Consider the following 111,998-nt stretch of genomic DNA (forward strand, 5'->3'; position numbering starts at 1 on the left):
CACGCACGGCATCGACGAAGCTCCCACTCTCACCGCCCCAGGCGGTGACGTTGTCATCGCCTTCGGCGCTGAAGATGTGGTCGCGCTCGCCCGTGCCGGACATGTACGTGTTCCACTCGACGACGACCTCGCCGTCGCCGTCCTCGTCGGCAACCGTCACGTTCGTCACGTAGTTCGTCTCGCTCAGGGTCCCGATCGACACGGTCGCCTGGGCGCCCTCTTCGCTGTCGTCCAGATTAACCGGAATCTCAACGACGTCACCGCGCTCCTCCTCGAAGACGCCGCCGCCGAACGAGGCGGAGTCGGCGCTCGGGAAGGAGTCAACGGAGAACTCACCGGCGGAGACTTCGGCGCCGGTCAGGACGTCCGTCACGGTGACCTCGTAGTCACCAGCGTCGAGGTCCGTTCCGTAGTTGAAGGTCTCCTCGAACTCGCCGCGGTTGTTCCAGGAGATCCGCTCGTACTGCGTCGAGTTACCTTCGACCGTAATCGCGACGGGCTGGCCGCCACGGATGGAGTCACCACTGACGGTGATCTCCGCGTCTTCGTTGTGCTCGAACATCGTGCCGTCCTCGTCGAGCGAGGCCGACATGCGGAGCGACGTGACGTTGAAGTACTTCGAGACGGTGTTGGTACCGGTCTCCTCGAAGATCAGTCGGTACGTCGAACCGGACTCGAGGTCCTCGCTGTTGAAGATGATCGAGTTACTGTACTGACCGGTCGAACCGTCGAGGACGATCTCGCCGGTTTCGACGTTACGGAGGAGAATCTCCGTGTCGTCGTCCTGTGCCAGGAAGCTAATGGCAGTGCCCTGGTAGATACGAGCGGCGTCGCTACGGTTGAGGTTGCCGGTGCTCTGAGAGAGCTCGTAGGCCGCCGTCTCGACCGTAACGTTGCCGATCTCGACACCGGACTCGACGGAGCCGGAGATCTCGGAGTAGATCGACGAGCCGTTACCGACGTCGACCTTGACCTCGTCGGCCGGGTTCAGGTCGCCCCAGGTGCTGTCACCCTGAAGGACGACAGTACTCGGGTTGTCGTAGGTGACGTCCCCGTTGCTGAGGGACTCAACGTTGTCGTTCTCGCTGATGTACGTCCCGTTGGTGGTACCGTTGTACTCGACGAAGTCGCCGGTACCAGCCTGTCGAACGTACACGTTGAAGTTCGAGGCGTTGAGGTCGTCACCGTTTTCCTGCACGACACTTTGGTTGAAATTCAGTACGACGTCACCGTCCCCGTTCTGCCGCTCCTGTGCGTCGGAGAGGCCGGGGTCCGTGTTGGCCGCAGCGGCTGTTCCTGCGAATGCGATGGTGCCCGCGAAGACGGACGTAACCATCAGCAGCGTCAGGAAGAGGCTGCGAAGTTTGTCGTTAGTTCCTGTCATAGTTTGTTTGAACTTCTGTCAGCGGCCACAGCAGCTTTCCAACCACGCGGACACGCGACCGAGAGTCGGCCGCGCCGAACCAGCAGTGGTGTACTCAGTACTGCAGCCATGGGTAGGGGTACGGTATGAACCAGCGTCGGATGTTATAAATGCTTTGTGGTCACGGCACCGGGAGGAATCCCCCGTATAACCTCCAGATCGCCCCGTAGAATGCGTGTGTGACACGTTCCCTCACCTCCAGAGATGTGTCAGACGCCTGTCTCACGCAGGGCATACAGACAGGGGGATTAAGTGTCAGAACACTCCGGTAAGACCAGGCTACCGGGCCGATATCGCTCGTCTCACGTACTCGCCGTATTGCCTCGCGGCGAGACCACCCCGATCCGCTGACAGTATCCGAGTTGTGATGCCGCACTCGTCGCTCGCGGACTCAGCGAAACCTACTTCGACGAAACAGTGAGAAAGTGCCCACTCCGTTGCGGTCGAGCGGCAACCAACCTATGACGTGACGATCTCGACTTCGTGACCGTCGGGATCCTTGGTGAACGCGTAGTTGTTGTCGCAGCTCTCGGGGTCGCGGTAATCTTCTGTCTCGCGGGTCAGCAGGGTGTCCCACGCGTCGTCGAGGTCGTCGACGCGAACGGCCAAGTGGCCCCACGCGTCCCCGAGTTCGTACGAGCGACCGTCGTAGTTGTACGTGAGTTCGACGGCCATCGCTTCCTCGGCGGCGTCCTCGGGCTTGACGAAGTAGTTGGCGAAGGTGTCGGCCTCCCAGCGGCCGGTGTGTTCGTACTCGAACTTGCGGGTCCACCAGCCGAGGTGCTCGTCGGCGTCCTCGACGCGGACCATCGTGTGGTCGATGCTCCAGCGGGCGCCGAAGTCCCGTTCGACGATCTCGATCTCGTGGCCGTCGGGGTCCTTGACGAAGGCGTAGCCAGGGTTGTCCTCCGGTCGGCGGTAGTCCTCGACGCCCTCGTCCATCAGTTCGTAGTAGGCGTCGTGCACGTCCTCGACGCGGACGGCGATGTGTCCCCAGCCGTCACCCATGGTGTACGACCTGCCGTCGTGATTGTACGTGAGTTCCAGCAGCGCGCCCTCCTCGTGGACGTCTTCCGGACCGAGGAAGACGTTGGTGAAGGTCTCGGCCTCCCAGCGGCCCTTCTCCTCGTAGCCGAGGTGTGTCTGGTACCACTCGAGCGATTCGTCAAGATCCTCGACGCGCATCATCACGTGGTCGAGCGTTCCGTCCATACGCGTTTGCTGGGTAGCCAGTTCGAAAAGGGTACCGAACGCGGCAGTCAGGGGCGGCTCGTCCACGCCGCGGCGCCGAGCGCGAGCGCTCCCAGCGGGACGGCGACGGTCCCCGCACGCGTGGACGAAAACCCGACGGCAGCATAGCACACGTCGAACGCCGCGAGGGCGAACAGCCCAGTCGTGACGCGCCGGTCTTCCCGATCGATGCGAGCGAGGAAGGCGCTCGCCGCTCCCGTTCCGTAGAGCAGCGTCGCGGTCGGCCAGGCGAGGAGTGCCGACGGGATGTCGCGGGTGTAGACGAAAACGTAGTGGTAGACGGAAGTCACCGTCAGCGTCTCGGGCGCGACGAGCGCGACGGAGAAGGTCAGACTGACGCCCCCGTCGTAGGGGATCACCAGCCAGGGCACGATTCCGGCCGCGAGGATAACGAGAGGTCGTCGAGCAGTGAGCTGGGACGTTTCGCGTGCGCGCCCGCGAGTCATCGAGTCGTTAGGATGCGAAGCACGTCCTCGTCGGCGAGTTCGTGGTCCATCCCGACCTGTTGCTCGTCGTGTTGCGCGCTCGGGCCGGAGACGCGGGCGAACCGGAACCGGTCCTCGAACTCGCCGCCGAGCTTCGCGCAGGCGTCTTCGATGGTGGCGCCTTCCCGGAGGACCAGCGGCTCGTCGTAGTCGACGCCGCGGCCGGGCTTGTCCATGTAGACCCGGATAAGGCCGAGTTCCTCCCAGATGGCCTGTTTGAGCGCGTCGAGGCCCTTCTGTTCCGCGGCGCTGATGAACACCGACTCCTCGGGGTCGATGTCGTGGTCGCGGAGTTGCTCGTGGACCGTATCGAGGTAGTCGGGCTCGATGAGGTCGGCCTTGTTGACGGTCACGAGCGAGGGAAGATACTCGCGATTGTCGAGCACGCCATCGAGGAGGCGGTCGATGTCGACCTGCTCGCCGATGTTCACGTCGGCGTTGACGTACCCGCGCTCGCGGAGGACGCTCTTGATCGTCTCCTCGTCCAGATTCAGGTCGGCGCTGGAGGTGACGTGGATCCCGTCTTTGTGTTTCTTCCGCACGGTGACCCGCGGGGGTTCGGTGTCGAGGCGGACCTTGTTGTTGTACAGCTCCTCGCGCAGGCGTGCGTACTGGTCGATCTCGAACACCGAGAGCACGAACACGACGAGGTCGGCGGTCCGGACGACCGAGAGGACGGCCTGGCCGCCACCGCGGCCCTCGGCAGCGCCCTCGATGAGCCCGGGGACGTCCAGCATCTGGATGTTCGCGCCGTTGTACTGGAGCATCCCGGGGTTGACGTCGAGCGTGGTGAACTCGTAGGAGCCAACCTCGCTTTCGGCGTTGGTGAGGGCGTTGAGGAGCGTGGACTTACCGACGCTGGGGAACCCGACGAGGGCGACGGTGGCGTCACCGGTCTTCTCGACGGCGTACCCCGAGCCGCCGCCGGCCGAGGACTGGTTCTCCAGCTTCTCCTTTTTCTCCGCGAGCTTCGCTTTCAGCCGGCCGATGTGACTCTCGGTCGACTTGTTGTAGGGCGTGTTCGCGATCTCCTCTTCGATCTCGCGGATCTCCTCTTCGAGCCCCATCACCTGTGAATCGGCAAGCGGTACCGAAAAAGGTGTTCTTCCGAAGCGGGTCGCGTCCGGCCCGGTCGTGTCTCCGGGACGGGATTTCGCGGACGAATGAACGGCTTCGATACACTAATACGAGGAGAGCCAGCAGGATCGATCATGGCTGACCCGGCGCGGCTCCGTGACAGCACGGAGATCCTCCTCCCGGCGGACGCGGTCGACGGACTAGAGGACGACCTCGAACGGCGGTTCACACTGACGATCCGGGAAGAGGAGTGTCGGGTGCGGATCATCGGCAGCCCCGTCGAGATCAAAGACGCGAGCGACTTTCTGGCTCGCAACGGGATCTCGGTCGCCTGAACCGGGGCCCGGCGGAGGTTTCGATTCTCCAGCGCGCCGCTTACCGAGCGCTGGCTCCCGACCGGATCGCGCCCGCGAGGAGCGGCTGCATCAGTCCGACCAGCGGTGCTCGCTCGTCGTCGGTCCAGACGGCGCTGTGCCGGTCGACGCCGGGCAGATCCGTCTCGTGGTCCGAGCTGACGAGTAGTTCGCTCCCGTCGGCCATGAGGATCGAGCTGATTTCGCCAGCCCGGATGGGGTGGTCTTCCCACCAGGTCCACGTCTCGACGACCGTCGCGTGGGGCGCGGCCTCGGCGACAGCCTCCCGGATCGATTCGCTCGGGGAGCCGACGGTGATCGAGACGTCCCGGCCGTCGGCCTTCGACAGGGATTCGCGAAGTTCCTCCGTGAGGAGTCCCTCGACGGCAACGACGAGGAGCAACTCCTCGGTAGCGTCGTCGGCGAGCGCGACGAGTCGGTCGCTGACGGCGTCGTCGCCTTCGACGACCCAGATCCCCGCACGCTCGTCGCGGGGTTCGGGCGCCCGGAGGCGGGGGAGGAGGCCCTCGAGGCGGTCGAGTCGCTCGCCGTAGTCGCGGCGGATGGTCTCGACGGCGTCGCGCGGCTCCGGGGCCCGAAAGCGACGGGGCTGGGAGTCCTGCACGTCGGCGAGCCCGCGCTCCTGCAGGGACTCGACGCTGTCGTAGACGCGCGGCCGGGGCACGTCGGCAACTTCGGCGAGTTCCCGGGCGGTGCCGTGGCCGATGCGGGTGAGCGCGACGAAGCATTTGGCCTCGTAGGCGGTCAACCCGAACGTCTCCAGCAGCGCCGTCGTCTCGGCGACGAGGTCGTCGTCGCCCGGACCGGCTGACTCGTCGGTCGACATGGATTCAGGTGATCGCTCAGCGAACCTTACACGGTCGGGGTCATAACAGTGGTCGTTCACGGCGGGTGGCGACTCACGGCGGTGAGTCGTTCACGGACGGTAGTCGTTCGGAGCGGCCCCACGCCGCTGTGGGAGTTGCCACGGCGATCGCCTCACGCGGGCCGCTCGTGTGCGTCCAGCAACTCGGTGTAGCGGTCCCGGATCGTCACCGCCGAGACGTCGGCGACGTCGGCGACCTCGTGTTGAGTCACGTCGACGTTCGTCAGCCGCCCGGCCGCGTAGATCGCCGCCGCGGCGAGGCCCACCGGGTTCTTCCCGGAGTGGACCGCCTCGCGCTTGCCGGCTTCGAGCAGTTCGACCGCCCGCTGCTCGGTCTCCTCGGGCAAGCCGAGGTCGGAAGTCAGCCGGGGGACGTACTTGGCGGGGTCGGTCGGCTCCATCGCCAGTTCGAGTTCGCGAGCGATGTACCGATACGCGCGCGCGAACTCCTTCCGCTCAACCCGGCTGACGCCCTCCAGTTCGTCGAGCGTCCGCGGGACGCCCGCCTGTCGGGCGCCGGCGTACAGCGACCCGGTGGCCATCGCCTCGATGGAGCGGCCGGGGAGCAACTCCTCGTCGAGCGCGCGGCGGTAGATGACGCTCGCCGTCTCGCGGGCGTCCTTCGGAACGGCCAGCGCCGAGGCCATCCGGTCGATCTCGCCGAGCGCCTGCTTAAGGTTGCGGTCCTTGGCGTCCTGCGACCGGAACCGCTCGTCCCAGGTGCGCAGCCGGGACATCTGTTCGCGCTTTTTCGCCGAGAGGGCCTGTCCGTGAGCGTCCTTGTTCTGCCAGTCGATCACGGAGGAGAGGCCCTTGTCGTGGAGCATCTCTGTCGTCGGCGAGCCGACGCGGCTCTTCTCCGCCTTGTCGCGGGCGTCGAACGACCGCCACTCGGGACCGCGGTCGACGACGTCCTCCTCGAAGACCACGCCGCAGTCCCGACAGACCGTCTCCCCGCGCTTCTCGTCGGTGATCCCCGCCGCGCCGCACTCGGGACACTCGTTCCGTTCGCGTTCGCCCCCGGTCTCGTCGTGTTCGACTTCGGACTCCTCGCCCTCACGTTCGAATGGCTGGACGTGACGGTCCGTAACTCGCTGGTTCGTGCTTGTCATTGTGGTCCCGGGCCGGTGGCCTGTCTCCACCGACCCGCGTTCTGCATACGCCCCTTAGAATTGAGCACTGAAATAGGTATTGCAGAGTTGTTACAGAAGTAGTTACAGACATTCGGCGACAGCGGGCTCGATTCGTCGGTCGGGGGCTCACTTTCCGGTCGGGAGAGGCTATCACTCGATACCCATCTAGCGCAAGTGCGACCGAAGGACAATGGGTACAGTACCCACATGAGTCGGTGTATCACAGAGCGTCCCGGAAAAGCAATTCTTAAACCCGCCCCGACGGTTTCGTCGTGTATGGCTGGAACTATCGAAGTGCTCGTTCCCGGCGGGCAGGCCAATCCGGGCCCGCCCCTCGGACCGGAACTCGGCCCGACGCCCGTGGACGTGCAGGCAGTCGTCCAGGAGATCAACGACCAGACCGAAGCCTTCGACGGCACGGAAGTCCCCGTCACCATCGAGTACGAGGACGACGGCTCGTTCGAGATCGAGGTCGGCGTCCCGCCGACGGCCGAACTCATCAAGGACGAGGCCGGCTTCGAGACGGGCAGCGGCGAACCGCAGGAGACGTTCGTCGCCGACCTCTCGGCCGAACAGGTCAAGCAGATCGCCGAGCAGAAACACCCGGACCTGCTCGCCTACGACCTGAAGAACGCCGCGAAAGAAGTCGTCGGTACCTGCACCTCGCTGGGCGTCACCATCGAGGGCAACGACCCCCGCGAGTTCAAAGAGCGGATCGACGAGGGCGAGTACGACGACGTCTTCGCCGAGGAAGCGGCGGCGTAAGCCGGCGCTAACGACGGGAAGGGTCGTCAGAGCGAGCTCTGACGGTGTGTTTGCGGACGAGGCCGCGGCCTGAGCCGCGGGCGAGGGCGTAAACGCTCGAAAATCGAGCGCCGCTCGATTTTCGGTGTCTTCGCCGAGGAAGTGGCGCCTAACGAAGCGGACTACAGGCGATAAACGGTCCGACGACTCGGCTTTCTTTCGCGGTTTCCCGATCGGTAGTCACACCTCGGCTGTCACCGAGTGACGGGCTTCCTTCGCTTCGACGGGTTTAAGTTTCGCATCGGCGTCTCCACGGGTGAGACAGGCTTTGCCTGTTTCACTGACCCGTAGGAGCCGTTGGCGTACTACGGAGGTGAACAATGGCAGATCAGGAAATAGAAGACGCAGTAACTCGCGCACTCGAGGACGCCCCTCCCCGAAACTTCGAGGAGACGGTCGACCTCGCGATTAACCTGCGCGACATTGACTTAGACGATCCGTCGAACCGCGTCGACCAGGACGTGGTCCTCCCGTCCGGTACCGGACAGGAGACCAATATCGTCGTGTTCGCGGAGGGCGAGACAGCCCTCCGCGCCGAGGACGTTGCCGAAGAGGTCCTCGACAGCGACGAGTTAGCAGACCTGGGCGACAACGACAACGAGGCCAAAGACCTGGCCGACGAGACCGACTTCTTCCTCGCAGAGGAGTCCCTCATGCAGGACATCGGTCGATACCTCGGGACCGTGCTCGGTCCGCGAGGAAAGATGCCCGACCCGATCGCGCCGGACGACGACGTGGTCGAGATGGTCGAGCGCCTCAAGAACTCAGTGACCATCCGGAGCCGCGACCGGCGCACCTTCCACACCCGCGTCGGCGCCGAGGACATGTCGGCCGAAGAGATCGGCGACAACATCGACGTGATCCTCCGGCGGCTTCACGCGGACCTGGAGAAAGGTCCCCTCAACATCGACTCCATCTACGTGAAGACGACGATGGGGCCGGCAGTGGAGGTCGCCTGATATGAGCGCAGAACGCAAGACCGAGACCATCCCGCAGTGGAAACAGGAGGAGGTCGCCGACGTCGTCGAGATGATCGAATCGTACGACAGCGTCGGCATCGTCGACATCACCGGCATCCCCTCCCGACAGCTCCAGGATATGCGCCGGGACCTGTACGGGACCGCCGAACTGCGCGTCTCGCGCAACACGCTCGTCGAGCGCGCGCTCGAGGAGGTCGACGACGGCCTCGAAGTCCTGACCGACTACGTCTCCGGACAGGTCGGTCTCATCGGCACCAACGACAACCCGTTCGGGCTCTTCCAGCAGCTGGAAGCCTCGAAGACGCCGGCACCGATCAACGCCGGCGAGATCGCCCCGAACGACATCGTCATCCCCGAGGGCGACACCGGCATCGACCCCGGTCCGTTCGTCGGCGACCTCCAGCAGGTCGGCGCGAACGCCCGCATCCAGGAAGGGTCGATTCAGGTCCTCGAGGACTCCACGGTGCTGGAGACCGGCGAGGAGGTTTCGGCGGATCTCGCGAACGTCCTGAACGAACTGGGCATCGAGCCCAAGGAAGTCGGGCTGGACCTGCGCGCCGTCTACGCCGACGGCGTGCTGTTCGAACCCGAGGAGCTCGAACTGGACGTCGAGGAGTACCAGGCGGACATCGAGGCGGCGGCCGCACGCGCCCGCAACCTCTCGATCAACGCCAGTTACCCGACGGCCCAGACCGCTCCGACGCTGCTCCAGACGGCTCGCGGCGACGCCAAGAGCCTCGGGCTCCAGGCCGCCATCGAGAGCCCGGACCTCGCGGACGACCTCGTCTCGAAGGCCGACGCGCAGGTTCGCGCGCTGGCGGCGCAGGTCGACGACCCCGAGGCCCTGCCGGAGGAGCTCCAGGACGTCGACGCACCCGCAGCTGAGGAATCGACTGACGACCAGACCGACACCGAGGAGTCCGCCGACGAGTCCGACGACGAATCCGAGGCCGAGGAGGCCGACGAGGACGATGACGACGACGAAGACGTCGGGGACGCCATGGGAGCCATGTTCTAACAACAATGGAATACGTTTACGCAGCACTCATCCTGAACGAGACCGACGCAGAGATCAACGAAGACAACCTGACCGACGTGCTCGAGGCCGCGGGCGTCGACGTGGAGGAATCCCGCGTCAAGGCGCTCGTCGCGGCGCTCGAAGACGTCGACATCAACGAGGCCGTCGAGCAGGCCGCCGCAGTTCCCGCCGCGACCGGTGGGTCCGCGGGCGGCGCCGCTGGCGGCGAGGCCGACGCGGCCGACGAGGGCGACGACGAGGAAGCCGAGGAAGCCGACGCCGACGAAGGCGGCGACGACGACGACGAGGACGACGAGGCCAGCGGCGAGGGCCTCGGCGAGCTGTTCGGCTAACTCCGGCCAACACCTTCTCCGATTTATTCCACCGGCGAGCCGCTGCACTCGCGAACGAATTGCGGTGCTGCTCACGAACCGTGCGGCCGCAGCCGCGCGGTTTGACGCGCGAGCATTTATGCGTCATCGCGGGGCCACTCCATCTCGATGGACCCTCTCGGCGTCCGCGTCGTCGTCGCACCTCGACAGACGCTGCTGTTCTGCAGCTTTCTGGCCGGCGGCGTCGTGTTGGGGACGATCAGTGGGCTGACCCCGGGGATCCACGCCAACACGTTCGCGCTCCTGCTCGCAGGGATTGCGCCGTCTGTTCCCGGTCCAGTCCGCTTCGTCGGGGCGGCGATGCTGGCTGCCGGGACCGTCCACACGTTCCTCGACGTCGTTCCCGCGCTCGCACTCGGTGTCCCCGACCCCGCGATGGCGAGTTCGGCGTTGCCGGGCCACCGGCTGGTACTCGCGGGCCGCGGCCGGGAGGCGTTGCGACTGTCGGCGCTCGGGAGCGGGGCCGCAGTCGTGCTCGCCGTGCCGCTGGCGATCCCGATGACCCGCGCGATGACCGCCGTCTATCCCACGCTACGGGCGCACCTGCCGTTGCTGTTGGGCGGCGTTGTGGTCGTGCTCGTCCTCACGGAAGCGACGAATGTCGGCCGACTCGGCGCAGCGCTGTCCGTCGGTGCCAGCGGTCTACTTGGGCTGGTAGTGCTGGACCTGCCCGCCGGTGGGCTCGTCGAGTCGGGTGGCATGCTCGCTCCGATCTTCACGGGACTGTTCGGCGCGCCGGTTCTACTCGACGCGCTGACCGGCGAGGGCGTGCCGGAGCAGGACGGCGCGAACGTGAGCACGTCCCGGCGAGCGGTCGCGGGCTTCGCATTGATCGGGACGGTCTCGGGGGCTATCGTCGGGTACGTTCCAGGGGTGTCGAGCGCTATCGCGGCGACGGTCGCCCTGCTGGCTGTCTCGGGCGACGGCCCCCGGGCGTTCGTGGTGACGACCAGCGGCGTGAACACCGCGAACACGATCTTTGCGCTGCTGGCGCTCGTCGCGCTCGGGACGCCCCGGACCGGCGTGATGGTCGCCGTCGAGGACGCCGGCGTTCCGATGGATCTCCCGCTCATGCTCGGAAGCGTGCTCGTCGCTGCTGCGGCCGGCTTCGTGCTCGTGGTGACTCTCGGCGACGGGTACTTGCGGCGGGTCGGGCAGGCCGACTACACCAAGCTCTCTGTTGGCGTGTTGTGCCTCGTGCTGGTCGTGATCGCAGTCTTGACCGGGCCGCTCGGTGTAGGCGTTTTCGGCGTCTCGACGCTCGTCGGGTTGGTGCCCGTGAAGTTCGGTTCGCGTCGCGCGTCGTTGATGGGCGTCTTGCTCGTCCCGCTGATGGTCGGAGCGTAGGATATATGGAGTCGTCACCTGATGAGATGTTGTCTCTGGAGCGACTGACTGTGAGCGACGAAAGCCCTCGCCGCCTACGAGGGATCAGCGTAACCGCAGGAATCGCTGAGCGTTGAAAGCCCTCGGCGCGCTCGCTAGAAGTTGCTGCAACCGCAGTGAACGATAGACGATGAAAGCCCTCGGTGCGCTCGCGGTCGCTGCGGCGGGATATCCGCGCTCTCGGCACCGCCCGCGCGGATAGTGCCCGCGCAGACGACTAGATGAACGCGAGCCCGCCTCGCCCTTTCAGTCCACCAGAGACAGCACAGCACCGCAGACAGCCACGAACCTCCCCAACCGATTCGCTCCCTACGGTCGCTCATCCCTCGCACGACTACAGTCGCGAGACGAGACTCGCGACAGCGCGCGCCACGGTAGAAAATCAAGTCGCAGAAACTCAGACGCCGTCGAGGAAGTTGCGGATCACGTCGTGGCCGACGGCAGTGAGCACGGACTCGGGGTGGAACTGCACGGCCTCGATGGGGTGCTCGCGGTGGCGGATCCCCATGACGAGTTCGACCGTGTCGCCGTCTTCGGTCTCGGCCTCGGTCGTCGCGGTCACCTCGAAGCAGTCGGGCACCTCGGTGGCGACCAGCGAGTGGTAGCGGCCGCCCTGGAAGCCCTGGTCGAGGCCGGCGAAGACGCCCTCGCCGTCGTGGTCAACGGGGAAGGCCTTGCCGTGGATGGGTTCGGGGGCGCGGCCGACTTCGCCCCCGTAGGCGTAGACGGCGGCTTCGAGGCCGAGACAGACGCCCAGCGTCGGCACCTCGGGGCTGACCTCGGTGAGGACGTCGGTCGTCACGCCCACGTCGCGGTCGTTCTTCGGGTGGCCGGGGCCAGGGCTGATGATGATGGCGTCCGGGTCGGCCGCGCGAACGTCGTCCAGCGAGGCCGTGTTGCGGACGACCTCGGTGTCGGCGTGCTCGCTGACGTACTCGACGAGGTTGTAGGTGAACGAGTCGAAGTTGTCGACGAAGAGCACGTCGGCTTTCTCCGGCTGTTCGTGCTGTCCGGCGCTCATCGGGACACCTCCTCTGCCTCGACGGCGGCATCGCTTTCACTCGCTGCCTCATCCACCGGGTCGTCGATCTCGATGGCTTCGAGCGCGTCGAGGACGCCGCCCATCTTCTTCTCGGTCTCCTCGTACTCGCTTTCGGGGTCGCTGTCTGCGACGATGCCCGCACCGGCCTGGACGGTGACGCGGTCATCGATTCCCGGTGCGAGGGCAGCACTGTCGACGTCCGCGCCGTAGTCGCTGTCCAGATCCTCGACGGTCGCGGTCCGAATGACGATGCAGAGCTCGGCGTCGCCAGTCCACGTGAAGTAGCCGACGCCGCCGCCGTAGGGGCCTCGCGGCGACCGTTCGAGGTCGTCGATGATCTCCATCGCGCGGATCTTCGGCGCGCCCGAGAGCGTGCCCGCGGGGAAGGAAGCGCGGGTCGCGTCGAAGGCGTCCGAATCCGCGGCGAGCGTCCCCGTCACCGTCGACTCGATGTGCTGGACGTGGCTGTACTTGAGGACGCTCATGAACTCCTCGACGCGGACGGAGCCCGGTTCGGCCACGCGGCGCACGTCGTTGCGCGCGAGGTCGACGAGCATCGTGTGCTCGGCGCGCTCCTTCCCGTCGGCGAGCATCTCGCCGGCCAGCCGTCGGTCCTCGACGGGGCTGGTGCCGCGCGAGCAGGTGCCCGCGATGGGGTTCGAGAGCACCTGATCGCCGCGGACGGCGACGAGCGTCTCGGGGCTCGCGCCGACGATGGAGAGTCCGTCGTAGTCGAGGACGTACATGTACGGCGAGGGGTTGACCGACCGGAGCGACTCGTAGAGGCCGAGCGGGTCCACGTCGCCGTAGAGCTCCCGCGTGCGCGAGATGACGCCCTGGTAGATGTCGCCGGCGAGGACGTGCTCCTTGGCGGTTTCGACGGCCTGTTCGTACTCGTCCTGGGGGCCCGCGTCCTCGCGCTCGCGGACGAACCCGCCGGTCTCCAGATCCTCGGCGCCGGCGAGCAGGTCCGCGACGCGCTCGACCTCTGCTTCCAGTTCCTCGTAACGGGCGGCCGCGTCGTCGCCGGGTTCGAGGATGGGCGTGAGGACGAGCGAGACGGTCCCTTCCACGTCGTCGAAGACGAGCGTGCTCGTGGTGAGGACGAACTGCGCGTCGGGGAACCGCGAGTCGGGCCGTTCCAGCCCGACCTCGTCCAGCCAGAGGTCGTAGACGGCGTCGTAGGCGAGGAAGCCGACGAGGCCGCCCTCGAAGTGCTCGCGGTCCATGTCGGGGAACCCCCGCCGCTCGACGTCGGGCATCGACCCGCGGACGCGGTCGAGGACGTCGCCGCCGTTCACGTCGAAACACGTCTCGTAGCGGTCGTCGAACACGTCGACAGTGGCGTCGTCGGCGTCGACGGTCACGACGCCCTTCGGGTCGTAGCCGACGAACGAGTAGCGGGCGTGGCGGTCGTCGGTCGTCGGCGAGAACGCGCCGTCCGGATCGCTGGAGGCCACCTTCTCGGCGCTCTCCAGCAGGAAGGTGTAGTCGGCGCCCTCGACGTCGGTCGTCCGGCCCGACAGTGCGGCGTAGGCCGCCAGCGGTTCGAGGTCGGTGTCGAGTTCCGCGGATGCGCGGACGACGACCGGTTCGTCGGCCGCGGCGAGTTCGACGAACTCCTCCTTCGAGTGGTCCAGCGACGGGCCGCTCATGCCGTCGTCACCACCCGAGTCGCAGTCGCGACGAATTCGCGGACGGCCTCGTGGTCCTTCTCGCCGCCGACGCGGTTGCCCGCGTCGTCGACGCGCTCGACGCCCGTCGCCACGTCGACGCCGAACGGTCGAACCGTCTCGACGGCCTCGGCGACGTTGTCGGGCGTGAGTCCGCCGGCGAGGAGCACCGGCACGTCGAGGTCGGTGACGATCTCGCTGGTCCGCTCCCAGTCGTGGGTCTCGCCGGTGCCCCCGCCGCCCTCGGCGTCGACCGAGTCGACGAGCAGCGCGTCTGCCGCGTCGGCGTAGGCTTCGATACCGTCGGCCTCGGCGTCGACGGCCGCGACGATATCCTGGCTCAGCCGGCGCCCGAGCGCACCGATTTCACTCGGCGAGAGTCCACCGTGGACCTGCACGGCGTCCGGCTTGAGCGCCTCGGCGAGCGTGACCGCGTCGTCGACCGCGTCCGGCATCGTGACCAGCACGCCGGTCACCAGCGGCGGGACGCCGTCGAGGAGGGTCGCGGCGGTCTCCTCGTCGACCTCGCGGGGCGTGTCGACGGGGACGTCGCAGATGACGCCCACGGCGTCGGCTCCGGCGGCGACGACCGCGTCCCGGTCGGTCGGGCCGGTGACGCCGCAGATCTTGACGCGCGGGCTCGACCGGGACCGGGAGTCCGGTTCGGTGGCGTCGCTCATCGGCCCCCGTCGGTGGCGACGCGGGCGCTGACTTCGCGCAACTCGTCCAGTGTCGCGGCGGCGTCGCCGGAGTCGATGGCGTCGGCGGCGGCCGCGACGCCCGCTTCGAGCGAGTCGGCCTTCCCGGCGACGTAGACCGCCGCGCCCGCGTTGGCGAGGATGATGTCGCGCTTAGCGCCGGTGACAGTCCCTTCGACGATTCCCGTCAGATCGTCGGCGTTCTCCGCGGGCGTGCCGCCCGCGACCGCCTCGATGTCGTGGACCTCCAGCCCGAGGTCCTCCGGGGTGATCGTGTATTCGGTGACCTCGCTCCCCTCGACTTCGGCGACGGTCGTCTCGTCGTGGATCGTGATCTCGTCCATACCGGAGCCGTGGACGATCAGCGCGTGGTCGACGGGCATCTCCGCGACCGCGCGGCCGATCAGGCCGACGAGGTCGTGGTCGAACACGCCCATGACCTGCGCGTCGGCGCCGGCGGGGTTGGTCAGCGGGCCGAGGACGTTGAAGATGGTCCGCATCCCGAGTTCCCGCCGCGGGCCGATGACGGCCTTCATTGCCGGGTGGAACGCCGGCGCGTGCATGTAGCCGATGCCGGCCTCCTCGACGGTCGCCTCGACGGCCTCCGGCTCGGTGTCCATGTCGAGGCCGATCTCCTCGAGCACGTCCGAACTCCCCGACGACGAGGAGACCGAGTAGTTGCCGTGCTTGGCGATGGACACGCCGGCGCCGGCGGCGACGATGGCGCTCGTCGTCGAGACGTTGATCGTGCTGTAGTCGTCTCCGCCCGTCCCGCAGGTGTCGACCAGCGGCGACCGGTCGGGGTCGATCGTCCGCGCGGCCTCGCGCATCCCCTGTGCGAACCCGGCGATCTCGGCTTCCGTCTCTCCCTTCGCGCGCAGCCCAGCGAGCAGCGCGCCGATCTGTGCCTCCGTGGCCCCGTCGAAGACGGCCGTCGCCGCCTCCCGAGCCTCCTCCAGCGTCAGGTCTTCCCCGTCCGTGACGGCTTCGATGTATGCTTCCATAGATGTCACCGATGGACTGTTCCGTAGTACGATGAACAAATAAGTACATTCACTTAAGGATGTCGGGAGCGCCGGCCGTCGAGCGGGCCGAGCACCCGCCTCGGACGGGAGTTTTAATGGGCGCTGCCGAGCAGTACGACCCATGACTCACCGAGAGGCAGTCCGCGAGCGCCTCGACGCACTGCTTTCCGACCGGGACCTCGAAGCCGTCTGGTTCGCGCGCCCGGCCTCGTTCACCTGGGCGACCGGCGGCAACAACGTCGTCGACCGCGCGTCCCCGCTCGGCGTCGCCGCCACGGGCTACGACGGCGAGGAGTTCACCGTCGTCACCGACAACATCGAGGCCTCCCGGCTGGCCGAGGAGGAGCTACCCGAGGACGTCACCGTCGCGCAGGCCGACTGGTTCGAGGCCGACCTCGACGAAGCGGTCGCCGACGTGAGCCCGACGCCGGCCGCGGCCGACTTCGACGTGGAGGGCTTCGAGGACGTCGACCCGACGCCGCTCCGCCAGCCGATGACCGACCGGGACGTCGAGAACTACCGGTCGCTCGGCGAGGAGGCCGCCGAAGTGCTGGAGAGCGTCGTCCGCGAGGCCAGCTCCGACGACGAGGAGCGCGAGGTCGGTGGCCGACTGCGCGACCGGCTGTTCGCCCGCGGCATCGAGTCGCCGGTCGTCCTCGTCGGGAGCGGGAAGCGCTGCCAGCAGTACCGCCACTTCACGACCGGCGACGCCGAACTCGGCGAGTACGCCATCGCTTCCATCACCGCCGTCCGCGACGGCCTCCACGCGAGCGTCACCCGCACGGTCGCCTTCGACGCGCCGGAGTGGCTCGACGAGCGCACGGAGATCGCCACGCGCGTCGAGGCGAGTGCGCTCGCCGCGACGCAGCGGGTCGGCCGGGAGGGCGGCACCGCCAGCGAGATCTTCGCCGCCATCCAGGACGCCTACGCCGAACAGGGCTACGAGGGCGAGTGGCGCAACCACCACCAGGGCGGCGCCGCGGGCTACGCCGGCCGGGAATGGTTCGCCACACCTGACGCCGAGAACCCCGTCCACCTGCCGATGGCCTACGCGTGGAACCCGACGGTCCAGGGCGCAAAGAGCGAGGACACTCACCTCGTCACCGAGGACGGCGTCGAACTGCTGACCGGCACCGGTGACTGGCCGACCGAAACCGCCAAGCCCGTCGGGGACGGCCCCGCGCTCGAGCGCCACACCGTCCTGCACAAGTAAGCGTCCGGACTATTCGTCTCAGCTACTGAACGCCGGCCGACTTTTTCCCGATCTGTCGTCGCGTAGCTCCCGCTGTGCGGTTTGTGTCGTCGAAAACGAGCCCGGGTCCGAACCGCTCAGTCGTCGTCGGCGACCGCCGCCGAATCCGCCGTCGCCGAGGCCGTGACTCGATAGGCGGGTTTGCGCACGATCTCGGTCCGGTGACAGCGAGCGCAGACGTACTCCGTGAGCTTCGTCGTCTCGTCGTTGCGGCTCATGCGCTCGCCGCAGTTCGAACACTGGGGCATTATATTCCTAAAATAGTGCAGCATACTATAAATAGTTACGTTCTCGCCGGCGAGTGCAGTGGCTCACAGCGAATGATGCGCAGAGAGACGGCGACTGCAGGGCCTCAGTGGCCGCCGCTGGGGACGGGCGTCTGGTCGTCGGTCGTGTCGAGCCGTCGGAGGCGGCCCTCGACAGCCTCGCAGTGGTCCGCGACGGCCTCGTGTGTCTCCGGGACCAGTTCGCGGGCGATCGGGGCGATCTCGACCAGCGCGTCGTAGGCGTCCCGGTAGCTCGCTTCGGCCTGTGCGTGACAGCCGGCGTCGCGGTCCTCGTCGCCGCGGCGGACGCACTGGGCCGCGTATCGCCGCCGCGTCTCGACGAGTTCGCGGGCGATAGCGTCGACGGCCTCCCGGATCGCCTCCGTGTCGCCGTCGAATCGGCGGGACGACCTCCCCCAGTCGAGTTCCAGCGCGGTCCGGTAGCGGTCCAGCGCGAACGCCAGCTCGTCGCCGCGCTCGGCGAGGTCGTCGGTGTCGAGCGCCCGCTCGTGAGCGTCTTCCGCGCGCTCGATCGGCGTCCGTTCCAGCGCAGCGACGTTGCGTTCGACCCTGTCGAGTTTCGTCCGGAGGCGCTCGGCGACCTCCGCGTCCTCGGCGTTCGCCGCGAGGGCCTCCTCGTAATCGTCGTGGGCGGCACCGTAGGCGTCGTGGGCGTCCGCGTACTCGCCGTCACGCCAGTGGGACTCCGCGAGGTCGATCGCGTGGGCGGCGCGGCCTTCGAGCGTCCGGAGCCGCGCGCCCTCGATCCGCTCCTCGACGCGTTCGATCCGCGTCGTGGCCGCCTCGACGCCGTCCTCGCAGAGCTCGCGCTCGCTCCGGCGGGCGGCGTCGGTCTCGCGCATCGCATCGCGGACCGCGGCCATCGCCCCGTCGTACTCGCACGACTGCGTGAGCCGATCGGCCTCCAGCACGGCGTCGCGAGCCTCGTCGAGATGGTCCTCGATCGCGATCCAGCGCAGCGACGCCGCGTCGAGGTACTCGACCATCGGCATCAGGTCCTCCCGACACGGGAAGTACCACTGGGCGTCCGTCGCCGTCGTGACGACGAACTCGCTGGCGAGCACGCCGTCGCTGTGGTCGACGACCTCCACGTCTGTCAGCGGCACGCTGACCGACCAGTCGTCGCCGTCGGTATCACCGACGACAATCAGCAGTCGCGCGTCCGTCGCCAGCGCGAACGCGCGGTAGCCGTCTCCGGGGGCGATCCGCTCGGTCTCCGCGGAGTCGACCGCGCCCCGGCCGACGCCTTTCTTCGCGTTCGATCGCAGCATAACCGGCTGTTCCCCGTCCTCGAGGTACGCCGCGAGCGGCTCGGACCGCACGTACCCCTCCGACAGGATCCCCCCTCGCCCCGTCCCCTCGAGCGTCGACTGATCGACGCCCTCCAAATTATTCTGGTTGATAATCGGGGCCATGCGTGGTCCGTATGCTATCGGGGGTAATGAGTGGCTAGGGTCGTCCATCGCGCAGGGGTCGACCGCGGCAGTCAGCGACGGCGGCGCCGAAATCGACGAGGATCGTGGACAGGACGGCCGGCAGACGGGTGTCTGACGGTGTTTTACAAGTAGAGTCACGAAACGAGGCTCTGGATGGCTCGATTCACGATCGAACTGCCCGCCGACCTGGTGGGCGAGGCGAGCGGGCACAGCGACCGACCGAACGGAACCGACCGACCGTGCGACGGGGCCGAGACGTACGAACGAACCGACGTCGACGCCGCGACGTGCGGGTTCGTCTCGTGGGTCGAGTGCTGGGCCGGGGCGTAATCCGGCGGGTGACTCTCAGGCCGAGTCGACGAGGCGGGCGGCGATGCGCTGGGCGCCGAGCGACGGCGAGATGTCGGGCCGCCCGGCCGCGACGGCTTCGACTTCCCGGTCGAGTTCTTCGCTGACGCGGCGCTCGAACTCGCCGACGATGCCGGGGATGCAGGCCATACCGCCCGTGAGGACGATCCGGTTGTCGAGCGCGAGCTGGTATACCTTCATGTAGTCGTTGGCGAGTTCCGGCAGGAAGGTGTTGCAGAACTCCTCGACGGCGTCGTCGAGGTACTCGTTGCAGGCGTCCATGACGCTCCGCTCGATGGTGAACTCGTGGGAGCCGCCGCCGGGCTGCTGGATGATGTCGGTGAACGACTCGAAGTCGTCGAAGTCCGCGTGCTCTTCCTTGTACTCCCGGGCGGTCTGGGTGTCGATGTTGACCCGACCCTGGGTCTCCTCCTCGACGTAGTTGGCGATCATCCGGTCGACCTCGTTGCCGGTGACGGCACCGGTCGTGAACGGCGCGAGTTGCTCGCCGCGGCGGTAGCCGGACGCTTCGAGGTTCGTCGACCCCATGTTGACGGCGACGAAGATCTCCTCGATGGCCTCCAGATCGTCGCCGCGAGCGGGGATGGCCCCGCACAGCGACTCGGGGTAGCTCTCGACGAGCGCCTGTCCGATCGAGGAGTCCTCGATCACTTCTTCGAGGTTCTCCAGCCCCTCCGGGTTGTCGATGGTCGGGATGGCGTAGACGACGCCGCTGTTCTCGGGGATGTCGTTGGCGTCGATGAACGCCTCGAAGAACTTCTTGGTCAGTTCGGCGCGGTCCTCGTCCTCGGGGAGGCCCGAGCGGAGCATGAACTGGACCTCGTCGGGGTACTCGCGGGCGGCCTCCTCGCCGTAGAGGACCTGCTCCTCGCCGGTGAGAGCGTCCTCGTACGTTGCGAGACAGGTTAGCGTTCGGATCGTCTGGATCTCGCCATCCTCGTCGGGGTAGGCCAGGACCGTTCGGGTGCTGCCGAGCTTCACGCCGATCGGAACCGGCTCGTCATCGCTCATGTTCCGGGAGTTAGCGCCACCCCGGATAAATGTACCCCGTGCATTATCGTTTCTGCGAACGTCGGAGCGTACGGAAATTATCCGGTATCCACTCGGAAAATAGGAGACGCGGCGGCCTCAGCGGTCCCCAGATGACGTCGACTGAGCTGGGGTCCGGCGGACCCACCGACGGGACGCCGATCAGTTCCGTCACAGTTAAGGGTACGAGTTAGTAGGATACTAACAACAGAGCTGTCGTGATGAAAGAACACAGGGAATTCGTCGGACGGAGGGATCGTCGATGATCGGGATACGCGACGTGGCAGACGGGATCGTCGACCACAGGCGGATAACGATCCTCGTCTTGCTGCTGGTCGTCGGATCTATCGGCGTCGGCGCCGTACAGGTCGAGGACTCCGCGTCGCTCTCGCAGTTCGAGACCACCTCGTCGGAGGCCCAGAAGCTGGACTACGTCGACTCGAACTTCGGGACGAGCGCGAATACGACGTCAGTGCAGGTCGTCGTCCGCGACGACAACATCCTCACGCGGGACGCGTTGCTGTCGCACTTGCGCTTCGAGCGGGCCGTCCGCGAGAACGAGACGGTCAACCGGACGCTCGCGGCGTCCCAGCCGCCGACCGGCATCGCGAACGTCGTCGCGACGACCGCGATCCGGGAGGAGCAAGCCGAGAACCTCACCGAGCGTGCTCGGACGCTGCGTACCGAGCAGCGCCGGCTCAACGAGACGGGCGACCGGCTGAGCGACGCGCTCAACCGCACCCGTTCGCTCCAGCAGGACTACGTCGAACTCAACCGTTCGCGCGCGAGCGGCGAACTCGGCGAGGAGGCCTACCGCGAGCAGGCGGCGGCCATCGAACGGAACCTGACGGCGACGCGCGAGCGGGCGACGACCGGGCTGTCGGCCAACCAGAGCGAGTCGTTCGCCGAACTGACCTCGCAGACGCGGACCCTCCAGTCACAGCTGGCTTCGCTGAACGCCTCCTACGCCCGCGGCGAGATCAACGAGTCGACCTACCGGGAGCGATCTGGCGAGATCGGTAGCCAGTTCGAGGGCGTCTACGCGGGGATCCAGCGGGTCCTCGAACCCGACGCCCGCGCGCTGGAGCAGCGAGGGGCGGCGCTCCAGCAGGACCGCGAGCGCCTCCAGCAGCGCGTCGAGAACGGCTCGATGCCGCCGCTCGCGACGCAGATCGAGCAGATCGAATCGATGAACGCCACGGCGGTCGAGACCACCGTCGAGAGCGTCCTCGCGGAGGGGAGCGGCAGTGAAGCGTTCGCGCTGATGCCGACGAGCTACGAGCCGGGGTCGACCGCGGCGAACGCGACGATGGTCGTCCTCACGCAGACGACCGACGAGGAGATCACGCAGGGATCGGCCAGCGAGCGGATCCAGACCTCACAGATCGCCGTCCAGCGGATCGCCGCGCAGGAACTCGACGGCGAGTCGATGGTCTTCGGCGCGGGCATCATCGCCGACGAGACCAACCGCTCGATGCAGGACAGCCTGATCATCGTCGGGCCGTTCGCGATCCTGTTCGTCCTCGTCGTGTTGACCATCGCCTACCGCGACCTGCTCGACATCGTCCTCGGCGTGGTCGGGCTGGGACTGGTCCTGCTGGTCACCTTCGGCTACATGGGCTGGACCGGGGTCGCGTTCAACCAGCTGTTCGTCGCCATCCCGGTGTTGCTGATCGGGCTGTCGATCGACTACGCGATCCACGTGTTCATGCGCCACCGGGAGGAGCGGGAGTCGCCGTCGAAGGCCGGCGAGGACGACAGCGGCGACGAGACGGTCGCCGGGTCGATGCGGACCGCGCTGGCGGGCGTGGGCACCGCGCTGGTGCTCGTGACCGCCACGACTGTCATCGGCTTCCTCTCGAATCTCACCAGCCCGGTCGGTCCCATCCGGGAGTTCGGGATCGTGAGCGCGGTCGGGATCACGGGCGCGCTGGTCGTCTTCGGCGCGCTGATCCCGGCGCTGAAGGTCGAGGCCGACGCGCTGCTGGAGCGGTTCGGGTTCGACCGACGCAAGCGCGCGTTCGGGACCGGCGGCGGCGCGTTCAGCCGCGTGCTCGCGGTGGGCGCCTCGGCCGCCGAGCGAGCCCCGTGGGCGATCATCCTCGTCACGCTGCTGATCAGTGCGGGCGGCGCCTACGGCGCGATGCACGTCGACACGTCCTTCGAGCAGAAGGAGTTCATCGCGGAGGAGCCGCCGTCGTGGACGGAGTCGCTCCCGGCGGCGATGCAGCCGGGCGAGTACTCGATGCGGTCGACCTTCGAGTACGTCAACGCGAACTTCCTCCGCGAAGACGCGACCGCGGAGTTCCTCTACGAAGGGGAGGTAGCCACCGGCGACGCGCTCCAGCGGGTGAACCGGACGGAACGCCTCGTCGCCGAGAAGAACGTGACCGCCGAACTCTCGAACGGCGAGGCCGACGTGCGGAGCCCGCTCACGGTGATGCGCTCGGTCGCGGCGACCAACGAGACGTTCAACGCGACGTTCGCGGCAGCAGATACCGACGGTGACGGCGTCCCCGACCGGAACGTCGACGAGGTCTACGACGCGCTGTTCGCGGCGGCACCGAACGACGCCCAACAGGTTGTCCAGCGCGAGGGCGGCGACTACCGGGCGCTCCGGCTGTCCGTCTCGCTGCAGGGAGGCGCCGCCGGCTCCGCGGTCACCGATCAGATGAACGACGTCGAGTCGGCCGTCACCGGCGGGGACGTGACCGTCACCGCGACCGGCCGGCCGATCGTCAACGAGATCGTCCAGAACGACCTGCTCACGACGGTCGTCGAGAGCCTCGTTATCACGCTGGTGGTCTCCTTCCTCTTCCTGATGATCACCTACCGGATCGCGGAGGGGAGCGCGACGCTCGGGCTGGTGACGCTCCTGCCGGTCGTGTTCAACGTCTCGTGGATCCTCGGGACGATGTACCTGCTCGACATCCCGTTCAACGTGCTGACGGGGATGATCACGAGCCTGACCATCGGGCTCGGGGTGGCCTACAGCATCCACCTCACCGAGCGGTTCAGCCTCGAACTCGACCGGCTCGGGTCGGCCCGGGAAGCCATGCGGACGGCAGTGACCGGCACGGGCGGCGCCCTGCTCGGCAGCGCGGCGACGACCGTCGGCGGGTTCGGCGTGCTCGTGTTCGCCATCCTGCCGCCGCTCCAGCAGTTCGGCTTCATCACCGGGCTCACGATCGTCTACGCGTTCCTCGGGAGCGTGTTCGTCCTGCCCAGCCTGCTCGCGGTCTGGTCGCGACATCTCGGTCCCGCGGGCGCGTTCGAAACCACCGAGTCGCCCGACGACGGCCCGGACGCCGACCCGATCGGCGGCGACGGGCCCAGTGGCGACGGCGACGAACCGGTCGGTGCGACCACGTCGGACGCGGGCGCCGCGAGCGCGGCCGCTGCGACGGGAGCGACCGCGACGGCGGACGGGCCCACCGCGGCGAGCGCAGCGGACGACGTGGCGGCGGTTCCCGACGCCGGCACGCGGACGAACGGCGACTCGACGCCGTACGCCACCCGGTCGGTCGAGCCCGCCCGGGTCCGACCGGGCGGAACCGCCCACGTGACCGTCACACTCCCGTCGGCGTCCGGCCGGGTCGTGCTCCGGGACAGCCCGTCGGTCGGGTCGATCAGCCTCGACGACGTCTCCCCCGATCCCGTCCAGCGGGTCACCGCGGACGGTCACGTCTACGTCCTCTGGGAGTTCGACGACGGAGCAAGCGCGGAGGTCGAGTACACGCTCACCGTGCCCGAGGGGATGGCCGACGGCGGCGCAGTCGAGTTCGACGGCGAGTTGCTCCTGCCGGACTACGTAGTCCCGGTCGCCGGCCCCGACGCGGCGCCGGTCACGACCGACATCGTCGGCGCCATCCTCGACGGCGACCGCGTGAGCGAGCGCGACGTCGCCGACGCGGGTCGACACCTCGCCGACGGGGCGATCGACGCCGCGGCGTTCGAGCGCGTGTACCACGCGTGGCTCGACGAGCACGCCAGCGAGCAGTCGGCGAGCGACGCCGAACAGCCTGATGCGGCGACGAACGGCGAGTCGGCGGTGGCCGAACCGCCCGCGGACGGCCAGCTTGGATCGAACGGCGACTCGCCGTCCGCCGACGGCTCGGCTGTGCCCGAGAGCCGCGAGCACCGGACGGACGAGCACCGTCCCGACGAGGGGGAAAGAGACGATGAGTGAGGACGGCGAGTCCGAGGCGATAGAGGCGCTTCAGCGGCTGGGCCTCTCGAAGTACGAGGCGCAGGTGTTCGTCGCGCTGGAACGGCTCGGGACCGGAACCGCACGCGACGTCGACCGGATGACCGACGTTCCCCGCTCGCAGGTCTACGGCGCGGCCGAGAACCTCGAGGAGCGCGGGCTCGTCGAGGTCCAGCAGTCCAACCCGATCCAGTACCGCGCGGTTCCGCTGGAGGAGGCCCGCGAGACGCTCACCGAGCGGTTCGAGCGCGAGCAGGACCGCGCCTTCGAGTACCTGGAGGCCGCCCGCCGGGACGCGGACCACGAGGACGAACACCAGGAGGGCGTCTGGACGGTTCACGGCCGCGAGAACGTCTCCTCGCGGATCAGCCAGATCGTCGCCGACGCCCAGGACCACGCGCTGGTCGCGACGAGCCCCGAACTGATAGGCGACGAGATCGCGGCCGTACTGCGCGACCGAGCCGACGAGATCGACGTCTGGATCTACAGCGGCGACCACGACGACCCGGCACTGACCGAGCAGTTCGGCGACTCGTCGGTGATCGTCTCGCCCTTCCCGGGAGAGATGTCCGCGAGCGCCGCCGGACGGCTGGTCGCCGTCGACGGGGAGACGGTCCTGCTCAGCGTCCTCGGCGGCGAGGAGCTGCCCGGCGTCCGCACCGAGACGGCCATCTGGAGTTCCGAAACGGGCATCGCCGGCGTGCTCCTCGAACTGCTCAGGAGCCACCTCGGCGGCGACATCGAAGAGAAACTGTAGCGCCGGTCACCCCCGCGACCGGCGATTTTCGAAGACGGTTCCGCTCGTCCGCTCCTCGGCCGCGTCCTTACTGCATCCCGGCGAGTTTCGCGACGTAGACCAGGCTGAGCATGTGGTCGTCGACGTCGAGGTCCGTGGTCTCGTTCGAGCCGTTCTCGTCGATGCCGAGGAGGTAATCGTTGAGCCGCGACTCCACGTCGTCGGTGATCCAGTCGATGGACTCGTAGTAGTGGAGCGCGGACGCGGCGCCCTGGTAGCCGGCGTGCATCAGCAGGAACTCGAGCCACTCGAAGACGACGAACTCCGCGGCGTAGGTGTCCGGCACGCCGCGCAGGTACGGCTTCTCGAGGTCGTCGTTCCCGCCGACCAGCGGCAGGAGCTCGCGGTACAGTCCCGCGCGGAAGGAGTCGCCGGCGGACATGCTCATGTCGTTCCCCTCACCGAGGGGGCCCCACTCCATCTCCGCGGGGTCTTCGGGGTCGGCACGTCGCTCGTCGATATCGACGTCGGCGTCGCCGTCGCCGCGCTTGCGAGCCATCTCGCGCAGTTCGTTCAGGTCGTAGTCCCGGGGGTTGATCGTCATGATACTGTCCGTATTCTCCCCCGATGGTATAAATCTTCCACCCAGTCAGACGGGCGTCTGACGACGACATCGTGGCGTGACGGCGCCAACGGCTCGAAATACTGCCCGATAGCCGTCGGCCGGGCTATGCTGACCGCCCCGCGTCGCGGCTCCGAAACCGCCCGATTTCAGCTTCTGATATCCCGGCGCGTATTTTTATAAACCGGTAGGGCAGAGACGGAGACAACGTGGCGACCAGCAGAACCGGACCGGCGCGCATCTGCGTGACCAACGCGAAGGGCGGGACCGGCAAGACGACCGTGGCGATCAACGTCGCCGGGGCGCTCAACGAGCGCGGCCGCGACGTCCTGTTCGTCGATCTGGACCCGCAGGGCAACGCGACAGAAGGGCTCGGCCTCCTCGAGGAGTTCGACTCGGCACCTCCGACGCTGTTCGACGTCCTGACGGACGGCAACCAGCGCGACCGGCTCGGCGACCTGGTCGTCGACCACCCCGAGATGGACGTCGTCCCGAGCAACATCGACATGCTCCAGGCCGAGCGCGAGTTGACCATCGCCGACCTGGTCGCTCGGGCGACGGCCGGCGAAGTGGACATCGACCCCGAGGCCCTGTCGACGCTCGCGGTCAACGTCACGCCCGACACGGTGACGGGCGGGCATGCGCTCGACACGCTGGACGAGGCGCTGGGCGCCATCGAGGACGACTACGACTACGTCGTGGTCGACTCGCCGCCGTTCTACGGGAAACTGACCGACACCGGCATCTTCGCCACCCGGAACATCCTCGTCCCCGCGCTGACGGAGGCGACCTCCGAGCGGGCCATCGAGCTCCTCATCGACCAGATGACGGCGCTGGAGTCCCAGACCGACATCACCGTCGACACGCTCGGGGTCGTCGCCAACCGCGTGGAGGCGACGAGCGAAGACGAGACGATGCTGGAGTGGTTCGAGGCGGTCTTCGCGGACGACCCCGTCTGGGAGGTCCGCAAGCGCGTCGCGCTCCAGCGGGCGTTTTCCGCCGGGCAGTCCCTGTTCGCCTACGACCCCTCGGTGGACATGACCGAGGTCTTCCTCGAGATCGCGGCGGATCTGGACCGGCAGTTCGGCTACGCGGAGGTAACAGCATGACTGACGACGACGAACGCATGGACCGCGCCCGCCGCATCCGCGAGATGCGCGAGGGTTCCCGGCCACAGGATGACGCATCGAACGACGACCAGCCGGCCGACTCGTCGGACGCGGACTCGCCAGACGCCGACGAGACAAACGGATCACCCGACGAAGCGCAGGCCGACGACGAGCCGGCAGCCGACGCCGGCGCTGACGCGGCCGACGACGGCGAGGACACGCCGGGCGAAACCGACGAGGCGTCGACGGACGACAGGACCGAATCGGACGACGTGACCGAAACGGACGACGCGACCGACGAGTCGGAATCCGCCGACGAGGTCGACGAACCGGAACCCGAGTTCGAGGCAGACACGGTCGACGCCGACGACGTGGAGCCCGACGCCGAGGCCGACGAGCCGGACGACGCGGCCTCCGCAGCCGCGGAGGCGGCCGCAGAGGCCGCCGCGGAACTGCAGGAGACCGAAGAAGGCGGCACGATCCACATCCCCGGCGCCGACGTCGGCGACGTCGAGGTCGACGTCGAGGAGATGGCCCAGCAGGCCGGCCTGACCGCGGCCGACGAAGGCGGAGACGGCGCGGCCGAGGACGGCGTCAACCCGGTCGCACCGGGCGCGGCCGGCCGCGCCGACGACGCCGACACCCAGAGCGGAGAGGAGACGCGCGTCCTCGAGTTCGCGCTCGGCGACGAGCAGTACTGTCTCGACATCGAGTACGTCGAGGAGATCGTCAAGCGCGAGACGGTGACGCGCGTGCCGAACACGGCCGACTGCGTCGAGGGCGTCGTCGACCTGCGCGGCCAGATCACGACGATCCTCGACCCGAAGGTCCTGCTCGACATCCCCGAAGAGGGGAGCAAGGACCTCATCATCGTCTTCGACCCCGACGAGTTCGACGACCAGGGGGCCGTCGGCTGGGTCGTCGACGACGTGAACCAGGTCACGCCCGTCACCGAGGACGAGGTCAACCCCTCGCCGGTCGACCAGGACCACGTCAACGGCGTCGTCGACCGCGACGGCGATTTCGTCATCTGGACGACGCCCGAACTCGACCTGGACGAAGCAGCCGGATAATCAGTCACCGTCGCGCCGCTCGAGGGAGTCGTCCTCGCCGTCCGGCCACCCGACTTCTTCCCGGACGAGGTCGACCGCGTTCTCGACGGCGCCGACGCTTGAGAGGTAGCCCGCACCGACCGACGTTTTCAGCGCTTTCGCCGCTCGACCAGTGACCACGGTCGGGCCGACCTGCGCGACAGCGCCGTCGCCGACGCTGACCAACCAGCCCACGGAGTCGAAGCGGTAGCCGTCCAATCGGGGCTCGAATCCGCCGTCGCCCGACCGCTCGTGTTCGACGAGGCGAGCGACGTTGTCGGCCACGACCCGCGCCTCGCGGATGGCCGCCTGTGCGCTCGCCGGGACGGCCTCGCCGTCGGTGTCGACGACTCGCCCGGCGTCGCCGAGGACGAACGTGTCGTCCTCGTAGCGGAGCGTGTTGCGGACGACGGGGCGCTCGCCGTCGAGGGCATCCGGGCCGCGGATCCCGCCCGTCCAGACGAACTGGTCGTAGCCCGTCTCGGTACCGTCGGCGAAGGCGATCACGTCGTCGTCCGCGCTCGTGACGCGGCGGTCGGCCTCGAAGCGGACGCCCCGGGTTTCGAGTTCGTCGCGGACCGCCCGCTGGAAGTTCTCGGGGAACCGCGGTGCGACGGTGTCCTCGCGTTCGAGGAGGACGACTTCAGTCGACGCGGCGACGCCCTCGTCGTCGGCGAGCGCGGCGAGTTCGCCCGCGACCTGTACCCCCGAGAGTCCGGCACCACCGACGACGACGCGTGCGGGATCGTCCGGGTCAGCAGTTTCGACCGTCTCGAAGAAGTCCGCGCGGACGCGCTCTGCATCTGCGAGGCGCTTGAGCGGCGTTCCGTGTTCCTCGACGCCGGGGAGGTCGTAGTAGTTGGTCTCGGCCCCGAGGCAGACGGCACCTACGTCGTAGTCGAGACGGGAGCGGCCGTCTCCTCCGTCGAGCGTGGCGACACCGGCGGCGGTGTCCACGTCGGTGACCGTCGCTTCGCGGACGGTGGCCCGATCGAGCACGTCGTCGAGGTCAACGACGATCTCCGCGGCGAGGTCCGGGCGGCGGACGACGCGGTGGAGTTCGTGCTGGACGAGGTGGCTGGCGTCCTCGTCGACGACGACGAGGTCCACGTCCGCGGGCAGTTCCGTCTCCAGTTCGCGGGCGAGGGTCAGACCGGCGTATCCGGCGCCGAAGACGGCGACGCGCATGGCGGAACTGTGGGCCGGACCGAGAAAAGATCACTGACGGTCGAGCGGTCAGCGCAACCGACCGTGCCCGCAGCACTACTCGATCAGTCGCGCTCGGACGCACTCCCAGCGCGGGACGGTCGTGAGCCGGTCGTACTTTTCGGGGTCGACCTCACGGTAGGCCGGGTCCGGCGTCGGTTCGAGGAACCGCTCGATCGCGAACCCGGCGTCGGCCAGCGGGTTGAGGTGCTCGCCGAGCGGTCGGCGGTAGTTGCGCGGCTGCATCTCGCCCCAGTCCTGAACCAGCTGTTCCGTCTGGAAGTACGACTCGGCCTCTGCTGGCGTGACCCATCCCGAAACTGGGTGCCCCGTCGAGAAGACGAACAGCCCGTCGGGGCGCAGGACCCGGGCGAACTCGTCGAAGACGGGAAGCCAGTCGGAGACGTGTTCGAGGACGAGCTGGCTCAGCAAGAGGTCGACCGACTCGTCGTCGAGGAACGCCAGCGGCTCGGTGAGGTCGGCCCGGCGGACAGAGACGGGTGCGTCGTCGAACCGTTCTCGCGTCCGCTCGACCGCCGATTCCGTGGCGTCGACGGCGACGACCTCCGCGCCCTGCTCGACCAGCCACGCGGTGTAGTCGCCGACGCCACAGCCCGCTTCGAGGACGGTCAGCCCGTCGACGTCCGGCAGCAGCGAGCGCGTCGCGGGCCACTCCAGCAAGCGGCGCAACGGCTCGTCGCTCCAGTCCGCGTTCTCCTCGGCCATGAGCGCGTACGCCGCCTCGGTCGCCTCGTCGATCGGCATGCGTCCACGTGACACGGGCGGCGATATAAGGCTATTCGAGAGGAACGTCCGTGAGAATTCGCGATCCGCGGAGCGGTGGCACCTGCCCACCAGTCATTGAAATGACTCGCGGTCCAACGGGCGATATGTACGAGTCGATTCTGGTGCCGACCGACGGGAGCGACACGGCCGAGCGGGCGACCGACCACGCGATCGAACTGGCCGACGCCTTCGATGCGACGCTTCACGTCCTCAGCGTCGTCGACGTCGGGGACGAAGCGGGGCCGTTCAGCGCCGGCGGCGTCGACGACGAGTTCGTGGATCGGTTGCAGGCCGACGCCGAAGCGGCGGTCGCCTCCGTCGTGGAGGCAGTCCCCGGACAGCCGGTCGAGACGGAGATCATCGAAGGCAGCCCCGCGGAGACCATTGTCGACTACGTCTCCAGCGAGGGGATCGATCTCGTGGTGATGGGTACGCACGGTCGGACCGGCCTCGATCGCGTCGTGACCGGGAGCACCAGCGCGGAGGTCGTCCGCGAGTCGCCGGCACCCGTGGTCTCCGTCCGGGACGTCAACGGCTCGCTGTCGATCGAGTACGACGACGTGTTGATCCCAACCGACGGCAGTCCGGCCGCCGAAGCGGCGATCGACCACGGCCTCGCCCTCGCCGACGCCTTCGACGCCACCGTCCACGCGGTCTACGTGGTCGATACGGTGGCCCTGGCCGGGGGCGCCGACACTGGGGTCCCCGGGGGCGGTGGCGGAGGTGGCGCGGCGACCGGCGACATCCTCGAACCGCTCGTCTCTTCGGGCGAGGACGCGACCGGCCGCATCGCCGAACGAGCGAGCGAGCGAGGGCTCGACGCCACTGCGGAGGTCATCGAGGGGTCACCCGGGGCGGCGCTGGTCGACTACGTCGACGAGGAGGGGATCGACTTCGTGGCGATGGGGACCCACGGCCGTACCGGCCTCGACCGGGTCCTCCTCGGCAGCACGACCGAGCGCCTGATGCGCCACTCGACCGCCCCCGTACTCTCGGTTCGCCACGAAGAGAGCGAGTGAAATCGGGTCGAAACCCGTCAGTCAGAACAGCGCTTCGCTCTCGTCGAGGATCTGAGCGGGGCCGCCGATCTCCCAGACGCGAGTGTCGACGCCGCAGTCGGCGACGACTTCCTCGACGCGGTCGACGTGTTCGGCGGTCGTGTTGATGTAGACGCTCGCGCCCGTGTCGACGGAGAAGTAGACCGGCACGTCCTCCTCAGAGCGCAACTCGCGGACGGCGTTGAAGATCTCGATGGTCCGTGGCTGCCAGTACACCCAGCCGGCGGGGCCGGTCATTGTCGTCGCGGCCAGCGACAGCGAGTCGTGCTCGGCGCGCTCGAAGGCGGCGTCGAAGTCGCCCTCGCGGAGTTCGCCGCGCATCTCTGCGATCTGCTCGTGGATGTGCGCCAGCCGTCCCTCGAACATGTGGCTCTCGGCGGCCTCCTCGTGGGCGGCCTCGGTCTCCTTGTAACTGGGGACCATCCCGGCCACGATGCGAACGTCCTCTTCGAGTTCGTCGGCGACGTCGATGCGCTCGGAGCGACAGTCGTGGTCGTCGGCGCCGGTTCGGAGGTGGGAGTAGGCGCCCGTGACGGCGCGAGCGGCCGAGGACGAGCCGCGGCGTGCGATAGTCGAGATCTCGGGGCGCGAGAGGTCGAGGCCCGCGGCTTCGGTCAGCGCCATCGCGGCGGCGGCGAAGCCCGACGACGACGAACCGAAGCCGATGTTCGTCGGGAAGGAGTTCTCCGAGACGAAGCGGACGCGGTGGTCGATGCCCGCGCGCTCGCGGACCTCGTCGACGACGGCGCGGACGCGTTCGGCGCCGCGACCGTCGACTGCCTCGCCGTCGATCCGGTACTCGTCTTCGTCGAGATCCGGGTCGAACTCGGCGGTCGTCTTCGTGTGGCTCGGCGCGGTACAGAGGCTGATGGAGTCGTGATACGGGAGCCGCAGTTCCTCGTCGCGCATCCCGTGATACTTGACCAGCCCCTGGATCGGGTGGGCCTTCGCGGTCGCCTTCATACCCGGGAATCCGCGGGTCCGTACTTTGCTGTTATGGCTCCGACCCGTCGGACGGCGTTGTGTTCCTCCTGCAAGTGTAACAGTAATTTCAGTCACACTGTCCCGAAAACATATGCCAGACATCAACAAAACTGGTGGCGTGACTCGTCCTTGGTCCCGGCGGGCAGTTCTCTGTTCGACAGGCACAGGGATTGTGCTCCTCAGTGGCTGTGCTTCCTTCGGCTCAGAGCAATCCACAAACTCAACGATAACGCCAGTATCGGCGGAAGAGATTGCGAGCGTCAAGTGCCCACCATCCGGCGATGACGACGCGACGGTGTGTTCGCAGACGGTCGAAGCCGACGCTGCCTCGGTGTACCTCCTTCCAACGCCGACTGTCGGTGAGACCCCGGATTCACTCGAACTGACGTTCACGAATGCATCAGGGGCCGATCTTACGTTCAACCCGTACTCGTGGTCGGTCTGGAGAAAGAGCGCGTCCGGCTGGTCTGAGATCGAACAGGAAAGTTCGGGTGGCGGGAAGCTAACGGTCGCAGCTGGTAACTCCGAGACGTGGACTGTCGAAACAGTCGTTGGGTATATTAACGAGTCGGCTACGCTTAATTCGGGAGCGTACGCTGCGGGAATCAATGTCCCAAACCCGCGCGGGGACGACTGGATAACGTGTCTCGCCGTGTTCGGCCTTCGGTGATGACTGGCGAATTACTGTTTGTTTCCCCTGTCGACGATTGATGGATACCCTATACCTATCCACGAGAATCGTAGCGGAGGTGCGGGAATCGTCGCCGCTCGATACAGATTCCTCCTCGTGCGTGAGTATTATCTGTCGTGCGAGGTGATTCTCGCTCATGGAGATCGACCTCGACAGCTTCAGTGCTCGCGACTGGGAAGAGCCGACCGACGCCGACCCGATTCGGTTCGCCATGATCGGGCTGGGGTGGTGGACACGCGAGCAAGCGATCCCCGCCGTGGAAGACGCGGAGTACTGTACGACGACGGTTCTGGTCAGTTCCAGCACGGAGAAGGCCGAGGACGTCGCGGCCGACATGGATGGGATCGAGGCGGCCCTCACCTACGACGAGTGGGCCGACGGCGCGGCGACCGACGCCTACGACGCCGTGTACATCTGCACGCCGAACGGACTCCACCGCGACAACGTCGAAACCGCGGCCGCTTACGACAAGGCGATCCTCTGTGAGAAGCCCGTGGAAGCGACCGTCGAGGACGCACAGGCACTCGTCGACACCTGCGAGGAAGCGGACGTGCCGCTGATGGTCGCCTACCGACTCCAGACAGAACCGACCGTTCGCCGCGCCCGAGAACTGATCCAGAGCGGTGCCATCGGCGACGTCGTCTCGATCCTCGGGCACATGTCGGACACGATCCTCGACTCCGTCGACGAGGGGAGCTGGCGGTTCGATCCCGATCTGGCCGGCGGGACGACGCTCAACGACATCGGGATCTACCCGCTGAACACGATCCGGTTCATCCTGGAGGAAGACCCTCAGGCCGTCTACGCCCGGACGGAGTCCGAAGATCCGGCCTACGAGGGCAGCGACGAGCACGCCGCGTTCCAGCTCGAGTTCTCCGAGGGCAAACTCGCCTCGTGTACGGTCAGCCACAACGCGTCACTGGCCTCGACGCTCCGGTTCGTCGGTACCGAGGGCGAACTCAGCATCGACGGGCTGTTCTTCCCGAACACCCGGAAGGTCCTCCGGGTCTCCGGACCGGGCATTGAGGGCGAGTACCGGCCGGAACCGGTCGACCAGATGCACGAGGAGTTCGAGTACTTCGCCAACCGCCTCCAGCGCGGCCTCGACCCCGAAGCCGACGGCGAACACAGCATGGTCGACATGCACGCCATCGAAGCCCTCTACGAATCCGCCGAGAACGGAGAGCGCGTCGAACTGGACCTGTGAACGGGGCGGAAAAGCGGTGATGGACAACCGAGCGGATCACTGAGCATCCGGCGCCGAAGGCGCCGGTTCACGCGAGCGGCGGAGCCGCTCGCGCTTTTTCACCCCTGTTTTTGGCGGAGGGTTCCCGCAGGGAGCGAAGCGACCGAGGAAACCCCTCCGCCAAAAAGATGGTCTCTAGATGATCTGGTAGCCGCCGTCGACGTAGAGGAGGTGGCCGTTGACGTAGGAGGCGTCGTCGGAGGCGAGGTAGAGGTAGGCGCCGGCGACTTCGTCGGGGGTCGCCATCCGGCCCATCGGGATGGTCGGCTCGATGTCCTGGCCGCGCAGGTCCGGCAGGTCGGCGTCGTCGAGCAGGAAGCCGTCGCCGAGTTCCTCGTCGACGTCGGGGTTGCCCTGGCCGAAGGTGGTGCGGATGATCCCCGGCGCGACGGCGTTGACGCGGATGTCGTGGCGGGCGAGTTCGAGCGCGGCGACGCGGGTGATCATCATCACGGCGCCCTTCGACGCGTCGTACATCGTGTGGCCGAGCTGGGCGTACTCGGAGCTGATGGAAGCGGTGTTGACGATCGAGCCCTCGACGCCGCGGTCGAGCATGTCGCGGGCGGCGGCGCGGCAGCCGGCGAAGACGCCGCGGACGTTGATGGCCATCACCTGGTCGAACTCGTCGGCGTCGGTCTCGGTGAGCGCGGCGTCGCGGTAGATGCCGGCGTTGTTGACCATCACGTCGACGCCGCCGAACTCGCGGGCGGCCTCGACGACCGACCCGACCTGCTCGGGGTCCGAGACGTCCGTCTCGACGTAGGTCGCCTCGCCGCCCGCGTCCTCGATAGCCTCGTGGGTCGGCGCCGAGATGTCGTCTTCCTTCGGCTCCTCGCGCATGTCGGCGACGATGACGGTCGCGCCGGCGTCGCCGTACCGCGTCGCGACCTCGCGGCCGATGCCGGAGGTCCCGCCGGTCACGATGACTGTCTCCTCGGAGAAGTCGTAGTTTACAGTTCCCATAGGTCGATTCCCGGTTCGGGTCCCTTTGTAGCTTTCCGCTCCGGATCCCCGGGATCTATGGTACCGGGTGTGGTGAGGGAGAGTATGACAGGACGCGACGGCCACGTGCTGTACGAGCCGCCAGCCGAGGCGCCGGGCGCGGGAGCCATGTACCCGCGCGTCGAGCGATTGCTGCACGACGACGCCGCCGGCGAGACGCTGCTGGCGACCTTCGAGCACTACGCGAGCGCCGACCCGGATTGTCCCGATCCGTTCGCCGACGAACTGGACGACGCGATCGCGGTCCCTGAAGACCAGCCCTACTTCCCGATCTACCGGAGCACGGACGGCGGCGAGTCGTGGGAACCGGTTTCGGTTATCCGCGACACCGAGAACGACTGGGGCCTGCGCTACCAGCCGGTCCTGTTCGAGCTTCCCGAGGCCGTCGGCCCGTGGGAGGCCGGGACGGTGCTGGCCGCCGGCAACTCGATCCCCGAGGACCGATCGCAGACCAAGATCGACGTGTACGCGAGCGAGGACGGCGGCCGCTCGTGGTCCTACGTCAGCACGGTCGCCGAGGGCGGCCGCGCCGCCCCGCAGGCCGGGGCGACGCCGGTCTGGGAACCCGAGTTCGCGCTCGACGCCGACCGCGAACTCGTCTGTTACTTCGCCGACGAGCGCTACCAGGACGAGGGCTACGCACAGCTCGTCGGCCACCGGCGCTCGCTCGACGGGGGACAGACGTGGGAGGACGAGGTCTTCGACGCGGTCGTCCCCAACGGCGAGGACCGGCCGGGGATGCCCGTCGTGACGCGACTCCCGGACGGGCGCTACGTGCTGACCTTCGAGATCGTCGGCCCGACCTACGAGGGGGGCGTCTTCGTCAAGACGTCGCCGGACGGTCTGGACTGGGGCGACCCCGAGGACCTCGGATCACCCGTCGAGACTGACGAGGGCCACCAGCTCACGAACGGCCCGTACGTCACGTGGACGCCCGCGGACGTAGCGGGCGGGCCTGGCGAGGCGAACGGTTCAGACGGAGCCACCGAAGGGGGCCGTGCGGACGGTGCCGTCGTTGCGTCCGCGAAGACACTGCGGACCGACGAGAGCGAGCAGGCGCCGGGGAGCGGCCGGACGCTCCTCGCGACGACCGATTTCGAGGACTTCGAAGACTGGGAATCGGTCGCCGCGCCGCTGGCCCTCGAAGACGAGCTCGACGCCGGCCACAGGACGGTCGCGTGGACGACGCCGCTGCTCCCGTCGGCCGACGGCGAGGAACTGCTCCAGCTGACCTCGACGCACGTCGCCGACGGGCGCTGTGAGATTCGCTACGCCTCCGCGCCGCTCGACCTGTCCTGAGAAGCGAAGCGAAACTGCTCCCGACTTACTCGTCTTTCCACTTGATCGAGCAGCCGCGAGAGGGCTCGAACTCGTCGTCGATCGCCTCGCCGGCGAGCAGGCGGTCGATGAGGGCCTTCATCTCCCGCTCGGTCGGCTCGTCGTCGGGGTTGAGCGCGTCGTCAAGCCGGCCGTGGTAGACGAGCCGGAACTCGCCGTCTGTCTCCTCGAAGAGGAAGGGATCAGGCGTGCAGGTCGCGCCGTAGGCGGCGGCGACTTCCTGGCTCTCGTCGCGCAGGTAGGCGTCGTACTGGACCTCGCCGCGCTCGACGTACTCCCCCATCTTCTCGACAGAGTCCTCGGGGTACTCCGCGGCGTCGTTGGGATTGATCCCGACGACGGCCACCTCGTCGTACTCCTCGGCCAGCGCGTTCAGTTCGTCGAACTTCGCCTGGGCGTACGGGCAGTGGTTGCAGGTGAACACGAGCAACAGCGCCTCGTTGTCGGCGAAATCCTCCAGCGCGTGGGTCTCCCCGTCGACGCCGGGGAGTTCGAAGTCCGGTGCAGCGTCGCCGCGGTCGAGCGCGTCTTCCTCGGAGTCGAGTGCGACCATAACGGGCGCCGCTACGGAGGCCGGCAGAATGACGTTTCGGGTGGGACGGCCAGCCGGTCGACCGACGCTCCGGCCGATGCCGGCACCATCCTTAGGGGAGCGACGGCCGATGAGGAGGCATGGTCAACAGCCACCGTGAGAACGCGCTCAGGGACCGAGTCGAAGCCGGCGAAGTCGCGCTGGGCGTCCTCGACAACACCTACAGTCCGACGCTCGTGGAGTTCTATGGGGAACTCGGCGTCGACTTCGTGTGGATCGACTTCGAACACGGCGGCCCGAGCCCGTGGGACGCGAGCGCGGTCGACGAGCTGTTGCGCGCCGCCGAAGGGACCGACACGGAAATCCTCGCGCGGATCCCGACGACGGAGACGGCACTCGTCAGGAAGGCCCTCGACGCGGGGGTCAGGAACCTCTTCCTCTCGCGCGTGGAGAACGTCGAGGAAGTCGAGCAGGCGGCCCGCGCGGCGCGCTTCGAGTACGACGGCGAGCCGGGCGACCGCGGCATGGCGAACCCGCGAGCGCGCCGCTGGGGGCTGGCCGAGGACTACGTCGCCACGGAGGACGAGGAGGTCTTCTTCGGCGTGACCATCGAGAACGCCGAAGCCGTCGACGCCATCGACGACATCGTCGCGGTCCCGGAGCTAGACTTCGTCTTCGCCGGGCCGCTCGACCTGTCGGTGTCGCTCGGACATCCGGGCGAGCTCGACCACGACGAAGTCCGCGAGGGGATCGAGACGATCCGGTCGACCGCCGTCGACGCTGACGTGGCGCTCGGCGGACTCGGATTCGGGATGGACGACGTCAACGAGAAAGCCGAGAAGGGATACCAGATCCTCCACGTCGGGAGCACGACCGGCGCAGTCCAGTCGGCGGTCACCGGCTGGCTCGACGGCTTCGAAGGCGATCGGTCGAGCGAGTGAGAGCGAGCCAGTCGGGGCGGAGCGAGGACCCGTCAGCCGCGTTTAGTCCGCCTGAGAGCGGTAAGCGTCCTCGAACGCTTCGGCTGCGACCAGCAGATCCGAGTCGGGGACGACGCGGTAGGAGGGTTCACCGTCGTCGTCGGACGGTGCCACCTCAGTTTCGAGAACGCCGAGATCGACGAACGCCGCGATCAGGTCGTTGAGGTACAGCGTCTTCAGCGGGACGCCGGAGCGTTCGGCGAGTTCCGAACGGGTGTAGGCGTCCTCGGTGTCGAGTTCGACGAGCGTTCCGAACAGCTTCGCGGCCCCGTCGCTGTCGGCCACGAAGGCCCAGCCGCCGTCGTCGTCCGCCCCACCGTCGGACGGGTCGGTATCGAGCATAGTGGACGCCTATGGGAGACGCTGGGATAAAGCCGCCTATCTCGGCCGTGTGCGAGTCGCTACCGGGATGGAGAAACCCTTTTGTTCGCAGTGGGCCGGTAGATAGGTATGAGCGACCGCGAGGAGATACTGGCGTTGCTCCGCGAGAACGCGCGGTACTCGACCGAGGACATGGCCCGACAGACCGGTCTCGACCCCGCCGAGGTCGAGGCTGTCGTCGACGACCTCGAGAGCGAGGGCGTCATCAAGGGCTACCAGGCCGTCGTCGACTGGGAGAAAGTCGAGCCCGAGCGCGTGCGCGCGGCCGTCGAGTTGAACGTCACGCTGGACCGCGAGACGGGCTACGACGACATCGCCGAGCGCCTCGCGAAGTTCCCCGAAGTGCAGGGCCTGCGGCTCGTCAGCGGCGACTTCGACTTCGCCATGGAGGTCGAGGGCGACTCGATGAGCGAGGTGTCGCGGTTCATCAGCGAGCAGGTGGCGCCCGTCCCCGAGATCACCCAGACGGTGACCCACTACATCATGGAGAGCTACAAGGAGCGCGGCGTCGAGTTCGGGGACGGCCACGACGACGACCGCCTGTCGATCTCGCCATGACGTTCGACCCGACCGACCGCGTCGCCTCGGTGCCTCCCTCCGGCATCCGCAGGTTCTTCGAACTCGCCGAGGAGTACGACGACATCATCTCGCTTGGCGTCGGCGAACCGGACTTCGCGCCGCCGTGGGCCGCCCGCGACGCCGCCATCGCCTCGCTGGAACGGGGCCAGACCTCCTACACGGCCAACCGCGGCATGTCCGAGCTCCGCGACCGAATCGCGGCGGACGTTAGCGAGCGCTACGGACTGGAGTACGACCCCGACGAGGAGATACTCGTCACCTCGGGCGCGAGCGAGGCCGTCGATCTCGCCTTCCGTGCCTTTCTCGACCACGGGGACTCGGTCGCCATCGCCCAGCCCTGTTACGTCTCGTACGTGCCCAGCGCGCGCTTCGCGGGCGCCGACGTGATCGACGTGCCCACGCGCCCGGAGGACGAGTTCAAACTCACACGGGACGTGCTGGAGGATTCGGGCGCCGCCGAGGCCGACGCGCTCGTCATGTGCTACCCGAACAACCCGACCGGGGCGACGATGACCCGCGAGGAACTGGCGCCGGTCGCCGAGTTCGCCCGCGAGCACGACCTGCTCGTCTTCTCCGACGAGATCTACTCCGAACTCACCTACGAGCACGACCACGCCTCGATCGCGACGCTTCCGGGGATGCGCGAACGGACCGTCGTCTTCAACGGGTTCTCGAAAGCCTACGCGATGACGGGGCTGCGACTCGGCTACGCGCTCGCCCCGCCGGAGGCCATCGAGTCGATGAACCGCATCCACCAGTACACGATGCTCTCGGCGCCGACGACTGCCCAGCACGCGGCTGTCGAGGCGCTGGAGAACTGCGACGACGAGGTCCGCGAGATGCGCGCCCAGTACGACCGCCGACGGAACTTCGTCCTCTCGCGGTTCGACGAGATGGACATCGACTGTTTCCCGGCCGCGGGGGCGTTCTACGCGTTCCCCGAGTGTCCGTGGGACGATAGCGACGCCTTCGCCGAGGCGCTGCTGGAAGAGGAGCGCGTCGCAGTGGTTCCGGGGAACGTCTTCGGCGCCGGCGGTGCGGGACACCTCCGCGTCTCCTACGCCACGAGTCTCGGCGACCTCAAAGAGGCACTTGACAGGATAGAATCGTTTATAAAATAGCATATATAAGTAACACGTTCGCGTAGCTCGCCCGTAGGGGCTCCCTACTGCGCTGAAAACGGCGTTATGGAGTGATTATCGAACGGGAGGTTGCGGGCGTAAAGCTTTTTCCGTCTTACTAGCAGTTATGCCTGTAATGGCAATTGATGGTACGGGGGGCAACGAGTCAGACCAGGTCGGGTCTGGGGGCGATCGGTTCTCCGAGGGTGGTCCGACTGTGGGTGAGTACACCTGGAACGACTTGCGGCGCGATGTGCACACTGGTGGGCGCTTCGACCGCAGCGAGTATCTCGGCTTCGACCCGCTGGAGATCGAAGACAGGCTCCAGTCGGGCGCGAGCGCGGCGAAGACTCTCGATCAGGCCTGGGGTGACCGGATCGAGGCCGAGCGCTCGATCGTCGTCAAGGACCGCTACACCTGGGAACATTTCAAACAGGAGTATTACTACGACGAGGACGGGGAGATCCCCCGGGACAGCGAAGGGGAGAAGATCCCCTTCGAACCGGAGGAGTACCTCGGATTCGACCCCGACGAAACCGAGGACCGACTGAGCCAGGGGGGCAGCGCCGCCGAGCGCCTGTCGGCCATCGTCGACGAACGGACCGTCGACGTCAATCCCGAACTCGACGAGGACGCCTTCTTCTCGACCGTCGACGGTCACACGACGGTCGTCAACCGCTACGACCTGGAGAAGGCCGTCCCGCTGGAGAAGAAGGCCCACTTCGTCGAGGTCGAGCGCTACTGGGTGAACAAGCCCTACGCCTGTATCGTCATCTTCCACTCGCGCAAGGAAAACGAGAAGAAGTACTACGCGATAGAGCCCTACGAGAACGACATCGAGTCCCAGCTCGTCGACTTCCTCTCGGGCAAGCTCAAATCCGCCATCAAGTACTCCGACGACGACGTCGTCGTCGAGGGGAGCGAGGCCGACCGTGCTAACGTCATCCAGCGAGAGACCGAGCGGCTACTCGAACGGTACGACCTGTACTCGCCCCGCAAAGGGGGCGACGATCAGGGCCTGATGGATCAGTTCAAGGAGGCGCTGGGTATGGCGGTCGACATCCAGGCTCAGGAAGGCGAACTCGACGGGATCGCCGCCAGGCCCGAGTCGGTCGTCATCGAGGACGACCCGAAGACGCTCACCGAGTACCAGGTCGAGAAGCTACTGTACCGCCTCAAACGTGACTTCGTCGGCTACGCGCGGATCGACCCCGTCAAACACGACATCAACGTCGAGGACATCTCCTGCGACGGGTACAACTCGCGCGTGTTCGTCTACCACTCCGAGTACGAGAACATCATCACCAACGTCGAGCACGGCGAGCAGTCGTTGGACGACTTCGTCGTCAAGCTCGCCCAGCGGTCGGGCAAGGGCATCTCGAAGCGACAGCCGCAGGTCGACGCGACCCTGCCGGACGGGTCGCGTGCCCAGTTGACCCTGGGGGAGGAGGTCTCCGACCACGGGACCAACTACACCATCCGTCAGTTCAAGGACGTCCCGTTCACGCCGGTCGACCTCATCAACTGGAACACCTTCTCGCTCGACGAGATGGCGTTCCTCTGGCTGTGCATCGAGAACAACAAGTCGATGATCTTCGCGGGCGGTACGGCATCGGGGAAGACCACGTCGCTGAACGCCATCTCCCTGTTCATCCCGAGCAACGCGAAGATCGTCTCCATCGAGGACACACGCGAGGTCGAACTGCCCCAGCGGAACTGGGTCGCCTCGGTGACTCGCCCCTCGTTCGGCGAGGACGACAAGGGCGACGTCGACGAGTTCGATCTGCTGGAAGCCGCACTGCGCCAGCGCCCGGACTACATCGTCATGGGCGAGGTGCGTGGGGAGGAAGGTCGCGACCTCTTCCAGGTCATGTCGACCGGGCACACGGCCTACTCCACCTTCCACGCGGACACCGTCGGTGAGGTCATCAAACGGTTCACCACCGAGCCGATCAACGTCTCGAAGACCCTCTTCACGGCGCTCGACCTGGTCTCGATCCAGACGCAGACGCGGGTCGACGGCAACAAGGTGCGCCGCAACAAGAACCTCACCGAGATCAACGAGTACTCGGCGGAACACGACGAGATCAACGTCCGCGACGTCTACGAGTGGCAGGCCGAGACCGACGAATTCCTCCAGATGGGCAACTCCAACACGCTGGAGGAGCTCAAGTTCGACCGCGGGTGGCAACAGGAGCGCCTCGACGAGGAGCTGTTCATGCGGAAGGTCGTCCTCGCCTATCTCATCGAGCAGAACCTCAACACCTACACGGAGGTCGCGGCCGCCGTCCAGGCGTTCATCAACGACCCCGACACCATCATGGCGCTCATCGCCGAGGGGAAACTCGAACGCTCGCTGGAGGACCTGCGGGACATGGAGTCGGTCAAGATCAACATCGACCCGGACAAAGAGGAGATGGTCCCGCGGCCGGACCCGCCGGCGGAGATGCTGGCAGAGGCCGAGGACATCCTCGAGAACGCCCAGCCGCTGTTCCAGCAGTTCCGCGACAAGGAGACGTCGGACATCGTGAGCGCGCTCACGGGCGTCGAGGAGCAGACCGACATCGAACCGGTCGACGAGGAGGGCGAAGAGGAGATCGACTTCAGCGAGTTCGTGCCCGCGGCCGGTGCGGAGGCTGACGAGGCATGAGCCTCGGGCGCGAGTCCCGCCAGCTCGGCGGTGCGAACACCGTCGGTGACACCTTCTACCCCCTCTACCAGACGCTGTTCGACGAGGAGGGGGAGTTCGTCAAGGGCATCGACGACAAGCTCGGCGAGGCGCGGATGGACGACAACGTCGAGATGTACATCTCCCGGGCGCTGGCGGTCGGCACCGTCGCCGGCCTGACCCTCTGGCTGCTGGGGATGTTGCTCGGGTACCTGATCGTCCAGATGCTCGGGATCACCGACCCGCAGTTCCTCGGGCTCCGGCTGCCCGACTCCATCCGGCCGGTCGTCTCGGCGCTGAAGGTCCCCGCGATCATCTTCGTCTCGGGGATCGTCTTCGGCGCCATCGGCTTCGGCGTCGGCTTCGGATCGCTCGTCTCGATACCCTATTTCCGCTCGAACGCGCGCGAACGCGAGATCAACGTGCTCCTCTCCGACTCGGTGGCGTTCATGTACGCCCTCTCGGTCGGGGGCCTCAACCAGCTCGAGATTCTGCAGGCGATGGCCCAGGCCGACGACACCTACGGCGAGGTCGCCAAGGAGTTCCAGTCGCTCGTTCTCGAGACCGAGTACTTCGATACCGACTACCGGACGGCGATCCGCAACCAGTCGATACAGACGCCCAGCGACGAACTCAGCCAGTTCCTGACCGACATGCTCTCGATCGTCGACTCCGGCGGGGACATGACCTCCTTCCTCGAAGACCAGAAGGACAAGCACATGCGGACGGCCAAGCAGGAGCAGAAGAAGATGCTGGACACGCTGGAGCTGTTCGGCGAGATGTACATGACGCTCTCGCTGTTCCCGCTCCTGCTTATCATCATCCTCGTGATCATGTCGATGATGTCCTCGGGGTCGAAGATGGACATGATGCTGGGGACGGTTTACGGGCTCATCCCGCTGACCGGCGTCGGCTTCCTCGTGCTCACCTCGACAGTCACGCAGGACTCCATCGGTGACGGTTACCTGCGCCCCGACCGCGGCGACAAGGAGACCTACTCGGAGGCCGACGACGGCGTCCTGAGCCTCGGACTGGTCGAGGGCTACACCGGCAACTACGGCGTCTTCGACCGCATCAAGAGCCGCGAGGGGACCTACCGCGCGACGGAGATCGTCAAGCGGCCGCACATCTTCTTCCGGGACAACCCGCTGTACGTGCTCGGGCTCACGATCCCGATCACCATCGCGTTTTTCGCAGTCATCGTCATCTTCCACATGGCGCCGATGACGATCTCCGAACTCGTCGTTCCGGTCGGCGGCGACGTGCCCGACAAACTCAACACGCCGGACAAACGGTGGACCTACCCCGTCATCACGGGGACGTTCATGTGGGTGTACGTCCCGATATACCTGAATCTCCTGCCGCTCGGGATCTTCTACGAGTGGAACCTCCGGACGCGCCGCAGCGTCGTCGGCAACCTCTCGGAGAACCTCCGCAAGCTCGCGAGCGCCAACGACACGGGGATGACCCTGCTGGAGTCCATCAAGGTCGTCGCCGACACCTCCTCGGGGCGGATGGCCGACGAGCTGGAGACCATGCACGCGAAGGTCAACTACGGTACCAGCCTCAAGGACGCCCTCCGGGAGTTCAACAACCGCTATCACATCCCGCGGCTCGCCCGGACTGTCAAACTGATCAGCGAGGCCCAGGAAGCCTCCAGCCAGATCCAGGACGTGCTCTCGACGGCCGCCCAGGCCTCGGAGAATCAGGACGACATCGACCTGGAACGCAAGTCGCGCACCCGGATGCAGATGGTCATCATCATCATGACCTACCTCACCCTGCTGGGCGTGATGGCCCTGCTGAAGATCAAGTTCCTCAACGTGATGGCCGACCTGGCGGCCCAGTCCGCGTCGTCCGGTGGCGGTGGCGCCTCCGGTCAGGCCCCCGGCGGGAACTTCAGCGGCGTCAACACGCAGATGCTCTCGGTGCTGTTCTTCCACGCCGTCGTCCTGCAGGCGCTGCTGTCCTCGTTCATCGCGGGGTACATCCGCGACGTGAGCCTGCTCGCCGGCGTCAAGTTCGCCGTCATCCTCCCGACGATCGCGCTGGTCGTCTGGTACGTCGTCACGCTGATATCGTGACGGCGCGGCGAGCGAATTTATTCCCATAGCGATCGACAACGCGCCCGGCGTGGCCCGGCAACGCCCTTAGGTGCGCGAGGACCCAACCGGACCCATGGAAGCACCAAGCACGCTCCAGTCAGCCGCGGCCGAGGACGACGACATCGCGATCACCCGCCGCGACACCGACGGGGAGACGCTCATCGTCGTCGACTTCGGCGAGGGCGCCGACGCCAAACTCGACGTCGTCGGCGGCACGGCTATCGTCGTCGCCGGCGATCGCCAGTTCGAGTTCGAGGTGCCCGACGAGGTGTCCGACCTCTCCGTCAACGACGGGATGCTCCGCATCAGAGCCTGAAAACTTCGGCAGCCGACGCGTCACGTCCCGCTTTCTCTCGTCGTCTCGTCGCCGTTCCCGACTCGCCGCTGCTCACCGAGCCAGCGCCGCAGGGCTCGTGCGGGAACGGTCACTCGCTGTCGAGTCCGTCCGTTTGCGTGGGTGAAGTCCCGTTCGGCCCGTCCGTTCGGTGGGTAGGTTCCGGCGGCGATCGCCGGTGGACCTCGTCGACCCACGGGGGCGCCGTCGGTGTCGACTCGCCGAGGTCGCTGTAGTCGTAGCGGAAACTCACGTGCGACTGGCTGCCGTCGATGACGCGGTCGTACTCGGCGGTCAACGACCGGACGAAGCCCCTGGACGTCACGTAGGCCGTCGCGGTGTAGTTGCGGATCACCACCGACGAGGAGGCCAGCGTCTGGGGGATGGGGCCGTCGGCGGCGTGGAGGCGATAGTACGTCTGTCCGTTCCGCTCGACGGTCGTCACGTCGAACGTCGCACCCCCGAGCAACCGTCGGATAGCCTCCTCTGCGAAGACGTGCTCGCGGTGGCCGCCGGGAGTCTCGAGCAGGTCGTAGCGCGTCTCGTCGCCGTTCGTCATCCGCAGGAACCCGCCGGACTCGTTGACGTACAGCGACGTGTTAGCGCCCGGACCGAGGCTCACCTGCTCCACGAAGAAGCTCCCGTTACCGACGACCACTCGCCGGGTGAACACCCCGCCGAGGAACTCCGACTCGCCGGTGTCGTAGTCGACGACCCACGTGTAGGATCGGTTGTTCACGGACTCGTTGTGCGCCCGAGCGAGCGCGATCCCGTCGACCGAGCCGTCCGCGCCGACGCCCGGCGGGAGGTCGGCCGACGTCGCCGTCGCGGTCGGGTCCGCGGGCGTATCGGTGACGGGCACCGGTGTGACCGTGTCGGTCAGCGCGTTCGACCCGTCGTTCCCGAACGAGACAGCGTTACACCCCGAGAGGAGAACCAGCGCCGCCACGACGACCGCCCCGTTTCGCATTGGCGTCGCTAGGACCGTGAAGTACAATACGGCTTCGACGCGGACGGGTGCCGTTGATGGGGCACCCGTGTACGTCGTCTCTCGTTCGGGGATGGGGTGTCCCCGTCCGCTTTTTGGTCGCCGTGAGACGGCCGATTCAGTTACGGACGCGGGCCGTTGTAGAATTGTACGCCGGAACCCGAGGACATGCCGATCGTCGCCTCGATCATCCGTCCGTTCACCCAGAAGTCGTCAGTGGGATTATCGTCGTTTAGTTCGCTGTGGACCTCCCAGTCACCAGTAGCGGTCTCGTTCACGAAACCGCCGTTGTTCGCCCTCACGGAGCACTCGCAGGGATACACGAACTTCGTGTTTACGTCGCCGGATCCCCGATGGTTGACGTTGAACCGGTACTCATTGCTGCACTCGTCACTTGGGTCCCAGGTTAGATCAAGTCGCGCCCAGTTGTCCGAGTTGTTGACTACCCTGCCTCCGATTACCTGATGGCCCTTCAGCTGTCCGTCGTGTTCGACGGGGTTCTCTAGTTTCCATTTGTCTACGCCCCCATCGACGGTTCCTCTGAGATACCCCTGGACGTCGTCGTATTCGTCATTCGACTCGAGCGAATCGTCGGCACCTTCCGGGTCTGGAGTGCTGGAATTGTAAGTCTGGATGCTGATGTCGTACTCGATCGGTCCACCGCTCCCCGACAACACGAGCTGGTGCGGATTGTCAAACGAGGCCGCAGCGGCTGTGCCTGCGACGACTGCGCTAACTCCGAACATCGTTCCCACCCCGGCGGTTGTTCGCAATGCTTCACGACGGGTCAGAGACGAGTTCTTTTTCGCCATGCAATCGACTGTTAGCTTGATGTCATATTGAAAATTTATATTTCATTTATGTATGGCTATGTAACTTGAACACGTGAGTTGGAAGCGATATAATTGCAGCGTCTGTCGGGGTCTCGGGTCGCTGGCTAATCACTCACTAGAAACATTCTCACGACCGTGAGTGATGCAGAATCACCGTTTGAATCTCTGAGGGATCGATCATGGGTTTCGAGAGCAGGGGCCGCGACAGAACGACTCCTGTTCACTCGGATCACAGCTGGTTCCGCTCACGGGTAGTCTACCGATCGATTCCCTCACAAGCCGCTTCGATCTGCGTCTGGAAGATCGATTGGACAGCGGCGCATTGACTCTCGCGCCGGAGTCTGGACAGCGGCTCGGCCGCAGTCGATGGGTGTCTACGGGCAACTCGTTTGCCACACGAGATAGACTATCCCTGTTCGTTGCCTCTACGGAGTCAAACCTGCACGTTCTGGAAGAGACTGGAATCGACACATCGACTGTTCGAATGAACTCTCGCTCGCGAGCGGCCCCAACAGCGATCCGCCCGACTGTGATCGAAGGGCCAAGAAAGTATCACTGCGGCCCCACGCAGTTCGGGAGTTCGCGAATGGACTCGTTGAGACTTCTCGACTGCGAAGCGTTCGCCTGGCTTCTGACTACGTCCACTGGGGACTCGGAGCTGGAACTTCCAAGAGTACAAACCCCGTCTCGCAGAGCACTACGCTGGTGCTCACGTCGATGAGCGCACGCTAGCCGGCGCTCGTCGGAGTTGTTCGTCGCAAAAGGAGTGGACTCGCCGGGATTTGAACCCGGGGCCTTCCCCGTGCCAGGGGGATGATCTACCACTGATCTACGAGCCCGCCTGCAAAAACACGTATCCGGGCGCTTTTCATAAACCCATCGAAGCAGCCGCCCCATCGGTATCGAGTGACACGGCCGTGGTGTCACTCCCCCAACTGTCGCAGTATCAATTTCTGTACTGCCGGGCCAACGGATATAACGTGGTCTGTCGTTCACCCGGCAAGGCACGGGACCTGTGGCAGCTTCTGGGGGGAAGCGCCCACGGCGACCGGCACAGACAACCAATGGGACGATTCGGGGACCGAGCGAGACCCGTGAACTCACACGGCACGGGTCACCGACGAGATACGCGTGGCGAGCGACGCCACCGGCACAGGCGCGGACAGACGACGCTGGATTTCGCGATCGGGATGAGTATCTTCCTGCTGGCGCTGACGTTCGCGCTGGCGTTCGTTCCCGGCATGCTGGACCCGTTCTCGGACGGCGGCCAGTCCGAGACGCCGGCGACCAACCGCGTCGCCGACGACCTCACCCAGCGGTCGCTGGGCAACGCGACGGCGCCGTACGTGCTCGACGGCGAGTGCACGCGGGCGTTCTTCGACGAGTCGTTCTCGCGGTGCGGGTTCGATGGCGACCCAATCCAACAGCGGGTCGGCGTCCTCGACCGGACGCCAGTGAACGTGACGATCAGCGGCGACGTCGGGTCGAGCGAGGACGCGATCCTCTGCTGGGACGACAGCGCGTCGGCGCTCGTCGAGCGGTCGGACTCGAACTGCGGGACCGTCCTCGCGGACGGGCCGAAGCCGCGCGGTAGCGGCGGGAAGACCGTCAGTGCGCAGCGAGTCGCACTGCTCGACGGGCAGGACGTCACCGTCAAGGTGGTGATGTGGTGACCGCTCGTCGCCCGCCCGGCGGTGCGCGCTCGGGGAAGCCGCGGCGCGGCCGCGACCGGGACAACCGCGGACAGGCACACACGCTCGAAGGCGTGACCGCTGGGCTGATCATCCTGTCGGCGGTCGTGTTCGCGCTGGAGATGACGGCGGTGACGCCGCTGTCGGCGAGCACGTCGAGCCAGCACATCGAGAACCAGCAGGAAGCGACGGCGCGGGGCGTGCTCGCCTCCGCCGCGGAGACGGGGGCACTCGAACGGGCCTTGCTCTCGTGGAACGCGACGAGCAAGCAGTTCTACGAGACGCCGCAGGTGGGGTATTTCACGACGGGGGCGCCACCGAACGACTTCGGGACGACGCTGGAGCGGTCGTTCGACCGCCAGGGCATCGCGTACAACGTTTACCTGCGCTATCAGGGCGCGGACGGTGAGATCCGGGTCCAGCGGTACGTCCACCAGGGACAGCCCAGCGACCACGCGGTCCGGGCGACGTGGGCGCTGTCGCTCATGGAGAGCGACGAGATCCGCGACGAGAACGGGGATCCCACGGGGACGGCCGTCAGCGACGAGTCGACGTACTTCGCACCGCGGCAGTCGAGTGCGAGCGTCTACAACGTGATCAACGTGGAGGTGGTCGTGTGGCGGATCTGAGGCCAGCCGTCGGCGGTCCGGGCGGAGATCGGGGGCAGATCATTCTGGTCGGGGCGTTCGCCCTCGCCGTCGCGTTCGTCGCGCTGGCGCTGGTCATGAACGCCGCCATCTACACGGAGAACCTGGCGACGCGCAGCGAGTCCGCCGAGACCGCGAACGCCAACGCGTTCCACCGGGCGACGGGGACGATGGCGACCGAATCGTTCCGTTACGCGCACGCGGCTCACAGCGGCGATCACGACGCTCTCAACCGAAGCGTCCGCGACGCCGTCGAAGTGTATCACAACGTGACCAGACACCAGCAGGCGGCGAACGGCCAGCTCACGAACGTCAGCGTCGCGGAGACGAACCCCGGGATCAACGTCACCGACGATCCCACCGACCTCACCAGTTCCGGCGGCAACGTAGACTGGACGGTCGCGACAGACGTCTCGAACGCCCGGAAGTTCCGCCTCGAGGTCGAGGACTGGTACGGGTCGGACGACGACGAACTATGGGTCGTCGCGGGCGGCGCGGACACGTGGTACCTGAACGTCTCGTACGACTCGGCGACGGGGAACTACGCGGTGGGCGTCGTCGAGTCGGGCAGTTACGAGTCGTGTACGACGACGGCGAGTGACCCGTTCACGATCGATTTCTCGAAGGGGACAGTCGGTGGAGCCGACTGCACCGCGCTGGACACGGGGACGTTCCCCGACACGTACGATCTCGGGATCCGAAACGGGTCCGTCGCCGACGGCGAGTACACGATGATCGTCGACGGCGACCCCAGTACGGCGCTGGGCTCCGGCCAGTACGAGAACGTGCTCTACTCGATGGACGTCGACCTCGTCTACTGGTCGTCCGACGTCCGCTACCGCTCGACGATTCGGGTCGCACCGGGTGAGAGCAATGGATAGCCCGCCGCCGCGCCGTCGCGGACGATTTCGCGACGCGAGTGGAGACGCCTGCCGGGGGCAGTCGACGGCGCTCGAGTACACGCTCGCGCTCGCCGTCGCGTCGCTGGTCATCACCGGGCTGTTCGTCACGGCGGGGGACTTCGTGACCAGCCAGCGGACCGACGTCGTCAGGACGGAACTCGGCGTCGTCGGCCAGCAACTCGCCGGCGACGTGGTCGCAGCCGACAGGCTCGTCGAAGCGGGAGCGAGCACGGAGACGGTCGCGGTCAACGCCTCGCTCCCATCGACGATCGCGGGCGCCCACTACAGCGTCGCGGTCACCCACACGGGGTCGGAGCAGTGGTTGAACCTCTCGACGAGCGATCCCGAGGTGTCCGTTTCGGTGCGATTGAAGACGAACACGACGGTGGCGACCGGCGCTGTGCCCGGCGGCGACGTCAGCGTCGTCTACGACGACCCGAACCTGGAGGTGCGCGGATGAACGGCCCCGCCGCGGACGGGGACCGCGCCGTGAGCGATATCGTCGGGTTCATCATGGTGTTCGGGATGATCGCCACCGTCGTCGCGATCGTCTCGCTGTCGGGCCTCGCCGGACTCGAGTCGGCCCGCGACGCCCAGCAGACGGACAACGCCGTGCGCGCGATGGAAGTCCTCTCGGACAACATGGGCGACATCGCCGAACGCGGGGCGCCCAGCCGGGCCACCGAGATCAGCCTCGAAGACGCGTCGCTCTCGCTCGGGAAGGAGACGATCGTCACCGTCCGTGACCCGAACGAGAGCGTGAGCGACCCGTCGTTCCTGGTAAACCGGACGCACAAGATCCGTCCGATCGTCTACGACGACGGCGACACCGAACTCGTCTACGCGATGGGTGCCGTCTTCCGCGACGACCCGCGAGGCGGGACGGTGGTCCAGCCGTGGTCGCCGGTGTTCGACACGGAGCGTACCCTGATCCCGATCGTCACGACCGTCTCGGCGACCGATACCGGCCAGCAGATCCAGAGTTCGACGGTCCTCGTCCGCGCGCAGGCGAACGACCGGCTCGTCCCCGTGGCAGACGAGGAGGGGATCTACGACGACGTCTGGATCAACGTCACCTCCGAGCGGAGCGACCTCTGGCTGAACATGCTCGGCCGGGACCCGGCGCTGACCTGTTTCAAGTCGGGGACCGACACGATCGCCTGTCAGCTCGACGAGACGCCGGAACAGCTCTACGTCACCGAGGTCAGGATCGCGGTCGAGCTGAAGCCCTGACGCGATCGAGAAACGCGGCCCCGTCGCACGTCACCTGCTGGTGACGTTGACGGGGTTTTCGGTAACGTGGAGGTAGGTGACCGGCGTGATGTCGCCTTCCAGCTCGAGGTTGGTGTCCTCGACGCTGGAATCGTAGTCGAAGTCGTTGGGGTTGCCGTTGACGGTGATGCTCTCACAGACCGCGCCGCCGATGACGTTCGGCTCGACCGACCCGCCGCCGTTCATGTTGCAGTCCGAGCCGGGCGCGTACAGCAGGCCGACGAATTTGAAGTTCCCGTTGCCGTTGACCGCGCCGCTCGAATGCATAACGACCGAGAAGTTGCCCGCTGGGCCACCGTCGTTGAGGTAGTCGCCCGAGCTCATGTCGAAGGAGTTCCGGACGAGGATCGTCGTGTTGTAGCTGCTGGTGATCGACACGCCGTCGGGACTGAAGTTCTCGTCGACGACGACCGTGACGTCGTCGCCGGGGTTGTCGACGTCGAGCGCTCCGGAGAAGTACGAGTCCGCGTAGTAGGTTCCCCCGCTCGTGATCGTGACCGTGCTGTCCGGCGTGACCTCCGTACACGCCGTGGCGTCGTCCTCACACTCGTCGATGCGGTCCTGGATCCGGTCGTCCGCGAGCGGGTAATTGATACCAGTCGACGACGGCTCCGGCGACGGGTCGTTGCCGTTCATGCGGATGCCGCCCGGTCGCGTCGAGGCGAGGACGTTGTCGTAGCTCTCGTCGAAGGGGACGACCAGTTTCGCACGGGCGGTCTGTCTGGTGTGATCGTAGCTGACGTTCCCCTCGGTCCGCTGGGCGAAAAATCGCCCCCAGGCCTCGTAATACTCGCTGTGGACGGTGACGTTGACGTAGCCCGTGTCCAGCGGGTTGGTGAAGTTGGCGTTCGCCGTCGCGTTCGGGTAGCGGACCCGGGTCGGGTCGGCCTTGGTGACGGTCGCGCCGGACCCGAGGCTCGGCGTGCCGTTGACGGTGATGATCGGGAGCGTCAGCGTGGCTTCCCGGAAGTGGAACTCCGGCGGGGAGAGCATGGTCGCCCCGGCCTCCGTTCCTTTCCAGACGCCCCCGCCCTGGTAGGCGACGGTCTGGTCGCCGTTCTCGTAGCGGACGGCGCCGAGCGTCACGTTGGTGAGCGTCGTCGTCTCGTCGGCGCTCTGGTTGTAGATGGTGACGTTCATCCAGCCCACCGAATCGTCGACCCCGTAGGTGGCGCCACTGGCAGCCGACAGATCGACCCCCTGGTGGCTCGTCCCGCCGAGCGCGACCATCGCGCTCCGGGAGTCGAACTGCGTCAGCGCCTTCTCGGCGCGGCTGACGTCGAGCCCGTTGCTCGCGTCCTCCAGCGCCGCCGCGCCGACCGACACGACGAGCGCGGTCCCCCCGATCACGATAGCGAACAACAACACGATCCCGAGCACGTTGCTCGCGCCCCGAGCGTCCTGACTCATCGGTTACTGCCCTCCGTTCGACGCCCCGGTCAATAAACGCGCCCCTTCGGTTCTCACGATTGAATATAGATCTGCGCCGGCTCAGTAGATATGTCGATATCTCCGATCGAACGTCATTAACTACCTCTATACGGTGACCAGGTCAATCACGACCCATGATAATATTAGATAGCGGGCGGGAGACGGGCCGGCGAGCGGTTTCTCGGCGGAGCGGTCGTCGTTTCCACGATGGAAACTGTTTTGTGTGCGAGGAGGCACTCTCCGATGGGAACGCACGACCGCAAATCTGACTCGCCGCGCGATTGCGCGGCTTGGGATTGCGGCCGTGTTCGCGCCGATCCGGCGGTCTCGCACCCGCGAGTTCGCTGCGGCGCACACACGCACTGCGCGGTCTCACGACCGCCGAACAGCGGTCAGTCGCGTTCCAATTCAGACACATGGCACGAATGCACACGCGCCGTCGTGGCTCGTCCTCATCGGACAAGCCCGCGGCCGACGAACCCCCGGAGTGGAGCGACGTAGACGAATCGGCGATCGAAGAGCGCGTCGTCGAGCTGGCCGAGCAGGGCCTCAGCTCGAGCGAGATCGGCCTGCGACTTCGCGACGAAGGCGTCAACGGGACGCCCGTCCCGGACGTCTCGCTGGCGACCGGCAAGAAGATCACCGAGATCCTCGAGGAGAACGACGCGGCCCCGGAACTGCCGGAGGACCTGCGGAACCTGCTGGAGCGGGCCGTCCGCCTGCACGAGCACATGGACGAGAACCCGACCGACCACCAGAACAAGCGCGCGCTGCAGAACACCGAAGCGAAGATCCGCCGTCTCGTCGACTACTACCGCGGCGACGAACTCGACGAGGACTTCACCTACACCGCCGACGAGGCGGCCGAACTCCTCGAATAGATGTCCGCCACCGCCCGCACCGGAGACGACGCTGCCCCCGGCGAACTCGCCGGACGGCTCCGCGAGGCCGGCTTCGTCCGCCTCGTCGGCGCCGCCACCGGCGACGCGCTGGCCGCCAGCGGCGTCCTCGCGCGGGCGCTCGCGGACCTCGACAGCCCCTTCCAGATCAGTCTCGCGACGCTCCCGACCGACGCCGAGCGGGCGACCGACGCCGACCTGACCGTCGCCGTCGGCCGCGCCGACCCGACGGCCGACTGCTCGCTGCCCGCCGACCCGCGGCCGGCCAGCGAGACGGCCGTCGACGTCGCGAGGGAACTCGACGCGGACCCTGACCTCGCGCTCGCGCTCGCCGGCGTCGTCGCCGACGGGCGCGCGCTCGACAGCCCCGTGGTCGAAGCCGCTGCGGACGCCGACGTGGAGCGCCGACCCGGCGTGGCCGTGCCGACGAGCGACCTCGTCGACGGCCTCGCACACTCGACGCTCGTCCACGCGCCGTTCTCGGGCGACGCCGAGGCGGTCGCGGCCGCACTCGCCGACATCGGACTCGCTCCGAGCGACGGCCTCGATGCGAGTGACCTAGACGACGAGGAACGCCGCCGCGTGGCGTCGCTGGTCGCGCTGCGAGCGGCCGGCGACGACGCGGTCCCGCCGCGGGGCGGCCACGCGGTCGAACGGGCGATTCATCCGTTCGTCGGTGGCCCCTTCCGGACTATCGGCGGGTACGCGGACGTCCTCGACGCGCTCGCGCGGGAGGAACCCGGCACTGGCGTCGCGCTCGCGCTCGGTCACGACGTGGAGGCGGTCGCGCTCGACGCGTGGCGCTCCCACGCCCGACGTGCACACGACGCCGTCGCCGACGCGACGACCGGCCGGTACGACGGCCTGTTCGTCGCCCGCGCCGAGACCGACGACGCGCCCGTCGGGACGATGGTCCGACTCGTCCACGACTACCGCTCGCCCGAGCCCGTGACGCTCGCCGTCACCGAGGGCACAGCGGCGGTCGTCGCCGACGAACGCGACCTCGAACCCGTCGTCTCGGCCGCCGCCGAGGGCGTCGATGGCACCGGCGCGACGACCGGGACGACCGGCCGCGTCCGCTTCGACGTGGAGACGGGCGCGTTCATCACGGCGTTCAGGGAGGCGCTATGAGACGAGCGACGATCACGACGACCCACGGCGACGCCGAGGCGGCGACGCACGTCGCCGCGGCGCTCGCCCCGGACAACACCGCAGAGATGGACACGCGCGTCGACTGCGACGCCGTGGTCACGACGATGCGCCGCGAGACGACCGGCGGGCTCCGCTCGACGGTCGACGACTACGTGGTCAACTGCCGGGTCGCCGCGCGGCTCGGCGAGGGCGACGAGGCCGAGGGCGACGACGCATCGAGTACAGCACAGACAGACGACACACCCGACACAGACACCAACACATGAGCGAACGATCCGTCTCACGACGCAAGCAAGAGAAGCGGTGGTACACACTGATGGCTCCCGAGCAGTTCGACCGGGAGGAACTCGGTGAGACCCCCGCTGACGAACCGGACAAGGTGCTCGGACGCACCATCGAAACCACGCTGGGCGACCTGCGCAACGACGCCAGCGAGAACAACACCAAGCTGACCTTCAAGGTCAACGAGGTCGCGTCGGACTCGGCGTACACCGAGTTCATCAAACACGAGCTGACGCGGGACTACCTGCGCTCGCTCGTCCGCCGCGGCTCCTCGAAGGTCGAGGCGTTCATCACTGTCCTCACCGAGGACGACTACCGCGTCCAGATCCAGCCCGTCGCGCTCACCACCAAGAGCGCCGACGAGAGCCAGGAGAAGGCCATCCGCCGCACGATGATCGACATCGTCGAGGAGTCCGCGCGCGAGCGCACCTACGCCGACCTCGTCGACAGCGTCGTCGAGGGGCGGCTCTCCTCGGCCATCTACAACGAGGCGAAGACCATCTACCCGCTGCGCCGCGTCGAGATCCAGAAGCTGACCCTCGAGGCCCGTCCCGAGGAAGTCGCCGCCGAGGAAGAGACCTCCGTCGACGTCGACGAAGACGAAGTCGCCGTCGACGAGACCGCCGACTGACGACGCGCTCGACGCCTTTCGATTTCTTTCGCTCGCGAACTATCGGCGCCGAGCGACGGATGTAATACGGATTCGAGCTACGCGTCCGTCGCCGGACTCGCCGTGCTCGTCGTCGCGTCCTCGCTGACGACGACCGCGCCGACCATCCCGCCGGTTTCGTGCGGGATGCAGAAGTAGCTGTGCGTGCCGACGGTCTCGAAGGTGTGCTCGTAGGTCTTCTCCTGATAGATCGCGCCATCGTTACCGTTGATCCACCCGCTTTCGGCGGCCGACTGGCTGTCGAACTCGCCGCTCGCCCAGTAGTCGGCGCCCTCGGGGGCCTTCTCCTCGTAGGCGGTGACGGTGTGGGCGTGCGAACTCGTGTTCTTCCAGACGACGGTCGTCCCGGGCGGGACCTCGATCGTCGCCGGTTCGAACTTCCGGGCCGTCATGCCGACGTCGTAGTCGCCGGTGTCGCCGCTGCTCTCGCCGCAGCCCGCGAGCCCGGCCGCCACGGCGGTCGCGCCCGCACTCCGGAGGAACGCCCGTCTGTCCATGCGCGAGCGTCGGTTCCCCGGACAAATAGAGCCCCCGGTATCCGTCGAAGTCGTCCAAGAATGTGCTGCTTTGAGGGCAGCGACCGCTACCGCAGTGATTAGTAGGCGTTGAAAGCCCTCGGCGCGCTCGCTAAGTGCAACTAGAACCGCTACCGCAGGGTGTGCTAAGAGTTGAAAGCCCTCGTCGCGCTCGCGGTCGCTGTCTCCGAAAATCGTAGATTTTCGGGATCGGGCGAGAGCACAGCTCTCGCAGACCTCGCGAATCTCCGATTCGCTCAGTGACGAGAGAGCTTCGCTCTCTCGAACCAAGCGGGATATCCGCGCTCTCCGCACCGCCCGCGCGGATAGTGCCCGCTCAGGCGACTACATGAACGCGAGCCCGCCTCGCCCTTTCAGTCCCCCAGGAACTGCAACCACACAGCAAACGGCCACATGCCTCCCCAGCCGATTCGCTCCCTGCGGTCGCTCATCCCTCGCACGACTATGGTCGCGAGATGAAACTCGCGACAGCGCGCGCCACCGAAATCCAGTTGATCCTTTACGGTAAGCGTCCGGCGCCGAAGGCGCCGGTTCACCGCTCGCGCTCCGCGCGAGCGGCCTTTTTCACCCATGTTTTTGCCGGCCGGGTTCCCCGCAGGCGCGCTTCGCGCGCCGAGGAAACCCGGTCGGGAAAAAGATGGTCGAGTAACATCTATCAGTCCGCGGTAGATAGTAATCAGTATGCGCCTCGCTCCCGACTGGTCCCTCCGGGTTCGCATGGTCCTGGCGATGACCGGAATGGCCGTCCTCTACGCCGCGTTCGTCGGCGTGGCCGCGTGGTGGGCGTTCGACACGCTCGGGAGCGCTGGCATCTTCGTCGTCGTCGGCCTCGCGGGCGTCCTCGTGACCCTCCAGTACAAGTACGGTCCCGAGGCTGCCCTGAAGGCGCTCGACGCCGAGCGGGTCTCCGAATCCGAGTACCCAGACCTCCACGCCCGCGTCGGCCGACTCGCCGCACAGGCGAACCTACCGAAGCCCGACATCGCGGTCGCGCCGCAGGCCCAGCCTAACGCCTTCGCGACCGCGAAAGGTCGGGACGACGCCGTCGTCGCCGTGACCGAAGGGACGCTGGAAACCTTGCAGGGCGACGAACTCGACGCCGTGTTGGCCCACGAGCTCGCACACGTCCAGCACCGCGACGCGCTCGTGATGACGGTTGTGACCGCGCTCGTGACGGTCGCGGCGACGATCGTGCGGAACTTCTGGTGGTTCGGCGACGGCGGCGGTGACGGAGGGGGAGGCGGCGACGGCGGGACGCCGTGGTTCCTCGCGTTCGTCGCCGTCTCGATGGTCGCGTGGCTCGGCGGCTACCTCGTCTCGCGGGCGATCAGCCGCCATCGCGAATTCGCCGCCGACCGCGGCGCGGCGGCGATCACCGGCAACCCCGGCGCGCTCGCGGCCGCCATCGAGACCATCTCCGCCGAGATGGCCGCGACGCCCGAAGAAGACCTGCGCGACCACGCGGAACTGAACGCGCTGTTCATCGTTCCGGCCGACGCCAAATCGCGCCTCGTGTCCCTGATGGAGACGCATCCCGATCCCGAGCGGCGGATCGAGCGGCTCTCCAAACTAGTCGGCGAGTTCGAACGGGCGGAGCTACAGGCCGAGTGAGACGGGGGTGGATTTCGACCGCGCGGGGGGACTCCGAAGGGAAACGCTCTTGGCCCGGAGAATCGCATTTTGGGGTATGAGCAACGGGGACGACGAAGCGGCCGAGGAGGACGCCGCGACCGAGGACGCAGCCGACGCCGAGGAGACGACCGAGCTGTCGGCCGACACCCTCGACCAGCGGCTCGACGACGCCGAGAGCGACCTCGAAGCCGCCGAGACCGAGGCCGACCTCGACGCGGTCGAGGAGGACCTCAACGAGATCGAGGCCGACCTCGAAGCGGCCGACCTGCCCGAACCGGACGAGGACGACGAAGACGCCGAGGACCCGGCTGCGGAACTCGAAGACCGCATCGCCGACCTGCGCGACCAGCTCGAAGACCAGCGCGGGCCCTACGCCGACGACGTCGTCGCGGTCCTCGAAGACGCGGAGTCGACCGTCGCCGACACGCGCTGGACCGAAGACGGCCAGCCCGATGTCGTCACCGCCGTCCAGTCGTATCTCGGTACCCTCGCCGACGAACTCGACACCGAAATCTCGCCCGAGAGCGACGATACCGACGACCTCGCCGACGCGCTCGACCAGGCGGCACAGGTCGTCGAGGGGAGCACGCTCGACCCGGACGAAGACGCCGAAACTATCGCCGCGCTGCTGGAAGACGCCGAAGCGCTGCAGGACGACCTCGACGCCGCCGAGGAGTGGGACGACCTGACGGTCCGCCAGCAGCTCGACGCCCAGGGGTTCTACGACGTGCTCGAATCGGAGAACCGCAAGGACTTCCCCGCCGAGTGGAACGCGGTGAAGGTCTACGAGGAGATGGGCGAGGTCGAGCCCATCCTGACGGCGCTCGAGACGTTCGACTCCGACTTCATGGAGGAGAACATCCTCAGCACGCTCTGGCGGATGGGGCCGGAGGAGGCCTACGACGCCGTCAATCAGCGCGCCCAGAAGCGCAACAAAAAGCCCGTCGAGATCCTCGGGAAGATCGGCGACGAGCGCGCGACCGAGACGCTCCACGACTTCATCGACGGCGACGGCGATCCCGCGCTCCAGAAGGTCACCCTGCGCGCGCTCGGCGAGATCGGCAGCGAGGAGTCGGCCCAACCGGTCGCCAACCGACTCGACGCCGACAACTACGAGATTCGCTCGGCGGCGGCTCGCTCGCTCGGACTCCTCGGTGACACCCGCGCCATCGAACCGCTCTCGGACGTGCTGGAGAACGACGAAGCCAACGAGGTCCGCGCCAGCGCGGCGTGGGCGCTCAACCAGATCGGCACCGAGCGTGCGCTCGGCGTCCTCGAAGACTACACCGACGACCGCGCGTTCCTCGTCCAGTCGGAAGCCGAGAAGGCCGTCTGAGGCGTCTCCGTTCCGGGAGTCTGTTTTTCCCGTCTCTGCGGCGTTTTTCGGTCCGTATCTTTATACTCGAGAGCGGGACCAGCCAGGCGCGTGTCCAGAGTGGCGTGGCTCGCCGCGGCCTGCCTGCTCGTCGGGGGAGTCGCCGGCCCGGCGGTCGGGGCGATGACGAACTCCGGCGACTCGAAAGTCGCGTCGGTGAGCAGTCAGACTGATACCGTCCAGCCGCCCGAATCCCGTGTCGCGGCTGTCTATCCGAACCCGGTCGCCGACGGGGACCGTGGCGAGTTCGTCGTGCTCGCGGTCGAAAACGGGACCGACCTCAGTCAGTACGAACTCGCGGATACCGACGGCTCGCTCTCGCTTCCGAACGAGACGGTCGGCGGTCGGGTCGCGGTCACGACGGCTCCCGCAGCGGTTCGAAACCTCACGGACCGACGGGTCGTCGGCGCGAACGGGTCCATCGCACTCGCCAACGGCGGCGACCGACTCGAGTTGAAGCGCGGCAACGAGACGGTCGGGAGTGCGCGGTACCGCGACGCACCGGAGGGAGAGATCGGTCGCTTCGACGACCGCGGTGCCGTTACGTGGCAGCCGCTCGGGCGGACGAACCGGTCGATCGTCACCGCGACCGGAGGCGAGGCCCGAGCGTTCACGCTGCCGGACGCTCCCGAAGTCCCGCTGGAAGTCGTCCGCAGTGCCGACCGCCGAATCCTGCTCGCGGGGTACACCTTCACCTCCGAGCGGGTCGCGCGAGCACTCGAACGCGCCGCCGACCGCGGGGTCGACGTACACGTTCTTCTCGACGGCCAGCCGGTCGACGGCATCAGCGAGAAACAAGCGCGGGTGCTCGATTCGCTCGCGGAAGCCGGCGTCACGGTCGAACTCCTCGGCGGTCCCCACGGCCGATACGCCTTCCATCACCCGAAGTACGCCGTCGCCGACGACAGGGCGGTCGTGCTGACCGAAAACTGGAAACCGGCGGGGGTCGGCGGTCGCGCGAGCAGAGGCTGGGGCGCCGTCGTCTCACAGCCACGGATCGTCGACGGGCTCGCCGAGACGTTCGGCGCCGACGCGGAGTGGCAGGGTTCTCGCCCGTGGTCGGAGGTCCGACGCGGCCGCTCGTTCACGGCCGGCGGTGTCGCGAACGGGTCCTATCCACGCCAGCGGTCCCCCGAGACGGTCCCCGTCGAACGGACGCGACTCCTCGTCGCACCCGACAACGCAGGCGCTGCGGTCACGGCGGCGCTCGACGACGCCGAAGAGTCCATCGACGTGATCCAGATGTCGATCGACGGGCCCGACCAGCGATTCCTCCGCGCGACGTTCCGTGCGGCTCGCCGCGGTGTCGACGTCCGAATCCTGCTCAGTAGCGCCTGGTACGTCGAGGAGGAGAACCGCCGGCTCGTCGAACAGTTGCGCGAGACAGCCGACCGCGAGGACCTGCCGCTCTCGGCGAAACTGGCCGATCCCGGCGGCGACTACGAGAAGATCCACGCGAAGGGCATCGTGATCGACGGCGATCAGGTGCTCCTGGGGAGCCTGAACTGGAACGGCGAGTCGATCCGGCAGAACCGCGAGGTCGTCCTCTCGCTGGAGGGTGAAGCGGTTGGCGCGTACTATCGGGAGGCCTTCGAAGCCGACTGGGGCAGCGAGGAGCGGTCGCTCCCGCTCGGCGTCCTCGCCGGCGTCGCCGGGTGTCTGCTGCTGGCAGTGCTCGTCGCCCGGCGCATCGACTTCGGTCCCGACGTGGGCGTGGGACCGGGTCGATGACCTGCGGCTCTCGATCGTAGGTGTACGAATCGGGAGAACCGAACGAACAGTGCGGTGACGCGGTCGCCGTCAGTCCTCGGCGAACGCGGCCGAGCTACCGAGCGCTTCGTCGATCTCGGCGTCGGCCATCTTCTCGACGAGCGCGTCGATGACCGGCTCCCGCATGCCGCGGACGAACTTGATGGAGCCGACGACGAGGTGGCCGCCGCCGCTGACGCCGCCGCCGTCAACCTCGTCTTTGAGCTCCTCGACCATGGTGGGGATGTCCAGACGGACGCCGTCAGAACGGAGCACGGCGAAGTCCGGCCCGTAGCCGATGGTGATGACGGGGTCGCCGGTCTCGGCCACTTTCGAGTCGTGGATCTTGCCCGTCGTCTTGCCCGGCGCGGGGTAGGTGAACCGGTGGGCGTGGTTCTCGACGTCGATCCGATAGAGGTGGGCGTCGTTGTCGAGGCGTTCGTGGTCGACGTGGGGCATCGCGGCGTCGAGCTGGCGGTCGACGTCGCGCTCGGCGCGCGTCGCGAGGAACTCGACGAGTTCGCGGTGACGTTCGTCGTCGTCGCAGTCGACGTTGAGCGCGTCGGTGATGAGCTGGCCGCCGTCGTCGTAGCGCAGCCAGAAAGTGGCGTAGTCGAGCGCTTCCCCGACGTCCCGCAGTTCGGACTCGTCGTAGCCCTCCTCGCGAGCGAGTTCGAGGTAGTCGTCCATCGCCGACGCCTCCGAGCGGTCCGAAAGGCCCGCGACCGCGGGGACGTGGCGCAGGTCGTCGGTGATCGACGGGTCGATCATCCGCGCGAGTTCGACGCACATCATCCCCGTCGTGATGCGGTAGTCCTCGTCGTGGAGGTACGGGTTGACGTGTTCATCGAGGAGGTCCTCGACGGCGTCGGGGTCGGGATGGTGGTGGTCGACGACGACGATGGGAACGTCGTAGTGGGCGAGGTTGCGGTAGGCGGGCGTGTCCTCCTCGGTCGACCCGTTGTCGAGCATGAGCAGGAGCGGGAGGCGCTGGCCGTGTCGCTGGCGGTCCTCCAGCGCGAAGTTCAGGTCGCGGGTCACGTCCTCCATCTCGTAATAGGGCGCCTTGCTCGGCAGGCGCTTGAGGAGGTGCTGGGCGGCGTCGGGGTCCTCGTAGGTGTCCTCGATGAACCGCTCCATCGCGACCTGCATCGGAACGCTCGCGCAGATGCCGTCGCCGTCGGCGTGGTGGCGCATCCGGATGGGGCGACCCTCGAGGATTTCGCGGCGGAGTCGCCGCGCGACAGATTGCAGGTCGTCGCGGAGTTTCTCGAAGGCGTCCCACTCCACGAGCGGGTCCGGGTCGTGGGGCGCGGCGAGGTCGTCGAGTTTATTATCCTGCTCTTCGCGGACGGCCGCGGCGTCGTCGCCGTCGAGGACCTGCAGGTCGTCGATCTCGACCTGAACCGCGCCCTCGCGCGTCTCGACGTAGCCGTCGATGCTGACGACGTCGTCGAGTTCGACGTCCTCGTAGGCGCGGACGCCCGCGTCCTCGAAGGCGGTGCAGGGCGCGATGCCGGTCGCGTCGCGCACCTGAAACACAGTCGGGCCGCCGGTCTGTTTGATCTGGACGACGACGCCCTCGACGGTGACGGACTCGCCGACGACGTCGCCGAGGTCGGCGACCGCGTGGCTGTCGCGGGAGATGGACTCGACCTCGTAGTCGTCGAGCGTGACTTCGTTGAACGCGATGTCGCCGTTCTCGCGGACCTCTTCGAGCTGGACGACGAGCTGGTCGCCGACCTCGTAGGTGCCGACGAGGTTCGAGGCGTGGACGAGGCCGGACACCTCGTCGGTGACGTCGACGAAGACGCCGTAGTCGACGACGCCGTTCACTTCGGCGAGGTAGAGGTCGCCTTCCGAGACGTACTCGAAGTCGCAGTTCGGGTCGAGGTCGTAGACGGTGGTCCCGCCGTCGGGGACCGCGACGCCGGAATCCCCGGCGTCAGATACAGGAGTCATTTGTACTCGATAGCGCTCCGACCGCAGTTTAACCTTCGGAAAGCGTTCCGCCACCGCGTTTTTCAAGACGGGGAGTCCTCGCGCCCGTCTGCCGCTGCGGGGATCCTACCGACAAAACCAGTGTCTCACTGCGTGCAGTCCCGGGAGCTGCGCCCCTCCACCGCGGAGTTGATTCCAGGACAATGGGAAGTAATTCACCTGATCAGTAGAGTGTGCGCGTTGAACAGCCAAGTCAGAAGACTCCGGTGATGAAACCAACACCCATGACGATAAGGACGGCTGCGGAAAACGCCGGGAGATATGGCGTGTACTGGTCGACTCTCTCCTCGAAGTGCTGGTAGCCTGCAATCAAAAGCATCGTCAGCCCGGCGATACCCACGATGACGGCGAGGGCGTACGCACTCATCAGTTCGAGGCAGTGGGTTGACCCTGCGCAGAGCGCAATAATCTCGAACTCCTCTTCGTGGGCGAACCCGAGCACGAACGCAAACCACGCGATCCCGAGGAGGCCACGGTCAGCGTCCTCTTCGGGGACATCGTGTGAGTGAGAGTGCCCACCGACGAAGGGAACGAAGTCCTTCAAACGGGTGAGCAGTCCAGCGTTGTGGTCGTGTGAATGGCTGCGGCCAGGGTCGTTCGAATGGCCCTGCTCGTGAGAATGGCCTGAATGCTCGTCCAAATCGTGATGATGGTCGTGGCTGTGACGGTCGGAGTGGCTATCATCACCACGACTGCCGTGAGAATGTCCGTGGAAGTATTCACGAATCCCAAGCGTGATGAGGAGGACACCGGCGACAATACTGACTGGCCCGCCGATTTGGGTACCACCGAGTATCGTCATCGGCTCGTTGACCTGCGTGAGGTTGAAGTAGTCTTTTGCGTAGAAGAACACGCCCACCATCGCGATACTGCTGATGAGGTGGCCGACGCCGATGATGAGACTCGCCGCGAACCCGTATATCCACTTGTTTGTCTGGTCAATGGCATACGAGGCGGCAACGGGCCACCCATGACCCGGTTCGATGCCGTGAACGGCACCGAGACCGATCGCACCGACGAAAAGGCCGAGGGCTTCACCGTGTAACATCCTGAGCAAGAATCTGCTACCGAGGTGAATAACGGTTGTTAATACCGAAATGGGCGGATCATCATACGAGACCCTCTTGTAGAACCCTGACGAGTCAGTAGCTATGCGAACGAGTTTCAATATTCCGGACGAAGTCGTAGAGGAGTTCGACCGAGTCTGGCAAGAACAGGGTCTCGAGAACAGGTCGCGAGCGGCCCGAGAAGCGATGCTGGAGTACATCGAGTCTCACTCCCGGCTCGAAGCGACAAGCGGAGAAATCGTCGCGCTCCTCGCGTTCGATTATCGACACCACGAGGTGATACAGGAACTCCACGCGGTTCAACACGGGTATCAAGACGTGATCCTCAACACGAGTCATACGCATCAGGGGGAGTGGTGTCTCGAATCACTGTTTTGTCGGGGGCCAGCAGAGAAGGTCCGCGACCTCACCTACCGACTCCGCGATTTTGACGGTGTAAACCGGGTCAAGGTGATGGTCATCCGGGACGGTGACGAATGACGAGCTGCCAGAAACCTCCGAGACAGACAATTCCTCTGTATTTTACCTGTACTGAGTATCCAGCGCCGACGGCGCCGGTTCACGCGATCGCCGTCGGCGCATGCGCTTTTTCACCCCTGTTTTTGCCGGAGTGGTGCCCGCAGCGGCGCTTCGCGCCGCGAGGAAATCCCGTCCGGAAAAAGATGGTTTGGAAAGCCTTGTTACGCGGGCTACCCCAAGCAGGCACATGGGACTGTTCCGCTCGGGCGAGGTGGTCGGCATCGCCGAGGCGGCACTGGAGTTCGCGCTGGAGGCCTCGGAGGACGCCCACCCGGACGAGTACATGGGCTTTCTGCGCGGCGAGGACGCACGCAAGTTCGACCTCGACTACGAGGGGACCGTCCTCACGGACGTGCTCGTCATCCCCGGGACCGAATCGAACCCCGTCAGCGCGACCGTGAAGACCAGCATGATCCCCAACGACTCGCGGGCGGCGGGGTCGATCCACTCCCACCCCAACGGCGTGCTCCGTCCAAGCGACGAGGACCTCCAGACCTTCGGCAAGGGGAAGGTCCACATCATCATCGGCGCGCCCTACGGGAAGACCGACTGGCAGGCGTTCGACCGCGAGGGCAACCCCGTCGACCTACCGGTGCTGGACGTCGAACTTCCCGAAGACGAGTTCTTCGACTTCACGCAGGAAGACATCGACGCGGAACTCGCCGAGGAGAGCGGCTACGGCTCTGACCCGACGGACTTCCGGTCCGAACCCGACGACGAGGAGTGGGGCCAGCGATGACGGAGGGGCGAACCGGCACCGAAGACGACCGGGCGGGGAGTGCGGCGTCCACGGACATCGTCGTCGCCCAGGGGACCTTCGACATCCTACACCCAGGGCATGTCCACTACCTCCGGGACGCGAAGGCGATGGGCGACCGACTCGTCGTCATCGTCGCGCGCTCGGAGAACGTGACCCACAAGGCGCCGCCGGTGGTCCCGGGTCCCCAGCGCCGGGAGATGGTCGCCGGCCTCGACCCGGTGGACGAGGCGCGTCTGGGTCACCCCGAGGACATCTTCGTCCCCATAGAGGAACTCGACCCGAGCGTCATCGCGCTGGGCTACGACCAGCACCACGACGCCGACGGCATCCGCGCGGCGCTCGAAGACCGCGGCATCGACTGCGAGGTTCGTCGGGCGACCGCCTACGAACCCGACTACGACGGCGGCCTGCTCTCGTCGGGACAGATCGTCGACCGGATCCTCGCCGAGCGCGGGGACTCGGACCCGTGTCAGTGACGGTTCCAGCGTAGTCGCGGGTCCAAGTGATCGCGAATTCGCCGCTCAGCCGGCGTCCGGGCGGTGTTCCGCGTCGCGATCTGCTGTCAGAACACCAACCTTTAAACCACATCGGCACGCCTCGGGAGGGTATGGAACGGGTCACGGTGGAAGACGTGCCGTCGCGGTCGTATCGGGGATTGGAACTGTTTATGCTCATCCCGCCGGCGCTGATAGCGTTGTTCGCACTGGGATCGGTCGTCATGTTCGTGTTCGGGTTCGGCGGCGGATCCGGGGGAGCGACCGGCACAGCGGGGACGACGGCGCCCGCAACCGGCGCGAGCGACGGCGCGATCACGGCGATGGCCGGTGGTATCGTCGTGCTGTGGATACTCGGGGTGATCTTCGGTCTCGCGTCGGCGGTCGCCATCCCGCTGTTCCTCTACTTCGATTCCGGGAAAATCGCCTCGCAGGACCTCGACTGGGAGCCGAGCCAGGGGCTGTACGCGCTCGGCGGGTTCTTCCTCAGCGGGCTGGTCGTCTGGCACTACCTCTACAAGCGCCACCAGTACGTCATCGACTGGGTCGGCTCCCAGGCGTGGTGGTACCTCGCGCTCATCGGCGTCGCCGTCGGTATCCTGAGTCTCGTCGGGGCCGCCATCGGACCGGGACTCGTGTTCCTCGGTTTCGTCGGGCTCCCGATGTTCGCGATCGGCGTGTACAAAGACGCCACGTACGTCCGCCTCAACAGCGACTGGCACCCCAACCCGGTGAATCACTTCCTCGCCGCCTTCTTCACGGGGCTGTTCGGGGTCCTGGCGCTCCCCTACTTCGGCTACTACGCCTACAAACGACACGCGCACGTCGGGCTCCTCTGAGCGTCCCCCCGTTGGCGGGGTTGGTCTCATCGCCCCTGCTGAGCGGACAGCAGTAACGGTCGACGACGAACGCTACTTCTGTGAGGCGCGGAAAAGCGGCGAAACCGGACGAATCCGGAGTTACAGCAGGTCGTGTTCGGCGAGGCGCTCGACGCCCTCGCGGAGGCGGTCCTCGCTGTTGGCGTAGGCGAGTCGAACCCACCCGGGCGTGCCGAAGGCGCTGCCCGGCACGGTCGCGACGTGGGCGGTCTCGATGGCTTCCTCGGCCCAGGCCACGTCGTCGTCGGCGACGGGGAGCATGAGGTAGAACGCGCCCTCGGGCGTCGGAACCTCCTTGCCGTGCTCGGCGAACAGGTCGACGAGCATGTCGCGGCGGTCCTCGAAGGCCGAGCGCATCTCCTCGACGGCCTCGTCGGTGTTCTCCAGCGCCTCGACGCCGGCGTGCTGGACGAAGTTGACGGCGCAAGTCACCGAGTGACCGTGGATCTTGCCGGACTGGTCGATCAGGTCCTCGGGGGCGGCGTAGTAGCCGAGCCGCCAGCCGGTCATCGCGTAGGCCTTCGAGAAGCCGTTGAGGGTGATGGTGCGGTCTTCCATGCCCTCCAGCGTGCCGATGCTCGTCGGCTCGACGCCGTCGTAGGTGATCTCCTTGTAGATCTCGTCAGAGATGACGGTGATGTCGTGCTCGACGGCGATGTCGCGGACGCCCTCTAAGGCCTCGTCGGAGTAGACGGCGCCGTGGGGGTTGCCCGGCGAGTTGACGACGAGGATCTCCGTGTCGTCGGAGACCGCCTCGGCGAGGTCGTCCAGCGCGGGTTCGAGCTGAAAGTCGTACTGCGCGGTGTCGACGCGGGTGAGGCTCCCGTCCGAGAGCTTCACCATCGCCTCGTAGGAGACCCACGCCGGGTCGATCAGGGCGACCTCGTCGCCGTCGTCGATGAGGGTCTGGAAGACCTCGAACAGCCCCTGCTTGCCGCCGGGCGTGACGACGATGTTCTCGGTCCCGTACTGGTCGAGGCCGTCGCCGTGAAGCTTGTCGACGACGGCCGATTTCAGTTCGGGGATGCCGTTCGAGGGGGTGTAGCCGGTGTGGCCGGCGTCCATCGCCTCTTTGGCGGCCTGTTTGACGTTCTCGGGCGTGTCGAAGTCGACGATGTCACCGACGGAGAGGTCGACGACGTCGACGCCCTCGGCCTCCAGTTCGGAGGCCTTGTTGCTGATCGCGACGGTCGCGCTCGGTTCGATCCGGTCGACGCGTGCTGCGAAGTCCATGAGTGTATCGTGAGTGTGTGTTCAGGGCAGTTCTTCGACGAGGTCGACTGCGCTGTGGACGACGGTCGCCCCGTAGTCCGTGCGCGCCTTCGCCTCGGCCGTGCTCATCCCGGGACCGATGATCCCGAAGGTGACCGGAATGTCCCGGTCGAGGCTCACGTCGGTGAGCCCCTGCGCGGCGGCGTCAGCGATGACCTCGTCGTGGTCGGTGTCGCCCTCGACGATGGCCCCGAGGACGGCGACGGCGTCGACGTCCTCGCGGCGGGCCAGCCTGTCCGCGGCCAGCGGCGTGTCGTAGGAGCCGGGCACCTCGACGGTGGCGACGACGTCGGCGTCGCGCTCGGCCGCCGCGTCGCGCGCAGCGGCCTCCATCCCGTCGATGACCGTCCCCTCCTTGTCGAATTGGGCGACCACCAGACCGAGCTGTACCATGTGCGAGGCGAAGCCAGCGCGGGTAAAAGAACTACCGAACCAGCCCCGGGCCACCACTGCACCGGGAAACCGAACCACCCCGTCCGCGACGGCGGCACCGCGTCGCTTTCGGAGGATCAAACAGTTGTTTTTCCAACCAGTATGTCTCTTGTCGCCCCGCCTGTAGCCGGGAGCGATGACATCCTCGGGCGTGCGGAAGCGACTGCGAGCCGCTTCGGAGCGGCTCCGCGACCGATCCGACCGCAACCGCTTCGACCGCGTCACGCTCGCCGTTCTGGCAGTCGTCGTCGCCGGATTCGCGGCCCGACTGTACCGGCTGGGCGCCCGCAGCGCCCACTTCGACGAGGGCCGCGTCGCCTACTGGACCGTCGACTACGCCGCGACCGGGCAGTTCCGCTATCGGCCGATGATCCACGGCCCTTTCCTCCAGCACGTCAACGCGGTGGTCTTCGACCTCCTCGGCCCGACCGACTTCGCGATGCGCGTCGTCGTCGCCGTCGCCACCGCGCTGTTCCCGCTCGCCGCACTGCTCCTGCGCGAGCGACTGGACGACGTCGAGGTGGTCGCGCTCGCCGCCCTGTGGGCGTTCACGCCCGTCGTCCTCTACTACTCGCGGTTCATGCGGGGCGACCCGCTGGTCGCGGCGTTCGCAGTCGCCGCGTTCGCACTGTTCGTCCGGACCGTCGACACCGGCCGTCGACGGTACCTCTACGCCGGTGTCGGGTTCGTCGCCCTCGGATTCACCGTCAAGGAGAACGCCGCGCTGTACCTGCTCTGCTGGGCGGGCGGTGCCGTCCTCCTCCTCGACCACCGACTGTTCCGCGCGGCCGACCGGGGGGAAGACTGGACGACCGTCACCCGCGAACACGTCCGCCGTGTCGCTGGGACGGCCTGGCGCCACGCCGACGCGCTCCTGCTGAGTGCGGTCGGATTCCTCGCTATCGTGGTCTTCTTCTACGCGCCGCGGGGCCAGACATCCGTTGGACCGTCGCTGGGCGCGGCGCTGAGCGACCCGACCCTGCTCCCCGAGCTCGTCCGCACGGCGACGGTCGGGGCCGCCGAGTCGCTGTGGGGAATCTGGGTCGGCGGTTCCCACCAGCGCCATCCGTATCTCCCGTATCTCGCGGATTACCTCTCGACGCTACGCCACGGCGGGCTGGCGGTCTGCGCCCTCGCGGTCGTCGGCTTCGTCGCCGACCGGTACCGGCCCGACGGGCCGTCGGATCTCGTCTCGCTCGCGTTCTACTGGGGCGCCGTCTCGGTGCTGGGCTACCCGCTCGTGACTGACATCAAGGCTCCCTGGGCAGCGATCCACGCGGTCGTCCCGCTGGCGATTCCCGCCGCGGTCGGCCTCGGCCTGTTCGTCCGCTGGGGGCGAGAAGCGTTCGCGGAGGGCGACCGAGTAAGTGCGGGACTGGCTATACTCGTCGTTTGCCTCGTCACCGCGCACGTGGCCACCGCCGCGCTCGGCGGCGTCTACCTGACCGACCACGGCGAGGACAACCAGTTCGTGCAGTACGCCCAGCCGGACGGCCTCCAGTCGACGATGCGCCGACTCGATTCCGCCGCGTCCGCCCACGACGGGACGGACGTGGTGCTGTACGGCGACTACTTCGTCACGGCACCGGGCGCGACCGGACCCCGCCGTCCCGCCTGCGCATCGTGGCAGAACGTCCTCCCGCTCCCGTGGTACTTCGAGCGGGCGAACGCGACGGTGACATGTGCCGATTCGACCGACGAGCTCGAACAGTCTGTCCAGCGAGCGCGGCCGCCGCTCGTCGTCGCCCGCGGAGGCGATACCTCGTCGGCCTCGGAGGCGCTGGCGGATTACCAGTCGCAGACGCACTTGCTCCGGGCCTGGGACACCCGTGTGCGTTTTTTCGTCCGCGGGGACGTGGCGAACGGAACTGCGCCCCGACTCCCGTCGCGGTGACCCGAGAGGGATACGCTTATTCCGGCCGGTGGGTAAGCCGGCGACAATGACACTCTCCTCGCCCGCACCGACCCTCGGCGTCGTCGGCGGCGGCCAGCTCGGCCGGATGCTCGCCGAGGCCGCCTCGCCGCTCGGCGTCGAAGTCGTCGTCAGCGACCCGACGCCGGACGCCCCTGCCGCGCCGGTCGCCCGCGACCAGATCGTCGGCGACTTCGACGACCGCGAGGCCGTCCGCGAACTCGCCGAGCGCGCCGACGTCCTCACCTTCGAGATCGAACTCGCCGACCCCGACATGCTCGAAGCGGTCGCCGAGGAGACCGACACGCCGGTCCACCCCCATCCCGAAACGCTGCGGATCATCGAGGACAAACTCGTCCAGAAGCGCCGCCTCGCCGAGGCGGGCGTCCCCGTCCCCGAGTTCCGCGAGGTGAACTCCGCCGAGGAACTGCGCGAGGCGCTCGACGAACTGGGGTACCCTGCGATGCTCAAGGCGCGCAAGGGCGGGTACGACGGCCGGGGGAACCTTCCCGTCGAGTCGCCCGAAGACGTCGAGGAGGCGTTCGCCGAGATCGTCGACGCCGCGCAGGGCGGCAGCCAGGACGACCCGTCTGGCGTCGCGATGGTCGAGGAGATGGTCGACTTCGAGCGCGAACTGGCCGTGATGGGCTGTCTCGGGAGCGCGGAGCACGGCGAGGGCGATGCGCCCGAACGGGACACGTTCCCCGTCACCGAGACGATCCACCGCGAGGAGATCCTCCGCGAAACCCGTTCGCCCGCCGAGGCCGACGAGTCCGTCCGCGAGCGCGCACGCGAGGTCGCACTCGACGTGCTCGACGTGATGGAGGGCCGCGGCGTCTACGGGATCGAGCTATTCGAGGCCCCCGACGGCGAGATCCTCCTCAACGAGATCGCACCCCGGCCGCACAACTCCGGCCACTGGACCATCGAGGGGTGTCACACCTCGCAGTTCGAGCAGCACGTCCGCGCCGTGACGGGCCGGCCACTCGGCGACACCGACCGCCGCGCGCCGACGGTGTCCGCGAACATCCTCGGGGACGTGGACGAGCGCCAAGACGCCGTGCTCTCGGGCGAGGACGCGGTCTTCGACCGGCCGCGCGCGCATCTCCACTGGTACGGCAAGCGCGAGGTGTACCCCCTGCGGAAGATGGGCCACGTGGCGCTCGTGGGAAAACAGGGCGAGCGGACCGACCGGCTCCTGGCCGCCGTGCGCGAACTGCGCGACGAACTGACGTTCCGGTAGTCTCGAACCGTACACGCTTACAGGCCCGCCGCGCGCAGACTCGCCCATGACCGCCGACTCCGTCCAGTCGATCATCGACCAGTTGCACGAGGAGGCCGAGATGGACCTGCCGAGCGAGGAGACGCCCGACGTAGGCATCGTCATGGGCTCGGACTCGGACCTACCGACCATGGCAGGCGGCCAGGGCAAACGCCCCGGTGCCTACGCCGCGCTCGCGGACGAACTCGGCTTCGAAGAGCAGACCGATTACCAGGACCCGCCCGAATCGAGATTTACCTTCGAGACGTTCGTCGTCTCCGCCCACCGGACGCCCGACCTGATGTACGCCTACGCCGAGACCGCCGAAGCCCGCGGGCTGGACGTGATCATCGCCGGCGCGGGCGGCAAGTCAGCCGATCTGCCGAACATGACCGCCTCTATCGCCTATCCGCTGCCGGTCATCGGCGTCCCCGTCCAGGAGAAGTCTGTCGACTCCGTCATCGGGATGCCACAGGGCGCGCCCATCACGGCCGTCGACGCCGGCAAGTCCTTCAACGCGGCGCTGACCGCAGCGCAGATCCTCTCGCGCCGGCACCCCGAGATCCGCGAGCGCCTCGTCGAGTACCATCGGGGCCTGCAGGAGGACGTCGGCGACGTCTCGCGGGACCTGCACGAGCTGGGCACGCCGGGATTCAAAGACGAGTACTGGGACGAATGAGATAGCCCGATCGTACCGAACAGCTTGGGCCTCAGCGAGCGCAAAAGTGGACCCGAACGTATCGGAATCGACTGCCGATCGATTCTAGTGTTCCGAATCACTTGTCGAAGAAGAGTAATAACCTTCAATATCGCTCCGGATAAGCGCCAGACAGATGACTAGCATCGCCCTGATAGTTTTCGACGCCCTCCGGAAAGACTCCTTCGACGAGCACTTCGAGTGGTTGCCCGGTGTTCGATTCGACAACGCGTGGTCGACGAGCGGGTGGACGGTTCCGGCTCACGGATCGCTGTTCGCCGGCGGATACCCGAGCGAAACCGGTGTGTACGCCAAGACGCAGTCGCTTTCGACCCCTGAACCGGTTCTCGCGGAGCGACTCTCCGAAGCCGGCTACACGACCCGAGGATTCAGCGCGAACGCGAACATCTCCGATGCGTTCGACTTCACGCGGGGATTCGACGAGTTCCACCACAGCTGGCGCGGCCAGCGACGCGACGAGGACGTCGTCGACTGGGGGAGTTTCATCTCACGAACGCAAGACGACGGCGTAATCCGCTATTTCAAGGGCCTGCGTAAATGCCTCCAGCCGGGGACGGATACCGTGAAATCGCTCCGTCTCGGGGTTCAGATGAAAGCGCGCGATCTCGGTATCGAGTCGATCGCCGGATCGGACGACGGCGCAGCAAAGGTACTGGACCTGATCGAGGGAACGAACTTCGGCGACGAGGAGTTCTTCTTCGCGAATCTCATGGAGGCACACACTCCGTACAAACCCCCGGAGGAGTACCAGACAGTCGACGTCGACGAAAACCCGAGCTTCCAGGACAGTATCGGTGAGGGGCCGGACGAACAACCGGCGCTGATCCGGCAGTCCTACGACGACTGCGTCCGCTATCTCTCCGACATCTACGAGGACATCTTCGAAGAGCTGACCGAGAACTTCGACTACGTGATCACGATGGCGGATCACGGTGAAATGTTTGGACGGGACGGCATCTGGGAACACAACCGCAGTATCTATCCCGAACTGAGCAACGTTCCGCTCTGCGTCTGGCGAGGAGACGACGAGTTCCTCACGCGGGAGGAACCGGTCAGTATCGTCGACGTGTACGAAACGGTGCTGGCGCTGGCCGGTGAAAGCGGCGAGTCCGCGCGTGGTTCAGACCTGCTCGGGGACTTCGAACCCAGCGGTCACCTCGTCGAGCGACACGGGCTCCGGGCGTCGCGGATCGAAAACTTGCGAGAGAGCGGCTATTCCGAGGCGGAGATCGAACGGTACGATGCGAACAAGTACGGGTTCGTGTTCCCGAACGGGACGTACGGCTGGGAGACCGACAACGGGATACTGACGACAGGTGAGGTTTCGACGGAAACCGTGGAGGAGCACATCGGCGAGACCCTCGAAACGATCGAGCACGCCGACGTGGAACTCGGGGAAGCGGATGACATTTCGGGCGACGTTCAGGACCGGCTCGAGTACCTCGGATACGCCTGAGTGATCTGTCCTTTGGACGAGTTGCTGAGAACGGCTCACAGACAGGTCGAAGGCGGAAGTTTCAGGCGCAGATCGGGGTCGAACGCGTTCGGTAAGCTCGGAATACCTGTCAGGCCGAAATCGAAGGCCGAGAGGCGCCGAGGACAACAATCAACCCTTATATGGCCCGACCTCAAATCGACGTACGATAGAGAGTCATGAGTAACCCATGGATAGCCATCGGGGCGCTCGCGGCGGTGGCGCTGGCGATACCGCTCAGTATGATGGCGGTGTCAGCGCTGTTGCGGCCGAGCGTGCCGGAACAGGGGAAACGCGCCGTCTACGAGAGCGGCGAGGTCCCGACGGGCGACACGCGCATCAGATTCAACATTCAGTACTACATGGTCGCGTTGCTGTTCGTCGTCTTCGACATCGAAACCGTCCTGATATTTCCGTGGACGGTCATCTACCAGGACGCGGTCGCGAACGTCGGGCTCGCCGAAGCGCTGGTCCCGATGCTCGTGTTCATCGGTGTCCTCGTCGTCGGCCTCGGCTGGGCGTGGCGCAACGGCGCGGTCAAGTGGGTCCGCAGCCCGCGGGCTCAATCACAACGGGTCGAACAGTAAATCATGAGCAGCGACAACACAGAGACACACGAGCTAGGTACAGGCACCGAATCGACGCAGGAGGCGCGGCTCGGTGAAGGCGTCGACAGCCGATTCAACTCGACGCTCCGGGAGGCGTTCGGCTCGACGCCGTTCATCCTCACGAAGTTCGACAAGTTCATGAACTGGGTCCGGGGCTCCTCGATGTTCATGCTGCAGTTCGGGATCGCCTGTTGCAGTATCGAGATGATGCACACCTACGCCGTCAAGCATGACCTCGACCGCTTCGGCGCCGGTGTGCCCCGTGCCTCACCCCGACAGGCGGACGTGATCATTGTCCCGGGGACCATCGTCTCCAAGTTCGCCCCCCGGATGAAGCGCGTCTACGACCAGATGCCCGAGCCCAAGTTCGTCGTCTCCATGGGTTCGTGTACCATCTCCGGCGGCCCCTTCCAGGAGGGCTACAACGTCGTCAAGGGCGCCGAGGAGGTCATCCCGGTCGACATCCACGTCCCGGGCTGTCCGCCCCGTCCCGAGGCGCTCATCTACGGCGTCGCAAAGCTGCAGGAGCGCATCGCCAACGGCGAATCCGCTCCGGTGACGGTCAAGCCCTACGAGCTCGAACAGTTCGGCGACCTCGAACAGGACGAACTCGTCCAGAAGCTCGCCGACGACATCGACGAGGACGACCTCGTCATGCGCTACAACTGGAGTGACTCGCCATGAGTCTGGAAGACCCCGACGGTGACCTGCTCGCCACGCGCGAGGTCGGCGTCACCGAGGACGGCGTCGACTACGACGCGCTCGCCGACCTGCTCGGCGACACCGTTATCGACCGCGAGAGTCACCTCAACGCCGAGGCGTTCGTCGTCCGGCCCGACGAAGTGCAGGAGGCGCTCTTTGCACTCCGCGACGAGGCCGGGTTCGACCACTGTTCCAGTGTCACCGCACAGGAGTACGACGACCGCTACGAGTCGATCTACCACCTGAAGAAGTACGACGACCCGACCCAGGAGGTGTCGGTCGTCGTCCCCACGCCGAAAGACGAGCCGGTCAGCGAGAGCGCGGCACCGGTCTACCGGACGGCCGACTGGCACGAGCGCGAAGCCTACGACCTCGTCGGGATCGAGTACGAGGACCACCCCGATCTCCGTCGGATCCTCCTGCCCGAGACGTGGCAGGGCCACCCGCTCAGCCAGGACTTCAGCGGTGAATCGCCGCAGATCGTCACGCTGCGGGAGAACGCCAACCCGCTGCAGGAGGACCATCGCGCGGACGAGGACCAGGACACGATGTTCGTCAACATCGGTCCCCACCACCCGGCGACACACGGCGTCCTCCACATCGAAACAGTCCTCGACGGCGAGCAGATCGCCGATCTGGACCCGGATATCGGTTACCTGCACCGCTGTGAGGAACAGCTCTGCCAGCAGGGCACGTACCGCCACCAGATCATGCCCTACCCCGACCGGTGGGACTACATCTCGGCGGGCATCCTCAACGAGTGGGCCTACGCTCGCACGGCCGAGGATCTGGCCGACATCGAGGTGCCCGAGTACGCGCAGGTCATCCGGACGATGTCCGCGGAGCTGTGTCGGATCGCGAGCCACATGCTCGCGCTCTCGACGTTCGCGCTGGACATCTACGGCGACTTCACGGCGCTGTTCATGTACGGCATCCGCGACCGCGAGGTCGTCCAGGACATCCTCGAGGACCTGACCGGCCAGCGCCTGATGTTCAATTACCTGCGGCTGGGCGGCGTCGCGTGGGACCTGCCCGAACCGCGCGAGGAGTTCTTCGAGAAGATCCGCGACTTCCTCGACGACCTCCCCGAGCGGCTCGCGGAGTACCACGACATGATGACCTCCAACGAGATCCTCCAGATGCGGACCGTCGACACTGGCGTGCTCCCGCCGGAGGAAGCCAAGTCCTACGGGGCGACGGGCCCCGTCGCTCGTGGGTCGGGCATCGACTACGACCTGCGCCGGGACGACCCCTACGGGTACTACCCCGAACTCGACTGGGACGTCGTCACCGAGGACGGCTGCGACAACTTCTCGCGCCTGCTCGTCCGGATGCGCGAGGTCGAGGAGTCCGCCCGCATCATCGACCAGTGCGTCGACCTACTGGAGGACTGGCCGGAAGACGAACGGGAGATCCAGGCGAACGTGCCCCGCACGCTCCGCCCGGACCCCGACACCGAGATCTACCGCGCCGTCGAGGGCGCCAAGGGCGAACTCGGGATCTACATCCGCTCGGACGGCACGGACAAGCCGGCCCGGTTCAAGATCCGGAGCCCGTGCTTCTCGAACCTGCAGACGCTGCCGGTCATGTCCGAGGGCGAGTTCATCCCCGACATGATCGCCTCGCTCGGTAGCCTCGACATCGTCCTCGGGGAGGTGGACCGGTGATGATACCGCTCCAGTCGGAGACGCCGTTCCCGAAGATCATCGCCGACCTGCTCGGGCTCGACATCAACGAGCCGTGGGTCATCGCGGTCACCGCGATCGCTGCGGCGGGTATCATCGCGACGGTTCTGCTGAGCATGACGGCCGTCCTCGGCATCTGGGGCAAGCGGAAGATCACCGCGGCGTTCACCGACCGCATCGCCGTCAACCGCCACGGTCCCTACGGGCTGCTTATCATCCCGGCCGACGCGGTCCGACTGCTCTCGAAGGAACTCATCGTTCCCGAAGACGTCGACCGACCGGCGTGGGACCTCGCGCCGCTCATCATCGCCAGCTCGGCGCTGCTCGGGTTCGCGGTCATCCCGTTCGGGAACAACCTGCAACTGGCCGACCCCGAGATCGGTCTCGCGTACCTGTTCGCGGTCGCCTCGATCGCGTCGCTGGGGCTGGTGATGGCCGGCTACGCGTCGAACAACAAGTTCTCGTTCCTCGGCGGGCTGCGCGCGGTCGCGCAGAACCTCGCCTACGAGATCCCGCTGGTCCTGACGGGCGTCTCGGTGGTCCTGTTCGCCGGCTCGCTTCGCCTGTCGACCATCGTCGACGTACAGCACCAGACGCTGGTCTCGCTGGGTGGCGTCCCGATCCCCTCGTGGTTCGCGTTCGTCAACCCCTTCGCGTTCGCGCTGTTCCTGATCGCGAACCTCGCGGAGGTCGGGCGGAACCCGTTCGACATCCCCGAGGCGCCGACGGAGATCGTCGCCGGGTACCAGACCGAGTACTCCTCGGTGTACTTCGTGCTCATCTACCTCGGCGAGTTCATCCACATCTTCCTCGGCGGCGCGATCGTCGCGACCATCTTCCTGGGCGGCGCTGCGGGGCCGGTCCTGCCGGGCGTTGTCTGGTTCTTCATCAAGATGATCTCGGTCTACCTGTTCACGCAGTGGGCCCGTTCCGCGATCCCGCGCGTGCGCATCGACCAGCTCATCCAGATCGGCTGGAAGGGCATGCTCGTGCTCTCGATCGCGAACCTGATCCTGACGGCGATCATCGTCGGGGTGATCAACGCATGAGCGCGACCCCGACGCTCGCGGTCTTCGGAGGTGACTCCCAATGATAGGTGTCCTCAAATCGATGGCAACGACGATGAAACACGCCCTCGACGGCGAGACGTTCACCGTCGAGTACCCCGAGACGCCACCGGAAGTCAGTCCGCGGTTCCGCGGCGTCCACAAGTTCAGCCAGGAGCGCTGTATCTGGTGTCGGCAGTGTGAGAACGTCTGCCCGAACAACACCATCCAGATCGTCACGGACGACCAGCGCAACGGCGAGCAGTACAACCTCCACATCGGCCAGTGCATCTACTGCCGGCTGTGCGAGGAGGTCTGTCCCGTCGACGCCATCCTGCTGACGCAGAACTTCGAGTGGACGGCCGACACGAAAGACGAGTTCGTCCTCGACAAGGAACAACTGAAGAACGTTCCGTGGTACAAGGACATCGACCCGCTCGAATCGCGCGAGCCGGACCGCGGTGCGTGGATCGGCGAGGGCGACGGCGAAGTCGACTACCAGTAGATCGACATCCGTTTTCTGTCCGCGCGAGCGAAGCGAGCGCGGCTTTCCGTAGTCGAACAGTGTCGTCTGCCTCGACAGCGCGTCGACAACCCGGTGAAGACTGAGAGAGCTTCCGACGTAGAGACGGTAGCGGCCTATTCCACAGCGTCGGCGGTTCGATCGACCGACTCGATCTCGTCGTCCTCGAGCACGATCCCCGCAGACAGTTGCGTGTCGGGTTCCCGGGCCAGCGTGAACAGCCGTTCGGTGAGCGTGAGTTCCTCTGGCCCCGGATTCGGCTTCTGTATCCCCTCGTGTTCGACGGTGACGCCCTCCGATTCGGCGGCGATGCGGACCGCGGTGAGCTGGTAGGTCGGGTAGAAGACCGGCGGGAGGATGCCGATGACGCCGTCACGACGGTGCAGGCGCTTCAGCCACGTGCCGGTGTTGACCAGCACTCCGCCGTCTATCTCGCGGAGCGACGGTCGGTGGGTGTGGCCGTAACAGAAGATCGACGTCTCGGGATCGGCGTCGAACACCTCGCGAGCGGCCGACTCGTAGGGCGCCTCGGCGTCGACGGTGAGCGCCGTCTCGAAGACGCCGAAGCGCTGGATCGTCTTCCGGACGTCGCGACGGATGAAATACAGCGGGACGCCCACGAGTACGACCAGTCCGGCGACCGCGACGTTGATGGCGAGCAGGAACCAGACGGCAGTCCCGGCGCGGCCGAACTGTCCGAGGAAGGCGGTCGTCCGGTCGACCGGCATCGACCAGATACCGACCAGGTCGAGGCCAGCCAGGACGGCCAGGATCACGCTGATATTGAACAGCAGCAGGAACGGGACCAGCGCGTACCGGAGGAGCGGGTTCATCTCGCGGTAGAAGTACTTCGAGAGGAGCCAGCTGGGGACCCGTTCTGTTGGCGTCACCGCCTGGATGTCCCGCAGCCAGTTGTAGCGCCCGCGGTCGGAAAGCTGGCCCGCGCGGCTCGTCACGAGGGTGTTGTAGTAGTAGCCGAGCGGTTTCGCGTTCGGGTCACCCCAGGCCTCGATCCGGTTGTTCGGGTCCCGCTGGTGGCCGTGTTCGAAGTAGATCACCTGATCGCCGACCGCGCGGGTGATCGACTGGTCCTGGACGACGTCGACGTTGTACTCGGCGAAGCGCTCGACGTACTCGTCGTAGGCGGCCAGTTCATGGTCGTGGTTGCCGGGCAGGAGAGTGACCTGTATTTCGGCACCGGTCGCCCGGAACTGCTCGAAGAGTTCGGGATAGCGGTCGAGGAGCGCGTCGAACTTCGCGGGGCCGTCGATCCGGGTAAACTCCCAGAGACCGAACGCGTCGCCGTTGATGACCAGCTCCGCGTCCTCGTCGGTCTGCTCCAGGCGTTCGAGGAAGGCGAGCAACTCGTCGAGAAACTCGACGTGTTCCAGTTGCTCGTCCCCGCCGATGTGGAGGTCACTGATGACGTAGTAGACGCGCTCGTCGGTATCGGCCATCCCTTCGGACGTGCGGTCGGCTAGTAATAGGGCTTGTCCCGGTCGTGACGGCTCGATGCGACCCGTCGCATCGTGTCGAAGCGCGGAAATCGGGAGAAACGGACCGTTCAGTCGCCGTGAACCTGGTCGCGGATCTCCTCGGGGACCGAGGGGTCCCGCAGGGTGGTGGTGTCACCCAGATCGTCGCCGTTGGAGATGTTCTCCAGCAGGCGACGCATGATCTTGCCCGAACGGGTCTTCGGGAGGTCGTCGACGAAGACGACGCGGGCGGGCCGAGCGAACTTGCCGATCTCGTCCTCGACGGCCTCCATGATGCGGTCGCGGATCTCCTCGTCGCTGGCGTCGACGCCGTCACGGACGACGACGTACACGTCGGGGACCTCGCCTTTCTCCTCGTGGTCGCGGGCGGCGACCGCGGCCTCGGCGACGTCCTGCACCTCGGAGACGGCCGACTCCAGTTCCATGGTCCCCAGGCGGTGCCCGGCGACGTTCATCACGTCGTCGAGGCGACCGAGGACGCGGAAGTAGCCGTCTTTCTCGTGGACGGCGCCGTCGCCTGCCTTGTACACCCAGTCTTCGGTATCGGAGCTGTCGGTGTCGGAGAAGTCACGCCAGTACTCCTCGATGAAGCGCTCGTCGTCGCCGTACACGGTTTGAAGCATCCCGGGCCAGGGCTTCTCGATGACGAGATTGCCCGCCTTGCCGCTGGCCGACTCCATCGGCTCGCCGCTGTCGTCGTAGAGGGCGGGCTGGATGCCCGGACAGGGGAAGCCGGCGGATCCGGGCTTCATGTCCTTGAGCGCGGGCAGGTTCGTGATGAGGTGGCCGCCGGTCTCGGTCTGCCACCACGTGTCGACGATGACGGCGTCCTCGTTCCCGATGTGCTCGTAGTACCACAGCCACGCCTCGGGCTGGATGGGCTCGCCGACGGTGGTCATGTGGCGGAAATCGAAGTCGTACTCCTCGACGTGTTCCGCGCCCCACTTCATGAACATCCGGACCGCGGTGGGCGAGGTGTGGAAGATGTCCACGTCGTAGCGTTCGGCGATCTCCCAGATGCGTCCCTTGTGGGGGTGGTCCGGGGTGTCCTCGTACATGACTGAGGTAGTGCCCAGCGACAGCGGCCCGTAGACGATGTAGGAGTGACCGGTGATCCACCCGATGTCCGCGGCGCACCAGTAGGTGTCCTCGGGCTTGATGTCGAGGACGTACTTCGACGTGGCGGTGACGTAGGAGAGATAGCCGCCGGTGCGGTGCTGGCAGCCCTTCGGTTTGCCCGTCGTGCCCGAGGTGTACATCAGGAACAGGGGGTCCTCGGCGTCGCGGGAGACGGGGTCGACGCGGGCACGCTCGTTGTCCGCCAGCAGGTCGTCGACCAGCACGTAGGGGTCGTCGGAGGTGATCTCCATGTCCTCGTGGAGTTCGTCGTGGCGGGTCCACAGGAGGACGGTGTCGACGTCGGACTCGGCGAGTTCGAGCGCTTCGTCGCATTTTTCCTTGTGGTTGAGGAACTCGCCGCGGCGGTAGTAGCCGTCGCAGGTGACGACGACGTCCGACTCGGCGTCGTCGATGCGGTCGGCGAGCGCCTGCGCGGAGAAGCCGGCGAACACCTCGGAGTGGGGCGCACCGATGCGGGCGCAGGCCAGCATCGTGACGGGGAGCGCGGGGAGCATCGGGAGGTGACAGGTGACGACGTCGTCCTCCTCGACGCCCACGTCCTGCAGCGCCGCGGCGGTCTCGTTGACGCGATTGTAGAGGTCCTGGTAGGTGATCGTCTCGCGCTCGTCGCTGTCGGTGCCCTCCCAGATGAACGCCGCCTGGTTCTTCCGCTCCTCCAGGTGGCGGTCGATGCAGTTGTACGAGGCGTTGAGCGTCCCGCCGCTGAACCACTCGTAGAACGGCGGGTTGCTGTCGTCGAGCACCTCGTCCCAGTGGTCGTCCCACTCGAGGAGTTCGGCGTACTCCTCGAAGGCCTCGGGGTAGTTCTCGTCGAAGCGGTCGTAGATCTCGGGATCGGTCGCGTTCGCCTGCCCGACGAACTCCGTCGGGGGCCGGAAGTACTCCTGCTCGGTCAGGCGCGACTCTAGTGGATTGTCATCTGGCATCGTCTGGCACCTCTCGGTACGGCGTTCTCGCCTCTCCCGTATGAATTTAATCCAGGATCGACTGTGATCGACGGGAGCGACGGTCACGATGGTGTCGATCTAGTAACCGATCTGCTGAAGATCAACCGATTCATTCGCGGGTCGGTGTATACCAATTTGGTCGCCGGTGCCACAGTCATCTGCCTGAGAAAGGCGTTGTAGGATGGTGAAACACACTAACTGACGCGATCCCGAATTGAATGGGAATAAATGGTATCTAGGATACATCAATAAAATTTATTAACGTAGCTAAATATCAGCTAGTTGCATCATGGGAATGAATAGACGTTCATACCTGAAGACGAGTACAGCTACCGCTCTGGCTACCCTCGGAATGGGCCCGGCAAGTGGGTCTACCCGTGACGAATTCACCCGGGAAGACTATCGGCAAACTCTCGAACTCCGTCGCCGAAACAACTGGTCGGTTTCGGAGTGGCGAGATTTTCTCGCGAGTCAAGGCGCCGATGTCAGGGCCGCAGACACGACCAAACTGGTTCCGTCAAGCCAATCAAGTGGTTCCGGCGGGTTATCCCGGTCGAGCGAGCTCTCGAAGTGGGAACTCACTCTCTCGATGACGTTCAACGTCTACGATGGCGGCGGTGAAGAGATAGACTTCGATTGGGTGCTGGACCCTGGTGGAGACTCGCCGACTTCGATCAATGACGAGACGAACCCGCCGGACGACGTAGCCGCAATCGGATGGGCAGAGATCGACTACGTGAAAGACGGCGACACTTACTTTGATGACTATGGGAGTCACATCGACCACCAGAACTCGGTGACCCCTCAGGGCGTCTCTATCACGTGGGACGACGCGTCGGCGGGTCTCGACGCCGCGCAGGACGGAGAAAGCACGGCCGAGGGGTGGTTTGGAATCCCGCTCGAATCAAGATCCGGTTCTGATCCCGACGAACGGCGGATATTCGTCGACTACTACCACCGTTGGACCGCCGGCCGCATCACCGGCATCAATTACGGTGCGGGCGGTCCGACGGTTTCGTTCTCGGTAGAAACCCAAAAGTGGGTGAAAGAGGATGATGCGTACGAGAAGGACATTCAGAACTACATCGGCGGGCCGTGAGCTGAGACGAAAATCCAGCGGGAATTGACCTGTTAGTAGTGGCCCCACGTTCGCTGACTCCGGCCAGGAGCGACTCGGTGACTGTACCGGGTTGACCGGTTAGTCGTGTGGAGAGTCGCAAGCCGGCTTGCTTGCGCTTCAGCCGGGAAGCGCGGTCAGACTGTCCCGATCCGCTCGCGGTAGGTGCCGTAGTGGGACTCGAACAGGGCCATGATCTCGCCCATCGTCGCGTAGGCCTTGACCGCGTCGACGACGTACGGCATCACGTTTTCGTCGTTCTCGATGGCCTCGTCCAGCGCGGCGAGGGTGGCCTCGACGGCCTCGTCGTCGCGGTCGGCTTTCACAGCTTCGAGCCGCGACAGCTGGGTCTGCTGGACTTCCTCGTCGACCTTGAGGAGTTCGGGTTCGGTGTCTTCCTCGACGGTGTAGGCGTTGACGCCGACGACGACCTCCTCGCGGTCCTCGACGCGCTCCTGGTACTCGTAGGCCGCGTCCTGAATCTCCCGGTGGAAATACCCCTGATCGATGCCCGTCAGCACGCCCTCGGTCATCGACCCGTCGCCCATCTCGCGGATCGCCTCGATGTACTCCATCGCCGCTTGTTCGACCTCGTCGGTGAGCGCCTCGACGGCGAAACTGCCGCCCAGCGGGTCGACGATGTCGGCGGCGCCCGACTCCTCGGCGATGATCTGCTGGGTTCGCAGGGCGACGCGGACGGCCTCCTCGCTCGGGAGCGCGAGCGCCTCGTCGAAGCTGTTGGTGTGGAGACTCTGCGTGCCGCCCAGCACCCCGGCGAGCGCCTGGATTGTCACTCGGACGACGTTGTTCAGGGGTTGCTGGGCGGTCAGCGACTGGCCGGCGGTCTGGGTGTGGAACTTCATCGCGCGGGCGGACTCGTCGGCGTCGTACCACTCGTCCATGACCCGCGCCCAGATGCGCCGTCCCGCTCGGAACTTCGCGACTTCCTCGAAGATGGAGTTGTGGGAGTTGAAGAAGAAGGACAGCTGCGGCCCGAACTCGTCGACGTCGAGTCCCCGCTCTTCGCAGGCCTCGACGTAGGCCAGTCCGTCGGCGAGCGTGAAGGCGAGCTCCTGTACCGCGGTCGATCCGGCCTCGCGGATGTGATACCCCGAGATAGAGATGGGCTTGAACTTCGGTGTCTCCTCGACGGCGAACTCGGCGGTGTCGACGACTAGATCCAGCGACGGGCGAGGCGGCACGACCCACTCCTTCTGCGCGATGAACTCCTTGAGCATGTCGTTCTGGAGGGTCCCCCGGATCTCCTCGCGGGGGACGCCCTGCTGGTCGGCGATAGCGACGTACATCGCGTAGATCACCGGCGCGCTCGGGTTGATGGTGAACGACGTGGAGACCTCGCTCACGTCGATGCCGTCGAAGATGATCTCCATATCGCGCAGGGTGTCGACGGCGACGCCCTCGCGGCCGACCTCGCCGTCGCTCATCGGGTCGTCCGAATCGAGGCCCATCAGCGACGGCATGTCGAAGGCCGTCGAGAGGCCGGTCTGGCCCTCGTCGATGAGGTAGTGGAACCGCTCGTTGGTCTCCCGCGGCGTCCCGAAGCCCGCGAACTGCCGCATCGTCCACGTGCGCCCCCGGTACATCGTCGGGTACACGCCGCGGGTGTACGGCGGTTCACCGGGGAACCCCAGGTCGTCTTCGTAGTCGAGGTCGGCCACGTCTTCGGGCGTGTAGAGCCGGTCGACCTCGTGGTTCGAGACCGTGGCGAAGCGGTCGCTGCGCTCGCCGTAGCCGTCGAGGACCGGATCGAGCGTCTCCGTCTCCCACCGCTCGCGGGACTCGCGGATCGCGGCGAGGTCCTCGTCGTCGAACATGCACGCAAATATTGCCGGAGCGCGCATAAGGGTTCGGACGATTCTGTGGGCGAGGATGTGGAGTACGTGCGAACTGATCGATGGGTCCTCCCGACTGGACCATGAGCCGAACATGAGTGATCGCACTCGACGACGAGCGTTGAAAGCCCTCGGCGCGCTCGCTAGCAGTGATTGCGACCGTGCCTAACGTTGAGAGTTGAAAGCCCTCGGCGCGCTCGCGGTCGCTGAGCGACATACCCTCGTTACACTCGGGTAGGGGTCGCTCAGGCGACTAGATGAACGCGAGCCCGCCTCGCCCTTTCAGTCCACCAGGACCGCGACCGCAACAGCAACCACACCGTCACAGCACCGCAGACGGCCACGAGCCTCCCCAGCCGATTCACTCGCTCCGCTCGCTCATCCACTATCAGAGCAAGCTCTGACAAGCCTTCGGTCGCAGGCTCCCGAAGACCTCGCACGGCTACGACGCGCGCATGAAAGCGCGCGACAGCGCGCGCCATCGCGAGTATTTCCTCTCCGATAAGAACGGTTACTTCAGTCCCTCTGTAGCGAGGTGGTACTCGAAGACGGTCTCCATGCCGGCGACGAGTTCGGCCAGATCGACGCTGTCGGCGGCCGCGTGGCGCGACTGCACGTCCTCGTAGATGCACTCCCAGCGGCGGCGGAATCGGGCTTCCATACCGCTCGCGCGGATCGCCTCGACGACTGCCTGAGGGTCGTCAGTCGCTGCAACTTCAGTGGGCGAGACGACGCCCTCTTCGATGGCGGCGACAACGATGCCGGCGGAGTAGTCGCCTTCGACGACCTCGCGTTCCCACGTCGTGAGCCAGTTGCCGATACGGGCCATCTCCTGGAGGTCCCAGAGCGTGTTGCGCAAGGCGCCGAGGTCTGCGGGGTCGAACGTCGGCGAGTACATCAGGTCGACGTCCGCGTAGGGGAACATTACCATGTTGTGCGAGTCGTAGTTGGTCGCGCCGGTGAGGTTCGCCATGCTCGGGTTGTCGCTAAGGAGGGCGCTGTACTCCATCGCGTCCGCGGTCTGGCTGAAATCGTAGGCGAAGATGTCCGCGAACTCCTCGTAGCGCGGCGCATCCTCAATGCCCTCCTCGAACTCGGTCCAGAGTCGCTCGATGAACGCGAAGGTCTCGGCGTCGACAGCAGCCCGCTCGGGGTCGGCGTCGACGACATCGCAGGAGAGGCGGCATGCCTCGTGGAAAGTTCGACGATCGCTGCGGTGTTCGATCAGGTCGTCGAGGACCGTGACGTACATCGTGAGGATGGTCTTTTGCTCACGGACGTGGCCGGCGTGTTCGTCGGCGACCGACGAGAGGGTAAAGGAGGGAAACAGCGAGTAGATCCACTGCCAGAGGAACCGGTCGCGCTCCTCGAAATGGTCGTCGTATGCGTCGGCCAGCGACTCGATCCGGTCCGGGAGCGTCACCCGCCGGATCCGGCTGAGGTGGTCGACCGGTTCGGACTCCGGTTGTACGCCCTGCGTCGACATGCTTACTGCCTCCCTGTCGACCCCGTCGTCGAGACGATTGCGTCCAGAGGCTGTGGCCGCTCGCCTGCCGCCGCCGGCCGTGCCAGTTCGATCCGTGAGGCCCTCGAGTTCAGTTCGGTCGGCGCATCGATCAGGGCAGCAGATCCGCCGGGAGAGAGACGTTCGTGCGCAGTAGTCCGCATCATATCCGGGTAAGACGGAGCTATTCGTTTAGGCGTTCCTGCGGGTCCGTGGACGAGTGCGTGCGTCTCCGTGCGGAGTACTCACGGATAGCCGCGGGACGGGTCCCGGGCACGAACGCGGACGGCGAGGGCGAACGGCATCCCGGATCAGGACTATCCACACTGTAGCCTCGGGTTACCAGCCAGCAGGGGGGAACCGTGGCCCGCTCGACACGGGTCAGTAGTGGCCCATCAGTCCCTGCTTGCGAGCGCGGGTGCTCATCCACTGGAAGGCCCCGTAGCCGAGGCCGAAGTAGACGACGGCGGTCCCGACGAGCAGGGCGAGTTCGTCGACGGGGAGTTCCCAGAGGCGCAGTCCCTGCTGCATCGACACAGTGAGCAGGTAACTCCCTTGGGAGATGGGAAGTAAGCGCACCCAGAAGACCTCCAGCGAGGGCGAGGCGATCAGCCCGAGGAAGACGAACTGGAGGATGTTGAAGACGTTCTCGACGCGCTTGAACACCAGCGCAAGGCCGCCGAAGAAGAACCCGAGCCCGATCGCGGGCGCGATGGCGAGGACCGTGAGGACCACGATCGTCGCGACGGGCAGATACAGCGACTCGCCGGTCAGCGCGAGCATGAACGCGAGCGTGACCCCGCCCCAGCCGAAGCTCTCGACGACGCGGACGACGATGTGGGCGATCATCACTCGGCCGTAGCCGAAGGGGGACATGTACAGTTGCTCGAGCGTGCCCCACTGGGACTCGCGCGTGACGCTCCACGCCAGCCCGGAGAAGGCCGTCGTCGCCATGCTCCAGAGGAAGTAGCCGACGATGATGCCGCCGAGGCTATCGGTCAGCGCCTGCCCCGAGATGGCACGCCCGCCGAAGAAGACCATCCCGAAAAACAGGAACGTCATCGCCAGCCCCGACAGCGTGTTCACGGGGTAGCGGTACAGGAACAACGCCCGCTTTTTCGCCAGCGCCCACAGCAGCGTCCGGTAACTGCCCGATCCGCGTCCGCCGTCCCCGTCAGTGTCACCGCTACTTGACGCTGTGGGCGTCGTCCCCGCGCTCACCGCTGGTCACCCCCGTCGACGCGATCCGGTGGAGTCCTCCTGTCGCTGTCTGTCAGTTCGAGGAAGACCTCTTCGAGGTCGGGGTCGACCGATTCGACCTCGTGGACGGTGAGATCTGCGGCCCGCAAGTCGTCCATCAGGTCGTAGAACCGCTCCGGGTCGCCCAGTACGACTTCGAACGCCGTCCGGTCGCCCTGGCGCACGAACGCCTCGATTTCGTACGTCTTTCGGAGGCGGTCGCGCATCTCCTCCGCGATGACGGCGTCGGCTCCTTCGCTTGCGCTCCCGACGACCACCCGGTACGCGAAGGTGCGGAACACGTCGATCAGGTCGGCGACGGCGTCGTCCGCGATGACCTCGCCGCCGTTCATGATGACGACGCGGTCGCAGACCGCCTCTACCACATCCATGTCGTGGCTAGAGAGGACGATCGTCATGTCCTCCTGGTCGGCGAGCCGGCGGATCTCCCGGCGGAGTTCGACGGAGGACTCGACGTCGAGGCCGAGCGTCGGCTCGTCGAGGAAGGCGACATCGACGTCGCGTGCGAGCGCGCAGGCCAGCGACACCTTCTGCTTCTGGCCACGCGAGAGGTCGTTGACCGGCGTGTCGGCCTTTTCCGCGAGCGAGAGCTGTTCCAGAAGCGCGTCGTGACGGTCGCGGAGCGTCCCGGGTGACTCGCCGCCAACCGCGGCGAAGAACTCCAGATTCTCCCGGACGGTGAGCTTCCAGTATACGTTGCGAGCACCCTCCAGCATCGCGCCGATACGTGCGTAGGCCGCATGCGGTTCGTCGTAGACGTCGACGCCGGCGACGGTCACGTCGCCCTCGTCGGCGATCACGAGCCCGAGTATGGACTTGATGAGCGTCGTCTTGCCCGCGCCGTTCGGGCCGAGCAGTCCGACGACCGTCCCCGGTCGAACGTCGAGGCTCACGTCGTCGACGGCCCGGACCCCCTGTTCGCCCTCCCCGAACGTCTTCCGCAGGTTTCGGACGGAGAGCGCCGCGTCGCCCGCGTCCCCCGAGCCGTCGTGGTCGTCGACCGCCACAGCGTCGTCGGGGACCGCTTCGGGTGTCGGCGTCATCGTGAACGGTGTAGTCGGTGTCGGTGCATAATCATTTCCTGCATCGCCGTTCAGTTTGTATACTGACACGATCGAACGGTTTTTCTGGAATCCGGGGAAACGGAGCGTATGAGCGAGCAGGGGCGGCCGGGTGAGACGGATTCCGGCGGAGAGACAGCGGGGACGGACCCGGACGATTCGGCGACCGACACGGGTGAGGCTGGCGACGATACCGCCGTAAGCTCGGAGACGGGACGGGACCCGACAGTGGTCTTCGAGTTGCTCGCCGACGAGACGCGGCTGGCCATCGTCCGCGAACTCGCCGCTCAGCGCGCGTCGAACTGGCAGTGGGCGGGCATGTCGTTCGCGGAGTTGCGACGCGCTGTCGGCGTCGCTGACGCGGGTAACTTCAGTTATCACCTGGAGAAGCTCAGGGGGACGCTCGTCGCGAAGGACGGCGGGCAGTACCACCTGCACAACCACGGAATGCGACTCGCCGGCGCAGTGGCTTCCGGTCAGTACACCGATGTCGAGGTGTCGGTCCGCGGCGAGACGAGTTACGACTGTCCGTACCCCGACTGCAGTCGGGCGCTCGTCGCCGCCTACGACAACCGGTATTTCAGACTGTACTGTCCCGACCACCACCGGTTTTCCGAAGCCATCCTCCCCCCGGCCGTCGCGGCAGAGCGCACGCCCGACGAACTCGTCGCGATATCGAGCCTCGACATGCGAGAGGACATCCAGCGGGCGCGCACTGGTATCTGTCCGCACTGCTGGGGACCGACCGAGCGTACGCTTCCGGTCGAGGACCCGGCGCTCCCGTCCCAGATGGAGGTCGACCTCCCCTCCGATCTCGTTCTCGCCGCGTTCGACTGCGAGCACTGCGGGTTGTCCTTCGAGGTGCCGCCGGGGGCGTGCGTCGTCGACCACCCTGCCGTCGTCGCGTTCTACCACGACCACGGGGAGGATGTCCGCGGCCGCCCCTACGTCGACCTCCCGTTCTGCAATCTAGCCCGGGCCGAACTCGACTCGTCCGATCCAGTCCGCGTGCGTCTCGACGTCGAACTCGGCGACGACTCGCTTCGGCTGTGGCTCGACGGAACGACGGACGTCGCCGAATACGAGCGCGTCTGAGAAGCGGGAACTGCCGCTCAGTCCTGCAACCGCTGGGTCTTCTGGACCAGCGGGTGGTGGGCGTAGTCGACGACTACGATGTCGTCGATGGAGTCGAGGTCCTCCTTCTCGGCCGTCTTGGCCATGCCGAGGTCGACCGGCTCGGAGAGGACGATGACGTAGGCGTCCATCGACTCGATGTCGAGCCGGGCAGCCGCCTTGACGCGGTGGTGGCCGTCAGCGAGCAGCAGGTCGCCGTCGTTGTCGATGACGACGAGCGGCTCGGCGAGGCGGCGCTCGAGTTCGTACCGGCGCCCCTCCAGTTCGTCGGCGTAGACCTTCCCCTGCGTCGGCGTCAGGTCGTCGAGGGACACCTCGCGGCGCTCCTGTGAGACGGCGACGCCGTGGATGTTCTCGAGGGTCTGCATCAGCTTGTCCACCTTGCCGGGCGTGGCGCGCTCGATCTGCGAGCGGATCACGTCCGCGTTGCTGATGATGCCCACGAGGTTGCCCGCGTCGTCGACGACCGGGAGCTTCTGGATGCCCGAGCGCAGGATGACGCGGGCGACGTCGTCGACGTCCATGTCGGGGTGGGCGACCAGCAGGTCGTCGCTCATCACCTTGAAGATGGGTTCGGCGTCGGGCTCTTGCAGGAGGTCCCGGGCGCTGACGAACCCCTCGACGTGGCGGCCGTCACAGACGGGAAAGCCGCTGTGTTCGGTGCTGCCGGCGATCTTGGCTGCGACGTCGCCCACCGTATCGTCCGGCGAGACGGTATCCACCTCGCGAGTCATGTAGTCTTTCACTGAAAGGGGACCCTCCTCGGCCATTAGCGGTGAGAGTCGACCCGCGGGCAAAAACACACCGCCTGCGCCCGGCGGTCCCGAGCGGCCGCGACCGTTCGACCGACCAGCCGTCGCCGACGGTGAATTCCGTTACTCGGCCGGACCGTCGCCGGCGTCCGATCCGCCGTCGCCGGCGTCGTCGCGGAGACCGTCGTCGTCGCGGTCCTCGGGCGAATCTCCGTCCGGCTCGTCGGGTCCCGGGGCCTCCTCGCGTTGCTGCAGCCGACTCCGGGCGATGTCACCGAGCGAGGGCATATCTCCCGTCACGCCGGAACCGTGGTAGTCGTCGTGGAGGCCGGCGACGATACGGTGAGAGCGCGAGCCCATCGCGTCGAGGAACCGATCGGAGACGATGGCGCGGACGATGTCGTTGAGCGACTCGTCGTCCGCGTCGATGGCATCCAGCAAGCCGAGTGAAATCTGTGCGCCGGCCATGTCGGCGTGGCCGCCGGCGCTGCCGATCTGGCCGAAGGCGTCCCGTAGCGTCTCCCCGAGGTCCAGATCCGTGCCGCGGGCGCGCGCCGAGACGTAGATGGTCCCGTCGCTGATGCCGTAGACGAGCGTCGTCGTCACGTCTTCGAGGTCGAGCAGTCGGTCCGCGGCCTGCGCGAGCGCGTCGCGGTCCGATAGCTGGCCGACGCAGCTCAACAGGCCGGTCCCGTGGCGCTCCCGGTTCCGGATCGCCCGCGCGATGGTGTCGAGCGTCTCGGCGCTCATGCTCGGGGACTCGATCCGATCGAGCGTCCCCGGGTCGGCGTGGGGCACGAGAAACGCCGACGCCTCGAAGTCCTCGTAGTTCACCTCGCGGGTGTACTCGTCGGTGTCGACGCGGATGCCGAAGAGCAGGCCCGTCGCGACCTCCCGCGTCGGCGTGATGCCGAGCGTGCGGAGGTAATCTACGAGCAGCGTGCTCGTCGCACCTACCTCGCTTCGCAGGTCGACGAACCGCGCCTCGACGGGATAGCGGGGCGGATGATGGTCGATGACGACGTCGACGGCCGTGTCCTCCGGTAGCCCGTCGTTGACGCCGGGCCGGGAGTGGTCGACCAGCGCAACGCCGCCGTAGTCGGCCAGGTCCGCGCCCGGTTCGAGGTTGATGAGGTCGAAGTCAAGCACGTTGACGAACGCGCGGTTCTCCTGGTGGGTAATGTCCCCGAAGTAGCAGATGTCGGACGCACATCCCGTGGCTGCGGCGATTCTGGCGAGCGCGACGGCGCTGCCGATGGCGTCGGGGTCGGGATTGTCGTGGGTGACGATCGCCAGCCGACCGTCGACGTCGCGGAGAACGCTCGTCAGCTTCCGCGTCCGTAGCCCGGCGTCGCCGACCTTCTCGATCAGTCGGTCGGCCGTCGCTGCCGCCGGGTCGACCACCTTGTCGGCCACGGCTTCCATGGCAGCGCGTTGCCCGTCCGTGGATCCGTTACCGGTGTACACGAGGACGAACGCGTCCGGGTACACCTGGCGGACCGAGCGCGCCGCGGCCACGTTCGTCGCCGGGTCCGGCGTCGCGACGGCCACCGTGTCGGGCCGCTCGCACTCCCGCAGCGTCGCCTCCTCGGTGGGGTCGCCGACTTCCGCCGCGATCCCCTCCTCACGGAGCGTCCGCACGGCGTTCTCGTCGGTCGAGACGACCGAGAGCCGGCCGCGCCGCTCGCCGAGTTCGTTGACGAGCGCGCCCGCGAGGGATCCCGTCCCCAGAACGAGCCGGGACGTCATATCCTGTGGTCGGGCAACGGCAGGTAAAAAACCATCACACTCGTTTCACCGGGTGAATCGACCGGCTCGCCGTCCCCGAATCGCGCCGGTTCACTTCAGCCGTTCCTGGAGGAAAGAGGGATGGGCGGCGCTGACGCCCGCGACGGCCTTGATACGGGACTCGATGACGTCGCCGACCGCGTCGCCGTCGGGGGCGCGCACCTCGGCCATCAGCATGTGGTCGCCGCTGGACGTGTAGAGGGACTCGATCTCGTCGATGTCCTTGAGTTCGCGGATCGCCTCGACGTAGCGTTCGCTCTCGACGTCCATCCCGACGAGGGCGATGGACTGGCCGGGGAGTTTCTTCGGGTCGACGTCGGCCGAGTAGCCGACGATGACCTCCTCGTCTTCGAGGCGCTGGATGTACTTGCGGACCGTCGGCTTCGATACCTCGACCCGGTCCGCGATCTCGGCGTAGGAGGCCTTGGCGTCCTCCTCCAGGACGGAGAGGATTCGTTCCTCCGTCGATTCGGCGCTCATACACCTTAATTTACCTCGGGACGAAAAATATCTTCCGAAACCACAAACCCGGTTCGGACGGGTCGAACGACGTCGGTCCGCGGCCGCGTCAGGGCCGTCGAATCGGCCCGAGGCGGTCGAACGCGGTCCGGTCGCGGTAGGGTCGGCTTACGTGTGCTTCTCGATGAGCTGCTCGGCGCAGCGCTCCCACTCGGCGTCCTCGTCGTAGTAGCGCTCGGCGAGCGGCTCCTCGGGCATCTCGCCCGTCGCGCGCTTCTCCTCGCCGTAGGACGGGCGGTCCTCGTCCTTGTAGAAGCGACCCGTCAGCACCTCGCCCTCGTAGAGCTTCGACTCGACCTCGTACATCATCCGACCGGCTTCCTCGCGGTTGGTGACGTCGAAGTCGTAGTCGTCGGACTCCTGGACGTCCGTATACGGGACGTACTGGCGAGCGTCCTTGTTCCAGGTCGGACACTGCGTGAGGAAGTCGACGTGGGCGAACCCGTCGTGTTCGACGGCCTCGGCGATGATATCGGCGGCCTGGTTCGGGTTGACCGCGGCCGTCCGGGCGATGTAGGACGCGCCGGAGGCCAGCGACAGCGACAGCGGACGGACCGGCTCCTTCGCGCTCCCGCTGGGCTGGGTCTTGGACTTGTGGCCCTTCGGGCTGGTCGGCGAGGTCTGGCCCTTCGTCAGGCCGAAGATCTCGTTGTTGAACACGATGGACACCAGGTCGTGGTTCTCACGAGCCGAGTGCATGAAGTGGTTCCCGCCGATACCGTAGTTGTCGCCGTCGCCGCCCGCGGCGATGACCTCGACGCCCGGGTTGGCGAGCTTGGCCGCGCGGGCGACCGGCAGCTCGCGCCCGTGGATAGTGTGGAACCCGTAGCTCTCGAAGTAGCTGTTGAGCTTGCCCGAGCAGCCGATGCCCGTACAGACCAGCACCTCGTCGGGGTTCTTCCCGAGGCGGGTCATCGCCTTCTTCAGGGCGTTGTTCACCGCGAAGTCGCCACAGCCCGGACACCACGTGGGCTGGGGCTCGATCCCGGGTGTGAACTCGTCTTCCTCGGCCTCTCGCTGTTCGCCGATGGCGCTGAATGCACTCATTGGTTAGTCACCTGCCGCTGGCACGTACTTCATGTTGTTCACGGTCAGTTCCTCGTCCTCGATGCTGGACTCGAAGCCCTCGACGATCTCCGCCGGCTCGAACGGGTTGCCGTTGTACTTCAGGAGACTGGAGAGCTTCGGGCCGAAGCGACCGAGTTCCTTCTGGGTCAGCCCGCGGAACTGCGCGGTCGCGTTCATCTCGACGACGAGGCACTCCTCGACGGATTCGAGGAACGCCGAGACCTCTTCCTCGGGGTAGGGCATCAGGTCGCTGACGCCGATGGCCTTCACGGAGTGGCCGGCCTCGTTGAGCCGGTCGACCGCCTCGAAGACGGTCCCCTGATGGCTTCCCCAGCACATGATCCCGTATTCGGCCTCGTCGGGTCCGTGGTGGGTCTGGTTGCCCTTCTCGTCGAGTTCCTCGCTGATGCTCTCGAGTTTGCCGAGCCGGCGGTCCATCTGGAGGACGCGGTTGTCGGGATCCTCGCTGATGTGGCCGGCCTCGTTGTGCTCGTTGCCGGTCGCGAGGAAGCGACCGCCCTTCTGACCGGGCACCGAGCGCGGGCTGACGCCCTCCTTGCCGCCCTCGGCGTCGTACTGGAAGCGCTTGAACTTGCCAGCGTGGTGTTCGGCGGCCTCGGCGATCTCCTCCTCGGTGATGACCGAGCCCGGGTCCGCGTCGGGCTCGCGGTCGAAGAAGCTCGCGTCGACGTTACGCAGTTCGCCCTGGAGCTTCTGGTCGTAGACCAGAATCACCGGGATCTGGTAGTCGTAGGCGATCTCGAACGCCGTCCGGATCTGCTCGTAGCACTCCTGCTGGTCGCCGGGGGCGAGCACCACGCGCGTGGAGTCGCCCTGGCTCGTGTAGAGGACGTGTTCGAGGTCGCCCTGTTCGGGCTTGGTCGGCATCCCCGTCGAGGGGCCGGCGCGCATCGCCTCGATGAGCACGACCGGCGTCTCGGACATCTCCGCGAGTCCGAGCGGTTCGCTCATCAGGGCGAAGCCACCGCCGGACGAGCCCGACATGGCCTTGACGCCGGCGTGGCTCGCACCGATCGCCAGCGACGCGGCGGCGATCTCGTCTTCGACCTGCTCGGAGATCCCGCCGAACTTCGGCAGGTTCTGGGACATGATCGTGAACACGTCGGTCCACGGCGTCATCGGGTAGCCGGCGATGAACCGACAGCCCGCGTCCAGTGCGCCGTAGGCGATGGCGTCACTGCCGGAGACGAGCGCCTGGGGCTCCTCAGGTTCCTCGTGGTCAGGGATGGAGATGTCGTGGTTCTGGTCGAACTCCTGGGCCTGCTCGTAGCCGTCCTGGATGACGGCGAGGTTGGCCTCGAGGATGTCGTCGTTCCACATCTCCTCCATGATCCCCTCGTACTCGGTGGTGTCCATGTCGAGGAGCGCGGCCGTGACGCCGATACCGGCGTTGTTCCGCATGATCTCGCGGCCGTGTTCCTTCGCGATGCCGCGCAGATCGACCGGGTAGACGTGCCAGTCGTTCTCCTCGGCGCGCTCGTGGAGATTGATCTCCTCGACCTGCTCCTCGTCGATGAGCCCCGAGTCGTAGACGATGATGCCGCCCTCGCGGAGCTCGTCGAGGTTCTCCGTGAGGGGTTTCAGTTCCTCGTTGCCGTAGTAGGCCTCTTCCTGGGGGTTCCGCGCGAAACTGTCACCGAGCGCCAGCAGGAAGTTGTAGCCGTCCCCGCGAGAGCGCGTCTCGTCGGGGGTGGCCCGTACTTCCACGTAGGTGTGACCGCCCCGGATCCGGGACGGGTAGTGTCGGTGAGTGAATACGTTCAGACCCGACCGCATGAGGGCCTTGGCGAAGTACCGACTGTTGCTGTCGATACCGTCGCCGGAACCACCCGCAATCCGCCATATTAGTTCCTGATCTGTCATGGATACATCGATCGGCCCCGATTCGGGTGCCGTGAACGAAACGAGGACTGGACCCGACTAAAGCGTTTTCACTCTGTCACCGCTGAATAATCGTGAAGGATGGATACGGGGCTTCTCGCCGGTGAACTCGGGACAGGGTGACAACCGCACGCACAACTCTTCTGCGGCGTCATATCACGCCACCGTTCTTCACAGTAACGAGTCCGTTCTCTATCCGTCGCTCGTCGGAACTAACGGATAGCTATCACTTCTGGGAGTCCGTCGGCGGTGGATGAACGAGGCTCGCAACGAGATTCGGGCGGCTCTCAGCGACGATTCCCGGGCAGGTACACTTATGTGGGGAACTTCCTACGCTCCGGTACTCATGGGAACGCGCGCACTCGCGGTCGGGAGTATCGGCGCCACTGGTTTGCTCTTCGTCGCGGGTGCCGCCGCGGCGTTCGGCGACGCCCCCACCGGGAATCCGGACGTAGCGGTTCTCGTCGCGCTCGGAGTCGTTCTCGGACTCGCCATCCTCGCCGGTGCGGCGTTTCTCTTCCGGAGCGACGTCCGAACGAACCACACCGCCCGGATCGCCGGCTGGAACCTGCTCGGCGTCGCCCTCCTCGGGGGCGTCCTCGCGCTCGCCCGAGCCGGGCCGGGCGTCACCGTCCCCGACTACGTCGTCGTCGACATCCTCGGCGTCAGCTCCGTCGCCCACCTGCTCATCGGGTACAACGACGTGCGCCGCATCCGGGCGGAAGAACTCGCCCGCCAGCGGCGCACGCTCGCGGTCGTCAACCGGCTGACTCGCCACAACCTCCGGAATCGAACCCAGATCCTCGTCGGCCACGCCAGTCACCTCGCGGATTCGCTGGCCGAGCCCGACGAGAGGTCCGCCGCCGAGACGATGCTGGAGACGGCCACCGAACTCTCGGACGTCCACGGCGAACTCGCGACGATCCAGAACGCGCTGAACGGCGAAGCCCCCGTCGAGACCGTCGAACTCGCCGCGGTCGTGGAAGACATCCTCGCCCCGTACCGCGATTCGAACCCCGACGGGACGTTCGAGACAGACGTCCCCGACGGCCTCGCCGTCTACGGGGACGAACAACTCCGGACGGCGCTGGCCCACCTCGTGGAAAACGCGGTCGAGCACGGGAACGACGGCGCACCGTACGTCCGCGTCTCGGCCTCGGTCGACGGCGAGACTGTCCGTATCAGCGTGGCCGACCGCGGCCCGGGACTGCCCGAGAACGAGGTGGCCGTCCTGACCAGCGACCGGGAGATCAGCCAGCTCGAACACGGCAGCGGCCTCGGCCTGTGGGTCGTCAAGACCGTCGCCGAGCGCTACGGCGGCGACCTCTCGATCGAAAACGGCGGCGAGGGCGCGACCGTGGCAGTCGACGTTCGCGCGGCCTGATCGACGAAAAGCGGCCGGTTCCGACTACTTCGGCGCCTGATTGTAGATCAGGTTGCGCTGGATGTCGTTGGCGCCCTCGTAGATGACGGGGACGCGCACGTCGCGGTAGACGCGGGCGATTCGCCGGTCGTGCAGCACCGAGCGCCCGCCGTGGAGCTGCATCGCCTTCTGCGCGCAGTCGTTGGCCGTCTCGGTCGCCTTGAGCTTCGCCATCGCCGCCCAGAAGCCGGCGTCGTCGCTGTCGGCGACGTGGTCGGCGGCCCGCCAGGTGAGCGCCCGGGCGGCCTCGAACTCCGTCCGCATGTCCGCGAGCTTGTGCTGGACGGCCTGGAACTCGTCGACCGAGCGACCGAACGCCTCGCGGTCGTGGACGAAGTCCCACGCCTCCTCGATGGCCGCCGCAGCCATGCCGATGCCGTGGCCGCCGACGATGACCCGCCCGTGGTTGAAAAACTCCGCGAGCATGTAGAAGCCCGCGCCCTCGACGCCGATGAGCTGGTCCTCGGGGATCCGGCAGTCCTCGAAGGTGATGTGGGCCTGCTTCGACGCGCGGAAGGCCATCTTCTCGGGGATGTGCTCGGCGTCGTAGCCGTCGGTGTCGGTCGGGACGACGAACAGCGAGTAGTTGCCGTAGCGGTTGTTCTCGTCGTCGCCGGTCTTCGCGTAGACGGTCACCCAGTCGGCCTCGACGCCGTTGCCGATCCAGTACTTCTCACCATTGATGACGTACTCGGTGCCGTCCTTCTCGGCCGTCGTCGTCATCCCCGCCAGATCGCTGCCGGTGTCGGGCTCGGAGACGGCGAGACCGGTGATCTGGTCGTTCTCGGCGACCGGACGGAGATAATCCTCCTTGAGGTCGTCGTCGCCGTGCTCTTCGAGGATCTCGGCGCCGAAACTCGCCAGCTGGAGGGTGAGCGCGATCCCGGCGTCCGCGCGGTAGAACTCCTCGGCGATGGCCAGCACCTGCTGGAGCGAGAAGCCCTTGCCGCCGTACTCCTCGCCGATGTCCTGTGCCACCAGCCCCGCGTCCATCCCCGCCTCGAGGATCTCGTGGGGATATTCCCCGGTCTCGAAGTACTCCTCGGCGTTCGGCGCGATGTGTTCGGCCGCGAACTCGCGGGCCTGTTCCTTGACCGCCCGGGCCTCCTCGGGGACCGGGCGCTCGTCCAGTAGTTCCATACCCCCACAACGGGAGGGAGTACCAAATAAAACCCGGCACGCTGACAAACTAAAGAAGAGTTGTTCGTTTCTCGAACGCGGAGGTCCCACAGGCGGTCACGGGCGGAGGAGCGTCTGCAACCAATCGGCGACGTTGAGCGCGACGAGCAGGGCGCCTTCCCACCGAGTCAGCAGTTCCCGGGTCCACAGGAGGAGCGTCGCGACGACGGAGATGCCGAGGAGCCATATCGTCCCCTCGACGCCCTCGGGACCGACCGGGAGCGGCGCCGCGACGCCCGCGACGCCGAGCACGCCGAGCACGTTGATGATGCAGCTCCCGACGACGTTCCCCGCCGCGAGGCTCACCCGACCGCGGGTGGCTGCTGCGACCGAAGTGACGAGTTCCGGCGTCGACGTGCCGAGCGCGACGACGGTCACGCCGACGACCCACTCGGAGACGCCCAGGTCGACCGCCAGGTCGGCGGCGCCGAGGACGAGCGCGTGCGCCGCCACGATCACCACCGTGAGGCCGCCGACGAGCCGGAGCATGTCCGTCCGATGGAACTCGCCGGGGTCGACCGCGGCGCTCGGCGGCGCCTCGTCGGTCCGTGCGAGCACGACGACGTACGCGACGAGGAGGGCGAAGAGTGCAGCGCCTTCGATCCGCGTGACGGTGAAGTCGCGAACGACGACGATCAGGGCCAACACGGTCCCGATCATGATCGCCCCGTCACGGCGGACCAGCGCCGGGGCGACCGGTAGCTGTCCCACGAGCGCGGTGCCGCCGAGGACGAACCCGAGGTTGACGACGTTCGATCCAACTACGTTCCCCACGGAGATGGCCGCGCGTCCGCTCACCGCCGCGTCGACAGTGACCGCGAACTCCGGCGCCGAGGTGCCGAACGAAACGACCGTCAGCCCGACGACCAGCCCGGAGACGCCGAGCCGGCCGGCCAGCCGGCTCGCGCCGGCGACGAACTGTCCCGCACCGAGCCACAGCCCCGCGACCCCGGCGACGACGAACGCGACGTCCACCGTCAGGGGTGTGACCATCTACCACTACGTTGGGCCGGCAATCAAATCAAAACGGGTGGTCACGGTGTCGACCCAGACCTCAGATGTCGGGCGCTGCGTCCTCGGGCACTCGTCCCTCGACGAGCGATCCGTCGCCGTACTCCTCGCGTAGCGTCTGTTTGTTGAACTTCCCGGTGGCCGTCTTGGGGACTTCGTCGATGAAGACGACGGCGTCCGGCACCCACCACTTGGGGTACGATTCGAGGATGTGCTCGCGGAGGCTCGACTGCAGCGCGTCGCGGTCGGTCCCATCCACCGGGACGACCAGCGCGAGTGGCCGTTCCTGCCAGCGCTCGTGGGGGACGCCGATGACGGCCGCTTCGCTCACGTCCTCGTGGGCCATCAGTTCGTTCTCGAGTTCCTGCGAGGAGATCCACTCCCCGCCGCTCTTGATCACGTCTTTCGCCCGGTCGACGATCTTGATGTAGCCGTCCTCGTCGACCGAGACCACGTCGCCCGTCTTCAGGTAGCCGTCCTCGAACTCCGCCTCGGTGGCCTCGGGCCGGCCGAAGTACTCCGTCGTCACCCACGGACCGCGGACCCACAGTTCACCGAAGTCCTCGCCGTTCCAGGGCACCTCCTCGCCGTCGTCGTCGATCACGCGATACTCCAGTCCGGGCGTGATCAGTCCCTGCTTGGCGCGTTTCTCGAGCTGTGTCTCGTAGTCGGCATCGGCGAGGTCGCCCTTGAGGTGGGCCGCCGACCCGACCGGCGAGGTCTCGGTCATCCCCCAGGCGTGCAGCAGTTCCACGCCGCGGTCGTCGAAAAAGCGGATCATCGCTTCGGGGGCGGCGCTCCCGCCGACGACCAGCGTGTCCAGCGCCGAGAGGTCCACGTCGTTCGCTTTCACGTACTCCATCAGCCCGAGCCACACCGTCGGTACGCCGGCGGTGATGGTGACGCCCTCCTCCTCGATGAGCCGCGCGAGGTCCGCCGGCTCCGGTTTCGGTCCCGGGTAGACGTGTTTCCCACCGCCCGCGGTGGTCGAGAACGGCAGGCCCCAGGCGTTGACGTGGAACATCGGCACGACCGGCATCACCACGTCGTCGTCGTCGACCGGGATCCCCTGAGGCTGCTGGAGCGCCATCGTGTGACTCCACAGCATCGACTGGGTGTACTCGACGCCCTTCGGCCGCCCGGTCGTTCCCGACGTGTAGCACATGCCCGCGGCCTGGTCCTGACCGTTCTCGGGCCAGTCGTAGTCCGTGTCCCGGCCTTCGATGAACGACTCGTAGGCGACCGCCTCCAGGTCCGTGTCGGGCACCGTCTCGCCCATCACCACGTAGCGGTCGACGGACTCGAACGCAGACGGGTCGTCGGCGACGGCTCCCTCTAGTTTCGGAAGCAGCGAGCGGTCGACGAACAGCGTCCGGTCTTCGGCGTTCTCGACGATGTACTGGACGTGTTTGTCGGGCAACAGCGGGTTGATCGTGTGCAGTTGCGCGCCGCACCCCGGCACCCCGAAGTAGGTCTCGAAGTGGCGGTGGTGGTTCCAGCAGAACGTGCCGATGCGCTCGCCGTCCCCGTAGCCCGCCGCCTCCAGCGCCGCGGCCAGCTGTGCCGTCCGGTCGCCGTACTCCGCGTAATCGTACCTGACGATGCCGTCGTGCGTGCGGGAGACGATCTCCGTCTCGGGATACAGTCGCTCGGCACGCCACAGGAACGGTCGCAGCGTCTGGTCGGATCCGCCTGGCATACGTTATCAATCGTATCGTGGGCATAAGAACATTACATAGATTCGCGAGGAGGAACGCGCCGTCCGCGGCGGCGCCGCTGAAAGAGGGGGTAGTGACGGAGCGAAAATCCCACGGCGAGCGCGGGCCGACCGTTCAGACTTCGATCTGCTGCATCAGCTGGACGAGTTCGTCGAGTTGCGGGAACGTGTAGACCTTCACGTCGACGTTGGAGTCGGGCGCGTTGACGTGCGAGTCGAACATGAGCGCCATGTCGCTGTCGCGGTCGCCGACGAGTTCGTCGACCATGCCGCTGCCGGGGCCGAAGATGAAACTCGGCGGTCCGATGTCGATGGTGGTCTGGAGGACGTTCGCCCAGCCGTCGATGAACCCGCTGGTCATGATGTTGCCGATCTCCTGGATCGCCGACCGCTCCATGTCTGTGAAGCCGGTCGCACTCGGGTCCGTCTCGCCCATGTCACCGATCATTCCGTGGGAGAGTTCCTTCGCGCTCGCGGCTTCCAGCAGAAAGAGGATGTGGCCGTGGGGCTGTTCGACCAGTTCGATACTGATGCCGATCTGCTCGGCGTGGCCGACGTGAGTCTTGATATCGGGGATATCGATGAAGTTGATCTTGGTGATCTCCATCTCCGTCTCCATCCCCGTCATCTGGCTCAGATGGCCGGCGACGTTGTTGCCGCCCTCCTTTGCCATCTTGTTGAACAACCCGAGTTTACGGATATCTATCTTCAGACTCATTGGCGACCCTGCGGGATGAGGACGGATTTCGACCCGACCCACATAAGCGGTCCCCCCTGATTTTCGCAATCGAGACTGGCGCCGTCCGGGGCCGGGGGCAACCTGCCGCTCACCACTCCCGCTGGCTCACGGCGACGCCCTCGCCGAGCGGCAGCAGCGTCGTCTCGAAGCCCTCGGCGCCGCGGACGGTTTCGAGATATTCCGCGATCCCCCGGGTCATCCGGTCAAGCTCTACGTCCTCGCCCTCGAAGTGGTCGCGCAGTCGCTCGGCGTCGATAGAGCCGCCGGCGACGGCGTTGTCGGCCGCGACGATGCCGCCCGGCGCGACCTTCTCCCGGACCGCCTCGAACGCCTCGGCGTAGCGCTCCTTCTGGCAATCGATCAGGACAACGTCGAACGGGCCGTCGTACTCCTCGACCGTCTCGATGGCGTCGCCGTGTTCGAACGCCGCGCGGTCGGCCAGCCCGCCCCGGTCGAGGTACTCGCGGGCCTGGTCGAGTTCGTCCTCGTCGATCTCCGTCAGCACGACCTCGCCCTCGGCCGGGAGTTCCCGCGCGAACCAGTACGCCGAGTAGCCGAAGCCCGACCCGAACTCGAAGACCCGCTCGGCGTCGGCGAAGCGCGCGCACATCGCCAACCACCCGCCCACCGCGGGGCCGACGTACGGGAACCCCTCGCGGCGGGCCTGCGCGCCCATCTCCTCGATTATCTCGTCGGCGCCGGGACCGACGGCCGTCGCGTACGATTCGAGCAGTTCCGGGAGTTCGTCTGCAGCCATGTGACAGTGGTTCACGCCCGGCACTGAAAAAGGCCCCTCGCTCCGGTAGCCCGTGCCGGAACCGTCCGTCCCGTCGAGAGATTCAAACGGGTAGGGCCGTAACCCCGGACATGTCAGAGACGCCGCCGGGGCCGAAGGGCGAACCGCTGTTCGGGAGCAGCCGCCGGTACGCCCGCGACCCGTTCTCGTTCATCGCGGCACTCGAAGACGCCTACGACGGGGTAGCGCTGTTCGACATGGGGCCGATGGACACCTACATGGTGACCGACCCCGCTGACGTCGAGCGCGTCCTCGTCTCCGAGGCCGACGCCTTCCGGAAGCCGGACTTCCAGAACGACGCGCTCGGCGACCTGCTGGGCGACGGACTCCTCCTCAGCGAGGGCGAGACGTGGGAGCGCCAGCGCGACCTCGCCAATCCCGCCTTCCGGATGGCCCGGCTCTCCGGGATGGCCGACCGGATCACCGGTCACGCCGAGTCGATGGTCGAGCGGTGGACGCCGGGCGAGACTATCGACGTCGAGAGCGAGATGGCCCGGGTCACGCTGAACGTCATCCTCGACCTGATGATGGGCGTCGAACTCTCCCCGGAGCGGGTCCGGACCGTCCAGGACCAGTTGAACCCGCTGGGTCGGCGGTTCGAACCCGATCCGCTCCGGTTCGCGATGCCCGAGTGGGTGCCGATGCCCGGCGACGAGGAGTTCGAGTCCGCCGTCGAGACGCTCGAAACGGTACTAGAGGAGATCATCGAGACGCGCCGCAGGACGGAAGGCGTCGAGGGAGTCGAGCGCGTCTCGGCGAACGACGGGGGCGCGGACCCGCCGATGGACCTCCTCTCGGTGCTGTTGCGTGCACAGAACCGCGGCGAACAGTCCCCGACTCAGCTCCGCGACGAGATGATGACGATGCTGCTGGCCGGCCACGACACGACCGCGCTGACGCTGACCTACACGTGGTTCCTGCTTTCGGAACATCCGGAGGCAGAGCGCCGCGTCCAGCGGGAAGTCGACGAGGTGCTAGCTGGAGACCGCCCCGGGACGGAACACGTCGGGGAGTTCGAGTACCTCGATCGGGTGATCAACGAGGCGATGCGCCTCTACCCGCCGGTGTTCACGATCTTCCGGGAGTCGACCGAGCCCGTGGATCTGGGCGGCTATCGCGTCCCGGCGGAGTCGGTCATCATGCTCCCGCAGTGGGGCGTCCACCGCTCCGAGCGCTACTGGGACGACCCCGCCTCGTTCGACCCCGACCGGTTCAGCCCCGAGCGCCGCGCCGACCGGTCGCGGTTCGCCTTCTTCCCGTTCGGCGGCGGCCCGCGCCACTGCATCGGGAAACACCTCTCGCTGCTTGAGGCGAAGCTCATCCTCGCCACCGTCGTCTCCGAGTACGAACTGGACTTTCAGGGGAGGACGCCGCTGGAGTTCATGCCCTCACTGACGATGCACCCCCGCCAGACGATGGAGATGCGCGTCGAGAAGCGGTGACGGGTCAGCGTCGGGCAGGTCCCTTTCCGCCTACCCGTCGCGGGCCAGCGCGGCCTGCCCCTCGTCGACCCACCACTGCAAGTCCCTGTACGCCTCGGGCCAGCTGGTGAGCAGTCTGTCCTCGGCCGCGGCCATCGCTTCGGGCGTCCAGAAACGCGCCTCGGCCACTTCGTCGTCGGCCTCAGGCGTCCCGCGAACGTCCGCGGCGTCGACGGCGTAACAGAGACAGGTCTTGTGGGTCGCCTCGAACTTGACGAACGTCCGGGCGTCAAAGAGGACTAAGTCGTCGGGGTCGACGGTCAGCGTCGTCTCCTCTTCGAGTTCGCGGACGCCGGCGACGTCCGGGTCTTCGCCGGCCTCGACCATCCCGCCGGGCGTCCCCCACAGGTCGCGGTCCGGGAGGTCGACTTTCACCAGCAGCACGGCTTCCCCGTCGAGCACGGCCAGCCGCGCGGTCGGGATCGGGTTGAAGAACTCGTGCTCGCCGCAGTCCGTGCAGCGCTTGACGGCCGGCGGGTCGACGGCCTCCAGCCGTCCGCCGCACTCGGGGCAGTAGTCGGGCGGGGTGTTCGGCATCGACATACAGTCGGCACTGCGGGATAAAAGCGTCTCCGGCGCCGTCGACGGTTCGCACTGGTCCGCGCTCGCGCCTGTCGACGTGTCACCCGTCCAGGAGTATCTTTTTGAAGGTCCGACTGTACCCTCGTGGGTACGAATGGACGGGAGCGACGCCGGTCTGGGTGAGGGGATCGAACACGTCCTCGTGACGAACGACGACGGCATCGACGGGCACGGACTCCGGGCAGTCGCGGACAGGCTCTCCGAGGTGGCAGACGTAACCGTCGTCGCGCCGGAGGGAGACGTCAGCGGGGTCGGGCGCACGCGCCAGCGTCGAATCTCCTACGAGGAGACCGACGCCGGGTACGCCGTCGACGGCATGCCCGCGGACTGCGCCGCGTTCGGGCTTCGGGGACTGGATAGTACCCCCGACGCGGTCGTCTCCGGTTGTAACCACGGGCCGAACGTCGGGTCGTACGTCCTCGCCCAGTCGGGCACGGTCGGCGCCGCCGTCGAGGCCGCGTGGCTCGACGTTCCCGCGGTCGCCCTCTCGGCGTACGACCCCGGATCGCTGTTGCCGCGTCCGGAAGCGGAGTTCTGCTACGCGGTCGCTGCCGAAATCGCCGCTTCGCTACTCCCGGCGCTCGTCGAGAGTCGCAACGAGGGCGGCGCGGACCTGCTGAACGTGAACGTCCCAGTGGACCGGGAGGGAGCGGTGACCGACGGCGCGCGGATGCGCGTGACCGAACCGCACGATTTCTACGATACCACCGTCAGGGACGACGACGGGAAAGTCCTGTTCGAGAACTACTACGGCCCCCAGAACCGCCTCGCTGATGGATCACCTGCGCCGGGCGAACTGCTTCCTTCGTCGCTGCCGGCGGAGTCGGAACAGGGGGCTATCCGCGACGGGGCGATCGCGGTCTCGCCGCTCTCGGTCCCGGTCGCACCGGTCGACTGTCCGGTGATCGACAGGGCGGTCGAGGCATACAACGAGCGCTGCGAACGGTCGGTGGCGTGATCGGCGTACTGCGATCGGGGGGTCACCGGTTGCGGCTCACCGGGAACTTCACGCGCTCGGGGTGGTCGTTGAACTCCGCGAGGATCCGCTCGTAGAGTTCGTTCTTCGTCCGCTGGCCCCGCCGCGGGTGGACGACGTACCGGACGCGCAGCTTCACCCACGACGCTTCCTGGGTGACGTTGACCGTCGGCCGGGACTGCACTTCGAGTTCGACCGGCGTCTGGGCCAGCCGCTTGCGGTACCGTTCGACGCTGCGTTCCATCTCGTCGCCGACCACCTCGTCGGCGATCCGGATCATCGTCTCCCGGGCGAAGGCGAGATCCGTCTCGTAGGCCACCTCGACGGCCACCTCGTTCCAGACGTAGGGGAACTCCTCCCGCGAAAAGTTCTTCACGTGCGAGGACAGCACCACCGAGTTCGGGAGCGTGATGACCCGACCTGAGGGCTGGTTCGACGAGACGAGTTCGCCGTTTATCTCCCACAGCGTCGTGACGAGGAAGTTCACCTCGACGACGTCGCCCTTCGACTCGTCGATGGCGACCCGGTCGCCGACCTGATACGGCCGGTTGACCATGATGTACACCCACCCGATGAGCGAGAACAGCGGCTGTTGCAGCGCGAACGTGATCCCGAAGCCCACGACGCCCAGCGAGAAGAGGACGCCGAGCCACTGCTCGGTGACGACGCCGAGCAGGCCGACCAGTCCAACCGTTCCGAAGGCGAGCCGGAGAATGTTTTTCAGATCGTGGCGCCGTCGCTTCGACGCCGCGCGTTCGGTGAGCCACCCGCCCACGACGCGGTAGGCGCCGTAGGTCGCGAGGACGACGCTCGCCCCGGTCAGCGCGGTGGTCGCGACGTGCTCGGCCGAGAGCCCCCAGAGGCTGCGCGGTTCGAGGACTGCGGGGACGAGCCAGCTTGCGACCGCGGCACCGACGGCGCCCAGCAATGAGAGGTATCCGACCCGTCGCATCTGCACGTCCGCTGGGAGCGACGGCACAAAGTTCTCCCGGCCGGGCGTGGCGCTCCAACGGTTCGGCGGAGCGGCGGTGAATCCGTTCGGTGGGTGATTTATTCGGGAGGCGGTCGAACCACTCCGTGATGGTTTCGACAGGAGATTCCGCCCCGACGTTCACCGCGACGCTCGGCACGAGTGACCACGAGGACTTCGACCTCGCCGACCACATCGGCGACGGCCCGGTCGTCCTCGCCTTCTTCCCCGGGGCGTTCACGCCCCCCTGCACCAACGAGATGGTGGCCTTCCAGGACCGCCTCGACGAGTTCGAGGACGCGGGCGCGACGGTCCTCGGCGTCAGCGCCGACTCGCCGTTCTCGCAGGGCGCGTTCCGCGAGGAACACGGCATCGAGTTCGACCTCGTCAGCGACATGGACGGCGACGCCATCCGCGAGTACGACCTCGAGATGGACATCGCCGACCTCGGGCTGCACGACATCGCCAACCGCGCCGTCTTCGTCATCGACGACGAGGGCACCGTGACCTACGAGTGGGTCGCCGACGATCCGACCAACGAACCCGACTACGACGCACTACTCGACGCGGTCGAATCGGTCTGACGTCTCGCGTTCCAAATCCTTATCAGACGGATGTGAGAACGGCAGCGAGTGTCTACACGATTTTCACGACGATCCCTGCTCAGGAGCGGCGCCCTGCTGACCGGCGCCGCGGTCGCCGGGTGTTCCACCGCGCCGGGAGACGACACGCTGTTCGCCGACGGCTTCGAGGAATCGAACGAGCGCTGGTCCGAACACAGCCACATCGGGCCCGAGGAGGAAAACTCCGAGTTCGAGTGGGACATCTCGCTCACTCAGGACCAGGCCGCGGCGGGCGAGTGGAGCCTCGAAGTGTTCACCGAGGGCGACCACGACGACGGGACCGCCTAGGTGACGGCCGAAATCCCGGCGCCCGAGGACCCGTCGACCTTCTCGGTCTCCTTCGAGGCCTGGAGCGAGTCGGAGAGCTTCAATACGCTCCGCAACGTCGTCGCCTACCTCGGTCCCGAGGAACCGAGCGAAGAGGGCGACTTCCCCGATCCCGGCGCCAACTCCTCGGCTATCCCGCAGTCGCCCTACGGCGGGCTGCGCGAACCGCTACACCTCTCCGAGGGGTGGCGGGAGTACACCTTCGACTGGGAACCCGACGAGGTGCCCCAGTCGCTGTATCTCTCGCTCGGCGTCGCCGTCGTCTGGGAAGCGGACGCGACGCACTACCTCGACGAGATCGAAGTGGCCGCTGAGTAAGTCGCGGCCTCTCCGTCCCGCTCACGTCCGCTCGCGAGCGAGCGGCCCGACGATCGGGAACTCGAAGGCCATCCCGTTGTACGCCGTGAGCACCGCGACGACCCAGACGGCGATCGCCGCCGGGAAATACAGTTCTCCGACGAACAGCGCGACCGGAAAGAGCAACAGCAGTCCGATACCGAGGAAGACGCTCTGGAGCGCGTGGAACTCGTCGCGCTCGCTCGGCTCGGTCGTGTACCGGACGAGGAGTCCACTCACCGGCATCGCCAGATATGACAGCGCGGCCAGCCGCCGTCGCCGCGCCTGCTCGTCTTCGTCACCCACGACGCACCATTCCTGTCACTGACAATTGTTTTCTCGCCGATGCCCGAAAACTGTTCGGTGTCGTCCGCGGCGACCGACTGCCGTTGCTCGCGGTCACCGTTACAGCCCCAAACCGAAATCCGAACGCGACGAGAAGAATCAGCCGCCGGTCAGCCGAACAGGACGCTCGCGGCGTCGAAGGCGCTCGGCGACAGCAGGCCGAACGCGGGCAACATTGCGAACGTCAGCACGGCCGCGATAACCACGGCGGCGTACAGCGAACTCGGGTAGGAGTCGACCTCGACGTCGCCGCTGGGGTCCTCGATCCACATCGCCTTGACGACCCTGCTGTAGTAGTACAGCGACAGGGCGCTGTTGACGATGAGCGAGGCGCCGAGCAGCCACGCGCCGGCGTTGACCGTCGCCAGCAGCAGGTAGAGCTTCGAGATGAAGCCGCCGCCGATGGGCAGGCCCGCGAGGCTGAACAGGAAGACGGTCATCGCGGCGCAGGCCAGCGGCGCCTGCTTCGAGAGGCCGTTGAAGTCCTGGAACGTCCGGCCGATGCCCCAGTGCTCGGTGAGCGCGATGAACAGGAACGCACCGGTGTTCATGAACCCGTAGACGAGCAGGTGCATCATGCTCGCGCCGAGGACCAGCCCCTGGTCGGGCGCGTTCAGCGCGGCCAGCCCGATGAGGACGTAGCCGGCGTGGCCGATCGACGAGTAGGCGAGCATCCGCTTGACCTTCTCCTGGGTCGCCGCGGCGAAGTTCCCGACGGTCATCGTGACCACCGCGAGGACGGTCACCGCGGTGATCCAGTCGACCATCGGGTCGCCGCCCGCGAGCCCACCGACTTCGGGGAAGGCCGTCAGGAAGATACGGAAGCCGACGACGAACCCGGCGGCCTTCGAGGCCGACGAGAGGAACGCCGAGATGGGCGCGGGTGCGCCCTCGTAGGCCTCCGGGGCCCAGAAGTGGAAGGGAACGCTCGCGGTCTTGAACGCGATCCCCGCAAGCACCATGATGACGCCGATGCCGAGGATACCGACCGGCACGTTCGCGGCAGTGAGCCCTTCGGCGACCGCTTCGAGCCGGAGACTGCCGCTCGCGGCGTAGACGAGGCTGATCCCGTAGACCAGCACCGACGACGACAGCGCGCCGACGAGCAGGTACTTCAGGCCCGCCTCGACGCTGCCGCGGTTGTCCTTGAGGAACGCGACCAGCGCGTACGAGGGCAGGCTGGAGAGTTCGAGGCTGACGAAGATCGTCGCGAGGCTGTTGGCCGAAGCCATCAGCGACATCCCCGTCGCGGCCATCACGACCAGCGCGTAGTACTCCGCCTGGTAGTCTTCGCCTTCGAGGTAGTCGTAGCTCGCCAGCGTGACGAGCGCGGTCACGCTGCCGACGATGACCACGAAGAACAGGCTCATCCCGTCGACGATCAGCTGCCCGTTGAACAGGTCGATAGCGCCCGTCCCCCGCGGCTGGCCGACGCCGTCCACGAGGAAGAAGCCGGCGGTGAGGAACGCCGCGAGTGCGCCCAGCGTCGACAGCCCGGCGAGCACGCCGTTGGAGCTGGAGCCCGGACGCGGCTCGATACTGTCGATGATGAGCACGAGCAGCGCCGTCACGGCGAGCAGCAGCGTCGGGAGCAGGGCCACCGAATCGGCGACCCGGATGCCCGCGATGTCGACTACCATAGGCCGACACCCCCGTTGAACAGCGCACTGGCAGCGTCACCGACTGCCCCGTACGGAACCGCGAGCGTAGCCGCGCCCGGCGGAACCAGCGGGTCGACGGCGTTCTGGATCATCTCGTAGACGAGGCCGGGGTCGACGCCCAGCGCGATGACGAGGACGAGCAGCACGACCAGCGGCGCCACGTCGTGGACGGGCGCCCGCGTGACCTCGTAGTCGGTCGCGAGGCTGTACTCGCCGAACAGGGTCCGCTGCATCGCCCACAGCAGGTAGCCGGCGACGATGACGATGCCGAACATCCCGATGGCGGTCACCAGCGGCGCCGCGGGGATGACCGTCGAGGCGAACGCGCCCTGGAAGATCAGGTACTCGGCGGCGAAGCCGGCCATCAGCGGCAGGCCCATGTAGCCGAACGCCGCGGCGACGAACACGCCGACGGTCCAGGGCATCCGGTCGGCGATCCCGGAGATGTCCCCGACCATCCGCGTGTGCGTCTCGTTGTAGATGACGCCGACTGTCATGAACATCAGCCCCGAGATGAGACCGTGGGCGACCATCTGGAAGGTCGCGCCGCCGAAGCCGAGGGGCGTGAAGGCGACCAGCCCGAGGATGACGTAGCCCATCGACGAGATCGACGAGTAGGCGACGATGCGCTTCAGGTCCTGCTGTGCCAGCGCGAGCATCGCACCGTAGATGATGCTCAACACGCCGAAGGCGACGATGATCCCGGCGTTTTCGCTGGCGACCTCGGGGAGCATCGTGAAGTTGAACCGCAGCAGTGCGTAGGTCCCCATCTTCAGCAGCACGCCGGCCAGCATGACCGACACCGGCGTCGGCGCCTCGACGTGTGCGTCCGGCAGCCACGTGTGGACGGGGAAGACGGGCACCTTCACCGCGAACCCGGCGAACATGAGCGTGAACGCGATCAGCGTCAGGTTCGCGGGCTGGATGCCGGCGACTGCCGAGAGATTGCCTCCCTCTTGGATCGCCTGGGTGATCGCGGGCATCCCGAACGTCGAGATGGAGTCACCGAGGCTGAACACCAGCGACATGAAGCCCACGAACATGACCAGCGTCGCCACGTTCGTGTAGACGAAGAACTTGATTGCGGCGTACTTCCGGCGCGGGCCGCCCCAGACGCCGATGAGGAAGTACATCGGGATGAGCACCGCTTCCCAGAAGACCAGCCACAGGAAGAAATCCAGCGCGGAGAACACGCCGATGAGGCTGGCCTCCATCAGGAGCATCAGCCCGTAGAACTGCGACTGGCGCTCGCTGATAGGCGTCCAGGAGCTGACGAGTGCCAGCGTCGTCAGCACGGTCGTCAGCAGGAGCAGCGGCATGCTGATACCGTCGAGCCCGACCTGCCAGGCGATGTCGTAGCGGCCGAGGCCGACCCAGCCGAGCGACGACGCGAAGGCCAGATCGCCGCCCGTGAGGGCGTTGCCCGCGCCGTCGAACACCGAGTACATCCAGACGGAGATCGCGACGGGCACGAGGCTCACCGCAGTGGCGAGCTTGCCCGCCCACTCGTCGGGTGCGAGGAAGACGGCGAACGCGCCGAGCAGCGTCACGCCCAGCAGCGCCTCGATGGGTCCTGCGATCGCCATCAGACACCACCTCCGACGACGACGAACACGACAAGCAGCAACACGAGCGAGAGCGTCATCAGCGCCGCGTAGTTCGAGACGACGCCCGACTGGATGCGGCGGAACCGCGAGCCGGTGAAGAGGCTCACGCTACTGACGCCGTTGACGACGCCGTCGACGACGCCCTGGTCGAACTTGTCCGCCGCTCGCGCGAGCGGGACCGTCACGCCCTGTGCCAGCCAGACCTGATACTCGTCCTGGTAGTAGTTGTGCATGAGCAGCGTCTTCGCGCCTCCCAGCTTGTCCGTGTGTTCCTCGGGCTCGCGGACGTTGTACAGCGACCACGCGAGACCGAGGCCGGCCAGCGCCAGCAGCAGCGAAACGGCGCCGGGAATCAGCGGCGACAGATCGGCCGCCTCGACGTGAGCCGTCTCGTGGAGCAGCCCGTGCTCGCCCGTGTAGTGGTGGACCGACGTGGCTTCGAGGTTACCGCCGAGCCACTGGTGGAGGAACTCGATGTGGAGATCGAGCGTCTCCGCG

At 66.7% G+C, this 111,998-nt stretch carries 105 protein-coding genes and 1 tRNA gene (1 of these 106 running past the window's edge); 55 read left to right on the forward strand and 51 right to left on the reverse strand.

What is annotated here, in order from left to right; genetic code table 11:
• The 4 genes from AB2U09_RS08735 to AB2U09_RS08750 all read right to left on the reverse strand — a co-directional run.
• The coding region (locus tag AB2U09_RS08735) for a DUF7827 domain-containing protein (RefSeq protein WP_459192329.1) at positions 1-1,384 on the reverse strand (1,384 nt) is incomplete at its 3' end.
• A gap of 498 nt (positions 1,385-1,882) precedes the next feature.
• Complete coding sequence (locus tag AB2U09_RS08740) at positions 1,883-2,635, reverse strand: VOC family protein (protein WP_459192330.1); 753 nt, start codon at positions 2,633-2,635, stop codon at positions 1,883-1,885.
• A 47-nt stretch (positions 2,636-2,682) separates the two neighbouring features.
• Entirely contained in the window at positions 2,683-3,120 is a 438-nt protein-coding gene (locus tag AB2U09_RS08745; RefSeq protein WP_459192331.1) for a TIGR04206 family protein, read from the reverse strand.
• The gene (locus AB2U09_RS08750) at positions 3,117-4,226 is read right to left on the reverse strand and encodes an OBG GTPase family GTP-binding protein (RefSeq protein WP_459192332.1); all 1,110 of its coding nucleotides are present in this window, start codon (positions 4,224-4,226) and stop codon (positions 3,117-3,119) included. The genes AB2U09_RS08745 and AB2U09_RS08750 overlap by 4 nt, the downstream gene beginning before the upstream one ends.
• 144 nt (positions 4,227-4,370) lie before the next feature.
• Between AB2U09_RS08750 and AB2U09_RS08755 the strand changes: the two genes are divergently transcribed.
• Entirely contained in the window at positions 4,371-4,571 is a 201-nt protein-coding gene (locus AB2U09_RS08755) for a VNG_1110C family protein (protein ID WP_459192333.1), read from the forward strand.
• Positions 4,572-4,611: 40 nt separating this feature from the next.
• On the opposite strand, the gene AB2U09_RS08760 is transcribed toward AB2U09_RS08755, so the two are convergent.
• Complete coding sequence (locus AB2U09_RS08760; RefSeq protein WP_459192334.1) at positions 4,612-5,436, reverse strand: TrmB family transcriptional regulator; 825 nt, start codon at positions 5,434-5,436, stop codon at positions 4,612-4,614.
• Positions 5,437-5,588: 152 nt separating this feature from the next.
• Positions 5,589-6,587, reverse strand: coding sequence for a transcription initiation factor IIB (locus AB2U09_RS08765; protein WP_459192335.1), 999 nt, complete (start codon positions 6,585-6,587; stop codon positions 5,589-5,591).
• Positions 6,588-6,884: 297 nt separating this feature from the next.
• On the opposite strand from AB2U09_RS08765, the gene AB2U09_RS08770 reads away from it, so the two are divergent.
• From AB2U09_RS08770 to AB2U09_RS08790, 5 genes are all read left to right on the forward strand, one after another.
• Positions 6,885-7,373 (forward strand): 50S ribosomal protein L11, encoded by a 489-nt coding sequence (locus tag AB2U09_RS08770; RefSeq protein WP_459192336.1) that lies wholly within the window; start codon positions 6,885-6,887, stop codon positions 7,371-7,373.
• A gap of 359 nt (positions 7,374-7,732) precedes the next feature.
• Positions 7,733-8,371 carry a 50S ribosomal protein L1 gene (locus AB2U09_RS08775; RefSeq protein WP_459192337.1) on the forward strand — a complete coding sequence of 213 codons (639 nt, stop codon included), beginning with the start codon at positions 7,733-7,735 and terminating at the stop codon, positions 8,369-8,371.
• A 1-nt stretch (position 8,372) separates the two neighbouring features.
• Positions 8,373-9,410 carry a 50S ribosomal protein L10 gene (locus tag AB2U09_RS08780; RefSeq protein ID WP_459192338.1) on the forward strand — a complete coding sequence of 346 codons (1,038 nt, stop codon included), beginning with the start codon at positions 8,373-8,375 and terminating at the stop codon, positions 9,408-9,410.
• A 5-nt stretch (positions 9,411-9,415) separates the two neighbouring features.
• Positions 9,416-9,763: a 50S ribosomal protein P1 gene (rpl12p, locus tag AB2U09_RS08785; RefSeq protein WP_459192339.1), complete on the forward strand. Its 348-nt coding sequence runs from the start codon at positions 9,416-9,418 to the stop codon at positions 9,761-9,763.
• Positions 9,764-9,910: 147 nt separating this feature from the next.
• Entirely contained in the window at positions 9,911-11,149 is a 1,239-nt protein-coding gene (locus AB2U09_RS08790) for a tripartite tricarboxylate transporter permease (RefSeq protein WP_459192340.1), read from the forward strand.
• A gap of 436 nt (positions 11,150-11,585) precedes the next feature.
• On the opposite strand, the gene trpG is transcribed toward AB2U09_RS08790, so the two are convergent.
• From trpG to trpD, 4 genes are read right to left on the reverse strand one after another with little or no spacing between them, the layout of a single operon-like run.
• Positions 11,586-12,209: an anthranilate synthase component II gene (gene trpG, locus AB2U09_RS08795; protein ID WP_459192341.1), complete on the reverse strand. Its 624-nt coding sequence runs from the start codon at positions 12,207-12,209 to the stop codon at positions 11,586-11,588.
• Positions 12,206-13,885: an anthranilate synthase component I gene (gene trpE / locus AB2U09_RS08800; protein WP_459192342.1), complete on the reverse strand. Its 1,680-nt coding sequence runs from the start codon at positions 13,883-13,885 to the stop codon at positions 12,206-12,208. The genes trpG and trpE overlap by 4 nt, the downstream gene beginning before the upstream one ends.
• Positions 13,882-14,583, reverse strand: a complete 702-nt coding sequence (locus tag AB2U09_RS08805; RefSeq protein WP_459192343.1) for a phosphoribosylanthranilate isomerase — start codon at positions 14,581-14,583, stop codon at positions 13,882-13,884. The genes trpE and AB2U09_RS08805 overlap by 4 nt, the downstream gene beginning before the upstream one ends.
• Entirely contained in the window at positions 14,580-15,605 is a 1,026-nt protein-coding gene (gene trpD / locus AB2U09_RS08810; protein WP_459192344.1) for an anthranilate phosphoribosyltransferase, read from the reverse strand. Before trpD ends, AB2U09_RS08805 begins: the two co-directional genes overlap by 4 nt.
• 142 nt (positions 15,606-15,747) lie before the next feature.
• Between trpD and AB2U09_RS08815 the strand changes: the two genes are divergently transcribed.
• Positions 15,748-16,839, forward strand: a complete 1,092-nt coding sequence (locus AB2U09_RS08815; protein WP_459192345.1) for a M24 family metallopeptidase — start codon at positions 15,748-15,750, stop codon at positions 16,837-16,839.
• A 116-nt stretch (positions 16,840-16,955) separates the two neighbouring features.
• Here the strand turns inward: AB2U09_RS08815 and AB2U09_RS08820 are convergent, their stop codons facing one another.
• Together AB2U09_RS08820 and AB2U09_RS08825 are read right to left on the reverse strand one after the other, a co-directional pair.
• Positions 16,956-17,126: a hypothetical protein gene (locus AB2U09_RS08820; protein ID WP_274324594.1), complete on the reverse strand. Its 171-nt coding sequence runs from the start codon at positions 17,124-17,126 to the stop codon at positions 16,956-16,958.
• 104 nt (positions 17,127-17,230) lie between these two features.
• Positions 17,231-18,580 (reverse strand): hypothetical protein, encoded by a 1,350-nt coding sequence (locus AB2U09_RS08825; RefSeq protein ID WP_459192346.1) that lies wholly within the window; start codon positions 18,578-18,580, stop codon positions 17,231-17,233.
• 174 nt (positions 18,581-18,754) lie between these two features.
• Here AB2U09_RS08825 and AB2U09_RS08830 point away from each other — a divergent pair, with 174 nt between their 5' ends.
• Positions 18,755-18,931: a hypothetical protein gene (locus AB2U09_RS08830; protein ID WP_459192347.1), complete on the forward strand. Its 177-nt coding sequence runs from the start codon at positions 18,755-18,757 to the stop codon at positions 18,929-18,931.
• 15 nt (positions 18,932-18,946) lie between these two features.
• Here the strand turns inward: AB2U09_RS08830 and AB2U09_RS08835 are convergent, their stop codons facing one another.
• Positions 18,947-19,981, reverse strand: a complete 1,035-nt coding sequence (locus tag AB2U09_RS08835) for an actin-like salactin (RefSeq protein WP_459192348.1) — start codon at positions 19,979-19,981, stop codon at positions 18,947-18,949.
• Positions 19,982-20,261: 280 nt separating this feature from the next.
• On the opposite strand from AB2U09_RS08835, the gene AB2U09_RS08840 reads away from it, so the two are divergent.
• On the forward strand, positions 20,262-24,188 hold the full coding sequence (locus AB2U09_RS08840; protein WP_459192349.1) for an MMPL family transporter: 3,927 nt from the start codon (positions 20,262-20,264) through the stop codon (positions 24,186-24,188).
• Positions 24,181-24,963: a TrmB family transcriptional regulator gene (locus tag AB2U09_RS08845; RefSeq protein WP_459192350.1), complete on the forward strand. Its 783-nt coding sequence runs from the start codon at positions 24,181-24,183 to the stop codon at positions 24,961-24,963. The genes AB2U09_RS08840 and AB2U09_RS08845 overlap by 8 nt, the downstream gene beginning before the upstream one ends.
• 67 nt (positions 24,964-25,030) lie before the next feature.
• Here AB2U09_RS08845 and AB2U09_RS08850 read toward each other — a convergent pair whose 3' ends face one another.
• On the reverse strand, positions 25,031-25,546 hold the full coding sequence (locus tag AB2U09_RS08850) for a FlaD/FlaE family flagellar protein (RefSeq protein ID WP_459192351.1): 516 nt from the start codon (positions 25,544-25,546) through the stop codon (positions 25,031-25,033).
• Between the two features lie 227 nt (positions 25,547-25,773).
• Here AB2U09_RS08850 and AB2U09_RS08855 point away from each other — a divergent pair, with 227 nt between their 5' ends.
• Complete coding sequence (locus AB2U09_RS08855) at positions 25,774-26,673, forward strand: ParA family protein (RefSeq protein ID WP_459192352.1); 900 nt, start codon at positions 25,774-25,776, stop codon at positions 26,671-26,673.
• Positions 26,670-27,746, forward strand: a complete 1,077-nt coding sequence (locus AB2U09_RS08860; protein WP_459192353.1) for a chemotaxis protein CheW — start codon at positions 26,670-26,672, stop codon at positions 27,744-27,746. Before AB2U09_RS08855 ends, AB2U09_RS08860 begins: the two co-directional genes overlap by 4 nt.
• Here AB2U09_RS08860 and AB2U09_RS08865 read toward each other — a convergent pair whose 3' ends face one another.
• Together AB2U09_RS08865 and AB2U09_RS08870 are read right to left on the reverse strand one after the other, a co-directional pair.
• The gene (locus AB2U09_RS08865) at positions 27,747-28,952 is read right to left on the reverse strand and encodes an NAD(P)/FAD-dependent oxidoreductase (protein ID WP_459192354.1); all 1,206 of its coding nucleotides are present in this window, start codon (positions 28,950-28,952) and stop codon (positions 27,747-27,749) included.
• 75 nt (positions 28,953-29,027) lie between these two features.
• Positions 29,028-29,735: a class I SAM-dependent methyltransferase gene (locus tag AB2U09_RS08870; protein WP_459192355.1), complete on the reverse strand. Its 708-nt coding sequence runs from the start codon at positions 29,733-29,735 to the stop codon at positions 29,028-29,030.
• Between the two features lie 125 nt (positions 29,736-29,860).
• Between AB2U09_RS08870 and AB2U09_RS08875 the strand changes: the two genes are divergently transcribed.
• Positions 29,861-30,775, forward strand: a complete 915-nt coding sequence (locus AB2U09_RS08875; RefSeq protein ID WP_459192356.1) for a universal stress protein — start codon at positions 29,861-29,863, stop codon at positions 30,773-30,775.
• A gap of 21 nt (positions 30,776-30,796) precedes the next feature.
• Here AB2U09_RS08875 and mvaD read toward each other — a convergent pair whose 3' ends face one another.
• Positions 30,797-31,777, reverse strand: coding sequence for a phosphomevalonate decarboxylase MvaD (gene mvaD / locus AB2U09_RS08880; protein WP_459192357.1), 981 nt, complete (start codon positions 31,775-31,777; stop codon positions 30,797-30,799).
• A 112-nt stretch (positions 31,778-31,889) separates the two neighbouring features.
• On the opposite strand from mvaD, the gene AB2U09_RS08885 reads away from it, so the two are divergent.
• Both AB2U09_RS08885 and gfo6 read left to right on the forward strand, forming a co-directional pair.
• On the forward strand, positions 31,890-32,468 hold the full coding sequence (locus AB2U09_RS08885) for a hypothetical protein (RefSeq protein ID WP_459192358.1): 579 nt from the start codon (positions 31,890-31,892) through the stop codon (positions 32,466-32,468).
• A 157-nt stretch (positions 32,469-32,625) separates the two neighbouring features.
• Entirely contained in the window at positions 32,626-33,696 is a 1,071-nt protein-coding gene (gene gfo6 / locus AB2U09_RS08890; protein WP_459192359.1) for a D-xylose 1-dehydrogenase Gfo6, read from the forward strand.
• Positions 33,697-33,870: 174 nt separating this feature from the next.
• On the opposite strand, the gene AB2U09_RS08895 is transcribed toward gfo6, so the two are convergent.
• On the reverse strand, positions 33,871-34,698 hold the full coding sequence (locus AB2U09_RS08895) for an SDR family NAD(P)-dependent oxidoreductase (protein WP_459192360.1): 828 nt from the start codon (positions 34,696-34,698) through the stop codon (positions 33,871-33,873).
• Between the two features lie 84 nt (positions 34,699-34,782).
• On the opposite strand from AB2U09_RS08895, the gene AB2U09_RS08900 reads away from it, so the two are divergent.
• Positions 34,783-36,036 carry a sialidase family protein gene (locus tag AB2U09_RS08900; protein WP_459192361.1) on the forward strand — a complete coding sequence of 418 codons (1,254 nt, stop codon included), beginning with the start codon at positions 34,783-34,785 and terminating at the stop codon, positions 36,034-36,036.
• Positions 36,037-36,061: 25 nt separating this feature from the next.
• Here AB2U09_RS08900 and AB2U09_RS08905 read toward each other — a convergent pair whose 3' ends face one another.
• Positions 36,062-36,628: a thioredoxin family protein gene (locus AB2U09_RS08905; protein ID WP_459192362.1), complete on the reverse strand. Its 567-nt coding sequence runs from the start codon at positions 36,626-36,628 to the stop codon at positions 36,062-36,064.
• Positions 36,629-36,747: 119 nt separating this feature from the next.
• Between AB2U09_RS08905 and AB2U09_RS08910 the strand changes: the two genes are divergently transcribed.
• Positions 36,748-37,548 carry an HpcH/HpaI aldolase family protein gene (locus AB2U09_RS08910; RefSeq protein ID WP_459192363.1) on the forward strand — a complete coding sequence of 267 codons (801 nt, stop codon included), beginning with the start codon at positions 36,748-36,750 and terminating at the stop codon, positions 37,546-37,548.
• A 42-nt stretch (positions 37,549-37,590) separates the two neighbouring features.
• Here the strand turns inward: AB2U09_RS08910 and AB2U09_RS08915 are convergent, their stop codons facing one another.
• Positions 37,591-37,929, reverse strand: a complete 339-nt coding sequence (locus AB2U09_RS08915; protein ID WP_459192364.1) for a hypothetical protein — start codon at positions 37,927-37,929, stop codon at positions 37,591-37,593.
• Between the two features lie 108 nt (positions 37,930-38,037).
• Here AB2U09_RS08915 and AB2U09_RS08920 point away from each other — a divergent pair, with 108 nt between their 5' ends.
• The 5 genes from AB2U09_RS08920 to AB2U09_RS08940 all read left to right on the forward strand — a co-directional run bounded on the left by AB2U09_RS08920 (position 38,038) and on the right by AB2U09_RS08940 (position 44,757).
• Positions 38,038-38,526 carry an Lrp/AsnC family transcriptional regulator gene (locus tag AB2U09_RS08920; RefSeq protein WP_459192365.1) on the forward strand — a complete coding sequence of 163 codons (489 nt, stop codon included), beginning with the start codon at positions 38,038-38,040 and terminating at the stop codon, positions 38,524-38,526.
• On the forward strand, positions 38,523-39,668 hold the full coding sequence (locus tag AB2U09_RS08925) for a pyridoxal phosphate-dependent aminotransferase (RefSeq protein WP_459192366.1): 1,146 nt from the start codon (positions 38,523-38,525) through the stop codon (positions 39,666-39,668). Before AB2U09_RS08920 ends, AB2U09_RS08925 begins: the two co-directional genes overlap by 4 nt.
• A 136-nt stretch (positions 39,669-39,804) precedes the next feature.
• Positions 39,805-42,318, forward strand: coding sequence for a type II/IV secretion system ATPase subunit (locus tag AB2U09_RS08930; protein ID WP_459192367.1), 2,514 nt, complete (start codon positions 39,805-39,807; stop codon positions 42,316-42,318).
• Positions 42,315-44,420: a type II secretion system F family protein gene (locus AB2U09_RS08935; RefSeq protein WP_459192368.1), complete on the forward strand. Its 2,106-nt coding sequence runs from the start codon at positions 42,315-42,317 to the stop codon at positions 44,418-44,420. The genes AB2U09_RS08930 and AB2U09_RS08935 overlap by 4 nt, the downstream gene beginning before the upstream one ends.
• Before the next feature lie 94 nt (positions 44,421-44,514).
• Positions 44,515-44,757, forward strand: coding sequence for a DUF7127 family protein (locus AB2U09_RS08940; protein ID WP_459192369.1), 243 nt, complete (start codon positions 44,515-44,517; stop codon positions 44,755-44,757).
• Between the two features lie 109 nt (positions 44,758-44,866).
• On the opposite strand, the gene AB2U09_RS08945 is transcribed toward AB2U09_RS08940, so the two are convergent.
• The 3 genes from AB2U09_RS08945 to AB2U09_RS08955 all read right to left on the reverse strand — a co-directional run bounded on the left by AB2U09_RS08945 (position 44,867) and on the right by AB2U09_RS08955 (position 47,435).
• Complete coding sequence (locus tag AB2U09_RS08945; protein WP_459192370.1) at positions 44,867-45,745, reverse strand: hypothetical protein; 879 nt, start codon at positions 45,743-45,745, stop codon at positions 44,867-44,869.
• Positions 45,746-45,885: 140 nt separating this feature from the next.
• Complete coding sequence (locus AB2U09_RS08950; RefSeq protein ID WP_459192371.1) at positions 45,886-46,575, reverse strand: hypothetical protein; 690 nt, start codon at positions 46,573-46,575, stop codon at positions 45,886-45,888.
• 788 nt (positions 46,576-47,363) lie between these two features.
• Positions 47,364-47,435 (reverse strand) — tRNA-Ala (locus AB2U09_RS08955).
• A 351-nt stretch (positions 47,436-47,786) separates the two neighbouring features.
• On the opposite strand from AB2U09_RS08955, the gene AB2U09_RS08960 reads away from it, so the two are divergent.
• The 5 genes from AB2U09_RS08960 to AB2U09_RS08980 are packed head-to-tail and all read left to right on the forward strand — an operon-like array spanning position 47,787 to position 51,069.
• Complete coding sequence (locus AB2U09_RS08960) at positions 47,787-48,269, forward strand: DUF7287 family protein (protein WP_459192372.1); 483 nt, start codon at positions 47,787-47,789, stop codon at positions 48,267-48,269.
• A complete protein-coding gene (locus AB2U09_RS08965; protein WP_459192373.1) occupies positions 48,266-48,916 on the forward strand; it encodes a DUF7288 family protein in 651 nt (216 codons plus the stop codon). The genes AB2U09_RS08960 and AB2U09_RS08965 overlap by 4 nt, the downstream gene beginning before the upstream one ends.
• The gene (locus AB2U09_RS08970; protein WP_459192374.1) at positions 48,904-49,815 is read left to right on the forward strand and encodes a DUF7261 family protein; all 912 of its coding nucleotides are present in this window, start codon (positions 48,904-48,906) and stop codon (positions 49,813-49,815) included. Before AB2U09_RS08965 ends, AB2U09_RS08970 begins: the two co-directional genes overlap by 13 nt.
• Positions 49,808-50,296 carry a DUF7266 family protein gene (locus AB2U09_RS08975; protein WP_459192375.1) on the forward strand — a complete coding sequence of 163 codons (489 nt, stop codon included), beginning with the start codon at positions 49,808-49,810 and terminating at the stop codon, positions 50,294-50,296. Before AB2U09_RS08970 ends, AB2U09_RS08975 begins: the two co-directional genes overlap by 8 nt.
• Complete coding sequence (locus AB2U09_RS08980; RefSeq protein ID WP_459192376.1) at positions 50,293-51,069, forward strand: DUF7289 family protein; 777 nt, start codon at positions 50,293-50,295, stop codon at positions 51,067-51,069. Before AB2U09_RS08975 ends, AB2U09_RS08980 begins: the two co-directional genes overlap by 4 nt.
• Positions 51,070-51,099: 30 nt before the next feature.
• On the opposite strand, the gene AB2U09_RS08985 is transcribed toward AB2U09_RS08980, so the two are convergent.
• Positions 51,100-52,518: a DUF7289 family protein gene (locus tag AB2U09_RS08985; protein ID WP_459192377.1), complete on the reverse strand. Its 1,419-nt coding sequence runs from the start codon at positions 52,516-52,518 to the stop codon at positions 51,100-51,102.
• 437 nt (positions 52,519-52,955) lie between these two features.
• Between AB2U09_RS08985 and AB2U09_RS08990 the strand changes: the two genes are divergently transcribed.
• The 4 genes from AB2U09_RS08990 to AB2U09_RS09005 are packed head-to-tail and all read left to right on the forward strand — an operon-like array spanning position 52,956 to position 55,503.
• Positions 52,956-53,420, forward strand: coding sequence for a 30S ribosomal protein S15 (locus AB2U09_RS08990; protein ID WP_459192378.1), 465 nt, complete (start codon positions 52,956-52,958; stop codon positions 53,418-53,420).
• Positions 53,421-54,569 carry a hypothetical protein gene (locus AB2U09_RS08995; RefSeq protein WP_459192379.1) on the forward strand — a complete coding sequence of 383 codons (1,149 nt, stop codon included), beginning with the start codon at positions 53,421-53,423 and terminating at the stop codon, positions 54,567-54,569.
• Entirely contained in the window at positions 54,566-54,856 is a 291-nt protein-coding gene (locus AB2U09_RS09000; RefSeq protein ID WP_459192380.1) for a KEOPS complex subunit Pcc1, read from the forward strand. Before AB2U09_RS08995 ends, AB2U09_RS09000 begins: the two co-directional genes overlap by 4 nt.
• Positions 54,853-55,503 carry a 30S ribosomal protein S3ae gene (locus AB2U09_RS09005; RefSeq protein WP_459192381.1) on the forward strand — a complete coding sequence of 217 codons (651 nt, stop codon included), beginning with the start codon at positions 54,853-54,855 and terminating at the stop codon, positions 55,501-55,503. Before AB2U09_RS09000 ends, AB2U09_RS09005 begins: the two co-directional genes overlap by 4 nt.
• 77 nt (positions 55,504-55,580) lie before the next feature.
• Here the strand turns inward: AB2U09_RS09005 and AB2U09_RS09010 are convergent, their stop codons facing one another.
• On the reverse strand, positions 55,581-56,039 hold the full coding sequence (locus AB2U09_RS09010; RefSeq protein WP_459192382.1) for a plastocyanin/azurin family copper-binding protein: 459 nt from the start codon (positions 56,037-56,039) through the stop codon (positions 55,581-55,583).
• A gap of 720 nt (positions 56,040-56,759) precedes the next feature.
• On the opposite strand from AB2U09_RS09010, the gene AB2U09_RS09015 reads away from it, so the two are divergent.
• The 3 genes from AB2U09_RS09015 (at position 56,760) to AB2U09_RS09025 (ending at position 60,816) form a co-directional block, all read left to right on the forward strand.
• Positions 56,760-57,689: a M48 family metalloprotease gene (locus AB2U09_RS09015; protein WP_459192383.1), complete on the forward strand. Its 930-nt coding sequence runs from the start codon at positions 56,760-56,762 to the stop codon at positions 57,687-57,689.
• A 76-nt stretch (positions 57,690-57,765) separates the two neighbouring features.
• Positions 57,766-59,046 (forward strand): HEAT repeat domain-containing protein, encoded by a 1,281-nt coding sequence (locus tag AB2U09_RS09020; protein WP_459192384.1) that lies wholly within the window; start codon positions 57,766-57,768, stop codon positions 59,044-59,046.
• Positions 59,047-59,208: 162 nt separating this feature from the next.
• The gene (locus tag AB2U09_RS09025) at positions 59,209-60,816 is read left to right on the forward strand and encodes a phospholipase D-like domain-containing protein (RefSeq protein WP_459192820.1); all 1,608 of its coding nucleotides are present in this window, start codon (positions 59,209-59,211) and stop codon (positions 60,814-60,816) included.
• A gap of 69 nt (positions 60,817-60,885) precedes the next feature.
• On the opposite strand, the gene han is transcribed toward AB2U09_RS09025, so the two are convergent.
• Entirely contained in the window at positions 60,886-62,796 is a 1,911-nt protein-coding gene (gene han, locus AB2U09_RS09030; protein WP_459192385.1) for a Hef-associated nuclease, read from the reverse strand.
• A 232-nt stretch (positions 62,797-63,028) separates the two neighbouring features.
• Positions 63,029-63,883 carry a HoxN/HupN/NixA family nickel/cobalt transporter gene (locus AB2U09_RS09035; RefSeq protein WP_459192386.1) on the reverse strand — a complete coding sequence of 285 codons (855 nt, stop codon included), beginning with the start codon at positions 63,881-63,883 and terminating at the stop codon, positions 63,029-63,031.
• A 103-nt stretch (positions 63,884-63,986) separates the two neighbouring features.
• Here AB2U09_RS09035 and AB2U09_RS09040 point away from each other — a divergent pair, with 103 nt between their 5' ends.
• The 4 genes from AB2U09_RS09040 to AB2U09_RS09055 all read left to right on the forward strand — a co-directional run bounded on the left by AB2U09_RS09040 (position 63,987) and on the right by AB2U09_RS09055 (position 66,514).
• Positions 63,987-64,382 (forward strand): CopG family ribbon-helix-helix protein, encoded by a 396-nt coding sequence (locus AB2U09_RS09040; RefSeq protein WP_459192387.1) that lies wholly within the window; start codon positions 63,987-63,989, stop codon positions 64,380-64,382.
• A gap of 226 nt (positions 64,383-64,608) precedes the next feature.
• Positions 64,609-65,160 carry a JAB/MPN domain protein-containing protein gene (locus AB2U09_RS09045; RefSeq protein ID WP_459192388.1) on the forward strand — a complete coding sequence of 184 codons (552 nt, stop codon included), beginning with the start codon at positions 64,609-64,611 and terminating at the stop codon, positions 65,158-65,160.
• On the forward strand, positions 65,157-65,657 hold the full coding sequence (locus AB2U09_RS09050) for an FAD synthase family protein (protein WP_459192389.1): 501 nt from the start codon (positions 65,157-65,159) through the stop codon (positions 65,655-65,657). The genes AB2U09_RS09045 and AB2U09_RS09050 overlap by 4 nt, the downstream gene beginning before the upstream one ends.
• Positions 65,658-65,788: 131 nt before the next feature.
• Entirely contained in the window at positions 65,789-66,514 is a 726-nt protein-coding gene (locus AB2U09_RS09055) for a hypothetical protein (protein WP_459192390.1), read from the forward strand.
• A 120-nt stretch (positions 66,515-66,634) separates the two neighbouring features.
• Here the strand turns inward: AB2U09_RS09055 and AB2U09_RS09060 are convergent, their stop codons facing one another.
• Entirely contained in the window at positions 66,635-67,786 is a 1,152-nt protein-coding gene (locus AB2U09_RS09060; protein WP_459192391.1) for a pyridoxal phosphate-dependent aminotransferase, read from the reverse strand.
• 21 nt (positions 67,787-67,807) lie between these two features.
• A complete protein-coding gene (ribH, locus tag AB2U09_RS09065; protein WP_459192392.1) occupies positions 67,808-68,218 on the reverse strand; it encodes a 6,7-dimethyl-8-ribityllumazine synthase in 411 nt (136 codons plus the stop codon).
• A gap of 175 nt (positions 68,219-68,393) precedes the next feature.
• Here ribH and AB2U09_RS09070 point away from each other — a divergent pair, with 175 nt between their 5' ends.
• The 9 genes from AB2U09_RS09070 to AB2U09_RS09110 all read left to right on the forward strand — a co-directional run bounded on the left by AB2U09_RS09070 (position 68,394) and on the right by AB2U09_RS09110 (position 78,168).
• Entirely contained in the window at positions 68,394-70,151 is a 1,758-nt protein-coding gene (locus AB2U09_RS09070; protein WP_459192393.1) for a flippase activity-associated protein Agl23, read from the forward strand.
• Between the two features lie 46 nt (positions 70,152-70,197).
• Entirely contained in the window at positions 70,198-71,412 is a 1,215-nt protein-coding gene (locus tag AB2U09_RS09075) for a 5-(carboxyamino)imidazole ribonucleotide synthase (RefSeq protein ID WP_459192394.1), read from the forward strand.
• A gap of 46 nt (positions 71,413-71,458) precedes the next feature.
• Positions 71,459-72,109 (forward strand): 5-(carboxyamino)imidazole ribonucleotide mutase, encoded by a 651-nt coding sequence (gene purE, locus AB2U09_RS09080; protein ID WP_459192395.1) that lies wholly within the window; start codon positions 71,459-71,461, stop codon positions 72,107-72,109.
• Positions 72,110-72,263: 154 nt separating this feature from the next.
• Positions 72,264-73,604 carry a sulfatase-like hydrolase/transferase gene (locus tag AB2U09_RS09085; RefSeq protein WP_459192396.1) on the forward strand — a complete coding sequence of 447 codons (1,341 nt, stop codon included), beginning with the start codon at positions 72,264-72,266 and terminating at the stop codon, positions 73,602-73,604.
• A 197-nt stretch (positions 73,605-73,801) separates the two neighbouring features.
• Positions 73,802-74,209, forward strand: coding sequence for an NADH-quinone oxidoreductase subunit A (locus tag AB2U09_RS09090; RefSeq protein ID WP_459192397.1), 408 nt, complete (start codon positions 73,802-73,804; stop codon positions 74,207-74,209).
• A gap of 3 nt (positions 74,210-74,212) precedes the next feature.
• On the forward strand, positions 74,213-74,914 hold the full coding sequence (locus AB2U09_RS09095) for an NADH-quinone oxidoreductase subunit B (protein WP_459192398.1): 702 nt from the start codon (positions 74,213-74,215) through the stop codon (positions 74,912-74,914).
• Positions 74,911-76,599 (forward strand): NADH-quinone oxidoreductase subunit D, encoded by a 1,689-nt coding sequence (locus tag AB2U09_RS09100; RefSeq protein WP_459192399.1) that lies wholly within the window; start codon positions 74,911-74,913, stop codon positions 76,597-76,599. Before AB2U09_RS09095 ends, AB2U09_RS09100 begins: the two co-directional genes overlap by 4 nt.
• A complete protein-coding gene (locus tag AB2U09_RS09105) occupies positions 76,599-77,666 on the forward strand; it encodes a complex I subunit 1/NuoH family protein (protein WP_459192400.1) in 1,068 nt (355 codons plus the stop codon). Before AB2U09_RS09100 ends, AB2U09_RS09105 begins: the two co-directional genes overlap by 1 nt.
• 40 nt (positions 77,667-77,706) lie before the next feature.
• Entirely contained in the window at positions 77,707-78,168 is a 462-nt protein-coding gene (locus AB2U09_RS09110) for a NuoI/complex I 23 kDa subunit family protein (protein ID WP_459192401.1), read from the forward strand.
• 134 nt (positions 78,169-78,302) lie between these two features.
• Here the strand turns inward: AB2U09_RS09110 and AB2U09_RS09115 are convergent, their stop codons facing one another.
• Both AB2U09_RS09115 and acs read right to left on the reverse strand, forming a co-directional pair.
• Entirely contained in the window at positions 78,303-79,643 is a 1,341-nt protein-coding gene (locus tag AB2U09_RS09115; RefSeq protein WP_459192402.1) for a metallophosphoesterase, read from the reverse strand.
• A 107-nt stretch (positions 79,644-79,750) separates the two neighbouring features.
• Positions 79,751-81,748 (reverse strand): acetate--CoA ligase, encoded by a 1,998-nt coding sequence (gene acs, locus AB2U09_RS09120; RefSeq protein WP_459192403.1) that lies wholly within the window; start codon positions 81,746-81,748, stop codon positions 79,751-79,753.
• A 610-nt stretch (positions 81,749-82,358) separates the two neighbouring features.
• On the opposite strand from acs, the gene AB2U09_RS09125 reads away from it, so the two are divergent.
• A complete protein-coding gene (locus AB2U09_RS09125) occupies positions 82,359-82,868 on the forward strand; it encodes a hypothetical protein (protein WP_459192404.1) in 510 nt (169 codons plus the stop codon).
• A 155-nt stretch (positions 82,869-83,023) separates the two neighbouring features.
• Here AB2U09_RS09125 and AB2U09_RS09130 read toward each other — a convergent pair whose 3' ends face one another.
• The 4 genes from AB2U09_RS09130 to AB2U09_RS09145 all read right to left on the reverse strand — a co-directional run bounded on the left by AB2U09_RS09130 (position 83,024) and on the right by AB2U09_RS09145 (position 88,546).
• Positions 83,024-84,721 (reverse strand): acyl-CoA mutase large subunit family protein, encoded by a 1,698-nt coding sequence (locus AB2U09_RS09130; protein WP_459192405.1) that lies wholly within the window; start codon positions 84,719-84,721, stop codon positions 83,024-83,026.
• 529 nt (positions 84,722-85,250) lie between these two features.
• Positions 85,251-86,225 carry a hypothetical protein gene (locus AB2U09_RS09135; RefSeq protein ID WP_459192406.1) on the reverse strand — a complete coding sequence of 325 codons (975 nt, stop codon included), beginning with the start codon at positions 86,223-86,225 and terminating at the stop codon, positions 85,251-85,253.
• Positions 86,226-86,624: 399 nt separating this feature from the next.
• A complete protein-coding gene (locus tag AB2U09_RS09140; RefSeq protein ID WP_459192407.1) occupies positions 86,625-87,464 on the reverse strand; it encodes an ABC transporter permease in 840 nt (279 codons plus the stop codon).
• Positions 87,461-88,546, reverse strand: coding sequence for an ABC transporter ATP-binding protein (locus tag AB2U09_RS09145; RefSeq protein ID WP_459192408.1), 1,086 nt, complete (start codon positions 88,544-88,546; stop codon positions 87,461-87,463). Before AB2U09_RS09145 ends, AB2U09_RS09140 begins: the two co-directional genes overlap by 4 nt.
• Positions 88,547-88,654: 108 nt before the next feature.
• On the opposite strand from AB2U09_RS09145, the gene AB2U09_RS09150 reads away from it, so the two are divergent.
• Entirely contained in the window at positions 88,655-89,659 is a 1,005-nt protein-coding gene (locus tag AB2U09_RS09150) for a winged helix-turn-helix domain-containing protein (RefSeq protein WP_459192409.1), read from the forward strand.
• A 17-nt stretch (positions 89,660-89,676) separates the two neighbouring features.
• On the opposite strand, the gene AB2U09_RS09155 is transcribed toward AB2U09_RS09150, so the two are convergent.
• From AB2U09_RS09155 to AB2U09_RS09175, 5 genes are all read right to left on the reverse strand, one after another.
• Positions 89,677-90,468, reverse strand: a complete 792-nt coding sequence (locus AB2U09_RS09155; RefSeq protein ID WP_459192410.1) for a CBS domain-containing protein — start codon at positions 90,466-90,468, stop codon at positions 89,677-89,679.
• A 105-nt stretch (positions 90,469-90,573) separates the two neighbouring features.
• Entirely contained in the window at positions 90,574-92,199 is a 1,626-nt protein-coding gene (locus AB2U09_RS09160; protein WP_459192411.1) for a DHH family phosphoesterase, read from the reverse strand.
• A 90-nt stretch (positions 92,200-92,289) separates the two neighbouring features.
• Positions 92,290-92,718: an HTH-type transcriptional regulator LrpA1 gene (lrpA1, locus tag AB2U09_RS09165; RefSeq protein WP_459192412.1), complete on the reverse strand. Its 429-nt coding sequence runs from the start codon at positions 92,716-92,718 to the stop codon at positions 92,290-92,292.
• 147 nt (positions 92,719-92,865) lie between these two features.
• Positions 92,866-93,804 (reverse strand): thiamine pyrophosphate-dependent enzyme, encoded by a 939-nt coding sequence (locus AB2U09_RS09170; protein ID WP_459192413.1) that lies wholly within the window; start codon positions 93,802-93,804, stop codon positions 92,866-92,868.
• A gap of 3 nt (positions 93,805-93,807) precedes the next feature.
• Positions 93,808-95,709, reverse strand: coding sequence for a 2-oxoacid:acceptor oxidoreductase subunit alpha (locus AB2U09_RS09175; protein WP_459192414.1), 1,902 nt, complete (start codon positions 95,707-95,709; stop codon positions 93,808-93,810).
• A gap of 364 nt (positions 95,710-96,073) precedes the next feature.
• Between AB2U09_RS09175 and AB2U09_RS09180 the strand changes: the two genes are divergently transcribed.
• The gene (locus tag AB2U09_RS09180) at positions 96,074-97,111 is read left to right on the forward strand and encodes a sensor histidine kinase (protein WP_459192415.1); all 1,038 of its coding nucleotides are present in this window, start codon (positions 96,074-96,076) and stop codon (positions 97,109-97,111) included.
• Positions 97,112-97,135: 24 nt separating this feature from the next.
• Here AB2U09_RS09180 and AB2U09_RS09185 read toward each other — a convergent pair whose 3' ends face one another.
• The 5 genes from AB2U09_RS09185 to AB2U09_RS09205 all read right to left on the reverse strand — a co-directional run bounded on the left by AB2U09_RS09185 (position 97,136) and on the right by AB2U09_RS09205 (position 102,553).
• Positions 97,136-98,290, reverse strand: a complete 1,155-nt coding sequence (locus AB2U09_RS09185) for an acyl-CoA dehydrogenase family protein (RefSeq protein WP_459192416.1) — start codon at positions 98,288-98,290, stop codon at positions 97,136-97,138.
• Between the two features lie 96 nt (positions 98,291-98,386).
• Positions 98,387-99,322: a calcium/sodium antiporter gene (locus tag AB2U09_RS09190; protein WP_459192417.1), complete on the reverse strand. Its 936-nt coding sequence runs from the start codon at positions 99,320-99,322 to the stop codon at positions 98,387-98,389.
• Positions 99,323-99,383: 61 nt separating this feature from the next.
• Complete coding sequence (locus AB2U09_RS09195; RefSeq protein ID WP_459192418.1) at positions 99,384-101,039, reverse strand: long-chain fatty acid--CoA ligase; 1,656 nt, start codon at positions 101,037-101,039, stop codon at positions 99,384-99,386.
• Between the two features lie 133 nt (positions 101,040-101,172).
• Entirely contained in the window at positions 101,173-101,775 is a 603-nt protein-coding gene (locus AB2U09_RS09200; protein ID WP_459192419.1) for a chemotaxis protein CheC, read from the reverse strand.
• A 109-nt stretch (positions 101,776-101,884) separates the two neighbouring features.
• On the reverse strand, positions 101,885-102,553 hold the full coding sequence (locus AB2U09_RS09205) for an O-methyltransferase (RefSeq protein WP_459192420.1): 669 nt from the start codon (positions 102,551-102,553) through the stop codon (positions 101,885-101,887).
• 110 nt (positions 102,554-102,663) lie between these two features.
• Here AB2U09_RS09205 and AB2U09_RS09210 point away from each other — a divergent pair, with 110 nt between their 5' ends.
• The gene (locus AB2U09_RS09210; protein ID WP_459192421.1) at positions 102,664-104,034 is read left to right on the forward strand and encodes a cytochrome P450; all 1,371 of its coding nucleotides are present in this window, start codon (positions 102,664-102,666) and stop codon (positions 104,032-104,034) included.
• A 30-nt stretch (positions 104,035-104,064) separates the two neighbouring features.
• On the opposite strand, the gene AB2U09_RS09215 is transcribed toward AB2U09_RS09210, so the two are convergent.
• Entirely contained in the window at positions 104,065-104,610 is a 546-nt protein-coding gene (locus tag AB2U09_RS09215; RefSeq protein ID WP_459192422.1) for an NUDIX hydrolase, read from the reverse strand.
• A 139-nt stretch (positions 104,611-104,749) separates the two neighbouring features.
• Here AB2U09_RS09215 and surE point away from each other — a divergent pair, with 139 nt between their 5' ends.
• On the forward strand, positions 104,750-105,613 hold the full coding sequence (gene surE / locus AB2U09_RS09220) for a 5'/3'-nucleotidase SurE (RefSeq protein ID WP_459192423.1): 864 nt from the start codon (positions 104,750-104,752) through the stop codon (positions 105,611-105,613).
• Between the two features lie 22 nt (positions 105,614-105,635).
• Here surE and AB2U09_RS09225 read toward each other — a convergent pair whose 3' ends face one another.
• Entirely contained in the window at positions 105,636-106,583 is a 948-nt protein-coding gene (locus tag AB2U09_RS09225; RefSeq protein WP_459192424.1) for a mechanosensitive ion channel family protein, read from the reverse strand.
• 128 nt (positions 106,584-106,711) lie between these two features.
• Between AB2U09_RS09225 and AB2U09_RS09230 the strand changes: the two genes are divergently transcribed.
• The 3 genes from AB2U09_RS09230 to AB2U09_RS09240 are packed head-to-tail and all read left to right on the forward strand — an operon-like array spanning position 106,712 to position 107,869.
• Positions 106,712-107,185, forward strand: coding sequence for a redoxin domain-containing protein (locus tag AB2U09_RS09230; protein WP_459192425.1), 474 nt, complete (start codon positions 106,712-106,714; stop codon positions 107,183-107,185).
• 48 nt (positions 107,186-107,233) lie between these two features.
• Complete coding sequence (locus AB2U09_RS09235; RefSeq protein WP_459192426.1) at positions 107,234-107,512, forward strand: hypothetical protein; 279 nt, start codon at positions 107,234-107,236, stop codon at positions 107,510-107,512.
• Positions 107,513-107,869 carry a hypothetical protein gene (locus tag AB2U09_RS09240; protein WP_459192427.1) on the forward strand — a complete coding sequence of 119 codons (357 nt, stop codon included), beginning with the start codon at positions 107,513-107,515 and terminating at the stop codon, positions 107,867-107,869.
• Positions 107,870-107,890: 21 nt separating this feature from the next.
• Here the strand turns inward: AB2U09_RS09240 and AB2U09_RS09245 are convergent, their stop codons facing one another.
• The 4 genes from AB2U09_RS09245 to nuoL form a co-directional block, all read right to left on the reverse strand.
• Complete coding sequence (locus AB2U09_RS09245; RefSeq protein WP_459192428.1) at positions 107,891-108,193, reverse strand: hypothetical protein; 303 nt, start codon at positions 108,191-108,193, stop codon at positions 107,891-107,893.
• A 149-nt stretch (positions 108,194-108,342) separates the two neighbouring features.
• Positions 108,343-109,872 carry an NADH-quinone oxidoreductase subunit N gene (locus tag AB2U09_RS09250; protein ID WP_459192429.1) on the reverse strand — a complete coding sequence of 510 codons (1,530 nt, stop codon included), beginning with the start codon at positions 109,870-109,872 and terminating at the stop codon, positions 108,343-108,345.
• Entirely contained in the window at positions 109,866-111,479 is a 1,614-nt protein-coding gene (locus AB2U09_RS09255) for a complex I subunit 4 family protein (RefSeq protein ID WP_459192430.1), read from the reverse strand. The genes AB2U09_RS09250 and AB2U09_RS09255 overlap by 7 nt, the downstream gene beginning before the upstream one ends.
• Positions 111,479-111,998: the 3' end of an NADH-quinone oxidoreductase subunit L gene (gene nuoL / locus AB2U09_RS09260; RefSeq protein WP_459192431.1), read on the reverse strand. 1,556 nt of this gene lie beyond the right edge of the window; 520 of the gene's 2,076 nt are visible here — the last part of the coding sequence; its start codon lies off the right edge, out of view; its stop codon occupies positions 111,479-111,481. Before nuoL ends, AB2U09_RS09255 begins: the two co-directional genes overlap by 1 nt.

The sequence above is a fragment of the Halosimplex yunnanense genome (assembly GCF_054504345.1).

Coding starts and splice junctions, on each gene's coding strand:
- AB2U09_RS08740 (WP_459192330.1), bottom strand. CDS start 2,635: ATGGACGGAACGCTCGACCACGTGATGATGCGCGTCGAGGATCTTGAC.
- AB2U09_RS08745 (WP_459192331.1), bottom strand. CDS start 3,120: ATGACTCGCGGGCGCGCACGCGAAACGTCCCAGCTCACTGCTCGACGA.
- AB2U09_RS08750 (WP_459192332.1), bottom strand. CDS start 4,226: ATGGGGCTCGAAGAGGAGATCCGCGAGATCGAAGAGGAGATCGCGAAC.
- AB2U09_RS08755 (WP_459192333.1), top strand. CDS start 4,371: ATGGCTGACCCGGCGCGGCTCCGTGACAGCACGGAGATCCTCCTCCCG.
- AB2U09_RS08760 (WP_459192334.1), bottom strand. CDS start 5,436: ATGTCGACCGACGAGTCAGCCGGTCCGGGCGACGACGACCTCGTCGCC.
- AB2U09_RS08765 (WP_459192335.1), bottom strand. CDS start 6,587: ATGACAAGCACGAACCAGCGAGTTACGGACCGTCACGTCCAGCCATTC.
- AB2U09_RS08770 (WP_459192336.1), top strand. CDS start 6,885: ATGGCTGGAACTATCGAAGTGCTCGTTCCCGGCGGGCAGGCCAATCCG.
- AB2U09_RS08775 (WP_459192337.1), top strand. CDS start 7,733: ATGGCAGATCAGGAAATAGAAGACGCAGTAACTCGCGCACTCGAGGAC.
- AB2U09_RS08780 (WP_459192338.1), top strand. CDS start 8,373: ATGAGCGCAGAACGCAAGACCGAGACCATCCCGCAGTGGAAACAGGAG.
- rpl12p (WP_459192339.1), top strand. CDS start 9,416: ATGGAATACGTTTACGCAGCACTCATCCTGAACGAGACCGACGCAGAG.
- AB2U09_RS08790 (WP_459192340.1), top strand. CDS start 9,911: ATGGACCCTCTCGGCGTCCGCGTCGTCGTCGCACCTCGACAGACGCTG.
- trpG (WP_459192341.1), bottom strand. CDS start 12,209: ATGAGCGCCGGACAGCACGAACAGCCGGAGAAAGCCGACGTGCTCTTC.
- trpE (WP_459192342.1), bottom strand. CDS start 13,885: ATGAGCGGCCCGTCGCTGGACCACTCGAAGGAGGAGTTCGTCGAACTC.
- AB2U09_RS08805 (WP_459192343.1), bottom strand. CDS start 14,583: ATGAGCGACGCCACCGAACCGGACTCCCGGTCCCGGTCGAGCCCGCGC.
- trpD (WP_459192344.1), bottom strand. CDS start 15,605: ATGGAAGCATACATCGAAGCCGTCACGGACGGGGAAGACCTGACGCTG.
- AB2U09_RS08815 (WP_459192345.1), top strand. CDS start 15,748: ATGACTCACCGAGAGGCAGTCCGCGAGCGCCTCGACGCACTGCTTTCC.
- AB2U09_RS08820 (WP_274324594.1), bottom strand. CDS start 17,126: ATGCCCCAGTGTTCGAACTGCGGCGAGCGCATGAGCCGCAACGACGAG.
- AB2U09_RS08825 (WP_459192346.1), bottom strand. CDS start 18,580: ATGGCCCCGATTATCAACCAGAATAATTTGGAGGGCGTCGATCAGTCG.
- AB2U09_RS08830 (WP_459192347.1), top strand. CDS start 18,755: ATGGCTCGATTCACGATCGAACTGCCCGCCGACCTGGTGGGCGAGGCG.
- AB2U09_RS08835 (WP_459192348.1), bottom strand. CDS start 19,981: ATGAGCGATGACGAGCCGGTTCCGATCGGCGTGAAGCTCGGCAGCACC.
- AB2U09_RS08840 (WP_459192349.1), top strand. CDS start 20,262: ATGATCGGGATACGCGACGTGGCAGACGGGATCGTCGACCACAGGCGG.
- AB2U09_RS08845 (WP_459192350.1), top strand. CDS start 24,181: ATGAGTGAGGACGGCGAGTCCGAGGCGATAGAGGCGCTTCAGCGGCTG.
- AB2U09_RS08850 (WP_459192351.1), bottom strand. CDS start 25,546: ATGACGATCAACCCCCGGGACTACGACCTGAACGAACTGCGCGAGATG.
- AB2U09_RS08860 (WP_459192353.1), top strand. CDS start 26,670: ATGACTGACGACGACGAACGCATGGACCGCGCCCGCCGCATCCGCGAG.
- AB2U09_RS08865 (WP_459192354.1), bottom strand. CDS start 28,952: ATGCGCGTCGCCGTCTTCGGCGCCGGATACGCCGGTCTGACCCTCGCC.
- AB2U09_RS08870 (WP_459192355.1), bottom strand. CDS start 29,735: ATGCCGATCGACGAGGCGACCGAGGCGGCGTACGCGCTCATGGCCGAG.
- AB2U09_RS08875 (WP_459192356.1), top strand. CDS start 29,861: ATGTACGAGTCGATTCTGGTGCCGACCGACGGGAGCGACACGGCCGAG.
- mvaD (WP_459192357.1), bottom strand. CDS start 31,777: ATGAAGGCGACCGCGAAGGCCCACCCGATCCAGGGGCTGGTCAAGTAT.
- AB2U09_RS08885 (WP_459192358.1), top strand. CDS start 31,890: ATGCCAGACATCAACAAAACTGGTGGCGTGACTCGTCCTTGGTCCCGG.
- gfo6 (WP_459192359.1), top strand. CDS start 32,626: ATGGAGATCGACCTCGACAGCTTCAGTGCTCGCGACTGGGAAGAGCCG.
- AB2U09_RS08895 (WP_459192360.1), bottom strand. CDS start 34,698: ATGGGAACTGTAAACTACGACTTCTCCGAGGAGACAGTCATCGTGACC.
- AB2U09_RS08900 (WP_459192361.1), top strand. CDS start 34,783: ATGACAGGACGCGACGGCCACGTGCTGTACGAGCCGCCAGCCGAGGCG.
- AB2U09_RS08905 (WP_459192362.1), bottom strand. CDS start 36,628: ATGGTCGCACTCGACTCCGAGGAAGACGCGCTCGACCGCGGCGACGCT.
- AB2U09_RS08910 (WP_459192363.1), top strand. CDS start 36,748: ATGGTCAACAGCCACCGTGAGAACGCGCTCAGGGACCGAGTCGAAGCC.
- AB2U09_RS08915 (WP_459192364.1), bottom strand. CDS start 37,929: ATGCTCGATACCGACCCGTCCGACGGTGGGGCGGACGACGACGGCGGC.
- AB2U09_RS08920 (WP_459192365.1), top strand. CDS start 38,038: ATGAGCGACCGCGAGGAGATACTGGCGTTGCTCCGCGAGAACGCGCGG.
- AB2U09_RS08925 (WP_459192366.1), top strand. CDS start 38,523: ATGACGTTCGACCCGACCGACCGCGTCGCCTCGGTGCCTCCCTCCGGC.
- AB2U09_RS08930 (WP_459192367.1), top strand. CDS start 39,805: ATGGCAATTGATGGTACGGGGGGCAACGAGTCAGACCAGGTCGGGTCT.
- AB2U09_RS08935 (WP_459192368.1), top strand. CDS start 42,315: ATGAGCCTCGGGCGCGAGTCCCGCCAGCTCGGCGGTGCGAACACCGTC.
- AB2U09_RS08940 (WP_459192369.1), top strand. CDS start 44,515: ATGGAAGCACCAAGCACGCTCCAGTCAGCCGCGGCCGAGGACGACGAC.
- AB2U09_RS08945 (WP_459192370.1), bottom strand. CDS start 45,745: ATGCGAAACGGGGCGGTCGTCGTGGCGGCGCTGGTTCTCCTCTCGGGG.
- AB2U09_RS08950 (WP_459192371.1), bottom strand. CDS start 46,575: ATGGCGAAAAAGAACTCGTCTCTGACCCGTCGTGAAGCATTGCGAACA.
- AB2U09_RS08960 (WP_459192372.1), top strand. CDS start 47,787: ATGAGTATCTTCCTGCTGGCGCTGACGTTCGCGCTGGCGTTCGTTCCC.
- AB2U09_RS08975 (WP_459192375.1), top strand. CDS start 49,808: ATGGATAGCCCGCCGCCGCGCCGTCGCGGACGATTTCGCGACGCGAGT.
- AB2U09_RS08980 (WP_459192376.1), top strand. CDS start 50,293: ATGAACGGCCCCGCCGCGGACGGGGACCGCGCCGTGAGCGATATCGTC.
- AB2U09_RS08985 (WP_459192377.1), bottom strand. CDS start 52,518: ATGAGTCAGGACGCTCGGGGCGCGAGCAACGTGCTCGGGATCGTGTTG.
- AB2U09_RS08990 (WP_459192378.1), top strand. CDS start 52,956: ATGGCACGAATGCACACGCGCCGTCGTGGCTCGTCCTCATCGGACAAG.
- AB2U09_RS08995 (WP_459192379.1), top strand. CDS start 53,421: ATGTCCGCCACCGCCCGCACCGGAGACGACGCTGCCCCCGGCGAACTC.
- AB2U09_RS09000 (WP_459192380.1), top strand. CDS start 54,566: ATGAGACGAGCGACGATCACGACGACCCACGGCGACGCCGAGGCGGCG.
- AB2U09_RS09005 (WP_459192381.1), top strand. CDS start 54,853: ATGAGCGAACGATCCGTCTCACGACGCAAGCAAGAGAAGCGGTGGTAC.
- AB2U09_RS09010 (WP_459192382.1), bottom strand. CDS start 56,039: ATGGACAGACGGGCGTTCCTCCGGAGTGCGGGCGCGACCGCCGTGGCG.
- AB2U09_RS09015 (WP_459192383.1), top strand. CDS start 56,760: ATGCGCCTCGCTCCCGACTGGTCCCTCCGGGTTCGCATGGTCCTGGCG.
- AB2U09_RS09020 (WP_459192384.1), top strand. CDS start 57,766: ATGAGCAACGGGGACGACGAAGCGGCCGAGGAGGACGCCGCGACCGAG.
- AB2U09_RS09025 (WP_459192820.1), top strand. CDS start 59,209: ATGACGAACTCCGGCGACTCGAAAGTCGCGTCGGTGAGCAGTCAGACT.
- han (WP_459192385.1), bottom strand. CDS start 62,796: ATGACTCCTGTATCTGACGCCGGGGATTCCGGCGTCGCGGTCCCCGAC.
- AB2U09_RS09035 (WP_459192386.1), bottom strand. CDS start 63,883: ATGTTACACGGTGAAGCCCTCGGCCTTTTCGTCGGTGCGATCGGTCTC.
- AB2U09_RS09040 (WP_459192387.1), top strand. CDS start 63,987: ATGCGAACGAGTTTCAATATTCCGGACGAAGTCGTAGAGGAGTTCGAC.
- AB2U09_RS09045 (WP_459192388.1), top strand. CDS start 64,609: ATGGGACTGTTCCGCTCGGGCGAGGTGGTCGGCATCGCCGAGGCGGCA.
- AB2U09_RS09050 (WP_459192389.1), top strand. CDS start 65,157: ATGACGGAGGGGCGAACCGGCACCGAAGACGACCGGGCGGGGAGTGCG.
- AB2U09_RS09055 (WP_459192390.1), top strand. CDS start 65,789: ATGGAACGGGTCACGGTGGAAGACGTGCCGTCGCGGTCGTATCGGGGA.
- AB2U09_RS09060 (WP_459192391.1), bottom strand. CDS start 67,786: ATGGACTTCGCAGCACGCGTCGACCGGATCGAACCGAGCGCGACCGTC.
- ribH (WP_459192392.1), bottom strand. CDS start 68,218: ATGGTACAGCTCGGTCTGGTGGTCGCCCAATTCGACAAGGAGGGGACG.
- AB2U09_RS09070 (WP_459192393.1), top strand. CDS start 68,394: ATGACATCCTCGGGCGTGCGGAAGCGACTGCGAGCCGCTTCGGAGCGG.
- AB2U09_RS09075 (WP_459192394.1), top strand. CDS start 70,198: ATGACACTCTCCTCGCCCGCACCGACCCTCGGCGTCGTCGGCGGCGGC.
- purE (WP_459192395.1), top strand. CDS start 71,459: ATGACCGCCGACTCCGTCCAGTCGATCATCGACCAGTTGCACGAGGAG.
- AB2U09_RS09085 (WP_459192396.1), top strand. CDS start 72,264: ATGACTAGCATCGCCCTGATAGTTTTCGACGCCCTCCGGAAAGACTCC.
- AB2U09_RS09090 (WP_459192397.1), top strand. CDS start 73,802: ATGAGTAACCCATGGATAGCCATCGGGGCGCTCGCGGCGGTGGCGCTG.
- AB2U09_RS09095 (WP_459192398.1), top strand. CDS start 74,213: ATGAGCAGCGACAACACAGAGACACACGAGCTAGGTACAGGCACCGAA.
- AB2U09_RS09100 (WP_459192399.1), top strand. CDS start 74,911: ATGAGTCTGGAAGACCCCGACGGTGACCTGCTCGCCACGCGCGAGGTC.
- AB2U09_RS09105 (WP_459192400.1), top strand. CDS start 76,599: ATGATACCGCTCCAGTCGGAGACGCCGTTCCCGAAGATCATCGCCGAC.
- AB2U09_RS09110 (WP_459192401.1), top strand. CDS start 77,707: ATGATAGGTGTCCTCAAATCGATGGCAACGACGATGAAACACGCCCTC.
- AB2U09_RS09115 (WP_459192402.1), bottom strand. CDS start 79,643: ATGGCCGATACCGACGAGCGCGTCTACTACGTCATCAGTGACCTCCAC.
- acs (WP_459192403.1), bottom strand. CDS start 81,748: ATGCCAGATGACAATCCACTAGAGTCGCGCCTGACCGAGCAGGAGTAC.
- AB2U09_RS09125 (WP_459192404.1), top strand. CDS start 82,359: ATGACGTTCAACGTCTACGATGGCGGCGGTGAAGAGATAGACTTCGAT.
- AB2U09_RS09130 (WP_459192405.1), bottom strand. CDS start 84,721: ATGTTCGACGACGAGGACCTCGCCGCGATCCGCGAGTCCCGCGAGCGG.
- AB2U09_RS09135 (WP_459192406.1), bottom strand. CDS start 86,225: ATGTCGACGCAGGGCGTACAACCGGAGTCCGAACCGGTCGACCACCTC.
- AB2U09_RS09145 (WP_459192408.1), bottom strand. CDS start 88,546: ATGACGCCGACACCCGAAGCGGTCCCCGACGACGCTGTGGCGGTCGAC.
- AB2U09_RS09150 (WP_459192409.1), top strand. CDS start 88,655: ATGAGCGAGCAGGGGCGGCCGGGTGAGACGGATTCCGGCGGAGAGACA.
- AB2U09_RS09155 (WP_459192410.1), bottom strand. CDS start 90,468: ATGGCCGAGGAGGGTCCCCTTTCAGTGAAAGACTACATGACTCGCGAG.
- AB2U09_RS09160 (WP_459192411.1), bottom strand. CDS start 92,199: ATGACGTCCCGGCTCGTTCTGGGGACGGGATCCCTCGCGGGCGCGCTC.
- lrpA1 (WP_459192412.1), bottom strand. CDS start 92,718: ATGAGCGCCGAATCGACGGAGGAACGAATCCTCTCCGTCCTGGAGGAG.
- AB2U09_RS09170 (WP_459192413.1), bottom strand. CDS start 93,804: ATGAGTGCATTCAGCGCCATCGGCGAACAGCGAGAGGCCGAGGAAGAC.
- AB2U09_RS09175 (WP_459192414.1), bottom strand. CDS start 95,709: ATGACAGATCAGGAACTAATATGGCGGATTGCGGGTGGTTCCGGCGAC.
- AB2U09_RS09180 (WP_459192415.1), top strand. CDS start 96,074: ATGGGAACGCGCGCACTCGCGGTCGGGAGTATCGGCGCCACTGGTTTG.
- AB2U09_RS09185 (WP_459192416.1), bottom strand. CDS start 98,290: ATGGAACTACTGGACGAGCGCCCGGTCCCCGAGGAGGCCCGGGCGGTC.
- AB2U09_RS09190 (WP_459192417.1), bottom strand. CDS start 99,322: ATGGTCACACCCCTGACGGTGGACGTCGCGTTCGTCGTCGCCGGGGTC.
- AB2U09_RS09195 (WP_459192418.1), bottom strand. CDS start 101,039: ATGCCAGGCGGATCCGACCAGACGCTGCGACCGTTCCTGTGGCGTGCC.
- AB2U09_RS09200 (WP_459192419.1), bottom strand. CDS start 101,775: ATGAGTCTGAAGATAGATATCCGTAAACTCGGGTTGTTCAACAAGATG.
- AB2U09_RS09205 (WP_459192420.1), bottom strand. CDS start 102,553: ATGGCTGCAGACGAACTCCCGGAACTGCTCGAATCGTACGCGACGGCC.
- AB2U09_RS09210 (WP_459192421.1), top strand. CDS start 102,664: ATGTCAGAGACGCCGCCGGGGCCGAAGGGCGAACCGCTGTTCGGGAGC.
- AB2U09_RS09215 (WP_459192422.1), bottom strand. CDS start 104,610: ATGCCGAACACCCCGCCCGACTACTGCCCCGAGTGCGGCGGACGGCTG.
- surE (WP_459192423.1), top strand. CDS start 104,750: ATGGACGGGAGCGACGCCGGTCTGGGTGAGGGGATCGAACACGTCCTC.
- AB2U09_RS09225 (WP_459192424.1), bottom strand. CDS start 106,583: ATGCGACGGGTCGGATACCTCTCATTGCTGGGCGCCGTCGGTGCCGCG.
- AB2U09_RS09230 (WP_459192425.1), top strand. CDS start 106,712: ATGGTTTCGACAGGAGATTCCGCCCCGACGTTCACCGCGACGCTCGGC.
- AB2U09_RS09250 (WP_459192429.1), bottom strand. CDS start 109,872: ATGGTAGTCGACATCGCGGGCATCCGGGTCGCCGATTCGGTGGCCCTG.
- AB2U09_RS09255 (WP_459192430.1), bottom strand. CDS start 111,479: ATGGCGATCGCAGGACCCATCGAGGCGCTGCTGGGCGTGACGCTGCTC.